The sequence below is a fragment of the Brevibacillus sp. NSP2.1 genome (assembly GCF_000470975.2).
Taxonomy (GTDB): Bacteria; Bacillota; Bacilli; order Brevibacillales; family Brevibacillaceae; genus Brevibacillus; species Brevibacillus agri.
In genome coordinates, this window is sequence record NZ_CP048274.1 from 2,200,025 (window position 1) to 2,312,898 (window position 112,874).

Below are 112,874 nucleotides of genomic sequence, written 5' to 3' on the forward strand. Positions count from 1 at the left end.
CGATTGCCTTGATCGCTGTTCGCCGCGGCTTGCTGGCGGGCGTCGTTACGGGGATGGTAGTAGGACTGCTTCAGCTCTTGTTCGGCAGTACCTTGGTCAATCCGGTACAAGTGTTGCTCGATTATCCGCTGGCGTTTGCCGCATTGGGACTGACCGGGCTTGTCCGCCTGTCCGGCCGGGAAGGAAAGAAGCAGCGGATCTTCGCGCTGTGGAGCGGCTTGCTGATCGGGGGGCTGGGTCGCTTGGTTTGCCATTTTACGTCGGGGGTCATCTGGTTTGGCGAGTACGCGCCAGAAGGCACGCCTGTCGCGCTGTATTCCTTTGTCTACAATATCACCTACCTGCTTCCCGAAATGATTATCGCGGGCGTCGTCCTGTCGGTGGTGCTGGGCAGCGCCTCGCAGCTTTTGTTTCCGGCGCGCGACCGATTGGCGTAGTGGGACCTGCATAAAAGACAGATTGTTTTCATAATGTATTCAGGCAGCAATTGCGTTGCCTGAATTTTTCTTTTCGCCGTCATCTGTTCTACCTGTGTTTGCAGCGGACATCGACATTTTCGCGTGGCAGGATACATGTTTATCCGACAGCAGAATATGATGTAATATGCACGTTTGGGAGAACACCTAAAGGAGGTGCAGCAAGAAATGGGATTGCGCTCCTATCGCCTGCGACAGGGGGGCGCCTTGCGACGTGTTCTCGGGGTTGCGTTGGCTGTCGGGGGAATCACCATTTTCCTGTACATGGCACCTCCGTGGGTTTGGTATAGCCTGTTGGCGGCGGCACTCATGGGGGCGGGCTGGTATTTGTATCGTGGGAAGTAATTTCGGTGAGGAGGGGTAGCATGCGATTTTACACCATCAAGTTGCCGAAGTTCCTGGGTGGCATGATTCGCGGCATCATCGAGGCATTCAACAAGAAAAAATGAAGACGCGGCCTCCTTCATGAAAAGACGGAAAAGGAACGTCGGAGAAATGCAAAAAAGCACCTCGAGGGTGCTTTTTTTCGCGTAGCTTGTCAAAACTACACGCGAGTGACGAGACCGGATTTCAGTGCTCGAGTGCTTACATAAACGCGCTTCGGTTTTCCGTTAACGAGAATGCGCACTTTTTGTACGTTGACACCCCAGGTGCGGCGAGTTGCGCGCATGGAGTGGGAGCGAGCGTTTCCAGCTTTTGCAGATTTACCTGTTACAAAGCAGCGACGTGCCATTACGATCCACCTCCCTTGTTGCATCTAAACGGGATTTCCTTGATGGGAAATACAAATACTCGACTATATTAGCACACCATTGCTGTCAATTGCAATACTTGACATGATGATTTGCCCCGTCTTTCTGCTAGGGTTGGTAGGTTCGACAAAACGCTTCATTTCTCCCATATGTTAGTGTAGAATTGAGGGAAGCATGGGTACGCTTACCTATGGAGGTCAAGCTGTTTAACAGAGGAGGAGTCCTTGCATGACAGTGGAAATGAGTACATCGCTAGGAAAGATCGATGTTACAGAAGACGTGATCGCACGAATTGCCGGAGGCGCAGCCATGGAAGTATTCGGGCTGGTGGGTATGGCTTCCCGCAAGGCGTTGAAGGATGGAATTGCTGAGCTTCTTGGCCGCGACAACCTGAGCAAAGGCGTCGTTGTGCACAATACGAACGGCGAAGTGGTTTTGGACATGCATATTATCGTCAGCTATGGCGTGAAAATTTCCGAGGTCGCCGGCAACGTGCAACGCCGCGTGAGATATACCTTGGAACAAACGGTAGGCATTGATGTCACGGCCGTCAACATCTTCGTACAGGGAGTTCGTACAGACAGAGATTCGTAAGGAGGAACAACAGTTGGTACATACGCATCTAGATGGCGTGCTGTTTAGCCGGATGGTTTACCTGGGGGCGAACCTATTATCCGCCAACGTCAGAGTAGTAGATGGCTTGAACGTCTTTCCTGTGCCGGATGGCGATACGGGGACAAACATGAATTTGACTTTCTCTTCCGGTGTGGACGAGCTAAGGCGCAAGGAATCTCCCCGAGTCGCGGACAGTGCTGCTGCTCTGGCCAAAGGGCTTTTGATGGGAGCGCGGGGAAACTCCGGTGTGATTTTATCCCAGTTGTTCCGCGGCTTTAGCAAAGCAGTCAATGGAAAAGACGAGGTGAATGCCCGTCAGTTCGCCGACGCCTTGAAGTCCGGTGTGGACGCTGCCTATCAGGCAGTGATGAAGCCGGTGGAAGGCACGATTTTGACTGTAGCCCGCGAAGCGGCGGAGATGGCTGTGCGTGCAGCGCGCACGTCGGATGACATTGTCTCTGTAATGGAAAAAACGTACGAGCAGGCGCAAGCTACACTCTTGCGCACGCCAGAAATGCTGCCTGTACTGAAAGAAGTAGGCGTCGTCGATTCAGGCGGACAGGGGCTTCTGTTTATTTACGAAGGCTTCCTGCGCGCCTTGCGCGGCGAGGAACAGATCGAAAGCGAAGAACACGCCAAGCCGTCCGTGAGCCCGGAAGAGCTGGACAAGCTGATTTCCGAGCAGCACAATGCGCAAGTCCACATGAAGACCGAGGACATCAAGCACGGCTACTGTACGGAATTTATGGTTCATGTGGCGCACAGCACGGAGCCGCACAAAAAGCCGTTTTCCGAGGTGCTGTTCCGCGGCCATCTCGATACGATGGGCGACTCGCTTTTGGTCGTTTCTGACGATGAGGTCGTCAAAGTACATATACATGCAGAGCATCCGGGCAGCGTCTTGCAATACGCCCAGCAGTTCGGCAGCCTGCACCGGATCAAAATCGAAAACATGCGCGAGCAGCATGCGAACATTCTCAAAGCGGAAGAGGGCAAAAGGGAAGCGCAGGCAGCGGCAGTGGCCCTGCCGGCGGACGAGCAGCTTCCGTACGGACTGATCGCAGTTGCCGCTGGCGAAGGCATCGCGAAAATTTTGCGCAGCATGGGCGTGCACGTCGTGATCGAGGGCGGCCAGACGATGAACCCGAGCACGGAAGATTTCATGAAGGCCATCGCCGGGCTGCATGCGCAACATATCATCATCCTGCCAAACAACAGCAATATTATCATGGCGGCGCAGCAGGCAGCCGAGCTGGCGGAAGTTCCCGTCTCGGTCGTGCCGACGAAAAGCATCCCGCAGGGGCTGGCCGCTTTGCTCGCATTCCATGCGGATGCCGAGCCTGCCGTGAACGCTTCGGCGATGGCAAAAGCGATCACCCAGGTGAAGACGGGAATGGTGACGCATGCCGTTCGCGATACGCAGATGGGCGACGTCGCGATCAAGGAAGGCGATTTCATCGGCATGGCCGAAAAAGAAATCGTCACGGCTGGACCGGAATTGCTGGAGTGCGCGAAGACGCTGCTGCTCGGCATGGCGGACGAGGACACCGAGATCATCACGATGTTCCTCGGCGAAGGTGCGACAGAGGAGCAGGCGGACGCGTTGCAGGAAGCTGTAGCGGACGCATACCCGGATGCGGAAGTGGAGATTCAGTTCGGCGGACAGCCGCTGTATCCGTTTATTTTTTCCGTGGAGTAATGAGGAGAGGAGCACGCAAGAATGCCAGTTGTGATTCTTACCGACAGCGCGTCCGATATTGATGCGTCTGTCAGGCAGTCGCTCGGGATTGTGGCTGTTCCGCTGAAGGTCATGTTTGGGGCGGAGACGTATCTGGACGGAGTGACGATCTCTTCCTCCGCGTTTTTTGACAAGCTGAAGCAGTCGCATGCCTTGCCGACGACTTCCCAGCCGTCTCCGCTGGAGTTTGCCGAAGCGTACAAGGCGATCTACGAGCAGTACGGAAGCGACGTGCAAATCATCGCCATCCTGTTGTCCGGTTCTCTGTCCGGCACGTATCAGTCGGCGATGATCGCCAAATCCATGCTCGATGAGAACATGGACATTACCGTGATCGACTCGCGCAAAGCTTCTTTTGTCCACGGAATGATTTGCGTGGAAGCGGCGAAGGACGCGAAGGCCGGGAAGGGCAAAGAGCAGATTCTCGATGCGATCGACCGCTATCTGGACGAGGTGCAGGTTTACTTCATCGTCGACACGCTGGAATTTTTGCAAAAAGGCGGGCGGATTGGCCGCGCCTCGGCTGTCATCGGCTCGCTGCTCAACATCAAGCCGATCCTGACGCTGGACCCGGCGGGATACGTCGCGGCTTTTGACAAAGTCAGAGGCACGAAAAAAGCGCTCAACCGCGTCCTGGAAGCGTTGCAGGAGTACGCGCAGGGCCAGCCTGTAAAAGTCGCCATCCTCCACAGCAGCGCCCACGAGCAGGCGGCTGAGCTGTTGGAGCGGGTGAAAAACGAGTTTCAAGTGACCGAATCGCACCTGGAGCAGATCGGTCCGGTGATCGGCACGCATACAGGGCCAGGGCTGTTGGGTGTCGTGATGGTCAAGCAGTAGGCACGAAAGTCCATGCGAATCATATGCGAGAAAGCCTCCCGAACGACGGGAGGCTTTTTGCGCGACAAAAGCAGCAACGCGTACGGACGAAACAGCGGAGAGCGGGATTCGCCGCCTGGCTACACGCCGTGATGCAAAACGAGCAAGCGCCCGCGCCTTGTTTATTCATAATAAACAAACCCGACGAGAATCAGCACGGCGAAAAGCGCCCCGGCCACTATGCGCAGCATGTCGAAGTAAAATTCGGACGGCTCGTCCTGACTGGTGCCGTGCTTGCTCACATACTCCCAGATCGCGCGCGGATAGAGGGCCAGAAAGCCGACAAACAATAGAAACAGGACATAAAAAAAGAATTTCGATCACAGCCACACCAATTCCCCCTATAGGAATAGGTATGGTATGGGGAGGAAATGGTTTCAAAAAGAGGGACGACCGCAACAGAGGCGGCCAAACATACGCTACACTTTCCCATGTGGCGCTTTGACAGCCTGTAGGATACAATGAGAGTGAATCTTGTTGAACCCCTTTGTCATTCAGGAGGAGAACCGGTTGAAGTACAAAAGCGTATTTGATATCATCGGCCCGATCATGGTTGGACCATCCAGCTCCCATACGGCTGGCGCTGCCCGGATTGGCCGGGTGGCTCGCAAGCTGTTCGGGCGGCAGCCAAAGCGGGCAGACATTACTTTTTACGGCTCATTTGCGAAAACGTATCAGGGTCATGGCTCCGACGTGGCAACGGTGGCCGGGATTCTCGACTTCGATACGTCCGATTTGCGCCTGAAGCACTCGCTCTCGCTTGCGGAACAAGCAGGAATCGAAGTGGTGCTGACGACATCGGACGTGTTGACCGAGCATCCGAACACGGCACGGATCAGGCTGTCCGACGATCAAAAACAGGTGGAACTGGTCGGCGTGTCGATCGGCGGCGGAAAGATCGAGGTGCTGGAGTTAAACGGATTTTCGTTCCAGCTCGGCTTCGATACGCCGACGCTCCTCGTTTTGCATGAAGACCGTTTCGGGATGATTGCTGCCGTGGCCAAAGTGCTGACGGAGCATCGGATCAATGTCGGGTTCATGGAAGTGTCCAGGCACGAGCGCGGCTCGCGGGCCTTGATGGCGATTGAGACGGACTCGACGGTATCCCCGGAAGTGCTGGAGAAAATTCGTCAGATCCCCCATATTTTTGATGTTTCCCTGCTTTCGTTCTAGCTTGTCTTTCAGCCAGATGCGCGAAAAAAGCAGGAGCAGAGGAGTGAATCAACCAGATGTTTCGTAACGTAGCTGAACTGGTAGAATTGGCCGAATCCCAGGGCAAAAAAATCTCCCAGGTGATGATTGAAGCGGAAATGGAAGTGTCCCAGCGGACGAAAGACGCGATTATGCAAGACATGTACGCCAATCTTGACGTGATGGAAAAAGCCGTGCATCGCGGGCTTACCGAAGACATTCGCTCCCATAGCGGACTGACGGGCGGCGATGCGAAAAAGCTGCAAGACTATATGAAGAACAAGCCTTTCCTGTCCGGCCCGACGCTGCTCAACGCCGTTTCGATGTCGGTTGCGGTCAACGAAGTAAACGCGGCGATGGGAACGATCGTGGCGACGCCGACAGCAGGTGCCTGTGGGATTGTGCCGGGAACGCTGTTTGCTGTCTCGGACAAGCTGAAGCCGACGCGCGAGCAGATGGTCAACTACTTGTTCACCGCAGGCGCGATTGGCTATTGCATCGCCAATAACGCGTTCATCTCCGGCGCTGCGGGCGGCTGCCAGGCAGAGGTCGGCTCGGCGACAGCGATGGCGGCGGCCGCGATTGTCGAGATGGCGGGGGGTACCCCGGAGGAATCGGCGCAGGCAGTCGCGATTGCGCTGAAAAATATGCTCGGTCTGGTCTGTGACCCCGTAGCCGGACTGGTGGAAGTGCCGTGTGTCAAACGAAATGCGATGGGAGCCGCGATTGCGACAGTCGCAGCCGACATGGCGCTGGCGGGCATCAAGAGCGTGATCCCGACAGACGAAGTGATTGACGCGATGTATCGGATTGGCTGCTCCATGCCGACTGCGCTCAAGGAAACGGCGCAGGGCGGACTGGCGGCTACCCAGACGGGCCGTATGATCGAAGCGAAAGTATTCGGCGTACGGCTGGAGAAGTAAATGGCCGGGGTGTATCAGTCGCCTGTCTCCCTTTTGCACGGGGTAGGGGAGGAACGGGCGAAGGCATTTGCGGGACTCGGAATTCACAGCATCGGCGACTTGCTGGAGTACTTTCCTTCCCGCTATGAAGACTACCGCGTGCGCGATTTGACAGAAGTAAAAGACGGAGAGAGGGTCACGCTGGCGGGCACGGTGTACGGCGAACCCTCTGTTCGTTTTTATGGAAAACGAAAATCGCGCCTCTCCGTCAAAATGGTCATGGATCGCGTAGTGGTGACGGCGGTCTGGTTCAACCAGACGTTTGTGAAAAGCAGGCTATCGCCCGGCAAGGAAATTCTCGTGACCGGAAAATGGGACAAGCACAAGCTCCAGATTACGGTCAGCGAGATGACCGAGGTCGATTCGGAGCGGGCGACCAAACGCGGCGAGCTGGCTCCGGTCTATCCGCTTGGCGGCGATATGACGCACACGCTGCTGCGCAAGTCGATCCAGCAGGCGCTGCGGCAATACGGCAAGGACATTCCGGAAATTTTGCCGCCGGATATCGTGGAACGCTACCGGCTGATGCCGCGCGTGGCGGCGTTTCATTCGATTCACTTTCCGGAAAACGCCGAGGACGGGCGGCAGGCGCGGCGCCGGATCATGTTCGAGGAACTGTTTTTATTTCAGTTGAAAATCCAGACGCTGCGCCGCATCAATCGGCAGCAGTCGGAAGGCGTGGCCCTCGCCATTCCGATGGACGAGGTGCGGCAGTTTGTCAAAGGGCTGCCGTTTCCGCTGACCGATGCGCAAAAGCGGGTCGTCAAGGAAATACTGGACGACATGCGCGCCCCGCATGCGATGAATCGGCTGTTGCAGGGAGACGTCGGCTCAGGGAAAACCGTGGTGGCTGCGATTGCGCTTTTGGCTGCCGTGAAGGCTGGCTATCAGGGAGCATTGATGGTGCCGACCGAGATTCTCGCCGAGCAGCATGTGCAGTCGCTGACGAAGCTGTTGGCGGACTACGGCATCGAGGTCGCCTTGCTGTCCGGTTCCTTGACGGCCAAGCGCAGACGGGAGGTCATCGGCTCGCTGCAAATGGGGCTGATCGACGTCGTCGTGGGGACGCACGCGCTCATTCAGGAGGACGTGTTCTTTTCGCGGCTGGGACTGGTGATTACAGATGAGCAGCACCGCTTCGGCGTCGAGCAGCGGCGCATTTTGCGCAACAAGGGACTCACTCCCGACGTCCTGTTCATGACCGCCACGCCGATTCCCCGCACGTTGGCGATTACGGCGTTTGGCGATATGGACGTCTCGACGATCGACCAGATGCCGGCAGGCCGCAAGCCGATTGAGACGACGTGGAAAAAGCACGACCAGTTCCCGGCTGTCCTCGAGCAAATGCGCAACGAGCTGCGCAAAGGGCGGCAGGCGTATGTCATTTGCCCGCTCATCGAAGAATCGGAAAAGCTCGACGTGCAAAACGCGATTGATGTTCACGCGCAGCTTTCCCACGTCTTCCCGGAGTTCGGCGTCGGGCTCATGCACGGCCGCCTGCCTGCGAAGGAAAAAGATGCGGTGATGCAAGCTTTTCTCGCCGGGAAGCACGCCGTTCTCGTCTCGACGACGGTGGTCGAGGTCGGCGTCAACGTGCCGAACGCTACCTACATGGTCATTTACGACGCGGAGCGGTTCGGGCTTGCCCAGTTGCACCAGTTGCGCGGGCGGGTCGGGCGCGGCTCGGAGCAGTCGTACTGCGTCCTGATTGCCGATCCGAAGTCCGAGATCGGCAAAGAGCGGATGCGCGTCATGTGCGAGACGACGGACGGCTTCGAGCTGTCGCAGCGCGATTTGGAATTGCGCGGACCGGGTGACTTTTTCGGCACGAAGCAGAGCGGCTTGCCCGAGTTCAAAGTCGCTGACCTGTTGTCCGACTACAAGGCGCTGGAGGTTGCCAGACAGGAGACGGCGCGGCTGGTGGCCGACGACTCGTTTTGGCGAGACCCGGCGTACCAGTGGTTGCGCGACTATTTGCAGCGCGAAGGCGTACTTGATGGCATCGTGTTCGATTAAGGCAGCATCGAGAGGGACCTCTTGCCGCACCTGTGTGTGCGAAGGAGGTCTTTTCGCTTTTTTGTGCAAAACGACCCTCGAAAAAACGTGACGAAACGACAGCGAAAAACGTCTTTCTTCTATGAGGATGGAAAAAATTACTGGGGAGAGAGGCGAGTTTTGTGTTTTTGCGAAATCTTCGAGGAATGAGCATCGCGTTGGGCTTCTCTTTGCTTGTCATGTCAGGCTGCAGCACCGCCGCAGCCGCTTCGGGAGAAAAACAAACAGGCGCAGGGCAGGCCGTGCGCGCTGCGTCCGGTCAGATTGCACCAGCGAGCGCGTCGACGAAGGCAGCGAGTGACTGGAAGCAGCCGGAGCGGCCTTTTGACTATGCGGCCATGAAAGAAGACGTGGTCATTCAACTGAACGAGGAGCCGCGCCTGCAGTCGCCACTGCGTACAGTCGTCGGCGCTGCTCCGCAAGCGTACACGCTGTTTTTCCGCGAGGAGATGGACCGGGGAAGCGTAGAGGCGGCGATTCGCAAGCATGCGAAGGAAGAAGCGGCGAGAGAGGGCCTCGGCTTCATCGAGCCAGCGTTCGCTTTTCATTGGGCGAGCAACCGCCAACTGCAAGTTCTGGTGACGCTTCCGGAACAGGAGACAAAGGAGCGGGACTGGACGGAATACGTGCTTAGCGCGGCCGGAGCCAAGTCGGCAAAAGGCGCGGTCGTCGGCGATTCCAACGCCTTTCACGCCGTCGTGCTGCCGCCTGCGCAAATTTGGCGCGTTTCCGTAGACGGCAAAGTGCGCGAAAAGCTGACTGACTTTTCCGTCATGACCAATATGGAGCTGCTCGACCGCGAGCAACGGTACGTGCTGCAGAGCCGCTTTACGAAGTATTGCGAGTGCGACGCCCGCTATCCGATGCTCTACTCGATTTACGATACGAAAACAAAGCAGCGGACTCCGTATCCGGTCGAGTTGACAGACAACTACCGCGGAGAGGGCGTATTTTTTGCCGATCGGCGCGGGTTCTTTTACGCCCAGCCGGAGCAAGGAACAACCGTTCCGAACAGCGACAGCGTCACCCGTGTCCAGGTACAAGGGTATGTGCACGGAGCCAGCTTTAGCCACGATCAGAAGCAGTTGCTGATGGCGGTGGGGCGAGCGGACCAGAAAAAAGACCTGGATCTGGTCGTGTACGACTTGGGAAAAGGAACAGAGAAGCGGATTGCTGGGGCGATCAAAGGCTGGATTCCGACGAGCGAGTTCAACGGGGAAGTGCTGCCTGTCTCCTTCCATGACGACGGCCGCTACGCCACGTTTGCCATGAGAAGCGAGGAAGCGGGCTTTGTGGAGATTCGCCAGCGCTACGACTGGAAGAGCGGCAAGGTCATCGACTGGCATCCCCCGGTTCCGGCTGATTTCTGGTCCGGGTATGTCCAGTCGACAGACGGGGAGTACCAAATGTACTGGAATGCAGGGCTGTTCAAGGGCAACGTGCAGTTGATGGACATGCGCGGCCAGGGCCTGTGGCTGCCTGGCACGCACCGCTATTTGTTTACCGAATGGGAAAAAGCCGCGCAGGAAACCGACTTGAAGCAGTCGCTGTACTTGTTTGACGCCGATACGAAGCAGCAGTCTGTGCTCGTGTCGGGCCTTCCTGCGGGGCTTTCCCTCCTGGGAGCGAGCGCGGACGGCAAATGGATGTACGTGATGACGGATCGGACGTTGGCTTTCTAGCTTGTGACGGCTGGCCAGACCTGACGCTAGGCTTCGTACTCGTCGGCCAGCATGGATAAAACAACCAGCGATTCGTAAGTGTCCCCTGTTTTCAGGCAGTCGCGCAAGATTCCTTCTTCGCGGAAGCCTTCGGACAGGTAGAGCGCGCGGGCTACGCCGTTTGTTTCCTTGACGTCCAGCCACAGCCGATGGGCTTTTTGTTCGCGAAAAGCCCACTCTTTAATCTGGCGCAGGACACGACGGCCGTAGCCGTGCCTTTTTACTGCCATCGTAATGCGCAAGAGCTCAATCGAATGGTGCGGACTGGCCAGCCCGGCGATGATGACGTAGCCGACGGGGTGGCCTGTTTCTGTTTTCTCGGCGATCATGTGCAAGATGTCGGGATCATCCAAAGCCTCGCGGTGGCGCTCTTCCGGCCACGGAAGGATGAACGGGGCATTTTCTGGCGCTTGCTCCACGTCGCAGACGAACGGGAGGTCTGTCGGTACAGTCAGTCGCAGGCGGACGGTCATGCGGGTCACCTCTTCTTTTTTGCTAACATTTGGCTGCCATCAACGCATTTCCGTCGGGATCTTTGAAGGTGAACCAGTGCCCGTGCTGGATGGGGCTGGTCAGCTCCACGCCAAGCTCCTCCAGGAAGCGATAAGCGGCGTCGATGTCGCGGACAGCGACGAAAATGCCTCCGATTTCGGCGTGCAAGGGAGAAGCGGTCATGGGCAACAATCCCTTTCGGTGCGGTATGGTATGCTTGTTAGGAATGCCAGCCGAAGCGAGCCTGCATAATCGGGCACGAAATGTCGGATGGCTTCGTTTGGCGTCTGCTATTCTGTGGTGGTGAGGGAGGTCGTTTTCATGGATTTGCTGCAAAAGCTGAATGAAGCTTTGGACTACATCGAGGAACATCTCGCTGGCGAGATCGACTTCAAGGAAGTCGCCCGGGTGGCGTGCTGCTCGGAATACCACTTCAAAAGAATGTTCTCGTCCTTGGCGGGCATTCCGCTCTCGGAGTACATCCGGCGCAGGCGCATTACACTCGCGGCTTTCGACCTGAAAGACAGCAAGCTGAAGGTGATCGACATCGCCGTCAAGTACGGGTACAACTCGCCTGACTCGTTCGCTCGCGCCTTTGCCCAGATGCACGGGGTGACGCCCAGCGAAGCGAGAGCCAGCGGGCAGTCCTTGAAAGCCTATCCGCGAATGACCTTTCATCTATCCATCAAAGGAGGCAGTGCCATGAATTACCGCATGGAAGAAAAAGAGGCATTTCGCATCGTCGGCTTGAAGAAAAGGGTTCCGCTGATCTACAACGGGGTGAATCCCGAGATTGCCGCCATGTGGGCGTCACTCGACGCCGAGAAGATCCGCCTGCTCAAGTCGCTTTCCAATGTAGAGCCGCTCGGGATGTTGAGCGCATCCACGAACTTTTCCGACGGCCGCCTGGACAACGGCGAGCTGGACCATTACATCGGAGTGGCGACTACGCTGGACTGCCCGGAGAGCCTGGCGAAGCTGGAAGTCCCGGCCTCTACGTGGGCCGTCTTCGAAGCCGTAGGGCCTTTTCCGGATACGCTGCAGGACGTCTGGGGGCGCATCTACTCCGAATGGTTTTTGTCTTCCGGCTACGAGCTGGCCGAAGGTCCGGAGATGCTGTGGAATGCTGACAAAGACACGACATCGCCGACGTTTCGCAGTGAAATCTGGATTCCGGTTGTCAAAAAATAACATATCATATGGGATTCGCACACGCTCGGCCAAACACCTGCCAGCGTGTGCTTGTCTTTGCAGAAATAATTACCATGTTTTTTTCGGAGGGACAGGTATAAAAACGAACATACGTTTGCTATAATAAGAACAAAGTTCATATAGGAACACAAGTTCTTGTTCAGGGGATGATGGTGATGCCTAATGCGAGCAAACGGATTGTTTTTTTGATCGATATGCAAAGCTTTTATGCCAGCATTGAAAAAGCGGCGAATCCGGCGCTGCGCAATCAGCCGATCGTGGTCGCCGGCGATCCGCAGCGGCGCAGTGGAGTGGTGCTGGCCGCGTGTCCGATTGCGAAATCATACGGAGTGATAACGGCAGAAGCGCTGTGGCAAGCGCAACAAAAATGTCGACAGCTCGTGGTAGTGCGCCCGCGCATGGAGCACTACCTTCAGGTGTCGATGCAGATCACGCGCATCTTCCAGTCGTTTACCGATCAGGTGGAGCCGTACTCGGTCGACGAGCAGTTTCTCGATGTGACAGGCAGCGTCCACTTGTTTGGCGATCCGCTGGAGCTGGCTGCCCAGATTCGGCAGCGCGTCTGGCTGGAGACGGGAGTCAACTGCCGGGTCGGAATTGGAGAGAACAAGGTCCTCGCGAAAATGGCCTGTGACAACTTCGCCAAAAAGCAGGAAAGCGGGATATTTTGGCTCAAGCGGGCAGAGCTGGCCGACACGCTGTGGCGGCTGCCCATCGAAAAACTGTTCGGGGTAGGCTCGCGCATGAAGCGCCATTTTCACCGGATGGGCGTCTATCAGATCGGCCAGCTCGCTGCGCTCAGCCCCGCCGTGCTCATCCGCCACTGGGGCGTGAATGGCGAGGTGCTGTGGCGCACAGCGCACGGCCTGGACGACTCGCCGGTTTCGTTGAACGAATACGGGACACAAAAAGGGATCGGCCACCATATGACGTTGCCGCGCGATTACCATACGGCAAAAGAAATCAAGGTCGTGCTGTTGGAATTGTGCGAGGAAGTGTGCCGACGGGCGCGGCAAAAAGAACGGATGGGCTCGGTGCTCTCCATCGGCTGTCGCGGCGCGAATCTGGCGGCTGGCGAAGGTTTTGGCCGCCAGATGAAGCTTGCGGAAGCGACGAATGACGCCATGGCGCTGTACGAAGCGGCTTGTCGCCTGTTTGAGCGGCACTGGACAGGGGGGCCTGTGCGCAGCATTGGCGTCACGCTAGGGCAGCTCGTGCCTGATAATATCGTGCAACTGAATTTGTTTACAGACACGCACAAGCGCCGCTCGCTTGCCCAGGCGATGGACGACATTCGGGCGCGCTTTGGCCAGGATGCGATTTTGCGAGCGGCCTCAGCCTTGGAGGCGGGGCAGGCCAAGGAGCGTGCCCGCAAGATCGGAGGGCATTACAAGTGACAGAGCCGATGCCGTCAGGAGAAGCGAGGGAGCAAGAGCTGGTGCGTCAATATATTTTGTTTGGCATCCTGTTTCACGCGGTGATGGCGGATGCGGGGCAGATGGGAGTTGTACCGCTGAAGCTGTCTTATCAGGACGTGTTCCAGGAGCTCTCCCGCTGGGCAGAGCGTAAGCATCAGCAATTGCGCCGTCATTTGCGGCAACTCGGATGCACGATTGTCAGCGCTCGCCGCGAGGATTATGCGTACGTGGTTCATTACCGGCAGCGCGGGTACTTGCGGGAAGCGAGCTATATCATTGAGGTGTTGCGCGCCGAGTGCCAGGAGCTTGTCGGCGCATGGGTACGAGATCATCACCAAGGAGAGAAGCGAGCATGAGAGAGACACGCGTATCCAAAAAGGAAAATTTGTTCGTCTCGAGCCGGTTTGTGTTGCCGGAGCATCGGGAAATGTACGTGCGCATGAAGGAAGAGGAGCGCCGCTACGTGCCGCCCGAGCTGGACCAGGAGCAACTGGGAGCGCTAAGCGAGCTGGTGTGGCAGGCGTTCCAGACAAAGAGCGTTTTGACGTTGACGTACTATGACGGGCAGGCGCCGCGCCGCTTGTCGGCACAGGTCGTGCACATAGATCAGGCAGCGCGGCGATTGAAGCTGCGGGCCGGCTCCGAGATGCACTGGCTTTCGTTTGCCCGCTTGCTGCATGCGGAGCTGGCAGCGCCTTTCTAAAACTAACCATTCATGCGCGACTGTCTGGCCGGGCCACCCTGTGGGTAAAAGACAAAGGAGTGGCGTGAACGTTGAGTTGGGCAAGGAACATTACATGGGCAGCCGCGTTTGCCATGCTGGCGGGCTGCACACTTCCGCAGGAACAGGCGGACCCGGCACGTGACCCTGTCGCGCCCGCGCGTGTGCAGCAGGAGAAGCTGTTCGACCTGTCGCCGCAGCAAGCACCGCGACCAGCCAAAATGATGCTGGATGTCCCGATTATTAGCCAGAAGCCGGAGCTGCACAACGGCTGTGAAGTAACGAGCCTGGCGATGCTGCTGAGGCATGCCGGACAAAACGTCGACAAACGGGTGCTGGCCGAGCAAGTGCCCAAAGATCCTGAGCCGTTGGTGAAGGAACAAGGGGACATCAAGGAATGGGGAGATCCGAACATCGGGTTTGTCGGCGACATGACAGGGGTGCGCAAAGGCTTCGCCGTTTACAACAAGCCGCTGGAAAAGCTGCTGCGCCGCTACATGGGCGAGCGGACGGTCAATTTGACCGGGGCATCCTACCAGGCGCTTTTGGACCAGGTGGCAGCGGGGCGTCCGGTCGTGATCTGGGCGACCGGAGATTTTCAACTGCCTACCGAGTGGGAGAGCTGGTACAAGGACGGGAAAAAAGTGGTAGCTCCTTTTGACGAGCACGCTGTCTTGCTGGTGGGCTATGACGAGACTTACGCGTACGTCAACGATCCGCTTACGGGAGCAAAGCAGCAGAAGGTCGCGCACAAGGCTTTGGAATCGAGCTGGACAGCGCTGGGCAAACAGGCGATCAGCTATCAATGAAGCAAAAAAGGGCTCTTGGCAAAAAGGGCTCTTGGCAAAAAGGCAAGCCGCAAAAAACAGCGTGCCGCGCTGAAACGGTGTGTGTGAAGAAGATGCGGGATTCCTGAAACGAAAAGCGGTCAAAAACAACCGTTTTTCGTCTTTTTTTGGCCGAAACGCTTTTTGCCAGAACGGACTGTTTCCCTGTATTGTTAGGATATCTTTTTTGAAGCAGATATCTGATGGATAGGACAAAGGAGATTTTACATGCTAGCACAAGAAATGGGTGTCATGTTCACCAAGCATGCCGATCAAATTACTTCCAAACGTTGGGGGGATTTTATTCAGCAGTTGGAGGAAAAAGGCTTGTACGTGCTTATCGAGACGGACACGATCGGACGGGTAATGAGCCCTTTGGGCGGATTGATGCCCATGCCCTGTAAGAGCGAAACGCTCCACATTGTGACAGCGGATGAGCTGGAACAGCGCGGTTTGCCGCTCGGTCACCACATCGTGACCAAGCCAAAAGAAAAAACAACGACTGCGTAATTGTAAAGCGAACGGACGAAACCTTTTCTGCCCGGTGAATTTCTGGGCGGCAAAGGTTTTTTTGTGCATGCCGATTAGTGGCAAAGAAGCGAATTTCATTGATAATGAGAATCAAAATCAATATAATGGAAGAAAATGTGCAAGCCAGCGACGGTTGTTCGCTTACCATACATGCCGGACTAAAAAGAGGATGGGACAGATGCGTATTCAAGCCGAATTTTCACAGTTTACGGAGTCGGCTGGAAAAGGCCAAGCTGCTCCTGGAAAGAGAGCGGATCAGCGTCAGCGAGGCGGCGTTGCTCGTGGGCTACAGCAATTTCAGCCATTTTGCCTCGATTTTTCGCAAAACGTACGGCATCAACCCGAGCTGTACGGCAAACGGGTCGAGAAACGATAAACCAGCGAGAAAGGCGCTCTGTTGCATGTTGCAGGGCGTCTTTTTTGTACAGACAAGAAGGGAGAAGATTCTGAGCAGTATAAGGGCGACATCGCGAGGCTGCGAACAAAGGGAGAAAGCGAGACTTGTGTCCTTTGCCATTTGGGGACGAAAAGCTCGCAGCCCAGTGTTCTAGTGAATGGGGCGCGGCGTTTTGCCCCGAAAAACAGGGCCGACTGCTTGCGTTGCGCGCAACTCACCGTCAGCGCATGACCGTGAGAAATGGGCAATTTCTCCGTCCAGGGGCAGCGTCTCTCCGTGAAATGGCGGTAAAGGCCAGGGCCTTCCCCTTATGATGAAGAGGGAAAACAGAAAGCAGCAAGCGCTAGAGAGGGGAACCCAATGAAAACAGGCTTGGAGAAGGCGGGACGCGTCCAGCGATATTGGAGGAGAAAGGACCTGCTGATGGCAGGACTGCTCAGTGCCGTCTTTGCCATCGTCATCATTGGCGTGAATTACGTTTACATGCTGGCTACTTCCCTGCTTGGCCCGATTTATTCCCGCATCCTGATCGGCTTTTACATGCTGCCCGGCCTGATCGCTCTCTATCTGATTCGCAAACCGGGAGCGGGCTTGCTGGCAGAAACGGTGGCGGGGCTGGTGATGATCCCGTTCACATCGTACGGCTGGATGATGCTGGTGGGGCAGGCGGTCAACGGGCTGTTTTGCGAGCTGCCGTACGCGTTCGCCCGCTACCGGACGTACAGTGCGCGGTTCATGCTGGCGGCCGCAGCCGTAACAGGCGCGCTCGCGGTCTTGAGTGAATACCCGCTGACAGGCTACGCGATTTGTCCGCAGGGGCGCAGTTCGGCTTGTTTGCCGTGACGGCAGCGAGCTGCGCACTGGCGGCATGGCTCTCCCGGGCGTTGTGCCACGCGCTTTTGCAGGCAGGCTTGCTCGCGGACTATCGCGTGAACCTGGCGAACCGGACAGGACGGTAGCCGATGGTAAGTGGCGTACTGGAAGCGCGGAATGTCTGCTTTGGCTACGACGACGCGGAGCAGCTTGTCATCCGCAACGTGACTTTTCGCGTGCAAACAGGCGAGCTGCTGCTCGTCATGGGAGCATCGGGCGCGGGCAAAAGCACGCTGGTTCTCGCGCTGAACGGCTTGATTCCCCACGCGCTCCAAGGCAGCTATGACGGCGAGGTCCGGGTCGCCGGGCGAAACACGCGGGAGGCGACAGTAGGCGAGCTGGCGATGCACGTCGGGATGGTGTTTCAGGACCCGGAAGCCCAACTGGTTGCGTTTACGGTGGAGGACGAGGTGGCGTTCGGTCTGGAAAACCTGTGCCTGGAGCGGGCAGAGATGGAGCAGCGCATCACGCGGGCCTTGCGCGAAGTCGGGCTTGCCGACCAGCGGCAAAAAGCAGAAAAGTGAATTTCACCGGGCAGACTGGCAGTTTATCCTGCTGCACTGGCTGTTGTCCGGGCTGCTGGTTGTCGGGCTTGCCGCATCCGGTTTGCTCGGGGACATCTCGTTTCTCAAAATGTTTGCATAGGCCTGCTTGCTTGCCAAAAAAGCAGGCCGCATAACTTCGCTGGAAAGGAGTGGAGTAGGATGAGCGAGAAAAAAGGAGTGCTTCGTCTGTTGGAAATCGCAGACGAAAAACGCAGCCTGCTGGTTGTCTCGGGGATTTTGTCGTCCTTGAGCGCGATCTGCATGCTGATTCCTTACGCATCCGTCTATTTTATTTTGCAGGAGCTATTGCTCCATGCCTCGGCTCCGGCGAATGCCGACGGGGCGTACATGGTCCGCTGGGGAGTGATCGCGCTGGCCGGACTGGTCGGCAGTCTCATTCTGATGTACGCAGGCGGGATGGTTTCGCATATCGCTGCTTTTCGCATTTTGTACGGCTTGCGCGTCAAGCTGGCTTCGCATATTGGCCGACTGCTGCTGGGCTGGCTGAACGGAACGTCGACGGGGGCCGTGAAAAAGACGCTGGAGCAAAACGTGGAAAAAGTAGAGACGTTTGTCGCGCACCAATTGCCCGATCTGGTGCAGGTGATCGTGACGACGGTTGTGATGATCGGCGTCATGTTGTACCTGAATGTGTGGCTGGCGCTCGCCTGCGTAGTGCCAATCGTCCTCGCGCTGCTGGTGCAGGTCCTGTCGTTTGCCAGTACGAGAACAAAAGAAAATGTCAGGAAGTACTACGACTCGCTGGAGCGGATGAACGGATCGGCCGTCCAGTACGTGCGTGGCATGCCGGCGATTAAAGTGTTCGGGCAAACCGTTCACTCTTTTCGGCGTTTTTACGCGGACATGATTGCGTATCGAGACTACTGTGTCAAGCATACGAACGATTTTCAAAACGGCTATTTGACGTTCAAGGTGATTTTGGGCTCGTTCGCCGCCTTCATTTTGCCTGTGGGCGTGTTTTTGTTGAGCCGCGACCCGCAAAACGTCGCTTTTGCGTCTGTCCTGCTCTTTTTCCTCGTCATGGCGCCTGGCATTTCCGCGCCGATGTTCAAGATCATGTTTTTGACCTCGACTTTGCGCGACATTGGCGAAGGGGTGGAGCGGATGGATCGGATTTTCGCCGAGCCGCCTGTCGCCGAGCCGCTTGCTTCCAGGCAGCCCGAGCATTTTGATGTGCAGTTTGACGACGTCTCGTTTGCTTACTCCACGGAGGGCGAGGCAGGCAAAGAAGCTCTTTCCCGCGTGTCCTTTCTCGCTCGCCACGGGCAGGTGACGGCGCTCGTCGGTCCGTCCGGGGCAGGCAAGTCTACGGTGGCGAACCTCATTCCGCGCTTTTGGGATGTGCAGGAAGGGGCAATCCGCATCGGCGGCGTAGACATTCGGGAAATGTCCAGCTCTGATTTGATGAATACCGTCGCGTTTGTGTTCCAGGAGACGTTTTTGTTTTACGACACGGTGTACAACAACATCGCGGTCGGGATGCCGGACGCGGCGCCCGAGGCGGTCTATGCCGCAGCCAAGGCCGCGCAGTGCCACGCGTTTATTCAAAAGCTCCCGCAAGGCTACGACACGCTGATCGGGGAAGACGGCGTCTATTTGTCGGGAGGAGAGGAGCAGCGCGTGGCGGTAGCCCGGGCGATTTTGAAAAACGCTCCGATTCTCGTGCTCGATGAAGCGACCGCTTTTGCCGACCCGGAAAACGAGTACGAAATGCAGTTGGCGCTGGCCGAGCTGGTAAAAGGCAAAACCGTCATCGTCATTGCGCACCGTCTGTCGACGATCCGCGAGGCCGACCAGATTTTGGTCATGCAAAAAGGCAAGGTCGTCGAGCAAGGACGGCACGAAGCGCTGCTTCAGGCAAACGGCTTGTACGCGCGGATGTGGGCGGCGTACACAGATGCCCAGAACTGGCAGATCGGGAAACAGAGAGGGAGGGTGGATACCGATGAGCATGCTCAGCAATATTACAGCCGGTAAACCGCGGGCGCTGCTAAAGCCGGTTATCTATACGACGCTGGCCAACCTCGCAAGCATTGTGCCGTTTGCCTTGCTGGTCGAGGCGGCGCGCCTGGTTTTCGAGCTGTTTGTCCATCCGGACGCGCCGCTTGACACGACGAGGCAATGGTGGGTATGCGTTTGGCTCGTCGTCTCGCTATTGCTTTTGTTTGCGGCGGAGATGCCCGCTTACCGCACGCAGTTTCGCGGTGCCTACAGCGTGGCGGCAGAAGGGCGGGCCAGGCTCGCCGAGCATTTGCGCAAGCTGTCGCTCGGCTATTTGAACAAACGCGACCCGGGCGATTTGGCGAACATGATGATGGGCGATTTCACGATGGTCGAGCACGGGATTTCCCACCTCGTGCCGCAAATGATCGGGGCGCTGCTCATGCCTGTCATCGCCATTACCGGGCTGTCCTTTATCGACTGGCGCATGGCGCTGGCCTTGTTTGCTGCCTTTCCAGTCGCGATCCTGCTCGTGCTCGCGACGTCCGGGCTGCAGCGAAAGCTGGGCGCCCAGCATATGCGGGCCAAAATCGACGCAGCCAACCGCTTGCAGGAATATTTGAACGGCATCCGCGTCATCAAGGCGTACAACTTGACGGGTGAGCGCTTCGTGCGGCTGGAGCGGTCGTTTCGCGAGTTCATGCGGCAAAGCATTCGCATCGAAGGCTTGCTCGGCCCGATTGTGCTCTGTGCTATCGCCTTCATCCGGGCCGGACTCACGCTCATGGTCATGACAGGAGTGTACTTGCTGGTGGGAGGCAGCCTCGACCTGATTACATTCGTCCTATTCCTTCTGGTCGGCACGCGCATTTTCGACCCGTTGACTACCGCGCTTGTCAACTATGCCGAATTTCGTTACCACGAGCAGGCCGGGGAGCGGATTGTGCAACTGCTGGGGGAGCCGATCATGCCAGGCGAGCTGCAGCCGCCGGAGGAAGACGACGTGACGCTCGAACGTGTCTCGTTCGGGTACAACGAAAACATGGCGCTGAACAACGTCAGCATGCGCATGCCAACCGGCTCGTTTACAGCTTTGGTCGGGCCGTCCGGCAGCGGAAAAAGCACGGTGCTGCGCCTGATCGCCCGCTTTTACGACCCGACTGAGGGCCAGGTGCTGCTGGGGCAAAAGCCGCTGGCGAGCATGGACCCGGAGGCGCTCCTGTCCCGCATATCCATGGTGTTTCAGGACGTCTATTTGTTCCAGGACACGATTGCCAACAACATTCGCTTCGGAAAAAGGGACGCGACGCAGGAGGAGATCGAAGCGGCGGCCAGGCAAGCGTGCTGCCACGACTTCATCGTGCAGCTTCCGAACGGCTACGAGACGATGGTAGGCGAGGGCGGCAGCACGCTGTCCGGCGGGGAAAAGCAACGAATTTCCATCGCGCGGGCGATTCTGAAAAATGCGCCAATCGTCCTGCTGGATGAGGCGACTGCCTCGCTCGATCCGGAAAACGAAGCGCAGATTCAAAAAGCGATTGATACGCTGATTGAGGGCCGAACCGTGATTGCGATTGCGCATCGGCTGAAAACGATTCGTCACGCCGACAACATCTACGTGCTGGACAAAGGCCGCGTCGTCGAAGCAGGGACGCACGACGAGCTGGTTGAGCGGCAAGGTCTGTATGCCAGGTTGTGGCGGCTGCAGCAGGAGTCGAGCGGCTGGCGCATTTCTTCCTGAACGGGAAAAGACAAAACCCGCCTGGCACACGTCGTCCAGGCGGGTTTTTCTCGGGCGCCAAAAAGCGAGGCGCAGCCGCGTTTTCTAATGCGCGGGCTGATCGTCAATGACAATCTGCACGCGGGTGCCGTCCGGGTAATCCTCAAGCTGGTTGGCAATCCACGAGCCTGCTCCGCGGTTGTCGGAAGGGGAGACGTAAGCGATATCGGCGCCCTTGCCGCCTTCCTTGCACATCGCCATCGGCCACTCGTCCCGATCGTAGCCGCGCTTCGTCGGAATGCCGGAAAGCGATTCCTCGCGATGCTTGTCCGCCGCTTTGCGGTCGATGGTACAGACGGCAGGCTGGCCTTTTTCGATGGCGGAGCGAATGTGCTGCGCCGTCTCGGGATACCGTTCGCGGGGAAAATGCAAAATGACATCCGCCTGCGTCGCAGCGCTGTCGGTCGGGACGCCCTGCTGCTCGGCAAACAGGCCGAAGTAGCCGAGGCCGAGCAAAAACGCGAGGATGAATAAAATGCGTTTGACTTTCACGGTTTCTCTCCTTCATCCATTTATGTACGCGCCAAAAAGGGCAGTTGATCTCACGGGCGATAACCGTGGAGATCGACTGCCCTTTGGTTCATTATACCAATGGCTGGTCAGCGTGCTAAGTAAAAACTTTGCGAATCAACAGCCCCGTGCTTTTTGCCAGGAGCCGGGGCTACGCGCGGCTCTGCTTTGCGTTTGCCGCAGAAAACAGTCTGGTCATGCACAGCCAGGCGATCAGCGGTCCTGTGCCGATGGCGAATACGAGCCAGTTCAGCGTGAGCGCAGAGACGCTGAACGAGGTAACCAACAAAAACAGCGAGATTCCCAGCAGCCTGCCGACATCGAGCGCGAACTCGCGCAGGACGACGTATTCGACCCGGTTGCGCGCACTTTGTTCATTGGTGCCGATCAAGTCAAAGACAGTCGAGATCATCGGCATCGAAAACAGCGGGTAGGCGATCGAGACGGCGATTCCGAAAGCGAGCAGCGTCACATAGCTCACCTGCCAGAAAAATAGGAGCAAGATGCCGGACATCACGATCGCTCCGATGAGCATGCCCCATTTGCGGTAGCGCGGAGCGTACCATTTGGCCGCAGCATAGTAGCTGCACAGCCCGACCGCCGATGTAATCAGCCAGAAGTTGCCGAGCGTCATCTCGCTTTTGGTGGCAATGTACACGAACAGCCCGATGATGAAGCCGAACACGCCCTCGCGCATCCCTTGCGCGGCCAGTGCGGCGGCAGCCCAGCGCCACTCCGGCTGTTCGCGCAGACAGCGAAAGGAGAAGCCCCAGGCGTACAACCCTTCCGATTGGCGCTTTTTCAGAAAAAAGCTGATGATGCCGCCGACGACAAACAAAGCGAGCGAGAGGGCGAAGATCAGGCGGTAGCCACTGCTGCCAGGCAGCCGGGAAATGAGCCAGCCCGACAGCCACGGAGCAAGCATGCCGCCGACAGAAGCGAGCAAGCCTGCCCAGCCGTTGAAACGGTCGCGGTTGTCCGGTCCGGTAATCTCGAAGTAGACGACATTGAAGGCAAGCCAAAAAAAGCCGACCGCCATCCCTTGCACCAGCCCGAGCGGGACAGCGTACGAGACGGCTAAAGGACCTGCCAGCAGCACGAGCATGTAAAAAAGCGCCGAGCCTGCCATCCCTGCCCGCAAGATGTTCATTTTGTTGAACCGTTTGACGTAGGCGCCCGCGATCCAAAAGGTCAGGGCGCCAGCCAGATGGGTAGCAAATGTGAACCAGGCGATAGGGGCAAACTGGCTTTTTACCTTCCATAAATAGACGTTCACGAACGTGCCGGAGAGCGAGCCTGCGGCGATGAACAGTCCGTTCACCAGCAGCAGGAGCCGGGCCTGGCTGTCCAGCTCCCCCGGCTTGTGCTGCTCGGGAGAAGCGGTGCCCGCCGATTTCGCAAAGCTGTTGTTCTGCGGCTGGAAAAGAGCAGAAAGGCGGTTCTTCGTTTTTTGCTGCATACGATCACCCCGCTTCGTTAGTGGGCCATGAACATAACGTGCCCCACCTGGCAAGCTTTCAACAGGATGCAAAGCAAGTACCAGGTTTTTCTTGATTTAGAAAACGCTTTCAGCTATTGGCGGCCCAGGAAGCAGAAAGCCGAAGTTTTTTTCAGAATAGGAAGGAAAAAGGTGATTGGCAAACAAATAAGGAGAGGGGATAGCGAAGGATCGCAATTCACAAGGGGGAACCAACATGGCGACGACCATTTTCAAAAACGGCCGCATCTACACGGGAGATTCGAGACATTTGTTTGTGGAGGCTGTTGTCGTGCGGGACGGGCTGGTCCACGATCTGGGCAGCGACGCGGACATGCTGCTGCAATACGGGCGAAGCGATGCGCAGGTGATTGACTTGCATGGCTGCACGGCAACGCCGGGTCTGATTGACAGTCACCTGCATCTCGGCTGGCTCGGACTGACCTTTTTGCAGCTAGATTTGCGGACAGCGCGCTCCAAGGACGAGATGTTGTCCCTCATCAGACAAAAGGCGGAGCAAACTGCCGCGAACGAATGGGTACAAGGCTTTGGCTGGGATGAGAACCTGTTTGTCGACGGCGGCGGCATCCCGACGATCGAGGAGCTGGACGCAGTAGCGCCGCATTGCCCGATTTTCTTGCCGCGCATTTGTGGACATGCGAACCTGGTCAATTCCCGGGCATTGGAGCTGTGCGGCTACCACCCGGACATCGAGGTTCCGGCCGGGGGCGTGATCGTGCGCGATTCGGCCACAGGAAAACCGACAGGCATGCTCTTGGAGACGGCGTCCAACCTGATTACGAAGCACATCCCCAAGCCTGGCTACGAGACGCTGAAAAACAGCTTGCGCAGCTCGATTCGCTACGCGATGGAGCACGGCCTGACAGGGGCGCATACCGAAGACTTGCGCGAGCTGAACGGGCTGGCGCAAACGTACCGGCTGTACGACGAGCTGGTCAACGGGGAGGGGCTTGGACTGCGCAGCCATTTGCTGGTCTACTACCCGCACATGCACGAACTGCGTGATTTGAACATGACGGCAGGCTCCGGCAATAGCCACGTGCAGATTGGCGCGGTGAAAATTTTTGCGGACGGGGCATTGGGCCGCAGAACCGCTTACTTGTCCGCGCCGTATGCGGACGATCCGACGACGAGCGGCTATCCCGTGCACGAGCAGGAGGAGCTGACCGAGCTGGTGCGGCAAGCCCGCGAGCTGGGGATGCCGATTGCCGTACATACGATTGGCGACAAGGCGCTGGAAATGGTACTCGACAGCCTCGACCAGTTCCCGGCTGTAGCCTATCGCGACCGGCTGATTCACACGCAGATTTTGCGCCCGGACTTGCTGGCGCGGCTGAACCATCCAAACCGGATCGCCGACATCCAGCCGCGTTTTCTCGCCGGAGACTTCCCGTGGGTCATCGACCGGGTGGGAGAGGAACGCATCCAGCATTCGTACATCTGGAAAACGATGATGAAACAAGGGATTATATGCGCGGCAGGCTCCGACACGCCAGTCGAGCCGATCAACCCGCTGCTCGGCATCCATGCCGCCGTGACGCGCAAGGCTCCGGGCGAGATGCACGACGGCTATCTCCCGCAGGAAAAGCTGACGATGGAGGAAGCGCTCCATCTGTTTACGCTGGGCGGAGCGCAAGTCACCAACGAAGACCACGTAAAAGGAACGCTGTCGCGCGGCAAATACGCGGACATGACGGTTTACTCCCGCGATTTGTTTGCCATCGACCCGGATGAGCTGCTCGACACAAAGGTCGTGATGACCGTCATCGGCGGCAAGGTCGTCTACAACAAATAGGAAAAACAGGTCGCGCCATCCAAACGACAAGAAAACCGGCTTTCGCATACGGAGCCGGTTTTTTGGACTGTTTTCCCATGCGCCCAATGTTGCGCCAGACGACGCGTCAGGCCGACAGCCTCGTCTGCCGCTTGCTCCGCAGCCATTTGACTACGTCGATTTCGGCAATCAGCACGCTGACTAAGACGAGCGCTGCGCCGATATACCCGCGCACGGTAAGGATTTCGCCCGCGAACAAAAACGCAAACAGGGCGGCGAAGACAGGCTCCAGCGAAAAAATCAGCCCGGTATGCGTCGGCGTCGTATATTTTTGCGCGACAGTCTGGACGACGAAGCCGATCGCGCTGCACAGGACGCTGAGAGCGAGCACGGCGACCCAGCCTTCTGCGGAATGCGGCAGGGCAGGCGATTCGAACAAACAGGAAAACAGCAGGCCGAGCAAGGCAGTAAAACCGAGCTGGTAAATGCCGAGTTGAATCGTGTCCGAAAACGAAGCCCATCTGCCCGTCACGGTGATGTGCGTCGCGTAGCAGAGCGCTCCGGCGATGCACAGCAAATCCCCCTGGCTGATGTGCAACTCGGAACTGAGCGTCAACAGGCCGATCCCGACCATCGCCAGTCCGGCGCCGACAAATACGCGCTTTTCCGGCCGATTGCGCAGCAGGATGGACAGCAGCGGGACGAAGATCACCGTCAGGCTGACCAAAAATCCGGCTTGCGAAGCGGTCGTCGATTTGACGCCGTTTGTGACCGTGGCAAACACGCCGAACAAAATCGTGCCGAGAATAAAGGCGTGGCCGAGCGTCTTGCGACTGGTGCCGCGCAGCCGCCTGTGAAAAATGGCAGCCGCGAGAACGAAGGCAATGCCGAAGCGGATGGCGATCAGGTTGAAGGTTTCCAAATCCTTCAGCCCCATTTGCATGAACAAATAAGAAGATCCCCAAAAAAGGGTAACCAGAAGCATTGCCAGATCGGCTTTTACTTGCGGTTTCATTTCCAGCCTCCTTGCCCGCATGAAACAGGCTAACCATGAAGAAATCGCGTTGCGTCATCCTCAGTATAAGAGTATTGTTTGAATAAGAAAAATGAATGTTTATCATGCTTTTCATGAAAAGATTTAATGAAAAAGAAAGGAGGCAAAGCGACGTGAGTCTCGGCAAGTACGAAGTGTTTGTCACCGTCATCGAATCGGGGAGTCTGACAAAAGCAGGAGAAATGCTCGGCTTGACGCAGTCCGCCATCAGCCACGCCCTCGCCAGCCTGGAGCGGGAGTTCGGTTTCTCGATCCTGACGCGCGGGCGCTCCGGTATCAGCCTGACGAGCAACGGCGAGCGGCTGCTGCCGTACATGCGGGAAATGTTGCGGGCGCAGGAGCGGATGCAGCAGGAAGTGTACGCGATCAATGGCATGGAGGTGGGGACGGTGCGGATCGGGACGTTCACCAGCGTATCCACGCAATGGCTGCCAGGCATCCTCAAACGGTTTCAGGACTTGTATCCCGCCATCGAGGTCAAGCTGTTCGAAGGCTACTACGACGGAATCGAGAGCTGGATTCAGACGGGCGAAGTGGACATGGGCTTCGTCTCGCTGCCGACGACAGAAGACCTGGAGTCGATTCCGTTGAAAAAAGACCAGCTATACTTGCTCGTCACAGACGAACACCCGCTCTATCAGGAAGAGCGGGTGCATGTGAGCCGCCTGGCCGAAGAAACGTTCATCATGCCGAAAGAAGGCTGCGACAACGACATTCAGCGCTTGCTTGCGCAGTATCAGCTACAGCCGCGCGTCAAGTACGAGGTAGGGGACGACCACGCGATTATCGCCATGGTGCAAAACGGGCTGGGCATCAGCATCCTCCCGGAAATGATCCTGTTTTGCCTGCCGCCCAACATCCGCATGATTCCGCTCGCGGGCGAGCATTACCGTTCGCTCGGCGTGGCGGCGACGTCGTTTAGCAAGCAGTCGCCCGCAGCCAAACGCTTTTTGCAAGTCGTGACCGAGTGGGTGCGCGAGCAAGGGTAGAAAGACGCGGGTCACGACGACAAATCCCGCTCGGCAGGGACGGAGGCGGGCGTTTTCCGCCAAAACGGCACGTACAAAAGCGAAAAGAGCGCGACAGCAACCCCTTCCAGCGAGAGGATGTACCAAGGATACGGCCCCAAAAAGTCGATGAGGCTCGGATTGTCCGGCTTGCGCGAGACGAAGAGATAGTTGCCGCCTGTCCAGGCGTTCGCGACGAGCGCCACAACCAGAAGCGCGTTGAGAAACCCCATCGTTTTCAGCACGGAGCGAAAAGTCGGGCGACAGCCTTCCACCCACGTCATGTACAGGCAGGCGAGAATAATCCCGGCATGGGCGACAAAAAAATGCACAAAGCGAAAGTGCGGGAACGGATAAAACAACTCGGGCGTAAGCAGTGCCTGGGCTGCGCCGCCGATCCCGGCAAAAAAAGCGATCTCGTACACGCGATAGCTTCTGGCAAGCAGCATGATGACAGACAGCAGGAGCGTGACGCTGCACAGTTGCAAAGGCAGCGTATAGGCAGCCGACCAGCTATCCGTCAGCACATGCCAGAGTTGAAAAGCCACCTCGGACAAGAGCAGCACGCCAGCCAAAGCAAACCGAAAGGCGCGCTTGGCCGCAGGTGCTTGCAACTGGCGGCGAAACAGGTACAAAAGCAGCAGCAGGCCAAGGGTAACCGCGAGAGCCAGCAGGTGCGGGAGCGAGAAAAGCTGAAAAGGCTCCTCGGAAATGGTCAACGAAAAATAAGGCGAGTTCATCTGATCCTCCCTGGGGGATGTTGGTTCGGCGCAAGCTGTAGGGGCCTGGCGGAAAGGCTTTCGCAAGCTTCTATGTATAATTGAGAGAATTCACGAAATTTTAACACAAGCTTGCTTGGCGGATATCAATCATCGGTTATAATGTAACTAGACTAACGTACATCATTGAGAGGAGATATAGTCTTGAACTTGGTGCTCACGGAAAAACAGTGCAAATCTTGCCAGGCTCGCTTGACAGATTACGAGATCGAGAACAATGGTGCCCTTTGCATGGATTGCTACAAGGAAGAACAAAGCGAGCAAAAGTAGCAGCACGACGCAAGTCAGCATGTTGCCACACACTATAGATAGAAGTCTGACGCATCATGACCCTCTCCAAGCGAGAGGGTTATGATTTTTCGAAAAAACCATTGGAGTCATCGCCCCAATGGTTTTTTTCGTGGCCAAAAAAGCTACGCTTCCCAAACCGATGCGGAATCTTTGCCCCTAATGGTATGCTGCGGGGTGCCAAAGCCGTGCAAAGTCGTATTGTGATGGGCGATGATGTCGGCTGCCTTGAGGGCGGGGGAGTCTACGGTGGAGTGGCAATCGCTGACGAGTGTCACATCGTAGTTCAAAGAAATGGCGCTTCTGCACGTCGTATCCACACAGTAGTCGGTTTGAAAGCCAACGACGATCAGCTTTTCAATGGACATCGATTGGAGCTTGTCGTGCAGGCCTGTTTCGTAGAAAGAGTCTGGCGCTGTTTTGTGAACCACCGGATCGGTTTCTTCCGGCTTGATGGAAGCGGGAATTTCCCAGCCTGGCGATCCGAAAACCAGTTCCTCCGCTTCATGATGCTGCACGTAAATAACGGGAAGTTCGCGTTCTCTCGCCTCCGCGATTAGGCGTTTGATCCGCTCGACGATTTGTTGTCCATGGTAGCAGTGTTCTACGAGCAAGTTTTGTACATCAACGACGAGCAAGGCAGTTTTCTTCATCCGACAGTCATCCTCCCCACGTATCATGAATCTCTCTCATTATAACGGACAGGCATGAACATGGAAGAGAGGGAATGAAAAAACTGGAAAAAAATCTCGCGTCGGCGAAGCGTCTATTTCTCTGGCAACGGAATGATTAGCTCCATCCGGCGGCTGCCGTCCTTCGCGCTCACTTCAAACAGGATCAGCATGAGCGTGCTGTTCGGTTCGGCTTTTTTCACCTTCACGGTTTGCGTGAAGTCGCCCCATTCCGGAGCTCCGGCAGAGGTTTGGAAAAAGCCTTGCGTCAGCTCGTTGTGCCCGTCTTCCACGACGTAGTTGACGACGGCTTCGAACACTTGCGCCTGCCCTTTTACTTCAAATGTATCTTCCCCTGTTTTTTTCACGGTGACATTGCGAAAAATATCATTGGCATAGACGGTTTCTTTCGTTTCCGGCTGCTCGGCAGGCGGCTGTTCTGCCGGAGTCTGCGGCTGGGCAGGGGCTGGCGTTTCCGGCTGCGTGACAGGCGGATTTTCCTGCGCAGGCGGAGCGCTCGTGCAGCCTTGCAACAGACCGACTGTCAACAAGACGAAAAGAAGCTTTTTCATAGTATCCCTCGATTCTGTCGAGATTGTGGGTGGAGCTGTTCACTTGGTAAGACGTAAAAAAGCCGTACGGTGTTACAAACTACTGGTCATACCACTTCGAATCTGTGCTAAAATGGGGAGGTAGCAGTAACCACTATTCCTAGAAAGCTGGTCTGATAAGAATGGTACAACAAACATTTCGCACGGAAAAAGACTTTCTCGGTGAAAAGGAAATTCCCGTAGATGCCTACTATGGCGTGCAAACGATGCGGGCGACAGAAAACTTCCCGATTACCGGGTATCGTCTTCATTCTTCCCTGATTATCGCAATGGCAATGGTCAAAAAAGCGGCGGCCCTTGCGAACATGGAGGTTTCCCGTCTGAATCCGCGACTCGGCAATGCGATTGTGGCAGCCGCGCAGGAGATCATTGACGGAAAATGGCACGATCAATTCATCGTGGACCCCATTCAGGGCGGTGCGGGAACATCCATTAACATGAATGCGAACGAAGTGATCGCCAACCGCGGTCTGGAGCTTATCGGAGAGAAAAAAGGAGATTACTTCCATCTCAGTCCAAATACACACGTCAACATGTCGCAGTCGACCAACGACGCTTTCCCGACGGCGATCCACATCGCGACGCTCGATTTGCTGGAAAAGCTGCTCGTGACCATGGAGACAATGCATGACGCTTTTGGCCAAAAAGCAAAAGAGTTCGATGACGTCATCAAGATGGGGCGCACGCATTTGCAGGATGCCGTTCCGATCCGTCTCGGCCAGGAGTTCGAAGCGTATCGTCGCGTGCTGGAGCGCGATATCAAGCGGATCAAGCAATCCCGCCAGCACCTGTACGAAGTGAACATGGGGGCGACTGCTGTCGGGACAGGCCTGAACGCCGACCCGCGCTACATTACCACCGTGGTCAAGCATCTGGCGGAAATCAGCGGCTTCCCGCTCGTCGGGGCGGAGCATCTCGTAGACGCTACGCAAAACACGGACGCGTACACAGAAGTATCCGCAGCGCTGAAAGTATGCATGATGAACATGTCCAAAATCGCCAACGACCTGCGTCTGATGGCATCCGGACCGCGTGCGGGACTGGGCGAGATTTCGCTGCCAGCGCGCCAGCCAGGCTCTTCGATCATGCCGGGCAAAGTCAATCCGGTCATGGCAGAGGTCATTAACCAGGTGGCATTCCAGGTAATCGGAAACGACCACACCATTTGCCTCGCTTCCGAAGCAGGTCAACTGGAGCTGAACGTAATGGAGCCGGTGCTGGTCTTCAACCTGCTGCAGTCGATCAGCATCATGGACAACGCATTCCGCGCCTTTACGCGCTATTGCCTGGAAGGAATCGAGGCAAACCGCGAGCGGATGAAAGAATACGTAGAAAAAAGCGTAGGCGTCATCACAGCCGTCAACCCGCATCTCGGCTATGAAACGGCTGCCCGCATTGCGCGCGAAGCGATTTTGACCGGAAAATCGGTGCGCGAGCTGTGCTTGCAGTACAACGTCCTGACGGAAGAAGAGCTGGACCTGATTCTCGATCCGTTCGAGATGACTCATCCGGGTATTGCTGGCGCTTCCCTGTTGGATCGCGAATAATCGTAAAACGGAATGTGTGCAAAAACTCCCGCCCTTGTCTGAAACTGACGAGGCAGCGGGAGTTTTTTTGTACAGATAAGAATGGATAAGATTGTTGTCCAGTATAAAGGCAACTAAAGCTGCGCCAATCGCTTGGCACAGCCAAGTTTTCTAGTCGACACACAATTGTTTCGCGGGAGAGCTTGCGACCCGCCCTTTGTCAAAGCTTACGGAGTGCCAGCCTGCTTTTGCGGCAACTGGTCCAGGCTTTTAAATTCGTAGCCGCGCTTGCGGGCCTCGTCGATGATGGACCCGAGCGCATCTGCGTTGTCCTTGGAAACAGAGTGCAAGAGAATCACGGCTCCCGGATGCAACTGGCTCATGACGCTGTCAAATGCGTACTTCGCCCCGCGCTGCACTTTTGTATCCCAGTCCTTGTAGGCGATCGACCAAAATACGTTCGTATAGCCCAGCTCCTTGCTGACGGCGAGTGTGCGGTCGCTGAAAATGCCTCTGGGCGGACGCAGGTAACGCATGTTCGCCTGTCCGGTCACTTTGGCGACTGCCTCGCTGACCCGTGTCAGCTCCTCCTTGATTTTTTCGTTGGACACGGTCGTCATATCCGGATGGCTCCAGGAGTGGTTGCCGATGAGATGGCCTTCTTGCGTCATCCGCTTCAACAGTTCAGGCTGTTCCTTGACGTAATGGCCCGTCACAAAAAAAATCGCGGGCACTTTTTTCGCTTGCAGCGTGTCCAGGATCGCCGGGGTAAAGCCGTTTTCATACCCGTTGTCAAATGTCAAATACAGCTCTTTTTTCGACGTGTCTCCCAAAAAAACAGCGCCGTGCCGATCTACAATGCTTTTGAAGCCTTCTTCGTTGATCGAAGGAAGCTGTCCATTCTTGCTTTTTTTGAAGCCGAAATGGTATGGATGGTCCTGATGGGCGACAGCCGCATGCAGCGGCAGGGTGAACGCCAAAAGCAGAATGGCGCCAACGTGAAGCAGCTTTTTGTAGCGTGGTTTCATCATTCTGGCACTCCTTTCCTATCCCAAGTCATGACGGTAGCACGGACGTTTCCATCCAAAGTTTGTCCAGTCCCCTTGCAAATATGTAACGAGCAGGGCGGGAAACGGGGACGGCAAGTTGGGTAAAACTTGCGCGGCGGAAAGGGACAGTGAACCATGCCAGGCAAAAGACGTTTGTCATATAGTATCAATGTCGACGGAAAAGCCGCTGACGACAGGCATGTCATCATCCGTTACCAGGAGGTGTAGTCATGGATTGGTTGAGGTATTTGCGTGACGCTGTTGGTGAGGAAGAATATATTGAAGAGATCGAAGTCAAGGTAGAGTACGAGGACGGCACCAAGAAAAAGTGGATCTTCTCCAAAAATCAGGACCCGGTCCTGGAAGACGACGACGATGAAGAGGACGAAGACTGATTTCTTGCTAAATACGAAAAAAAGATACGCTCGCCAAGGAGGCCACTGAAGAACTTAGGTTTTGCCGGTGATCTGAGATTTTTGTAAAAAAATAAGCGACACCTGTTCCGTTTTTCCTGGCAGGTGTCGCTTTTTTGTTACTGCATTTCCCTTTTTTTAGTCCGCCAATTTCAGTATACGCTTGAGATTAACCGCGAATATCGCCATAGCGCCTTGCAGCTCCATACCTAACAAGCCCGAGGATGTAGCTACATCATACCCGTGCCTATGCTTGAGTTCGCTATTCTTGGCTTCAATTCACGTTCATGCCCGCTGCCTTGCTTTTCTCAATGAGTGCCTGGAGTTGCTTGCCGTCGCTTTTTTCTCCTGTCGTAACCACGGCCGCCGTTATGATCCGTTCCTCGGTCAAGGCGAGATGTGTCTTGTATCCAAAGAACGAGGAATCCGCACTTTTGTGGCCAACTCGCGCGTCCTGATCTTCTGAAATTCGCAATTGCTCCACGTCATCTTCGACGGTTTCTTGGAGCAGATTCAACGGCTCCGTAATTTTAGGCAACTGGGCGATGTCAAGCCGTGTCTGTGTGACAGTGGCCTCTCGCCAAGGCGTATCTTTTTGCTTTCCAAATCTGCTATCATGAAACATATTTTACGAAGATGAGGCAGGTAGGGGCAATGAGCTTTTCAATCAGCCAGCAAATGATAAAAGAATGGTGTGGCCGACTCTCCTTTGAACGGGGAAAAGCGTTTTACCGCTCGCAAAAAGTGAGCATCGACCACTTCCAGCCCGAGCCTGCCCGCGTCCGGGCCACCGTGCGGGCGGGCAGCCACGACTATCGGGTGATGCTCGAACTGGATGAGGCAGGGCTCGTGGCGGCGTGTAGCTGTCCGACGCTGCATTCGTATGAACAATACTGCCAGCATATCGCGGCGGCTCTTTTGGCAATGCGCGATCTGTCAGCGGACGATTTGGCGCCACAGGCGAGCCGGGGGACGCGTTTACCGGGTGCGGACGGCTCCGCCGCAAGCGAAGCGCAACTGACGCAGGGCATTTTCGATCTGTTCGGCAAGCCGCGTCCGCACAGCATAGGCACGCGAAAAGCGCTGTTCGACCAGCGAGCGTTGCTGGAGCTGGAAATCATTTGCAAAGTGATACCGTATGGCTTTCGCAAATCGGTAATCGGGCTTGAACTGAAGCTGGGGCCGAAGCGGCTGTACGTCGTAAAAAACATTCGCGAGTTTTTGAAGCGGCTGGAGAGCAGGCAGCCGACCGTCTTTTCCGCGCATTTTACTTACGACCCGGAAAGCCACCGCTTTTTGCCCGAGCAGGAGGCGATTCTCCAGGAGCTGATCCGCGTGTTCCAGCATGAAAAGCTGTATCGGGAGACGGCTGGCTACGGCTATCAGGAGCCAAAGCCGGTGGGGACGGAGCGCACGTTGATTTTGCCGCCGTTTGCCTGGGACAAGCTGTTCGATTTGCTCGGGCAGGCTCCCGGTGTGCGCGTCCAGCAGGGCGAGCGCACGTATGAGCAGTTTCAGGCGCAGACGGGAAAGGTGCCGCTGCAGTTCGCCTTCGATGCGGGGGAGCGCGAAAACGAGTATCGGCTGACAGTGGACGGGCTTGCCGAGCTGACCGTGCTGGAGGCGTACGGGTTTGTCCTACACGGCGGCGTCTGGATGCGGCAGTCCGCTGACGCGTGCAAAAGTCTCGCGCAGCTCAAGCAGATGCTGGAGGCGCATCAGCGCGAGGACATCGCGGTTCCGCAGGAGAAAATGGAGTCGTTCATGACCAGGGTCGTCCCTGGGCTGATGAAGCTGGGCAGCGTGCAGATCGCGCAGGCGGTCGCCGATCGGATCGTCCAGACGCAACTGCAGGCGCGGCTCTATTTGGACCGGGTACGGGAGCGGCTGTTGGCCGGGCTGGAGTTTCAGTATGGCGACATCGTCATCAATCCGCTGGCAAAAGAGACGAATGGGCAACAGCGCCGCAACGATCAGATTTTGCTGCGCGACGGCGAGCGGGAGCAGCGCATTTTGGAGCTGATGGACAACAGCGCGTTCACCCGGACCGAAGAGGGGTATTACCTTGAAGACGAGGAAGCCGAGTTCGAGTTTTTGCACCAGACCGTCTCCGAGCTGGAAAAATGGTGCAAGGTGTATGCGACGACGGCGGTCAAGCTGCGGCTGCACTCCTTGCACGCGCCGCCCAAAGTGAAAGCCGATGTGAACGAGCGGACGAACTGGCTGGAGGTTCGCTTCGATATCGAAGGCTTTCCGCCCTCCGAAATCAAACAACTGCTGCAGGCGCTGGAGGAAAAGCGCAAATATTACCGCTTGCCGACAGGAGCGCTGCTGCCGCTTGATACAAAAGAATTTGAACAGATCAACCGGTTCCTGGATGAGCTGGGGATTCGCCAGGCGGAATGGATCGGGAACGGCTTTGCGCTCCCGGCCTTTCGCGGCTTGCGCTTGCTCGATTCGTCCCAGCCGGGCAAGACGGTGCAGTTGGGCAAGGCGTTGCGGAGCTTTTTGGAAAATATGCGCAACCCGGACAATCTCGACTTCCACGTTCCGGACACGATGCAGCCTGTGCTCCGCGATTACCAGAAGTTCGGCTTCCAGTGGCTGATGACGCTCGCCCACTACGGCTTCGGCGGCATTTTGGCGGACGATATGGGCCTTGGCAAAACGGTGCAAAGCATCGCGTACATCCTCGCCAAGCTGCCGGACATTCGCCGTGAAAAGCAGCCGGTGCTGATCGTCTCGCCTGCGTCGCTTTTGTACAACTGGCGCAACGAGCTGCACAAGTTTGCTCCTGAGCTGAGCGTGCGCGTCGTGGACGGCAGCAAGGAAGAACGGAACCAGGCGCGAAAGGAAGCGGAAGATGCCGATGTGTGGATTACGTCTTATCCGCTGCTGCGCAGAGATTACACGGAGTACGCCCAGCGCACGTTCCATACGCTGATTCTGGACGAGGCGCAGGCGTTCAAAAACTATGCGACACAGACGGCGCAGGTCGTGAAGCGCATTTTTGCCAAGCACCGCTTTGCCTTGACGGGGACGCCGATCGAAAACAGGCTGGAGGAACTGTGGTCGATCTTCGACGTTGTGTTTCCACAACTGTTTCCCGGGCGCAAGGAATTTCAGGATTTGCCCCGAGACGCCATCGCCAGGCGTGCGCGGCCGTTCCTTTTGCGCAGGCTGAAAACCGAGGTGCTGCGTGAGCTGCCGGAAAAAATCGAATCGCTGCAAGCCACCGAGCTTTTGCCGGAGCAAAAAAAGCTGTACATCGCGTACTTGGCGCAGTTGCAGCAGGAGGCCGCCAAACATTTGCACGAGCGCACCTTTGACAAAAACCGGATCAAAATATTGGCCGGCTTGACCCGGCTTCGCCAGCTTTGCTGCCATCCTGGCCTGTTCGTGGAAGGCTACGAAGGCAGCTCGGCCAAATTCGAGCAACTGCTGGAAGTGCTGGAGGAATGCCGGAGCGCGGGGCGGAGGGTGCTTTTGTTCTCGCAATTTACGGAAATGCTTTCGATCATCGGACGAGAGCTTGGGGCTTACGGCGTCCCGTTTTTTTACCTGGACGGCAACACGCCAGCCGCCCGGCGCATCGAGTTGTGCAACCGATTTAACGACGGAGAGGGCGACTTGTTTCTCCTGTCTTTAAAAGCCGGGGGAACAGGCTTGAACCTGACCGGAGCCGACACCGTCATTTTGTACGATCTGTGGTGGAATCCGGCTGTAGAGGAGCAGGCGGCGGACAGGGCGCACCGCATCGGGCAAAAAAACGTCGTCCAGGTCATTCGGCTGGTCGCGCAGGGGACGGTAGAGGAAAAAATGTACGAGCTTCAGCAAAAGAAAAAGCATTTGATTGAGGAAGTCATAGCGCCAGGCGAGGAAGCGATCTCCTCCATGAGCGAAGAGGACATCCGGGAAATATTGATGATCGGCTAAAGCGGCCCGACTTGCGTCCTTTGTGCGCAGGTCCGGCCGCTTTTTCGCGCGTGGAATTGGCAAGTTCCCAAGGGTATTTGTCCGTTTCGTCAACCTGCGCGCATGAATATTTTAGGAAGAAGGTGAGCGCTTTAACAAGGAACGTGGGGGGGAAGGAAATGGAACAATACGTCATCAAGCCATGGGACACCCGGGACGACGGCCAACCTGCGCCTGTCGACTGGGATATGCAAGTACCTCCGGAAGTCGATGCGATCGCGGAGCTCGTCATGAAAGAATACGAGATGTCCGTCAGCAGCAAGACGCTGATTACCTCGAAGCCGGACAAAGGCGGCGCGATCTGGCGGATCGAGACAGACAAAGGGCCGCGCAGTCTGAAAGTGCTGCACCGCACACCGGAGCGGAGTCTTTACAGTGTTGGCTTGCAGGAATACGTCGTCAGACAGGGGGCCAGAGTTCCCGCGCTCATTCCGGCCAGAGACGGAAAGCTCTTCGTGGAAAAGGGCGGAAAGCTGTGGATTGTCACGGACTGGATTGCCCTTACGCAAGCGACCAAAGTAGACTTGGCAGGAGCGCAGGAGCTGTGCTTCGGCCTGGGAGAATTTCATCGACATTCGAAAGGATACGTGCCGCCACAAGGGGCGAAAAATTCTTCCCGCCTGTACCGTTGGCCCAACTACTATCAAAAGATTGCCAAAAAAATCGGCTGGATGCGTGAGATGGCAAAAGCCTATCGGGAGACGACCGCAAGCAACTCGATTTTATCTGTCGTAGACAAGTATGAGCGACAAGCATTGGATGCGCTGGAGCGTCTGAAGGCATCTGCCTATCCAAGAATGGTGCAGATGGGTGAACCGCACTGGGGAGTAGTTCATCAGGACTATGGCTGGTCCAATGGACAGAATGGACCAGGCGGGCTTTGGGTCATCGACCTGGACGGTGTGGCTTACGATTTGCCGTTCCGCGACCTGCGCAAGCTGATTACAAGCACAATGGACGACATGGGTGTCTGGGATTTGACGTGGATGAGAGGAATGATCGAGGCGTATCACCGGGCTAACCCGCTCGATCGGGAGTCATTTGAGGTGCTTTTGATCGACCTGGCGGCGCCAAATGAATTTTACAAGCATCTGAAGGAAATGTTTTACGATCCTGTCACGTTCTTGAACACGGAAGCAGAGGCCATCCTGCAGCGAATCCTCTCCACCGACCAGACAAAAGACCAGGCATTGGCGGAGCTGGCGAAAGACATCAGCCAGTACCAGCCCGGCGATTACACCCAGGCTGCCGTCCCGGCCACGACCGTGCGTCAAGCGCCTGCGAGTGCATCAGATCAGGCAAACTGGCAGCTCGCTTCGCCAAATCCGGCGGCAAAAGGTGAGAGCAAGCCAGTCGATGTGGAACCCGGAAAGCTTATTCGTCTCCCCGAAAAAGAAAGTAAGCCTGTTCGAACTGCTGTGGCCGCGAAAAAGCCGCCAGTCAAAGAAGAACGGCGGGTTGAAGCAGCAAGAGAAAGCGGGAAACGGGAAAAGGAAAAGGAAAAGCTGCCAGATGTCGTGCTCTTCCCTAATCCCGAGCTGCCTTTCGCAGAGACAACGACGCCAGCGAGCAGGCAGAGCGAGCGCCTGAAGCCGATAGTAGCTACTGTGAAAAAAGCCGGGAGCAAGCCAGTGAAGAAAAAGGCAGCGTCAACCGGCTCGGCAAAAACAGCAAGCAAAACGGGCAAGAAAACCGTTCTGAACAAAAGTTCGGTCGCCAAAAAAGCAAGCGCCAAGCTGCCCGCAGGAAAAGCGCTCAAAAAGACTGGCAAGTCGAACGAAAAAGCAAAAACAGGAACCCAACTTGCAAAACGGTCCAGTTCTCCCCGAGGCACTCAGCATGCAGCCGTCAAGCATCCTTACAAAAAGGCAGCAGCTCCAAGCCGCAAATTGACCAGTAATCAGGCAAAGAAGCCGCGCGCGGTGAAAGCAAAAAAAACAGGCAGAAGCATGCGATGAGTAGTGTCAGGAAAGGAGAATTCGGATGAAGGTAGTCATGATCTGTACGGAAAAGCTGCCCGTTCCCCCGGTACGGGGCGGTGCCATCCAGACGTATATAGCCGGGATCGCGGATACGCTCGGGAAGCATCACGACCTTACCATTTTAGGGACGTCGGACCCAACGCTCGCCATGGACGAACGTGTGCGAAATGTTCGCTATGCGCGTGTGAATGGACACGGTGTCTTCGAAATCTACGCCCAGGAAGTTCTCGCGTTTTTGCGAGCGAATGCATACGATGTGATTCACGTGTTCAACCGACCGCGGCTGGTTCCCTTGATTCGCGAAGTATGCCCGAACGCACGGATCGTACTGAGCATGCACAACGACATGTTCGATGCGGCGAAAATTCCCCCGGCGGAAGCGGCGAGCGCCATCGCCAACACGTCGACGATCATCACGATCAGCGATTATGTAGGACGCGTCCTTGCGTCGCTCTACCCGGAAACGCAAGGGAAACTGCGCACGATCTATTCCGGTGTCGATCTACAGACGTTCGTCCCGTGGGAGAGCTCGCAGGCTGCACGAAAAATTCGCCAGGAGCTGCGGGCTGCCCACAACATCGGGAACAGGCAGGTCATTTTGTTCGTCGGCAGACTGACCCCGAAAAAAGGGGCGGACATCCTCGTGCGGGCGATGAACGAGCTTTCGGCCTACAAATCCGACATCGCGCTTGTGCTGGTCGGAGGCTCCTGGTACGGCGTCGATAAAATCAGCGACTATGTCGCCTATGTGCGCGCGCTGGCGGATCGTTCGCCGATTCCTGTCATCACGACAGGCTATGTGGCAGCAGAGAACATCCACCACTGGTTTTGGGCAGGCGATATCTTTGTCTGTCCTTCGCAATGGGAGGAGCCGCTCGCCCGCGTCCACTACGAAGCGATGGCTGCAGGGCTGCCGTTTGTGACGACAAAACGCGGGGGCAATGCGGAAGTGATTATCGGCGGAAACGGCCTGCTCGTCGAAGAGCCGGAAAACCCGCAGTCTTTTGCCACTCAACTGAAGCAGCTTCTGTCCAGCCGCGACCTGCAGCGCAGAATGGGGAACAGCGGCCGACAGTTGGCGGAACAGCGGTTTACGTGGGAGCGCGTGGCCCGGGAAGTGCTGGACGTATGGAGGAACTTGTAGCGTGAACTGACAGGACGCAAATACCCACTTTTTTCGAGAGAGAGGGGAGAAGTGGGTGCTTGGTCCGTTTTTCTTGCAGGGGAGAAAGGGACAAGCCTGCGGCAGGCAGGCGCACAAGCTCGCCACAAGCTTGTCCAAAAGCTGTGCAAGCAAAGACGGAAAAAAGTGGTCATAGCCCCGTCAAGTAGACACTAAAAAAAGACGCTATCTTAAGCGGCGATCGATTCCCGGTATTGGACTGGGGAGAGGTCGCCGAGTTTTTTCTGGAACCGTTCTGTATTGTAGAATTCGATGTATTCAGCGATCAGTTTGCGAGCGTGAGCTATATCTCTTGGTTTCTCCAGATACAACTTTTCCGTCTTCAGGTGTGAAAAAAACGATTCAACACAAGCGTTGTCGAAGCAGTTCCCCCGTCTGGAATGGCTTCCGGTTAGCCCTTGTTCTTGCAACAGATTTGCGTATGTCTTGGTAGTGTACTGGAATCCTTGGTCGGAGTGCAGGATCGCATCTCCATTACCCAGTTGCTTCACCGTAGACAGCACAAGATCAAGATCGTTTCTCTCCGACACTTCCCAAGCAACCGTTTCGTTATTATACAGATCCAGGACCACGGACAGATAAATGAAGTCATCGACGACTCGAATATAGGTAATATCGGTTACATATTTCTTTCTAGCCTCGTCCGCAGCGAACTGGCGATTAAGGACATTGTTGAACACGATGGAGGGCTTGCGGCCGGCAAATGGACGCTTTTTGCGGATCACTGAGCGGATGCCCAATTCTCGCATCAGTCGGCGAACTTTCTTCGTATTTACTTGTAGTCCCTCTTTGCGTAGAGCCGTGCGCATTCGTTTATACCCAAAGTATGGGCGAATGCGGTGAATTGCCAGTATATGTTCCTTTAGGTCGGCATCCTGCTCCACACGTACCTTACGAACCTTCTCCGTCGCCTTCCACTTGTAGTAGCCCGCCCGGGAGACCTCCGCTATTTCGCATAGCATGACCACAGCGTACTTGCGACTCATTTCTTCGATCGTCCTAAACCGGGTTTGCTTATCCAACTTCCCTCCCCGTGTAGATTTGGATTGAGCTTTTTTAGGTATTCGACCTGCGCTTTCAAGTAGTTGTTCTCTTCCTCTAGACTGCTGAAATACTTCTTGATCCATCGCCCTCTATAGTCTTCAAACGTTTCACCGTTTTGCCGTTTCTGTACCCACTCCCGAATCTGCGTCTTACTTTTAATGCCTAATTTCTCCATTATCATTGGGTAGCTCCAATGCTCCTCAACCCGCAAACGTACTGCTTCGCTCTTCGTTGCTTCGTCATATTGCTGCTGTTTTTGCCCTTTACGTGGCGGCATAAGAAAATCCCCTCCGGTCAACAGTGTTGATCTCATCATACCATGAGGTCTTTTTTCACTGTCTACCATGAGGGGATAATACCAAAGCGGCTCCCCCACTCCCGGCTTTTTAAGCGGAAGCGCCAATGTCTTTTGGCGCATGGTGAAACCCAAGCAGGAGTGGGAGGACGAAGCGAGGCGAAGAAATCAAAGTACTTTGGCTGAACCTTCGATTACATTCAGGGTGACGGGCGCTGTCTCTTCCGCTTCGTCTGTGGCGGCGGCTGCTTCCGGCGGAGGGGCGTCGGGAATGATGGCGGCAATGCGGTTGAGCGGGATGAGAATACAACTGCCGTAGCTTCCGTCAAGCTTCAGCTCGATGATGCCGTCGTCGACTCTTGTGAGCTGCCCCACCCGGTAAGGGCGGCTGTCTGGTCCCCAATCGGACGTGAGAATGACTTCGACTGTCCTGTTTTGCCTCATGCATTTGTACAGCTCTTTTCGCAGCCCTTCCACGCTTTCCTGCTCGGGCGTGTCTTCTGCTTCTACGTCCACGTTGACAATCGGGGCGGGGATGACGAGCGGTTTCGGTGCTTCAAACTGGACGATCGGCGCCTCGACCTGGACGGTGGGCGTGGCGCTCGTGACAGACACGTGGGGAGCGGGCGTGGTGACTTTTACATTCGGGGCGCGCACATGGAGGCGGACGACCCGGTTCAGCCTGTCGAGCAAGCGCCTGGTCGCCTGGCCAGACGAGCGGCGTCTGCTGCGGGAGACTGACTTCGCCCGTGTCTTCTTTTTCGCAGATCCCAAGAGAATGCACCTCCTACTGTCATGCTTTATCATATTCAGCGCGGAACGGAGAGAAATGGACAAATACCCTTGCCAAGAAAAATCAGGCAGGAAATGATTAGGGAATTTAGCGGAAATTTTTAAAAACAAATGGAAAATCGTGTATACTATTCAGGTAATCTCAAAAAGAGAGATGGAGGTTTCACCATGAATCAAATGCCAATGACCCCAATGGGAGTGGGGAAGCTATTGGACAAAAGCTTTAACGTATATCGCCAGCATTTTGGGGCGTACTTTTTTCTGGCTCTTATTTGGTTTGGCCCGTTTTTGCTTTTACAACAGCTACTCCTGGTCGACCTTAGCAGTGTGCCGCTACTCATGCAAGATACCGAAGGACTGGAATTTTGGGAATCGATGGGGGAAAAGTTTGGAGGGCAGGAAGAGATGGTCACCCAAAACGTCGGCCTGCTCTTGCTGTATGTGTTTTTGGTCGCGCCTCTGACGATGGTCGTGGCCTATCCGCAGTTGATTGCGGGCGCCACCTTGCTGACGAAATCTGTATGGGAGCAGCAAACGGTTGATTTGAAGGCCGCGCTGAAAGGCGCATTGGGACGCTTTTGGCCGCTTGTCGGAAGCACCCTCGTCTACGGACTGCTCATACTCGCGGTGACGTTCGGGTTTGCCCTCGTGTTTTTGTTCATCGGCTTTTTGTTCGTGATGGCTACCGGCAATTCGATTGACACGTTTTTTGACTCGGGAAGCGAGTTCAATCCGTTCCTCTTCATCATTGTCTTTTTGTTTGGCTACATTTTGTTTTTGATCGGCATGCTTCTAGTGCCGGGCTACTTCCTGCTCAGATGGAGCTTTTACTTGCCGCTTGTCCTGTTTGAAAAGGGCGGCGTCGGCATCGGGAAAAGCTGGCATTTGACAAAAGGAAATTTTTGGAGGCTATTTGCGATTTTCATTGTTTTGAGCCTTCTGTATTCGATCTTTTCCGGCGGCATCCAGGTGGCCATCATGGGAATTTTGGGGACGTCGATCATTTCGCAGATCATCATGGTCGTGTTGAGTTGCCTGCTGATGCCGTGGATCGCGATTGTTTATGCGCTCGCTTACTTCGACTTGCGCGTCCGAAAAGATGGAACAGACCTGCAGGAACTGATGAACAGGCAGTTGGAGCAGGCAGCAGACCGTCCTTCTACACAGGAGCCGGGAGCAGCGCATGAATAGCACAAATCCTTGGGCAGCCGACAAGGAGCATTTGCAGGAAATTTTGCAGCGCGACGAATTTCAAGCCCTGCACACGGAAGGGGAGAGCTGGCTTGCGCGAGTGAGCGATTTTTTGCTCGAATGGCTTGCCAGGCTGTTTTCGTGGTCGGACATTCCTTCGGGTGCGGCGACGACGGCATCGACGGTCGTGCTGGTCGTCGCGGCGCTTTTGCTGGTGATGGTCATTTTCTGGCTGTTCCGCCGAATGGTATGGGAGCAAAAGCGGAAGGCGTCCCTGTTTGTCCACGGTGAAAAAATCCGCTCTCATGCCGATTACTTGCGGGAGGCACAGGAGTGTGCCGACCGCGGAGAATGGCGTGAGGGCGAACGTTCCTTGTTTTTGGCGTTGCTCGTCTACATGCAAAAACAGTCGTGGATTCGCATTGAACAGTGGAAGACGAACTGGGAGTACGCAGACGAAATCGAGGCCAACCACCCGGAGGCGAAGGCGCTGTTTCGCCGCTATGCCCGGGCGTTCGAGCAAGCTTGGTACGGGCAGGTAGCTGTGGACAAAGCAGACTATCTGGAGCGCATCCGCGAGCTTGCGCAGATTTTGGACGGGGAGGGACAGCATGAATAGCCTGAGAACGTATCGCGTGGGCATCAGCGTGGCGATCGTGCTGCTCGTCGTCGTCGGATGGTTTATCGTCAAGCCTGTAGCCACGAAACTGCCTCCTTATCTGGCATCGTCGGCACAGCCGGACGGAATCAAGGCGGTGCTGCTTCTGCTGGAGGAAAAAGGCAGCCAGGTTAAGGAGTGGCGGCAGCCGATGCATTTGCTGCCGAAGCCAGCGGGCCAGGCGCTGCTTGTCGTCGAGCCGGACAACCTGAGCGCGAACGAGCAGGATGACTTGCTCGCATGGGCCAGCGGCGGAAACGACCTGTTTGTTTTCTCCGAGCGGCCGATCTTGTGGGCCGGCTTGCCGCTTGAAGCGAAGTATATGGAAGAGAAGGGCAACCAGGAACGAAATGTGCATGGGCAGTTGCTCGCTGAAGGGCTGCTGGGCCAGGCAAAAACACAGGCCAGATGGAAAGAGGCGGAGGGGCTGGAGCCGCTTTTTTACGACGACCAAGGAATCCTTGCGGGAAAAGTCCAGGTAGGAGCCGGAAGCATCTCGTACTTTTTGGTCCCGGATTGGTTGACGAATCGAAAAATTGGCGAGCTGTCTCACTTCGAGGCGGTGTGGCCGCATTTGCAAAAAAACTGGTCCGCGATCTGGGTGGACGAATACCATCACGGGCTGCAGGAGAAGCCAGGGCTTTTGGCGATCTATCCCGGCTGGCTGGTGGCAGCGCTCGTCCAGTTGGCCGTCGTGCTGCTTTTGTTCGTCTGGTGGAAAGGGAAGCGGTTTGGCCCTGTCTACACATTGCGCGAGTGGACGGTTCGCCGGGGGGACGAGACGCTTTTAGCCGTGTCGAGCTGGTATGAGCGCCGGGGACTTGCGCGTGACGCGCTGGCGCATAGGGAAGCGTATATGCGCCAACTGATGCACGATCGCTGGGGCGTTCACCAAAAAGCGGACCGCGCCGAGATTTTGCGCTGTGCCCGGCTACGCTGGAGCGAGCAGGCAGTCACCAGGCTTGCCGAGCTGCTGGATCGGCTGGAGCAAGCACGCAGCGGAACCGGATATTCGGCGAAGCGGCTTTTGGCAGACAGTCTTTTGCTGGATGAGATCATTACGCAACTGATGAAGGAGTGACATAACAATCGTGGAGCAATTGTTGCAACAGATGGAAAAAGAACTGGTCGGACAGCGGCAAAACATTCGGCTGCTCGTGGCCGCCTTGCTCGCTGGCGGTCACGTACTGCTGGAGGGAGTGCCAGGGATCGGAAAGACCAAAATGGTCCGCACCTTGTCGGGGCTGATCGGGGGAGAGAGCAGGCGCATCCAGTTTACGCCTGACATGATGCCTTCGGATATTATCGGCCATGTCGTTTTCAACATGCAGGACAACCGCTTTGAGACGATCAAAGGCCCTGTATTCGCGAATTTGCTGCTGGCGGACGAGATCAACCGCACGCCGCCGAAAACGCAGGCGGCTCTCCTGGAAGCGATGGAGGAAGGCCAGGTGACGATTCACGGAGTCACGTACCCGTTGCCCGAGCCATTTTTCGTCGTCGCCACGCAAAACCCGGTCGAGTACGAAGGAACTTACGTGCTGCCGGAGGCGCAACTCGACCGCTTTTTGTTCAAGCTGACGATGCAGTATCCGTCGCATGAGAGCGAAAAGCAGATTCTGGTCCAGCACGTCCGGCACACAGGCGGGCAGGAGGCGAAGCAAGCGCCGATCTGCAGCCTGGACGACATTTTGGAGCAGCGGCGCAAATTGCAGGACGTCGTCGTGGACGATTCGATTTTTGAGTACATTACGACCTTGATTCGCAAGACGCGGGAAACGAAACGACTTCTGCTCGGGGCAAGTTCCCGTGCCGGGATTGCGGTTCTCTTGGCCAGCAAGGCTTGGGCGCTTTTGGACGGCCGCGAGTACGTGACGCCGGATGATGTGAAAATGGTGGCCCGGCCTGCGCTGCGGCACCGTCTCATCCTGTCACCCCAGGTAGAATTGGAGGGGGGCACCAGTGACCACATCATCGAAGAGACGTTGGCCGCTATTCCGGTTCCTCGCTGATTTTTTGGCAGATCGCTTCGTTTTGCCGACGAAGCGGCTGCTCGTACTGCTGCTGCTCGGCACCCCGATTGCCGTCATCGGCTTTTTCATGGGCACCGGGTACGGGGCTTTCTGGCTGTACAACGGCCTCGTCTGTGTGGCGAGCGTGCTCGACTGGCTGACGCTGCCCAAGCGCAAAGACCTGGAGCTGCGCCGCGTGCTTCCCGAGCAGAGCGACATCGGCCAGTCGTTTTTGGTCGAGGTAGAAATGACGAACAGAAGCGGCCAGACGGTTTCCTACGTGCTCATGGACGATTTGCCGCACTCTTTTGCGGAAGCAGGGCCGATCTCGGGCAGGATGGAAAGCGGCGAGTCGCGCATCGCCTATCAGACGCGCGGATGCGAGCGGGGGAACTATTCATTTGCCTGGCTGTATTTGCGCTGGAGCGGAAAAATCGGCTTGTGGTACCGCCAGAGCCGCTTTTCCTTTCCGCAGACGATCAAAATTTACCCCGATTTGTCGCAAGTTCGCGGCTATTTGAACTCGTTGCAGGAGAGCCTGATTGTCGACGGCAAAAAAATATTGCGCCGGGCCAAGGCTGGCTCTGAGTTCCACGCGATCCGCGAGTACGTCCCGGACGACGATCCGCGCACGATCAACTGGTCGGCGTCGGCACGCTCCCGGCGGCTGATGACGAACCAGTATCGGCCCGAGCACGGCAAAGTCATTACGATTCTCGTCGATTGCGGCAGGCTGATGGGCGTCGAGCTGAACAACCAGAGCAGGCTCGATCAGTCGCTGGAGTCGGCGCTCACTCTGGCTGCGGTCGCTTTGCGCCAGGGAGATCAGGTGGCGTTTCTGGCCTATTCCCACGAGATCAAGACGTACATACCGCCAGGGCGCGGGATGGGACATTTGCACACGATTTTGGAAGCCACCTACGATTTGTCCCATGACTTCGTCGAGGCCGATCCGGCCAAGGCACTGGAATTTATGCATCGCCAGCAAAAGCGGCGCAGCCTGATGGTGCTGTTCTCGGACATGGAAAATTACTTGGTGGAAGACTTGCTCGCCAGCTATTTGTGGAAAATGCGCCGCTCGCACCTGTTTTTGCTGCTCTCGCAGGCGGACCCGCTGCTGCACGAATGGACGCGGGTTCCGGTCGAAAACAGCCGCCTGGCCTACATCAAATCGGTGGCGCAGCGCTTCCAGCTCGACCGCAGGGCGTTTCAACAAAAAATGACCGGCGCGGGCATCCAGGTGCTCGATGTGCCGGCCGATCAGTTGACGCTGACAGTGATAAATGCTTATTTGGAAATAAAGGCGAGAGAGGCATTGTGAGCCTGGCGCCTTCGCCCGATAACATACCAAAGGCACAAAAGCAGCAACGTGGCCGCCGCCACGAGGTACTTCGTTTCCAGGGAGAGCGTCGAAGGCGTGATGTAGCCTTCGATGGCTCCCGCCACGAACAACAGCGGCAGGGTCGCAAGCAGCAACTGGGCCGATTCTTTCGCCGCCTCCAAAAACTGATACTTGCGGGCGTAGCGCCCGGGCACGAGCAGACGGTAGCCCATGTGCAAGCCGGCCCCTCCGGCAATGAAGATCGCCGTCAGCTCGATGACGCCGTGCGGGAGGATGTACGCCCAAAAAGCGTAGCTGCTGTCTGCCTGATAGTAGACAGCGGCCAATGCCCCGACCAGCAGCCCGTTGAACAGCAGGATGTAGATCGGCACGAGGCCGAATGTAATCCCGCTGACAAAAGCGAGAATGGCTACTTTCATGTTATTGGTCATAATCATCGTAGAGATGACAGGGCTGTTGATGGCATCGTGCCCTTCCCCCAGTCGCGAAGGATCAATCTGTTCGGCCATGCCTTGGGGCAGCACGTAGTACAGGTTGAGCGGGTCGGCGAGCACGGCCGCAAAGCCGGATATGCCGCCAATGATGAAGAGCAGGGCGGCCATGCCGATAAATCCGATCCGCTTTTGCATCAGCCCGATCAGATGGACGCCGAAAAAGTGCCGCAGTTGCTGCCAGCTTCCCGACTGCTGCTTGTACGTCAGGTTGTGGGCGCGGGATACGAGCTGGTTGAGGTAGAGCGTGATTTCATCCATCGGGTGATACGAGCGGACGAGCGCCAGATGGGCGGAAGCTTTTTTATACAAATGGGTCAGACGGTCAATGTCTGCGGCTGTAATCTGCCGCTCTTGCCGGGTGAACCGTTCGACCAGTTGTTCCAGTTCGGCCCAAGAGGCTTTATGCTTGTGCCAAAATGAAGTGATATCCATGGATAAGGCCTCCTTATCTACTAGAATTGCGAGAGGGAGAAGCGAACCGACATGAATGAAAATCCATCCGTGAATCAGGCAGGTCGCGAAGCGTCCGTTGTCACCCCTGAGCATGTGATGCTGCGGTTCCAGACAGCGGGATTGGGCAGTCGGGCCGCTGCCCAGTTGATCGACAGCGTCATTTTGCTCCTGGTTAATCTTACTGTATTTATTGTAATCGGTATAGTTTTATTTGGGAAAGAAGATATTTTTTTCCTGGATAGTGACGGCTATGCCATCGCCGTTGTCATCCTCCTGCTCTTCGTGCTCAACTTCGGCTACTTTTTGCTGCTGGAAGCGCTCTGGTCGGGGCAGACCGTCGGGAAAAAGTGGATGGGGATTCGCGTCATCCGCGACAACGGCCAGCCGGCGACGTTTTTGTCCTCCACGATCCGCAATCTGTTCCGCATCGTGGACACTCTCCCGTCCGGCTACTTTTTGGGAGCGCTCGTCTCTTTTTTTCATCCTCGCGACAAGCGCATCGGCGACCTCGTCGCAGGAACGATCGTCGTAGTCGAAGGCGGGGGCCGCACCGCTCTGTTCCAGAACAGAAAGGCGAAAAAACAGGGAGCGGCACTGGCAGAGCCGCTTGCTTTGAGCGAGCAGCAAAAGCAGGCGTTCACCCGCGAGGACTGGCAGTTGCTTTCGACTTTTATCGCGCGGCAGTCCTCGCTGGCGGAAGCCAAAAAGCTTGAGTTGGCGGGAGAAATCGCCCGCCTGTTGCAAAAAAAGCTGGAATACAGCGAGGAACAGGCGCGGCAGGAAGAGCCGATTCTGTTTTTGCAGCGGCTGCACCGCACGCTGCAAAGCGAGTGGAGCCTGGGGAAATAGCCTTGGAAGATACCGTCAAGGGCACGAAGCGGCGGTATCTTCTTTTTTTCGAGCAAAATTTCCACTATTTTCGCAAAAGCCTTGCCGAAAAATAAACTATGATATAATAAAACCTCACTCTATGTCACAGAAAGGAGGAGGGAGCCGATGAACGACAAATACATGGGAGCGTCATCGACTTCGTCTACTACTCTGCCACTCCCGGCAAACGGGAAGCAGGCGAACAGACGCAAACGAGGCAGCCTGTTTCAGGCATTGTTTCCCTCCCAAACAGAAGGCAAGCGGCCTCTATTGCCAATCGTACTGGCTGTACTGGTTTGGGCGGGACTTGCTTATGCCGGGTACGCCTATGCTGCCCATACGCTGGACAAGCAGCAGCAACTTGTGAACCTGCGCATCGATCAGATACAGGAAGACAATCAGAAGCAGATGAAAGCGTTGGGCGAACAACTGGCTTTGGTGCAGGAAGAGATGAAAGACGTGCAGGCGGGTCTTGGCAATCTGGAAGAAGACCTGCAATTGACGGGTGAGACGATTGGCGGGACGAACAAGACAAAAGAAGCTCTCCAGGATCGGATCGACCAGTTGAACAAGCAACTGGTCGATTTGAAGGCATCGCTGAAAAAACTGGAGGATGCAGCCCGTGCTTGGTAAAGTCAATCGCTTTTTCCTGTTCCTGCTGGCGCCAGCGCTCGGCTTTTTGCTTGCCCTCACCCTGACCAATCCCGGGGACAAGCTGCAGGCGGAAGGCTTGAAGCTCGCTTCCGAACAGTCGAAACAACTGGCGGACGAGCTGGGACAGCAGTTGGACGACACGAAGAAAACGCTGCGCGATGTAGAAGCGGTCGTAGCGGACATCCGCGACCGCGCCAAGAAGGAGCAAAAAGAGTACGAAGAGCAAAACAAGCACATCAACAACCTGCTGGTGACGAGCCGATCGCAGACGCAAAAGTCGGCAGATGTGCTGGATGCGATCTTGTCCAACATGCTCGGCGACCCGATCGGGCAGTCCTTCGGCAACAAATCAATAGTGAAAGTGTACTCGCTGCAGGAAGCGGGCTATCGCGGGTACATGGCGAAGGTCCGGCTGAAAGACCCAAGCGCACTGAAGATGGTGCTTGCCAACAACTCGGTCAAAAGCAAAGGCGAGACGACGAGCCATGCCGGGAAGCGCACCGGAGCTGTCCTGGCGATCAACGCAGGCGGCTTCATGAGCGACAGCAAGGGCAATCTGACGCCGCTTGGCATTACTGTTGTCGACGGCAAGATTCGCACGTTTTCCAACAATTCGAATCTGAGCTTCGTCGGATTCAACAACAAAGGCCACCTGGTGGGAACCCAAATTACTACCCAGGCGCAAATTACCCAGCAAGGCATTTTGCAAGGGGCCAGCTTTTTGCCAAGACTGCTGCAGGACGGGAAACGGCTGCCGATTCCTCGCGACTGGGCCAACACTCGCCAGCCGCGCACGCTCATCGGGCACTTTGACAACGGCGACTTGCTGCTCATCGTCATCGACGGCAGAAGAGAAGGCTGGAGCAAAGGCGTTACTTTGGAAGAAGCGCAACGCAAGCTGCAGGAATTCCACGTCGTCGACGCGTACAATCTCGATGGCGGCGGCTCCAGCGCGTTTTACTACAACGGCAAGCTTTTGAACAAGCCTTCGGACGGCAAAGAAAGACCAGTCGTGAGCAATCTGGTCATCTTGCCGTAAGCGGTAAGCGAATGCTTTTGAATAGAGACACTCTTCCAGCGGGGAACCTGGCTTCGCTGCGGAAGAGTGTTTTTTCGTCTGTCAGAGAGCAGATGGGTTGACCTGGAAAAATGCTGAAAATTATAATAATAAGGATAGGAAGAAAAAAACAGGGGGGATCTTATGAACAAAAAGATGATGGTAGCCCTCTCGTTCGTTTCCGTTTTTTCGCTGACCCAATTGGCATGGGCAAAGGTGCCCGGTGTTCCGGCTGGCGTAGATGGCGCCACGAAAGGCATTGTGGCGGTCTCCCACCCTGCGGCCGCGCAGGTTGGACGGGACATTTTGGCCAAGGGGGGAAATGCTGTGGACGCCGCCACCGGAATCCAGTTGGCTCTCAATGTGGCAGAGCCGTACATGTCGGGAATCGGCGGCGGAGGCTTTATGATGATCTATTTGAAGGACCAGAACAAAATCACGGTGATCGACAGTCGGGAAGTAGCCCCGGCAAATGTGACAGCCGACATGTTTTTACAGGCCGACGGGCAGCCGATTCCTTTTGAACAGCGGCACACCAGCGGTCAGGCAGTAGGCGTGCCGGGGACGTTGCTCGGCGTGGCAGAGGCGCTTGAGGAGTACGGCACGTGGGAGCTGGCAGACGTGCTTGCGCCAGCGATCGAGCTGGCCGAAAAAGGCGTTCGTGTCAACTGGGTGACGGCGGACTACATCGCCAAGTCGCGCGACAAGCTGGAAAAGCACAAGACAGCCGCGCAAGTGTTCTTGCCGGAAGGCCGTCCGCTGGAGGAAGGGCAAATGCTCGTCCAGCCCGATTTGGCCAAGACGCTGAAGCTGATCCGCGACGAAGGGCCGGATGGTTTGTACAAAGGCGAGATTGGCCACGCGCTCGTCGAAGAGGTGCAGCGCACAGGCGGCAAAATGACGATGGACGACCTCAAGGCTTACCAGGTCAAGGAACGAGAGCCGGTGCGCGGGATGTTTCGCGGCTACGAGGTGATTTCCATGGCGCCCCCCAGCTCGGGCGGCTTGACCATGATCCAGATTTTGAAGCTGATGGAAGGCTACGACAACCAGAAGGACGGATTCGGCTCCGTAGCGTATTTGCACCATCTGATTGAAGCCAACCACCTCGCCTATGCCGACCGGGCGGCGTACATGGCGGACGAGGACGTCTATCCGGTGCCCAAGCAAGGCCTGCTCCACGACGATTACATAAAAGAACGGCGCAAGCTGATCGACGACAACCGGGCCAACGCGAACATCACGGCTGGCGACCCGTGGAAGTACGACACGGGACAAAAGCCGGCGGCCGCGATCAAAATGCTCGACAGCTCGCCCGTGAAACAGACGACCCATTTTGCCGTCATGGACAAATGGGGCAATCTCGTCTCTTATACGACCACGATTGAGGACATTTTTGGAAGCGGCGTGATGGTGCCGGGCTACGGCTTCATGCTCAACAACGAGCTGACGGATTTTGACGCGGTTCCGGGCGGCGTCAATCAGGTGGAGCCAGGCAAGCGCCCCCGCTCGAGCATGACGCCGACGATCGTGCTCAAAGACGGGCAGCCGTTTTTGGCCGTTGGCTCGCCGGGCGGCTCGACGATTATCGCCTCTGTGTCGCAAACGATTCTCAACGTGATCGACCACGGCATGAACATCGAGGACGCTATTCGCGCTCCCCGCATTTTTTCCAGCGGCTATCCGAACGTCTCCTGGGAGGCGGGGATTGACCAGGACGTCATCTTGCAGTTGATGGCAAAAGGCCACGTCTTTGCCGAGCAGCCTGCGGATATCGGCAATGTTCAGGCGATCGTCTACGATTTTGAAACAGGCAAGATGTACGGAGGGGCAGACGATACGCGAGAAGGCACGGTGCTTGGCGTCGACGCGATCGCCTACACGGCTGCCGAGCCGGAGGAAGTGCCGTATGAGCCGGGTGAGCCTTTTGCCATTGCCGTAAACGGGCAGACGTACCCGTTTTTGGCGGAACAGAAGCTGGTCGTGGATGGCATTGCCTATGTGCAGGCGGAGAAGCTGCTGCTCGGTTTGGGCAAAAGCAGCGCCGACTTCCGGGCAGATGCGATTACCGTACGCGGAGTGGCGTACCTCCCTGTGAAAAAAGTCGCGGAAAAGCTCGGGTTCACCGTCACCTGGGATGAAAGCGAACGGGTCATCGAGTTGAAGAAGTAAACAAAACCAATTTGGAAGGTGGAAGCTTCAATGAAAAAGGTACTGGTACTCGGAGGAACCCGTTTTTTTGGCAAACGTCTCGTGCAACTGCTCGCTGATTCTGGCGCAGAGGTAACGGTAGCGACAAGGGGCTTGGCGGAGGCGGATTTGCCGCCGCAGGTGAAGCGGCTTACGCTCGACCGCGACGACAAAAGCGCGCTTGCTACAGCCGGGGAGCAACAGTGGGACATCGTCTACGACAACATTTGCTACTCTTATCAAAATGCCGTGGACGCCTGCGAAGTTTTCTGCGGCAAAGTAGGCAAATACGTGCTGACCTCGACGCTGTCGGTGTACGATTTTTCCGATCAGGCGTTAAAAGAGGAAGCGTTTGACCCGTACACGTACCCGCTCCGTCCGGGAACGCGGGAAGGCGTCAGCTACCAGGAAGGAAAGCGGCAAGCCGAAGCCGTATTTTTCCAGACCGCTGCTTTTCCGGTGGCAGCCGTCCGCTTTCCGATCGTGCTCGCGGAGGACGATTATACGCGCCGCCTGCATTTTCACGTAGAGCACGTACAACAGGAGCAGCCGATCGGGCTTGTGAACCCGGAAGCTGTCATGTGCTTTATTCACGCCGGGGAGGCGGCCAAATTTTTGGCCTGGGTCGGCACGGACGCCTTTACTGGCCCCGTCAACGCCAACTCGCAAGGCACGATTACGCTGCAAGCTTTGCTGGACATGATTTCGCAAGCCGTGGGCAAACCAGCGCGCATTGAGGCAGAGACCGACCCGGCTCACCAGTCGCCATTCGGATTCCCGCATTCTTTTTTCATGGACACGAGCAAGGCAGCGGCGGCAGGCTATGCGTTCGCGGCCCTCGATTCGTGGCTGCCGGAGCTGATTCAATCGATCGCAAAAGAAACTGTACAAGCAAAAGCGTGACTATCCGTCCTTTTTTTTCGTCTAACTCCATGGTAAGGTAAAGCAGAACATATGTGTCTGTATGGAACCAGGAGGATCAATGATGAAAAAGAATCGCACCAATGGTCTTGCGATCGTCGCCGCACTATCAGTAGCCCTGCTCAGTGGATGTGAAGCCCCTTCGTTGGATGGGTTGCTCGCTTCCCACCAACCGTCTCAGCCGACGGGAAATACGGCAACAGCGAAAGACGGTACGCAAACAAATACAACAGAGCCGGCGCAGGGAGAATCCCCTCGCGCGAAGCAGGCATCCCTGGCCGAAACGATCCAAGACGTCAACGGGGTCCCGACGGTGACAAACCCGACCGATCTCGCCGTTGTTGTGAACAAGAAGCGGGCGCTGCCTGCTGACTATATTCCGCCTGATCTGGTGGAGCCTGACGTGCCGTTTCCGTTCGATGAAAAAGTGGAAAAACGGTTGATGCGCCAAGAAGCCGCACAAGCGTTGGAAGAGTTGTTCGCAGCCGCCAAGCAGGACGGCATCGAGCTGTACGCCGTGTCCGGCTACCGCTCGTACAAGACGCAAAAATCGCTGTACGAGACATATGTGCGAACACAAGGCGCAGAGCATGCTGCTGCGTACAGCGCTGTTCCAGGAAAAAGCGAGCATCAGACCGGATTGGCTATGGACGTGTCGGGGGCAGATGCGAAAACAAGGCTGGAAGAGTCGTTTGGCGAAATGCCGGAAGGAAAATGGCTGGCGGAGCATTGCGCGGAATACGGCTTCATCATCCGCTATCTGAAAGGCAAGGAAGACACGACCGGATACGCCTATGAGCCGTGGCATCTGCGCTACGTCGGAAAAGAAATGGCGCGAGAGATCACGGCGGCAGGGCTTACCCTGGAGGATTACTTGTCCGCAACCGCCACGGCGCAAAAATAAAAGGGGAAAAGAAAAAGCCGCTCACGTGCAAGAGCGGCTTTTTCGTATGCGACTGCCCAGCTAGGTAGCAGGCGGTTATTTTGGCAGACGGATGTCCGACAACGGCCAGTAGACCGCTTCCGCGCGACCGACTACATGATCGAGCTTGACAGGGCCAATGACCCGGCTGTCCATACTGTTGTTGCGATTGTCTCCCATTACAAAAACGCTGCCTTCCGGAATGGTGATCGGCCCGAAGTCTTCGGTCAGGGTCACGCCAGCCGCTGAAGCTTGCAGCTTGTTGTTGGCCAAATACTCTTCGCTGAGCGGTTGGCCGTTGACGTACACCTGGTCGTTTTTCGCTTCTACCGTATCGCCTGCGACAGCGATGACGCGCTTGATCCAGTTGTCGCCGCTCGCATCCGGGTGAATAATGACGATGTCGCCCGGTTTCGGCTCCTTGAGATAGTAAATCGCTTTGTTGACGATGACCCGTTCGCGGTCGTGCAGCGTGCTCTCCATCGACCGTCCTTGCACGACGTAGGGCGCCATGACGAACACGTAGATGAAGGCAGTCAAACCGCCAATCAAAACAAACGATTTCAACCAGTCGAGCAATTCGGTTTTCCATTTCGCTGTGCTTTTGGTTTGTTCCATCAACTTGATCTCCTATGTACATGGTTTCGCTGGCAACAGATTGCCGTGGGCAAAAGAACGCCCTGCGCTTGGGACTGCCTTTCTATTATACATGCAATACGATTGGATACGGAATAAGATTCAAGGAAATTAATGGAGGGCGCGCCCAAAAGCTGCTGTCACGATTTTGCCATCTTCGCCTATTGTCAGTTTTTCCTGTTTGCGGTAAGATGATGTTGCATATAAGTTTTACAGTAAAAATATTAAGTAGTAAACACTTTGTTCCGGCTCATACATATCTTTCGAGGAAAGAAATAATTTTGGAAGGTCTATTGATCTTCATGTACTTAGGCTATATAGTTTTATAGTAAAAGTACTTATATTATTTACTTTCTGAAAATAGGTGATGTTGTGAGCGACATGTCCCGCGCCAGTAAAATTGAGGAACTGGATCGAGCATTTGTCGAGATGGCTCGCTTCTTCATCAGCCACTGGCTGGAAGAGGAAGAGCTGATTAGTCCCAAGCAATTTATTTTGCTGCGAGTGCTTCATCAAAAAGGAAGAAGCACAGTTTCCGAACTGGCGACCATTCTGAAGCAATCCAACAGTGCGACTACGATTGCTCTCAATCGGCTGGTGAAAGCCGGTTACATCGACCGGGTCCGCGACGAGCTGGACCGGAGAGTCGTATGGGTCACGCTGTCGCAAAAGGCAGTCCCTATGCTGGAGGGGCTTTTGTGCCAGAGAAGAGCACTGGTGGGCAAACTGCTGGAAAACCTGAGCGACGAAGAATTGGAGCAGTTTACGTACTTCTTGCGGAAAATGAAGCAATGCATGTAGCGTTGCCATCAGGGTAGCAGGTGGGGGACATTTCAGCGGACAATGTGTGTACTACGCGAATGGGAGTGTACACATATGAAAAAAAGCAGCACATTGATGATGGGTTCTTTGATTCTCGGAGCGGCGCTGTTTGCACAGTCGGCCTGTGCAGAAGAAGCTTCCGCTAATGCAACTGAAGCTTCCGCGACAACTCCTGCGCCAGCAGTTGAAACGACGACAACAACAACTCCAACGGCTGCACCCGTAGCTGAACAGCCACAACCTGGAAACGGCGTTCAAGGAGCTTGGGTCAAGCTTCCTGGGGAAGACGAATACGTTTTCGTGAGCGGCCAATTTGTTCCTGACGCATCCTCGACGTCCGGTTGGTCCCTCTTGCCAGCAGAAGACCAGTTTGTCTCCACCAATCGTTTCCAAGTCGTGCAAACGGCAAATGGCGGCTGGATGGGAATGCCGGCTGAAGATCAATTCATTTCGACAAACCGCTACCAAGTGGTGCAAACGTCCAACGGTGGCTGGATGGCAATGCCAGTAGAAGACGAGTTCGTTTCCACGAACAATTACCAGGTCGTGCAAGCGCCAAACAGCGGTTGGACCGCATTGCCAAAAGAAGATGAGAGCATCGTCATCGGACGCAACTCTACGCAAGATGTGACCAATAGAACCGGCTGGTCCTTGATGGTTCCAGATGTTTCGGCTGACAAAGACAAGTAAGAATAAAGGTGGAAGACGCTTTGCCGCAACGGGCAAGGCGTTTTTTTTCGTCTGTTCGCGAAAGCGGCTTCTTCTTTTCTGCGATGGCTAAATGGCTAAATCGGGAGCGACTGACGCACACTATACCGAAAATCAGCTAGAAGGAGGAAGAAAGCGATGGCAGAACGTGAAAACCGCCCCACGCAGCAACTGAGTGAGACGGGGCAGATGGAAAGTGCCGTGTATCAGGTAGAGGAAGAAGCAGGAGGACTCGCGGCTACACAGGAACAGGTGAGCGACATGTACAAGATGGGGACGATCGAGGACAGCGAGCAGAGCGAATAGCACCGCGCTGGACCACGGGAGCAAGCCAGCTTTTGTCTAGGGGAAAAAGCTGGCTTGTTATTTTGTGCTTTTGATAAAATAAATTTTATTGACTTACAGAGATTTATCGGCAAGAATACAATTGGAATCAGAAAATTAAAAAAGGGTGTGTCACGCATGAGAGACTCTCGTTTGGAGCAATTGGCCTATAACCTGGTGAACTATTCCGTCCGCGTACAGCCAGGGGAAAACATCCTGATTAACGCCAAAGGGAAGACGCCTGAACTGGTATCTGCCCTCGTCCGTGAGATTTACAAGGCGGGAGGCAGCCCGTTCGTCCAGCAGATTGATCCGGCGATCAGCCGTGAAATCGCGATGAACTGCAACGAGGAGCAACTGATGGTCATGGCGGCAAGCGAAGTGGCCCTCATGGAAAAAATGCAGGGCTATATCGGCATCCGCGCAGCCGACAACATCAATGAGATGGCAGATGTTCCCGGAGACAAGCTCGGTCTGTACTCCCGTTTGTACGAGCTGCCAGTCATGAACGTCCGCGTGCCCAAAACAAAATGGGTGGTGCTTCGCTACCCGAACCCGTCCATGGCTCAATTGGCGAACATGTCGACGGCGGCGTTTGAAGACTTTTACTTCCAGGTGTGCAATCTGGATTACGGAAAAATGGACAAGGCGATGGACAGCCTGGTCGACCTGATGAACCGCACCGACGAAGTCCGTCTGGTCGGGCCGGATACAGACCTGACTTTCTCGATCAAGGACATCCCGGCGGTCAAATGTGCGGGTCTGCGCAACATCCCGGACGGCGAAGTGTACACCGCTCCGGTGAAAAACTCTGTCAACGGCACAATTACACACAATGCGCCTACGCCGTACCACGGCTTTACGTTTGAAAACGTTCGCCTGACTTTCAAGGACGGCAAAATCGTCGAGGCGACCGCAAACGATAGCAAGCGGCTGAACGAAATTCTCGACACGGACGAGGGCGCGCGCTACATCGGCGAGTTTGCGATCGGGGTCAATCCGTTCATCCGCAACCCGATGAAAGACATTTTGTTCGACGAAAAAATCGACGGCAGCTTCCACTTCACGCCTGGTCAATGTTACGATGAGGCGTACAACGGAAACAAGTCGTCGGTTCACTGGGACATGGTTTCCATCCAGCGTCCGGAGTGGGGCGGGGGAGAAATCTGGTTTGATGGCGTCCTGATCCGCAAAGACGGCCGCTTTGTCATTCCCGAGCTGGAGTGCCTCAATCCGGAAAACTTGAAGTAGAACCCCGGCAGCCCGATTATTTATCGTACTGAGACAGTCTCTCCTGTGCCAGCTCAACATCCATTTCGATCTGGAAAAGCATGTGCAAATTGCTGGAGGACATGATGGAGCGACGAGCGGAATGATAGAGGATCGGCTTGTCCGTTTTGATGAGCGTCAGGATTTCGACCACCGGCGGGATGACCTGCTTGATTCTGAGCAAGCTTTGCAGGTAGCGGAGAAATGTCTGAACGCTGGCGGCATCGTCCTGATTGGGCAAGGTCTTCATCAGGCTGAGGAAGTCACGCACGATGATGCGCTTTGCTTCCAGAGGCTCTACGATATTTGTACGGTTCACGCTGGCTCCACCTCACGGGACTTATAGTAACGTATTCCTTGTTCTTTTCCTCCATTCGTCCCATCGTAAACCTGTAAACAGGAAAAAAGTCTGTGGCTTGTGCCATAGACTTTTTTTATGACGATTCTTCGCCTTCGTACACGCCTTTTTCTTCCAGCGGAATGCGCACGCGCAGCAGTAGCCAGGCATTCAGGAGCGTAAAGGCGACAGCGGTATTCACGGCGGAAAACGTCAGCGGGAGAGTGAACAGCTCGATCGCCACGACGACGTAGTTCGGATGGCGAAGCCAGCGGTACGGACCGCGCCGGAGCGGCGCTTCCCCTGGAATGACCAGAATCCGCGTATTCCAACGCCTGCCCAGGCTCTGGATGCACCAGTAGCGGAGCAGTTGGGCCGCCAAAAACAGGCCGAAGCTGTACCCCCACCACGGAGGCAGCGCCGAAGCACTGCCTGTCGCGAGCACTTCTACCATCAAGCTGACAAAAAAGCAAACATGCATCAGCACGATGTATTTGTAATGGCCCGCGCCGATCTCGACGCCTCCCAGGGCGCACACGTAGCGGGCGTTTCGCGCGGCCAGCACCAATTCGCAGAAGCGTTGCAGGCAGACGGCAGCCATGACTGTGACGAAAAAGAGCATCGCGCCTACCTCGCTTCCAAGAGGAGCAGCTCAGAGCTGAACCCCGGCCCAAGCGCCGCAACCAGTCCGCGGTCGCCCGGCTGCCACGCTTGCTCCATGCTTTTTTCCAGCACAAACAGCACCGTCGGCGAAGACATGTTGCCAAAATGGCGCAGCACCTCTTCGGAGTGGCGCGTCGCCTCGGCATCAATGCCGAGCGAAGACTGGTACGCGTTCAAGACTTTTGCGCCGCCCGGATGAAAAATAAAGTGGCGCAGACGGTCCACGGTCGTCTGGTGCGACGTCAAAAAGCTTTCCACGTTTTCGCGCATGTATGTCTGAATCAACGTAGGAATGTCGCGGGAAAAAATCACCTTCAACCCCGGCTCTGTCAGCTCCCAGCCCATCACGTCGAGCGTATCCGGCCACGTCGTGGTGCGGGCATCGCGAAACTGGATCCGGGGCGCGCCTTCCTCTGCCGAGGCTTGGACATGGTCGCCGCTGACCACGACGGCTGCTGCTCCATCCCCGAACAGACAAGTCGCCACGAGATTGCTTTTGGACAAATCCTGGCGAATAAAGGTCAGCCCGCACAGCTCTACGCTGATGAGCAGCACCCTGCGCCCGGGGTAGGCTCCGGCGTACTCGCACGAGCGGGACAAGCCCATCGCTCCCCCGGCACAGCCCAGTCCCCACAGCGGAATCCGCGTAATATCGGAGCGAAGCCCGAGACTGTTGACCAGGCGGGAATCCATGCTCGGCGTGGCAATCCCTGTGCTGGAGACGAATACGAGACAATCGATATCGGTTGGCACAAGCCCGGCTTTTTGCAGGCATTTTCGCGCAGCCGCAAGCGACAACGCTTCTGCGTGCTGAATGTACAGCCTGTTTTTTTCGGCAAACGGCTGGTCGCTGGAAAACCAGTCCAACGGCATGCAAAAGTGCCGTTTTTCGATATGGCTGTGGGCAAAAACGTTCAGGAGCCGATCAATATCGGGAAAAGCATCCTGAAAAAAATGACGGGCGAGCTGCATGGAAGCTTCCGTGGAAACTTCATGCGGCGGTACTGCTGTCGCAACGGATTCGATACGGGGCATACACTTTTTCACTCCCGTTGTTTCATAATGTACAACTATGTTTCCCCTTCCAATTGATTCCAATTCATCGCATCCGCCCATCTGCTGGTGTTTACGTTTGCACTGCCGCAATTTAGCGATACACAGGAGCGGATTGCCGTCGTGCTCGCCTCTGTGGAGGGCGGCTGCGAAATGACGTTTTCCCAGGCGATCGTCGTACCGCATGAAAACGGCTGGACAACAGAAGCCGTTGAAAAGGCCGAGCGGGAGTACTACGAAGGCTTGGAGCATGGCGGGAGCCGCATGCTTGCCGGATTGCAGCAATCGGCGAATATCCTTAGCAGCGTAGCCGTTTATCTCGAAAAAAAGAAAAAGCCTGCATGCGAGTCGTTGGCAACCCCACCGTTTGGCAGACAGGCTGGAATGGACACAGTGCTCTAGCTCGAAAGCGACTGGACACTTTCGGCAGGCTCCGTCTGCGTCGCTTTTTTGACAAAGCGGTATTGGAACAGGCCGCCGACGAGCAGCAGCAGGCTGAGGATGGAGAACCAGAGAGCGCCCCCGATCCCTTTGAACGCGACGGCGCCGACGCTCGGGCCGATCGTGCCCGTGATGCCCCAGTTCGCGCCGAAGATCGCAAAATAACGTCCGCGATATTCTTCCGGGGCCATGACGGAGATCGCTTTTTGAATTTGCGGCCCGTAGAGCATCTCGCCGATCGTAAACAGGACTTCGGCGAGCACGAGAATGAGAAAGCCAGGCGCCCAGCCGTAGCCGAAACCGACACAGGCGAGAAACAGGTAGGCGGTGAGAATGACCCAATGAGCAGGAAAGCGCTCGGCGTACTTGGCAATCGCAATCTGGCAACAGACGACCAAGACGCCGTTGATCGTCATCAAAGTAGCGAAGACGCTGAGAAAGTCGGTGTACTGGGTGCGCAAATGCTGCGGCAAAATGATCTCTACTTGCGAGTACAAAAGCGACACAGGCACCGCGGCAAGCGTCATCCAGATCAGCGTAGGATGCTCGGCCAGCTTCAGCCGGGGAGCCTGGTCCGTCTTGGCAGAACGGCTCGCCTGTGCCCGGATGTGGTCGGGCAGCGTCTCCGGGACCTTCCAGAAGAGGAGCAGCGCGTAGACGAACAGCATACAGGAGCAGATGCCAAACGCAATCGCCGGGTTGACTTTATAGATGGCGACACCGATCAGCGGGCCAGCGGCGGCCCCGAGATTCAGCGCGGTGTGCAGAAGCGCGAATACTTCGCTGCGTTTTTCCTCCGGCACGACATCGGTAATTTGGGCGCTTGCGGCTGGCCAGAACAACGAGGCTCCGATCCCGTTCAAGACGGTAAGCGTGGCAAAGGCAAAAATAGATTCCGCCCAAATATAACCGGCCATGGAGATCGCTTCAATGGCCAGTGCGGCGATCATCAGCGGCTTTCGGCCATAGCGGTCGGAGAGGCTCCCGGCAAAATAGCCGGAGATGATGCTGGTCAGCGGTTGCAGGCTGGTGACCATCGCCGCCACGAGCAGATTTCCGTCCATCCTGTCGTACAGATAGAAGGCGAGGAACGGCCGAAGCATGAAGCCTGCAAAAGTAGTAAGGACCGTCCCGATGACGCGAATCCAGATCGTCGTGTCGTAGCGGGCGATCATTTGTTGAAGCCAGACCATTCGGTTAATTCCTCCCTATCGATCAATCATATTTTGAAAGTATAGCTTACCCATTATACGAAAAAAAAGAGGGTTGGGATAAGTGGGAAAATTCGATGAAAGTAGAGAAAGCAAGTTATTCTGTTCGCCCATCAGGGCATTCAACAGAATAGTGCTTGAACCGTGGCGGAAAGGAAGGTAAAATATTCCTGCAAGCACGAAGTAAGGCCTAGTTTTAAAGGAAATGTTTAGGTCTTATGTAACAGAAAAGTACTTATGGTGCTGCTACAATGGATGGGCCGGAGGTGGAGAGTACCTTGGACTCACGCTGGATTGGCATGGGTGTGTCCTGTTTTATTATATGGATTTGGCTTATCGTATGCGGGCTGCCTGATGAGCAGTCGGCGATGCGGTTTGTCGTGCTGGTGGCCATCATCCAGATGGCAGCCGGATACAGCCTGGGGATATACGTGAATCGTCTGCGACAAATGGCCTATCACGACTCATTGACGGGGGTATTGGTCAATCGCCGGTTTCTGGACAGGCTGATTCGCGAGATCAGGCAGGCGAAAAATCAGCACTATCCGATCACGCTTTTATTTATCGACCTGGATAATTTCAAACAATTCAATGATTGCCATGGACATATGGAAGGGGATCGGCTGCTCTGCCAATTCGCTTCCATTTTGCAAGCCAATGTGCGCGACCAGGATACGATCGGCCGATGGGGCGGCGAAGAATTTGTCGTGCTGCTGAAGCATGCGGATACGAATGAGGCGCTCGCAATCGGGAAGCGGATCCAGGAGCAGGTTCGCGAGACGCTGTCCGGCGTGACGGTCAGCATCGGCGTCGCCTCCTATCCGATGCATGCGGCTACGGCAGAGGAGCTGACGCACAAGGCGGATATGCTCATGTACGAAGCGAAGAAAAAGAAAGATTGCATGGTAGTCGCTACGCAATAAAGAAGAGAATAGATGGCAAGACTAACACCTGTCGCCCGCTCAAGGAGACGGGTGTTTTATTTTTATTTGCGGATTGTAAAGGAGATTTACAAAAACTTAATATTTTTTTAAAGAAAAATCTACACACTTGCCCTTGAATTTAAATTTACGTCAACAATATCTTTCGATATAATCGTCTAGGTGTGATTTATCCAAAGGAGTGAAGAAGGACCGTATGTTGAAATCTAACAAGTATATCTTCTTTGATCTGTTTGAACAGCAGATTGCCACGGTGCACAAAGGGACTCATCTTTTTTATGAAATGATAGGAAACTATCAAGATGTGGAAGCCAAAGTCAAGGCAATCAAGGCTGTTGAAAAAGAAGGGGATGAGATCGTTCGCCGCATCATGAACGAATTGAATTCTACCTTTATCACTCCGCTTGAGCGTGAAGACATTCACCAGCTCGCACATACAATGGACTCGATGATCGATTACATTGACGGTGTTGCGGATCGCATGTATCTCTATCAAGTTCGTCAGCCGGAGCCGCGCGTTTTGGCACAAGCAAACATTTTGGTCAAATGTTCGGCAAAGCTGATTGAGCTGATTCGCACGCTGCGCAAGCTCGATCATCAGGTAGTATCGAAAATCGCGCGGGAAATCAAAGATCTGGAGCATGAATCCGACTCCAATTACCGCAAAATGGTATCCGATCTGCTGAATTCGCCGGATGCGAATCCGATCGAAGCGATCAAACTCAAGGAAATTTACGACAAGCTAGAAGACTGTGCTGACTTTGCCGAGGACGTTTCGAACCTGGTCGAAGGGATCGTGTTAAAGAATGCCTGATTTTTCGCCAGAGGTTGTTATTCTCGTACTTGTCGTCGTCATGGCGCTGAGTTTTGACTTTATCAATGGTTTTCACGACACGGCCAACGCCATTGCGACCTCAGTATCGACCCGGGCCTTGAGTCCGCGGACAGCCATTGTTATCGCCTCGCTCTTCAACCTGATTGGCGCGCTGACGTACACGGGTGTAGCGAAGACGATCGGGGGCAAAATCACGGACCCGTTCAAGCTGGAAAATGGACTGGTTGTCGTCTTGGCAGCTTTGACCGCCGCGATTTTGTGGAACTTGATTACGTGGTGGTTCGGTATCCCGAGCTCTTCCTCGCATGCGATCATCGGAGGCGTTGCAGGTGCCGCTGTAGGAGCTGCCGGCTTCGGTTCGATCAACATGGAAGGCTTCATTGAGATCGTCAAGGCGCTCATCATTTCGCCGATCGTCGCGTTTGTCATCGGTTTTATCGTCATCAAAATCGTTTCCGCGATTGTCGCCAACATGAATTACCATAAAACGAATCGCAACTTCCGCATGCTGCAAGTGTTGTCTGCATCCTGGCAATCCTTCAGCCACGGAGCCAACGACGCCCAGAAAACGATGGGGGTTATCACGCTGGCCTTGCTCTCTGGCGGATTTTTGGTGCAGGAGCCTGGCGAGTTTGCGATCCCGCTGTGGGTCAAGCTGTCCGCCGCGATTGCCATGGCGCTGGGGACTTCCTTCGGCGGCTGGCGCATTATCAAAACCATGGGTGGCAAGATTATGAAAATCAAGCCAATCAGCGGTTTTTCGGCCGACCTGTCATCTGCCTTGATTATCACAATCTTTACTACCTTGAAACTGCCGGTCAGTACGACCCATGTCATCACCTCTTCGATTTTGGGTGTAGGCGCGTCGCAAAAGCTGAACGCAGTCAAATGGGGAGTGGCTGGACGCATCGTCGTTACCTGGATCATTACGCTCCCGGTAACGGGTCTGTTGGCCGCAGCCTGTTACGTTGTCTTCGACGTTTTCCTGTAAAATACAAAAGACACCTTCTACGTACCGTTTCGTAGCGAGGTGTCTTTTTGCTTACCCAAAACCCGTCAAACGGTCCCACAAGCTGGCTTTTGGCTTGATTTGCACGAGCCGTACAGCGGAAAAAGGAATGTAGTCGAGCGAGCCGTCCTTTTCCTCGATCAGAATGCCGTTGGGGCTGTAGTCGAACAGCTTGCCTTCCGCGTAGGCGGGCAAGCCTGGCCCGATCATGTCCGGGGCAAAATGTATGCGCACCAGACGGTCCAGATATTCCTCCAAAATGCCGTCATCCATCTGCGATCCCTCCTGTCTTCTAGTTATTTCCCGCATTGCGACAATTCAGACGAGCGAACTGCAAAAAACCACTCTGCCAAAGCGGCGAGAGTGGTTGTACAGGATTGTCCCGATTGCTATTCCATTGAATTGTGGGAATGGCCTGACTGCTTGCTTTTGCGAGCGAAGACCAGCATCAGAATGGCCCCGAGGGCGATCAGGCTCAGGCTGACAAGCTGTGCGACCCGCAGCGTGTCTGCGATCAGCAGGCTGTCTGTACGCATGCCTTCGATGAAAAAGCGGCCGATGGAATAAAGAATCATGTAGCTGAACAAAACTTGCCCATCGAATTTTTTAAACCGATACAGCATGAACAGCAGGATGCCGAAGACGAGCAAGTTCCACAGCGATTCGTACAAAAACGTCGGATGATAATACTGTCCGCCGATAAACATCTGGTCGCGGATGAAAGCGGGAAACTTCGCCATAAATTCCGCAGAGGCTACATCGCCGTGTGCTTCCTGGTTGATGAAATTTCCCCAACGGCCGATGGCTTGACCGAGGATGACACTGGGCATGAACACATCAGCCAGGCGAAGGAAGGGAAGCTTGTGCTTGCGAATGTAGTACGTTCCCGCGAGAACTCCCCCGATCAGCCCGCCGTGGATCGCCAGGCCGCCTTTCCAGACCGCGAAGATGTCCAGTGGATTGTCTTTGTACTGCGCCCATTCGAATGCGACATAATACAAGCGGGCACACACAATCGCTGCCGGGATAATCAACACAACCATGTTCAGGACGTGATCGGGATCAATGCCGGAACGTTTGGAATTGTACCTCGCGAGGTAAGTCCCCAGAAAAAAAGCCAACCCCATGATGATGCCGTACCAGTGAATTTTAAGGGGTCCGAGCGAAATCGCGATCGGATCAATCATGAAAATGCCTCCTTGCCTCAAACGTCTGTGCACAGTATAGCATACCTGGACAGGGGGATTCCAATAGGTCGCCTACTGAAAGCGCAAAAAGTCGAGGATCGGGTCGAGGGAGGCTCTTGTGGTCGGGCGGGAGACGGCGGCGAACAAGTCTCCCTTCTCTTTCAGGCGTGGCGGAACGGTGTGTACGGTGTAGTCGCTGGGATGAGACTTGGGCACTTCCTCCCATAATAACGGGGCGGAGACGGTCGCCCCTTTTTTGGCCCGCGTCGAATAAGGAGCGGGAAGGGTTTTGCCGCGCCAGTGCTGCAAGTAGTCGATGTACAGCTTGTCCCCGCGATTTTTCACCATGCGCTCGATGGTCAAAAAGGAAGGGTGCTTGTTGACCAGATACGAAGCGATAAACTGCCCGACCTGTCTCGTCTGCTCGAACGTATAGCGTAGCTCGATCGGGACGTACACCTGCAGGCCGCTTGCTCCTGACGTCTTGACAAAGGCGGGCAGCCTCAGCTCGTCCAACAGCTCCTTGACGAGCAGCGCAGCCTCGATCACGACAGCAAAGTCTTCCGTGGACGGATCGAGGTCGAACACCAGCTCGGTCGGCGTCTCGTCGGCCGCGAGATGAAAGGAAACGTGCCATTCCAGCGCCGCCTGATTGGCCATCCACATGAGGGTGGCTTCATCGTTGCACAGCACATAGCGGACGTTTTCCCACGTGTGCGTCTGAATCCAGGACGGGGCGTACTCGGGAATGTTTTTTTGATAAAAATGTTTGTCGTGGATGCCGTGCGGATAGCGGATCACGGTTAACAGCCGGTCTTTGGCATAGCGCAAGAGATGCGGCGCCACCGTCAGGAGGTAACGCAAATAATCTAGCTTGGTCACATTCGCTTCCGGCCAGAGCGGCTTGTACGGGTTCGTAATGCTGATGGCATGACCGCCGATAGTCAGCTCGTATTCTTTGGGTGCATTCGCCACGATGGCACCTTCCTTTGGGCGGTAGATGTGCTCCTACTTTCTCCCGTTCGCGAAACGGATATGCAGCCCACAGGCGGACTGCATATCTTTCCAGCAAATCACCCATAATACGGTTAGCTTTCCAGTGGCTGGTGATGAGATGGAGTTCAGGAAAAAAAGCAGAATCGAAAAATTGCTGGAGACGATTGATACGTGCAGCTTGCTTGAGATGGAAGGCATTGCGCTTTTTCCGGATTTGGATGACAACGTAGAAGTGTTGAAAAAGCTGTTCTCGGATTGCTCGGATTTTGTCATCCGCGAGTTTAGGCTAAAACACAGTGCGCGTGCGGCCGCGATTTTTGTAGACGGCTTGATTGATACCGCCGAAGTGAACCAGGCGCTGAAATCGCTCATGGTGATGGAAAAGGGCGATGACGACATCGAAGTAATCGAAGAAGCGCTGCTGCCCGTCTCGCAAATCGCGCGGGTGAACGATTACAAGCAGCTTTTGCAGGCTGTGCTGTCCGGCGATACCGGCATTATGGTCGACGGAAATGTCGAGGCACTCACGCTGGGCATCCGCGGTGCGGAAAAGCGCTCGGTCAACGAGCCGGAGGGAGAAGCCGTCGTGCGCGGGCCGCGGGAAGGCTTCATTGAAAACATCCGCACGAACACGTCGATGCTGCGGCGCAAATTGCGCACGCCCCGGTTGAAAATGAAGTCGCTGGTCGTGGGGAGAGAGACGAATACAAACATCGTGGTCGCGTTTTTGGAAGGCATCGCGGACCCGCAAGTCGTGGAAGAGGTTTCCCAACGCATCAGCAACATCGACATCGACGCCATTTTGGAGAGCGGCTACATCGAAGAGCTGATTCAGGACAACGTCTATTCGCCCTTTCCCCAGCTCATGTATTCCGAGCGGCCGGACACGGTGGCGGCTTCGATCTTGGAAGGGCGCGTCGCTATTTTTGTCGATGGCACGCCGATGGTGCTGATCGCTCCCGCCACGTTTTGGATGATGATGCAGGCGAGCGAGGACTACTTCGAGCGCTTCCAGATGACGACGCTGCTCCGCTGGCTGCGCTATTTGTTTCTGATTATTGCGCTGGTTACGCCTGCGCTGTACGTGGCGATTACGACGTACCACCAGCAAATGCTGCCGACGACCTTGCTCTTGAGCGTCGCCGCAGCTCGCGAGTCGATTCCTTTTCCCGCGATCGTGGAGGCGCTCATTATGGAAATTGCCTTTGAAGCGCTGCGTGAAGCGGGGATTCGCCTCCCGAAAACGGTCGGGCAGGCCGTCAGTATTTTGGGGGCGCTCGTCGTCGGACAGGCGGCCGTGCAAGCCGGGATTGTTTCCGCGCCGATGGTCATTGTCGTGTCGCTCACCGGGATCGCCTCTTTTACGATTCCGCACTTCAATGCGGCCATTTCGCTGCGAATGCTGCGCTTCCCGCTGATGATTGCGGCCTCTATTCTCGGCATTTACGGCATTTTGGTAGGCGTGCTGCTCATTTTGGGGCATATGGCTAACTTGCGCTCCTTTGGCGTCCCGTACCTGTCTCCGCTTGCCCCGATGTCCGTTGGAGACTTGAAGGATGTTCTGGTGCGGGTGCCGTGGTCGTTTATGGAAAAGCGGCCCAGCTTTCTCGGGATTCGAGATGCGAGGCGGATGAACGCAAACTTTGCCAACCAGGTGCAGCAAAGAGGAGGGCACGCAGGAACGACGAGCCGCGGGAATTCAGACGAGGAGGGCAAAGCGTGAAACGTCTCACTCCGATTGTCGTGTTGCTGATGGGAATGCTGGTGGTGTCAGGCTGCTGGGATCGGCGGGAAGTAAACGATATGGCGATCGTGATTGCAATGGCGATGGACAAGGAGCCAAACGGCCATTATCGCTTGTCCGTGCAGGTTCCGCTGGTCAGCAGTCTCGGCTCCACGTCTGGCGGGGGAGGCGGGACGAGCGGAGACAAGACGTACTATGTGGACTCAGCCGTCGGCAAGACGATCAGGGAAGCGAACAGCATGATCCAGTCGCGCATGTCTCGCGAGCTGTACTATTCCCACCACCGGATGATTGTCATCGGCGAGCAACTGGCCAAGGAGGGGATGAGCGACGTATTGGACATCGTGGCCCGTTTTCCCGAAAATCGGCTGACCGCTTATCTCGTCATGACCAAAGGCAAAGGGATCGAGCTGTTGAATGCCCAGCCGCAGTTCGAACGCTTTTCCGGGGAGGCGATGCGCGAGTTGGTGAAAATGGAGGCGATTTCCGTATCGCTCAAAGACGTTGCACAGATGCTCACTACACCCGGGATTGATGCGTTTCTCCCGGTGCTGGCTCCCGTTGACTCGCATCCCAAAGGCAAGTCGAAGGAAGTCGAGTTTACGGGGATCGGCCTGTTTCGCGGTGACAAGCTCGTGTATGTGTCCAAGGCCGAATCGATCAAAGGTCTTCGCTGGTTTCAGCGCAACTTCATGCCGTTCTCTGTCGTGCTCTCGCTTGGCGACAAAGGCCGGCTGACCTTCTACTTTTCAAAAGGAAAGGCCGATCTCAAGCCTGTTTTGAAAAAAGGGCGGGTCCATTACGACATCATGGTGCACGCGACAAGTGTGATAGTGGAGAACATGACGAATCTGGATCTGGAGCATAAAAAGAACATTGCGATGATCGAGGACATGCTCAAAAAAGAGGTCGAGGTCAGCGTGAAGAACACGTTGCAGTTAATGCAAAAGTATCGGACGGACACAATTGGAATGGGCCTTATTATGGCCAGACAATTCCCCCGGGAGTGGCGGGAAACGTACCGGGACCGTTGGAGTGAAGAACTGCCGGAAATTACGTTCACGATCCGTTCCAAGGTGGCCGTCGAAGATATCGGGCAAACGACGAAAAACATCACAAAGGAAGACCGCGAGAATGAATAGATTGTTTTTATGTTTGTTAATCCTGATGCTGGTGTTTTCCTTTTTCGATTTTTTCTTCAAGCGCAAGCAGATGCAGCGAAGGCAGCAAATCGTCATTTATACGATTTACGCCCTTTCCGTGCTCGGATTGTACGCGATCCAATTTCAGCATACCAGGATGATACCAACCGACTTTTTTTTGAACATCCTCACGCCACGGGTGAAAATGTGGATCGACCAGATCCTGTAGAGGAGGGAGCGCATGATACACAAGCAAGTCGTCAATCATCGGCAAATCGCCTGGCTGGTCGGAAGTCTGCTGATGACAGGGATGATGATAAGCTTTTTGCGGTCGGTTGTGCAGGTCGCCAAGATGGATTCGTGGTTCTCGCAAATTCTTCCGGCTTGCTATGCCTTGCTCGTCGCCTATGTATTGTCGGAGCTTGTGCGCGCCTACCCGGGGAAAAACTTGTTCGAGATCATGTTCATCATCTGCGGCAAATGGTTCGGCGGCTTTATCAACTGCTTGATCCTGTTTTATATTTGGGTGATCCTCGCCCTCGATATAAAAGGGGCTGCCGACTTTTTGCATATCTCCCTCTTGCCGGAGACGCCCTTGGAAATCATCCTGCTTGTGTTCGTTCTTCTGTTGATGTACTACGGCAAAACGAGCCTGGAGGTGGCGGCGAGGGTCAACGAAATTTTTTTTCCCGCCTACTTCATCATGTGCCTGCTGCTCTACTTTCTTTTGATGAACGAGTACAGCATCGAGCGGCTGGAGCCGATTTTGAGCACGAGCCTGGATCGGATTACGATAAGCAACCTGCTGCCGATCGGCGTTTACGGAGACATTTTGCTGTTTGGCGCTTTTTTGCACGCCAGCAGCGAGCCGCGTCTCCTGTTTACCGCCATGAAGCACGGAATCATGATCGCCTGCTTCACGACCACGCTTACGGTGCTGATTCTCCTTGGGGTGATGGGCTACGTCATTGCGGGCCGACTCAATTTTCCGATCTACATTCTCGTGCAGCAAATTCACCTGACGGACTTTCTCGACCGGGTGGAAATGATTTTGTTCAGCTTGTGGTTTCCTGCGTTCAGCATTAAAGTCATCGTCGCCTATCTGGCCTTCCTCGTGGGCGTAGGATCGTTTGGCGGACAGTTGCACTACAACACGTACAACGCGCCCACCGGCTGCTTCATGGTGGTGACCTCGCTGCTCGCCTTTCCCAAGGTGTCGGATATCAACCAGTTCATCAGCTACAGCTTTCCGCTGCTTGTCGTGCTTTTTCAGGTGCCGCTGCTCCTGTTTCTGTTTATCGTCGCCCGCCGGAAAAAACGGGAAGAAGGCCAGGCTCTGATTCCGCGAGGCACGAAGCTGCACCGCTTTTACCGGATGATGGTGTGGGGGGGAGTATTCAGCATTGCAGGCTGTTTCCTGACGATCTTGGTCGGGGATCTGCTGCGGGACAAATCTCCGGCGGCAGGGATCGCGACGGCCATCGCCTACATCGTGTTCCTGGTGATCGGGGTGTTGACCAGCTACGGAGAAATGCAGGCCCTCAACCACGGCAAGCAAAGGCTGGGGCGGCCCAAGCAGCAAGGCAGTTTTCGGCAGTAAGGCCCGTCGTTTTGCCCGCCTGTATGCTGGTGCTGCGGTTTACGCTTCGAATGTGCACTGGCGGGCAGGGGAGTCGACGAAGCCCTGGATGCTCGGCTGGCGCAAGGAGTGCCCGTCTGCCCACTCTGCGTACTGAATTTTGGCTGTGAGCTGCGGCTTTAGCCAGATGGTGCCGTTGATGCGCTCCGGCTTGTTATGAAAAGGCATGTCAGCCTGGATCAACGGCTGAATCGTTTCGGTCAAGCTGCGCCAATCGCTGTGGGTCAGCTTTCCGGTTCCGGCATGGCCGATATACCAGAGAGCGCCCTTGGCGTCGTAAAGCCCGAGCAGCAAGGAATTGACCGTCTGATCCCGCATCGTCACTCCGCCTACCACCGCGATCAAATCCCGGTAGTTTTTTTTCTTTTGCCAGCGCGCATCTTTTCCGGCGATGGCATACGTGCTGGTCAAATCTTTGATGATGACGCCTTCCATCCCTTGCTGCTCGATCGTCTGAAACAACTCCCGGCCACTCGTAAAATTGTCGACGAGCTGCACCGTGGGCGTCGGGGAGATGAGCTTTTGCAACAGGCGCTGGCGCTCTGCCAGCGGACAGGCCGTGACCCATTCGCCGTCTGCGTACAGGACGTCAAAAATCATGTAGAAGATGGGGACCTGACGCTTTACGGCTGCGATTTTTTCCATCCGTCGCAGACCGTCCCTGCGCATGACCTCGTAAAAAGAAGGCTTGCCATCTGCACCAAGCGCAACGACCTCGCCGTCGAGAATGACGGACTGCGCCCGGCAGTAGTCGGAGATTGCGGCGATTTCCGGGTAGTGCAAAGTCCGCTCGTTAGCCTTGCGATTGTACAGCTTGACCGAGTTGCCGTCGTAGTACGTCAACAGCCTGATCCCATCCCATTTGACTTGCGCAATCCAGTCGGGGCCATCCGCGATGTCATCCGTCGTCGTCGGCTCGAAAGGAATAATCGGCGTTAGCTTCATGGTAGCCTCCCGTATGTGCTTGGTGTCTGCCATTTGTACGGTGTCACCATTCGCGATCGTCTATGCACGGGTCAGGACAGAGAGTTTTGATTGAATTTTAAGAAACTTCTTTATTGATTAAGTATTGTATTTGCGTTATACTAGGAAGCAGTTCACGAAACATCATGCATGATTTGAAACGCGTTGGAAACAGTATGGATGGGCTATATCTGACAGACTTTTGACCTCCTATCGTGGTACGTCCACCACAAGTGCGCAAGGAGAAAGTCATTTCTGGATATAGTCCTTTTTTTGTACAGAGAAGAATGGATAAGATTCTTAGTAAGTATAGGGGCAACCAAGTTGCTCGCCTTCACTTTTCTTCATTCTTTTTTCGTTGATCCAGAAATAGACTGTAGTTTATAATTACTGAGGTAATGATTTTGGGAACAGCTTCGGCGTGCGTTGCTGTTGCTGGCCGCCTGTTCCGGAAAGAAGGAATTGACTTGCCGTTTCTTCGCTTTAAAGGCTTTGAAAAAGAAAAGCTGCAATCGGTATCGCCCCTTATTATAGAAGAGTTTGCCCGCATCGCGGAAGTGAGCCAGGAAAAAGTCAAGCTGGAGCTGCTTCTGGTCGAGCAGTTGACGAACAGTCCGTTGTCGCTTGAAATCATGATGTTTCCCCGGGAGCAAAAGCAGCACGACCAGATCGCCAGCACGATGAACCGGATTTTGCAAAAGCAAGGTTTCCAGAACGTCCATATTTTCTTTATCCTGCTGTCGCCCGAGCTGTATTATAAGGAAGGGCTTCCTTTGCAAGTCAAAGTCTCAGGCTGAAGCGAGCAGGTGAAAAGACCGCCATCCCTGGTCATAGCCCCGTCAAGTAGACACTAAAAAAAGACGCTATCTTAAGCGGCGATCGATTCCCGGTATTGGACTGGGGAGAGGTCGCCGAGTTTTTTCTGGAACCGTTCTGTATTGTAGAATTCGATGTATTCAGCGATCAGTTTGCGAGCGTGAGCTATATCTCTTGGTTTCTCCAGATACAACTTTTCCGTCTTCAGGTGTGAAAAAAACGATTCAACACAAGCGTTGTCGAAGCAGTTCCCCCGTCTGGAATGGCTTCCGGTTAGCCCTTGTTCTTGCAACAGATTTGCGTATGTCTTGGTAGTGTACTGGAATCCTTGGTCGGAGTGCAGGATCGCATCTCCATTACCCAGTTGCTTCACCGTAGACAGCACAAGATCAAGATCGTTTCTCTCCGACACTTCCCAAGCAACCGTTTCGTTATTATACAGATCCAGGACCACGGACAGATAAATGAAGTCATCGACGACTCGAATATAGGTAATATCGGTTACATATTTCTTTCTAGCCTCGTCCGCAGCGAACTGGCGATTAAGGACATTGTTGAACACGATGGAGGGCTTGCGGCCGGCAAATGGACGCTTTTTGCGGATCACTGAGCGGATGCCCAATTCTCGCATCAGTCGGCGAACTTTCTTCGTATTTACTTGTAGTCCCTCTTTGCGTAGAGCCGTGCGCATTCGTTTATACCCAAAGTATGGGCGAATGCGGTGAATTGCCAGTATATGTTCCTTTAGGTCGGCATCCTGCTCCACACGTACCTTACGAACCTTCTCCGTCGCCTTCCACTTGTAGTAGCCCGCCCGGGAGACCTCCGCTATTTCGCATAGCATGACCACAGCGTACTTGCGACTCATTTCTTCGATCGTCCTAAACCGGGTTTGCTTATCCAACTTCCCTCCCCGTGTAGATTTGGATTGAGCTTTTTTAGGTATTCGACCTGCGCTTTCAAGTAGTTGTTCTCTTCCTCTAGACTGCTGAAATACTTCTTGATCCATCGCCCTCTATAGTCTTCAAACGTTTCACCGTTTTGCCGTTTCTGTACCCACTCCCGAATCTGCGTCTTACTTTTAATGCCTAATTTCTCCATTATCATTGGGTAGCTCCAATGCTCCTCAACCCGCAAACGTACTGCTTCGCTCTTCGTTGCTTCGTCATATTGCTGCTGTTTTTGCCCTTTACGTGGCGGCATAAGAAAATCCCCTCCGGTCAACAGTGTTGATCTCATCATACCATGAGGTCTTTTTTCACTGTCTACCATGAGGGGATAATACCACCCACTGTCGAGGATGGCGGTCTTTTTTGTGCATAAGCTGCTTATCCAGTACAAGGGGCAATTAAGGCTGGGGCCGAGCCATTGGCGCAGCCAACTTTCCTAGGTGTGGCAGGGAAGCTGTCTAATAATAGAGGCTTTCCGTTTGCAAGCATTTGGCACAGGTGCGGGCGAGGGGGGTCTCGACGAACTCATGCGCGCACGCTTTTTGCAAATGGGCCAGTTGGCGCTTCAGACGTTCAAGGTCAACCTCCAGGCGCGCGATCTCTTTTCGCAATTGCAACACATCTTCAATCGTCTGCCACCTCCGGGCGCTTATTTGTACAGTTGACTTCCTTGCTCGCGAAATTCGCGGGCTTTTTCTTGCAGGCCCGCTGCGATGGCGGCAGGCTCGATCCGCTCCTGCTCCTGGGCCTGGTGGCGGATGTCGTGCGAAATTTTCATGCTGCAAAATTTCGGGCCGCACATCGAGCAAAAATGCGCGGACTTCGCTGCTTCGGCAGGCAGCGTCTCATCGTGGTATTCGCGGGCGCGCTCGGGGTCGAGAGACAGGTTGAACTGGTCGTTCCAGCGAAACTCGAAGCGGGCTTTGGACAAAGCGTCGTCGCGCTGTTTTGCTCGCGGGTGGCCTTTGGCCAAATCCGCTGCATGAGCGGCGATTTTATAGGCGATGAGACCGTTGCGCACGTCTTCCTTGTTCGGCAGGCCGAGATGCTCCTTGGGCGTGACGTAGCAGAGCATCGCGGTGCCAAACCAGCCGATCATCGCGGCGCCGATCGCCGAGGTGATGTGGTCGTAGCCGGGCGCGATGTCTGTCGTCAACGGCCCGAGCGTATAAAAAGGCGCCTCGTGGCAAATCGCTAGTTGTTTGTCCATGTTTTCGCGAATGAGGTGCATCGGGACGTGGCCGGGTCCTTCAATCATCACCTGCACGTCGTGCTTCCAGGCGATTTTCGTCAGCTCGCCGAGTGTCTCTAGTTCGGCAAACTGGGCCTCGTCATTCGCATCTGCAATCGAGCCGGGGCGCAAGCCGTCTCCAAGTGACACGCTGATGTCATACGCCTTGAGAATCTCGCAAATCTCTTCGAAATGCGTGTACAAAAAGTTTTCCTCGTGATGGGCGAGACACCACGCAGCCAGAATGGAGCCGCCGCGCGAGACGATTCCGGTCACGCGCTTCGCGGTCAGCGGAATGTAGCGGAGCAGGACGCCGGCGTGAATGGTGAAATAATCGACGCCTTGCTCTGCCTGTTCAATCAGCGTGTCCCGGTAGACTTCCCAGGTCAAATCCTCCGCTTTGCCGTTCACTTTTTCAAGCGCCTGGTAAATCGGTACGGTTCCGACAGGCACCGGGCTGTTGCGGATGATCCACTCGCGCGTCGTGTGGATGTGCTTTCCGGTCGACAAGTCCATGATCGTGTCCGCGCCCCAGCGCACCGACCAGATCATTTTTTCGACTTCTTCTTCCATTGAGGAGCTGACGGCAGAAGTGCCGATGTTGGCGTTGACCTTGACGTGAAAATTCCGGCCGATAATCATCGGCTCCGCTTCCGGATGATTGATATTGGCGGGAATGATCGCGCGGCCTGCCGCCACCTCAGCCCGGACGAACTCCGGCGTGACGCCTTCGCGGATGGCGATGTACTCCATCTCCGGCGTGATGATGTGACGGCGGGCGTAGTGAAGCTGGGTGACCGTCTTGCCTGGCTTCGCCCGTCTCGGCTGATAGCCTTCGCGCGGGAAAGCGGGCATCTTCCCTGCGCTGTCGGCGTTGCGGATTCCGTCGTCCACAGGCTTTGGCTCGCGGCCGGCATAGCTCTCCGTATCGTCGCGCTCCTCGATCCAGCGCTGGCGCACGAGCGGCAGCCCTTTGTTGATGTCGGCGACATAACCTTCGGCCGTGTATTCGCCGCTTGTGTCGTACACGCGCAACGGCGGGTTTGGTGTGGTGCCGTACAGCCCCTCGGTAGGCGATAGCGCAATTTCGCGCATCGGCACGCGAATGTCGGGGCGGCTGCCTACCTCGTATACTTTGCGGCTTCCGGGAAAAGATGAAATGGATGACATAAAAAACCTCCTTGGCTTGGTTGCACGAAAGCGCGAACCTTGTAGGGAGGCGAAAGAGGCCCGTCGCGAAAAAACGCCACATGGGAACATGCGACGCCAGACGCGAGAGTAGAGAAGAGACGGGTATCCGAAAAAAAGATACGCGTCGCTAATCTGTCATATGGACATTCCTCCGCTGGCATTACCCAGTTCAGGTTCAACGGTCGATGGCACAGTACCATCCTCTCAGCCTGGTGATTTCCAAGCTCCCGTGCTTGTTTTTGGTTGTCGTTGCAAGATTAGGATACCGGAGAACAGCCGTGCTTGGCAAGAAAAAGTTTCCAACAAAAATTGCCACAGGGCAACACATTTTCCCCCCCTCTATACTCATGAATCGGACTAAAACTGTTTCTGTAGACCCACACGAATTGCGTCTGGTACGATGAAATTCGAAAAAACGAGAAACTGCTTTTATACGTTCTGTTCTAAGGCTTTGGGCGAATAGGGCGATTGAGATTTTTTGAGGTGATGGAGTGTGAATGTATATTCGGATCTGAAGCAAGGAGAGCGGGGTGCGTGGGTCAGCATTATCGCCTATATTTTCTGCTCGGCGTTAAAAATAGGGGTTGCGGTGCTGACAGGCTCGGCAGCGTTAATGGCGGACGGGCTGAACAACTCGACGGACGTGGTGGCGTCGATTGCCGTGCTGATCGGGCTGCGCATTGCCCGCAAGCCGCCGGATCGCGACCATCCGTACGGCCATTTTCGCGCGGAGACGATCTCTGCCCTGGTCGCGTCGTTCATCATGCTGTTTGTCGGGCTGGAGGTCATTACCGGAGCGATTCCGACGCTGTTTGATACAAACCAGACTGCTCCCGACTTGTTGGCAGGCTGGACGGCGCTGGCGACTGCGGTCATTATGCTCGGGGTCTATCGGTACAATCACCAACTCGCCGTGAAAACGAACAGCCAGGCGTTGCTCGCGGCCGCTGCCGACAACCGCTCGGATGCCTTCGTCAGCATCGGGACGTTTGTCGGAGTGGCGGGCGCGCAGTTCCAACTGCATTGGCTCGACCCGCTGGCAGCGCTCGTGGTCGGGGTGATTATCCTGAAGACGGCGTGGGATATTTTCCGGGAGGCGACGCATCGCTTAACAGATGGCTTCGATGAGGGGCAACTGGAGGAGCTGAAGGAGACGATCTTCTCCATTTCCGGGGTGAAAGCGATCAGCGACATCAAGGCGCGTTATCACGGCAGCAGCGTGCTCGTTGACGTCGTGATCCACGTCGATCCGCAGTTGAACGTAGTAGAAAGCCACACCATCACCGAAAATATCGAAGAACGGATGAAACGTGTGCACAAAATCAATACGGTTCACATTCATATCGAACCGGAACAACAGCTCGCAAAAAGATAAGCAAAAAACCTGTCCGCAAATGGGGCAGGTTTTTTTGCGCAGACGTTATCCGGTAAGGCTAAGGCGTCGCCAATGGCTGCGCGCAAGCCAAGTGTTCTGCTTATGGCTTCGCACCGCACCACCAACTGTTCCAACGCCGCTTTACACAGGAGTGGCTTTTTTGCGGCGAAGCGTTTTCGTTGTCGAGGTCGGACCGGGACTCGGTTTCCCCACCGCTTCTTTGGCAGGGGAGGTTGTCTTGTCCGCTTTCTCCGCAGAAGCGGCCCGTTTGCGCCCTGCTTTCGGCTTCGCGGCTGCCGGGGAAGGCTCCGGCGCAAGCTTCACGGGACTGCCCGTAGTGCCTGCTGTCGAGGCCAGGCTTTCCTTCAAAGCTTGCATCAGGTCGATCACATTCGTGCGCGCAACCGTCGGAGCGGTGGCGATCTCCTGGCCCTCCAGCTTTTTCTCGATCATTTTTTGCAACTCGACGCGGTATTCGTCGGTGTACTTGGCGGGATCGAACGGAACGGTCATGTTGCCGATCAGCTCTGTCGCCATTTTCAGTTCGTTTTCCGCGAGCGGGACAGTAGCCTCCGGCAAGGCGGGCACTTGACTGACCGGGCGCACCTCGTCCGGGTAAAAAATCGTTTCCAGCATGATGCAATGCTCGTACAGCCGAATGACGGCGAGACTTTGCCGATTGCGCATCGTCACCTGGGCGACGGCGATCTTTCCGGTCTGCTCCATGGCGGCGCGCAGCAGCGCATACGCCTTTTCTCCCGTATCTTGCGGAGACAGGAAGTAGCTTTTGTCAAAGTAAACCGGGTCGATCTCCGACAAGTCCACGAAGTCGAGAATTTCAATGGCGCGGCGCGTCTCGGGCGTGATCGCCTCCAGGTCTTCGTCGTTAATCATGACAAAATGGCCTTTTTCGTACTCGTACCCGCGGACGATTTCGCTCGGTTCCACTTCCCGCTGGCAATGCGGGCACATTTTGGCGTATTTGATCGGGGTGTTGCATTCCTTGTGCAGTTGGCGAAAGCGAATGTCCCGTTCCTCTGTTGCCGTAAACATGCGGACGGGTATATTGACCAGGCCGAAGCTGATTGAGCCTTTCCAGACGGTGTGCATATGATTCCTCCAGTACGGACTGTTTTTGCGTGGCTGCGACTGTTTTTGTTTATTGTTTGTAGCCGACAAGCGGATGCCGCGAGGGAAATGCAGGCGGGGAAACATTGTCATCGTCGCCAGCCGGCATGGAAATAGCGAAGAACTGTAAACGTAGACAAAAAAACTGCACCTCCAACTGTTAGGTGTATCTAACAATCGGGTGCAGTTCAGATGTAGCGACTGGCTTTTTTAGCTTGTGTTCGCGTTATTGGCCGTGCTTGATAATGTCGGACTGGTCCGCGCGCGACTGCATTTCCCGCGCTTGCTCGACGCCTGTTCCGGTACGGTCGGCAATGGACTGGGCCTTGGACGCTTTCAGCTTTTGCGCGGACGGTTGTTTTTCTGCCATGTCGATTCCCCCTTTTGGAATAGGTGCAAGTAGTATGCTCCCCCTGCGGGCAAAAAAATACCCCCTCGCCAAAAGACGATGGGGCAGCGGTTCAACTCCTCCCGCGCGGGGAGCGTCGGCACGGAATGCTCCTATCAGACACGCCGTGCGCCAAAGTGAACTGCCTTTCAATTATGGGAGAGGAGAAACCGGAGGAAGAGCTTATGGGGAAACGTAAGTCTTCTCCGCGGTTGTCAGCGACACCGTTGCGTCGCTATCCATCATGTTTTCCAATCTTTGTGCATTCTATACGCGCAATCCGCCATAAATTTTCCAGTTGCCAATTTTACGGGGGTAGGCAGTTGTGATAGTATGATATCAGCTTTTATCCCTTATAACTTCTTTGAACAGGTGAAATCATTATGCGCGTCATCGCGGGAGAACACAGAGGTAGAAAACTGGCCGCCGTCCCAGGTAGCGGGACGCGGCCGACGACCGACAAGGTTAAGGAATCGATTTTTAACATGATCGGCCCGTATTTTGACGGGGGCTGGGCATTGGATTTGTACGCCGGAACAGGCAGCCTGGGCATCGAGGCGCTGAGCCGGGGAGCGGACAAGGCTGTCTTTGTCGAGCGGGATGCAAAAGCGTTCGCCGTCGTCAAGCAAAATGTCAGCGCCTGCCGACTGGACGAGTACGCCGAGCTTTACCGCATGGATGCGGAGCGGGCGATCCGGCAGTTGGCCAAGCGCGCCCAGCCGTTCGAGCTCGTTTTTCTCGACCCTCCGTACGCGAAGCAACGAATCGTGGAAGAGATCGAGCAACTGCAAGCGCTCGGCCTGCTCGCAGAAGGCGCCTGGATCGTGGCGGAGCACGACAGCAAAGACGCTTTTCCCGATGCGATCGGCGATTGCGTCAAGGATCGGCAAGCGACCTACGGCGATACGGCTGTCACCTTGTATTATTACGATCCGCAAAAGGAAGCGTAAGCACCAGCACACGAAAAGGAGGAAACAAAATGGCGATCGCCGTTTGCTCGGGAAGCTTTGACCCTGTGACCTACGGACATCTCGATATTATCAGTCGGGGGGCCAAGGTGTTTGACAAAGTAATCGTAGCCGTTTTGATTAATTCCAAAAAAAATTCCCTGTTCAGCGTGGACGAGCGCGTCGAGATGCTTCGCCAGGTGACAGCGGACATGGACAATGTGGAGATCGACTCGTTTGACGGTCTGTTGATAGACTACATGAACAGGCGCGGAGCCAAAGTCATCATTCGCGGTCTGCGCGCCGTCTCCGACTTTGAATACGAGATGCAGGTTGCCTCGATCAACAAGAAGCTCGACGACCAGATCGAGACGTTTTTTATGATGACCAGCAACCAGTACTCGTATTTAAGCTCCAGCATCGTGAAGGAAGTGGCGAGATACAAGGCGAGTGTTGCCGATCTCGTGCCGCCAGCCGTCGAAGAGGCGCTCAAGCGAAAAATGGCCCAGTTGTAAACGGGAAAGAAGCCGTTTATCTCGTCTTGCCGCTTTGAACATAGCGGGCCAGCAAGCTGATCGCAAACAGCAGGACAGCTACGCCGACTGCGAGCGTGCCGGAAAAAGCGATCGTCTCCCACCAACTCGTAACGGGGATTCCCGCTGTGGTCGGCATGAAGACGGGAACGCTTTTTTCCAGAAACCACGTACTGACCTTGACCAGCGGCTGCCAGAAGACAAACGTCAAAATCGCCGCCAACACGGCGTGCAGGGCACGGGCGATGAAATAAGGCGCTACGCGAATATCGGTTTCGCTGAGAATGCTCGCCACTTGCGCATGGACGCTCAGGCCGCCCCAGGAAAGCACGGCGCTGGCGATGGCCGCCTTCCAGACCATGGAGACGCCGTCAGGTACGACGCTGGCTGCTTGCGCGCCCAGCGTGACCTCGAACAGCCCGGCGATGATCGCCTGGGAAAAGGCAGGCGGAAAGCCGAAGGGGCCGAGAAAGATGGCGAGCAGCGTGCTAATCATCTGCGTCAGGTGAATGGCGGCAAACAGTTGGATCAAGACGGAAAAGACGATGATAAAGCCGCCGATCATGAACAGCGTGTTCAGCGCGGACTGCACGGCATCGCCCATCAGCTTGCCGAACGGCCGCCCGTCGCGGATTCGCGCGCGGTGCATCGCTTGCAGCGCCCGAAGCGGCAGCGGCAGGCTCGTTTTTTCCAATGGCTTCGAGACGGCGGCAAACGGAGCGTGGAAGCGGGAAACAAGCCCCATGATGATTGCCGACAAATAGTGGGTCAAGGCCAGGACGATCCCCATTTGTTCGCTGTGAAAAAAGCCGATGGCGACCGCTCCCATGACAAACAGCGGATCGCCCGTCGTCGTAAACGATACGAGCCGCTCTCCTTCGGCTTTCGACACGCTGCCCTGCTGGCGCAAGCGGGTCGTCAGCTTGGCGGCCACCGGATACCCCGAGGAAAAGCCCATGGCGAGCACGAAGCCGCCTGTGCCGGGGACGTTGAACAAAGGGCGCATCAACGGTTCGAGCAGCACGCCGACAAAGTGGACCACCCCCAGTCCCATCAATACTTCGGAGAGGACGATAAACGGGAGGGTAGAGGGAAAGACGACTTCCCACCAGATTTTGAGTCCGCGGACGGCAGCTTCAAACGAAATTTGCGAATAAATCACCAAAGTCAGGACGAGCGCGACAGTCGAGAGGGCAAGCAACAGGGTGAAAATCGGTGAGTGGCGTGACATGGAATCCTCCTGTGTCGACGAAAAGATCATAGTACATGTCTACGTGGCAGCGGGATGATCTATGCGTGAGCTTGTATCTTTCCAGTGTGAAAGGAACGGGGAGTGGCCACATAGGCTGTTACAGGAGGTGTTTGCATGACGGCGAAGCGAAAGCCAATCGTGGGAGTGGCGCTAGGCTCAGGCGGAGCCCGCGGTTTTGCGCACATTGGCGTCTTGAAAGCATTGGAGGCGCACGGTGTCGAGATCGACATGCTCGCGGGAAGCAGCATGGGAAGTTTGATCGCGGCGGTGTATGCGAACGGGATCGAGCCGCACATGATGGGAAAACTGGCGCAAAACCTCAAGCGCAAGCACTGGCTTGACTTGACTGTACCGAGCATGGGTTTTGTGGCGGGAGAAAAAATCAAGCAACTGATTAAACTGCTCACCCACGGCAAGCGGATGGAGGAGCTGCAAAAGCCACTGGCGATCGTGGCGACAGATATCGAATCGGGCGAGCGGGTCGTTTTTCGCGAAGGGCCGATCGATCAGGCGGTCAGGGCGAGCATTTCCATTCCGGGCATTTTTGTTCCGGAAAAGGTAGGCGGGCGGCTTCTCGTCGACGGAGGAGTCATCGACCGCGTGCCGGTGACGGTGTTAAAAGACATGGGAGCAGACATCGTCATTGCCGTCGACGTCGCGCAGGTCGATACGCCGATGAAAGTGAGCAGCATTTTTGATGTCATCGCGCAGACGATCGATGTCATGGAACGAGAAATTTTGCGCCATCGGATCATCGCGGCAGACATCGTAATCCGCCCGGATGTTGGACACTATAGCAGTATCGCCTACTCTGGCGTGGAGGAAATTATCGAGCTGGGCGAACGCGAGGGTGCAGCACAGGCAGAGCGCATCCAGCAACTGATTGCGAACTGGGAGGAAAGCGGATGAGCGAGGAACAGCTTTATGGACAAAGACGCAGATCAAGAGCGGGCAGAGGCTTTAGCTGGGTTCTTGCCTTGATCGTTGCACTGGTAGGACTTTCTTTTTTTATCCCGACAAATTACTACGTGACCCGGCCAGGTTCGGCGATTGAGCTGGGGCCGATGATTGATGTGGAGGGCGGCAAAAAGGACGAGACAGGCGCGTTCATGCTCACCACCGTGCGGATGGGCGAGGCCAATCTGGCCTGGTACGTCTACGCCAACCTGTCTCCCGATGCGGAATTGATGCCAAAGGAGCTGGTCGTAAGCAAAGGCGAGGACAACGAAGACTTCGTCCGCCGCGAGCAGGCGGTGATGGACAATTCGCAAAAGATCGCCGAGGCCGTAGCTTTCCGCCTGGCAGGCTACGAGGTGAAGGTCGAGAAGGAAGGCGTCTGGGTGATGGGGACGCTGGACGGCCTGCCTGCCAAAAAAGTGCTGAAGATCGGCGACATCATCACGGCTGTCGACGGCGTTCGCACCGCCGAAGCCAAAGACCTGCTGCAAGCTCTCGCAAGCAAAAAGGCCGGCGATCAGGTGGAAATTACATACACGAGAGATGGACAAGAAGCCAAAACGGTGGTAACCTTGGTACCACTGCCGGAGTCAAAGTCCGTCGGGATCGGAGTGCGTCCTGACAACAAGCAGCAGATCGTCATACCGAAAAAAGTGACCATCGCGTCGCAGGGCATTGGCGGCCCGTCTGCCGGACTGATGATGGCGCTGGAAATTTTGGATCAGCTCGATACGGCGAAAGATTTGACAAAAGGCTATAAAATTGCCGGTACAGGCACCATTTCATTGGATGGGACAGTAGGCCGAATCGGCGGGATCAATCACAAGGTCATCGCAGCCGACAAGGCGGGGGCGGAGATTTTCTTCGCGCCTCAGGATACGCCTGATGCAACCTCCAATTATCAGGAAGCCCTGGCTACCGCCAAACGGATCGGAACCTCCATGCAGATCGTTCCTGTCAAAAATGTTGCGGATGCCATTGCGTATCTGGATGGACGAAAACCGAAATCTTCCTGAGCAAACAAGCTGTCAAGGAAAAATGGTTGACAAAGCTTTTTGCACGGGCTATAATCATCCTTGTTGTGCATGAGGTGAAGTGCTATGAACATTAAGTTAGCAGAGTTGGAACACCGAAAAGGAGAGCCATTGCCGTTTCAGTTGACGCTCGACGCAGCGGAGCTGAAAAATCGCCATCAGGAAATTCGCGGGATTACGCCTGTGAACGCAGAGGGCGAGGCTGTACAGCTCGGCAATCTCTACTATGTAAAAGGCAGCATGAAGGCGGATGTCGATTTTGTGTGCGCCCGGTGCCTGAATCCTTTTACCCATCACGCAGCAGTCGACTTCTCCGAAACCTTTGCACTAGCGGATGATCCGGTGCTGGGCGAGGACGAAGACAGCGATATCCTGCCGCTGGAGGGCGACGAAATCGAGCTGACCGCTCTGTTGCAAGAGGACTTTTTGCTTGCGATGCCGACCTTCCCGTTGTGCGAGGAAGACTGCAAAGGATTGTGCCCGACTTGCGGAGTGAACCGCAACGAAGTGGCATGTAGCTGCAAGAATGAGCGGATCGACCCGCGCTTGGCCGGGTTGGCGGACTTTTTCAAGGACAGCAAGTAGTATTCTACCGTTTTCAAGGTGAGGCGCCGGTCTTCGGATGCAGCGTCTCATTTTTGAAGGATGGCATAAGCATTTTGCCTATACTATCCACCCAATAGAGCATCTTAGCATTTGTCAGTTGAAGGAGGTGTAAGGAAGATGGCAGTACCTCAACGGAGAACTTCCAAAACCCGTAAAAGAATGCGTCGTACGCACTTCAAATTAGAGATTCCAGGCATGATCAAATGCGATAATTGCAGCGAATACAAGCTTGCGCATCGTGTTTGCCCAAGCTGCGGTCACTACAAAGGTGTGAAAGTGGCAAAGTAAGCTTTGCTGCGTAAAAAGTGAGGTGAGCAATCACCTTGCTTTTTTTGTGCGCTCATTTCGCTTATCATTACTTATTAATACTTACATATATTGCTTAAAATGTGCAAATGACTTACAATGAAGGAGAAAGGCTGAGGATGGAGTGAAATCGTGATGTACCAAGAGGAACGTTTGGCCGCGATCTTGCAGTATTTGCAAGAGCATCAGCGCATCAGCGTGCAGGAGGTCGTGGAAAAGTTCTCCGTCTCCCGCGACACAGCGAGGCGTGACATCGTCAAGCTGGAGGAGCAGGGCGAGATTTTGCGCACGCGCGGCGGAGCGATTTTGCCCAGCTTGAGCAAAAAAAGCTATTCGCATCAGGAGCGGATGCAGCTCGACCTGTCGGGCAAGCGCCGGATTGCGCAGGCAGCAGCCCGCCTGATAAAAGACGGCGATTATTTGCTGCTCGACGCGTCGACGACCGTGCAACTGACGGTAGAATCGCTGCAGACGAAAGACCATGTCATCATCACGAACTCGCTCGCGACAGCCGCCAGTGTGGCGCGCAAGGATGGCGTGCTTGTGAAGCTGCTCGGCGGGGACGTCAACCCGGAGGATCAGTGCGTGCACGGCACCCGTACCATTGAAAACTTGGCGGATTACCATGTAGACAAGGTGCTGGTTGGCGCATGTGGACTCACGACGAGCGGCCTCGTCTCGACGAATGAAGATCACGGCTATCTCATTCGGGAAATGATTCAGCGGGCCGATCAGGTCATCATTCTCGCCGACCATACCAAGTTCGGGAAGAGCATGCTGTACCGCGTAGCCAGCCTGGAGCGAATCGACATGATCGTGACAGACCGCCAGCCTGGGCGGGAGATGGCAGAGGCGCTGGAAAAAAACGAAGTGGAAGTCATAGTCGCAAACGAGTAGGCGACGATTTTTCAAAGAGCGGATAGATTTCACCTGGCTGGCGTGAAGGGAAGCCCCGCGTGACAGCAGGTGGATTTATCAGGGAAGGTTCTTCTTGCGGGAAGAATCTTCTCTTTTTTGCTTGCAAGGACAAAGACGGCCTGCTATCCTAAAAATCCTGACTTTTCCACGAGGAGCCATTCCTGTAATGAAGAAATTTGAGCTTTGAAAGAAAAAAGCGCCTCCTGTATGCTGGGTCTTGGAATGGTCACATTCACACTGCCCTAATGAAAAGGAGGACGCTCTACATGAAGTATAAGCTGAAACAGAAACAGAATCAACGGATTACACGAATTACCGAAAAAACACTGGTTGTTGGCGCGGACATCGCCAAAAAGATTCATGTAGCTCGAGCCGTGGATTTCCGAGGCATTGAGCTTGGGAAAGAATGTGTGTTCCACAACGATCAGGAGGGGCTAACGAAACTGGCTGCGTGGATGAAGGAGCTTGGCCGGATACATGAGAAAACCGACATCGTATTTGGCATCGAGCCTACCGGACACTACTGGTTCCCGTTAGCGGCATTTTTGAAGGAGCAAGACATCAGGGTCGTCGTCGTGAATCCGCACCATGTGAACAAGAGCAAAGAACTTGAGGACAACTCGCAGACCAAGAGCGACTACAAGGATGCGAAGGTCATTGCCGACCTGATTCGGAGCGGGAAATATTCAGAGCCCAATTTGCCGACCAAGGAATATGCAGAGCTACGCATTCTGATGAATTTTCGGGAGAAGGTCATGGTGAGCTTGAATCAAGTGAAAGCTCGGATTACAAACTGGTTTGACCGCTACTTTCCGGAGTATCCACAAGTGTTTAAGGACTGGGAAGGCAAGGCATCACTGATGACCATGCGCCAGTTTCCCACTCCAGAGGAGATTGTCTCGATAGGCGCCAGAGGCGTTCTCACACATTGGAAGACGGAAATCAAGCGTGGGGTGGGCATCAAGAGAGCGGAGCAGCTCTATGCTGCCGCTACGGTCTCTATCGGGCTTACCGAGGGGCTGACAGCTGCCCGAATCGAGCTTGCCGCCTTGCTGCAGCAGTACGATCTGTACTGCAAGCAAGAAGAAAGCATTATGACGGAAGTCCTGCAGATTCTGGAGAAGATCCCCGGAACGAAGCAAATGCTGAGCATCCCAGGGATTGGCATTCTGACCGTCGCCGGCTTCTTGGCGGAGGTTGGCGATCTGAACAACTACGACCATGGACAGCAGATCATCCGTCTGGCTGGGCTGAATCTGACGGAGAACAGCTCTGGAAAACGTAAGGGAAAGACCGGAATCAGCAAGCGGGGGCGCTCTCGCCTAAGAGGCATCTTGTTCCGCTGCATGCTGCCGATGGTAGCCAAAAACAAAGAGTTTAAAGCGCTCCACGAGTATTATACAACGCGTAGTCAAAATCCGCTCAAGAAGAAGCAATCGATTATCGCCTTATGTGGAAAACTGGTTCGCGTCCTCTATGCACTGGGGACAAAGCAGAAAGAGTATAACGCAAACGAAGTATTGGGGCCGATTCGACAAGCCCAGCTACAACAAAGTGCTGCATAAAGCTTATCAACAAACCTGTCATCTCGCTTATTCACATGTGTACAACCATGACAACGGAAGCACCGGAGAAGCCGAAGAATTATAATCCATAAGGGCAACGACCCAGTCGAGGAGCTAGAATCGGCCTCCACCCCTTGAGAGGTAGAACGAAGGAATGTAAGGGCATAGACCCAGCGTGACATGGGAGGGTAAACCCCGAGGGCGGATGTGGAGATCCACTGTGCGATCATACCTTTTTATCCACAGTCTGGAAACTGGTGATTGCAGGCTCTATTCCCGCCACAGCCCTTACAGAAATATTTGTATCTCCTTCAATCTTCCGACAAGAGCTTTAAGATGTCAAAGTTAAAAAACAGAGAATGAGCGAGAAAACAGGAGAAAACATTACTTTATAGTGGGAGGAATTTATGGTCTACTGGCGGCTGATTCGCAAAAGCTATCGTCGCAATCTTCAGTATCGTCTCTCTCATCTGGTCAACAATGTGGCGAGCGCGGTTTTCGGGCTTGTTTTTATTGCCATCTGGATGGGGGTTTTGCGTGGCAAGCAAGTACACGGTCCGTACGATGCCACGACCATGGCCCATTACATCGCAATTTGCCAAAGTGTGCTCTGGGTCACGGCGTTTTTGTCTCCAGGCCTCCATGTCCAACTGGGCGTTCGCAGCGGGGCGGTAAGCCTGGACATGATTAAGCCCGTCCACTATTTGTGGTACACCTTGAGCCAGGAGTTTGGCAGGCTGCTCTACAACGCCTGTTATCGCAGTCTACCAATCGGCATTTTGCTCGGGCTTGCAGTCGGCTTCTACGTTCCTTCCCACCCGCTTACTTATCTCCTGTTTCCGCTCTCGCTGTTGCTCGCGGTGTACATCGCCATGCTCCTGTTTTATCTGGTCGGGATTTCTTCCTTTTGGACGACAGAGGTGCGCTGGTTGCACCTTATTTTGATGTCGCTGCTGTTCGGCTTTGGCGGACAGATGATTCCTGTCGATCTGTTGCCTGGCATCCTTGGGGAAGTCGCTCCGTTCTTGCCTTTTGCCGCGATGATTTACTATCCGGTCATGACCTGGCTGGAACTGGCTCCGGCGCACGGGATAGCCGTTCAAGTTTTTTGGGCGGTAGCGCTGACGGCGATCGCGCTGTTGGCGACCGGGCGAGCGAGAAGAAAACTGGAGATTCAAGGAGGGTAGAGAGGTGCTTGGACTTTATCGAAAACTAATCGCAGCCAGCATTCGCGCGCAAATGCAGTACAAAATGAATTTCATCACCAGCGCGGCTACGACCGGGATGATTATGGTGCTTGATTTCGTCGTTCTTTCCGCCATTTTGCACCGCTTTGACAACGTGGCGGGCTGGAACATTTATGAGGTCGGCATGCTGTACGGCATCTCGTCGACATCCGTATCGTTGTATCGGCTGTTTGCGCCAGAATTGCACGAATTTGAAAAGTACGTGGTGCACGGCGAGTTCGACCAGATGCTGATTCGTCCCGTCTCCCCGCTGATGCTTCTGCTCACGCGCAATCTGGACCTTTCGCGCATTGGCGGGGTGGTGCAGGGAGTGGCGGTGCTGGCTGTCTCGCTCGCCGGGCTTGCGGCAGAGGGCAGACCGATTGGGTGGCTCGCCCTGTTTTCGCCTGTGGCGATCATGTCGGGCGGCGTCATTTATTTTTCCATGGCCTTGGCTTCGGCGGCGCTGTCTTTTTGGACGCACCAAATGAAAGACATGCTGACTTTCACCATTTACGCTCCGGCCAACGCCTCCAACTATCCAATCTCGCTCTATCCGGGCTGGCTGAAGTGGCTGTTTTTCTCGGCGCTCCCGATCGCCTACATGAACTACTTGCCGATGCTGACCTTGCTTGGAAAAGGGGGCGGCTGGTACTACCCGCTTGCAGCACCCGTCGCGGCGACAGTGGCGCTGCTATTGGCGAGAGCCTTCTGGAATACGGGGATTCGGCACTATCACAGTACGGGAAGCTAAGGAGGTTGTAACATGATTGAAACAGCGCATATCAGCAAATCGTTTTTTCTGACTCCGCCCAAAGAAGGTCCGTTCGCTTCGCTGCGTTCTCTGTTTTCCCGCGAGCAGCGCGAAGTCAAGGCGGTGGACGACATTTCCTTTTCGATCGAGGCGGGAGAGTTCGTCGGCTACATCGGTCCGAACGGCGCGGGGAAATCGACCACGATCAAGATGCTCTCCGGCATTTTGCATCCGAGTCAGGGGGAAATTCGCATTGACGGCTACAGTCCGCAAAAAGACAGAATCCAGGTCGCTTCGCGCATCGGCGTCGTGTTCGGACAGCGTACACAGTTGTGGTGGGACTTGCCTGTCAAAGACTCGTTTGAAATTTTACAGGCGATGTACAAGATCGACGACCGGGCCTATCGGCGCGCGATGGCGATGTACCAGGAGCTTTTGGACTTGCACGAGTTTTTGGACACGCCTGTGCGCAAGTTGTCTTTGGGACAGCGAATGAGAGCGGACCTCGCTGCGGCCCTTTTGCACGATCCGCCCGTTTTGTTCCTGGATGAGCCGACAATCGGCCTGGACGTGGTTGCGAAGACGCGGATTCGCGCGTTTTTGAAAGAAGTCAACGAGACGCAAAAAAAGACGATTTTGCTCACGACGCACGACATGGACGATATTGAGCAGTTGTGCAAGCGGATTATCGTCATCCATCACGGGAAAAAGATGATGGATACGAGCCTGGACGACATGCGCCGCCAAATTGGCCTGCCCAGCTTGATTCAGGTCGAATATCGCCAGCCCCCGCACCTGGAGGCGGAACTGCCGGGGATTGAGCGGATGGAGCTTGCAGGCAATGTGTTGTCCATTCATTTTGACAAAGGCAAAATTTCTTCGCCGCGCATTCTCGCCGCAGTCGCGAACTGGGGCGAGCCGCTGGACATCCAAATGAAGGAACCCGGGATCGAGGAAATCATTCGGCTGATGTACCGCGAGTGAGAGCCACATTTTCAAGAACTTTACTTGTAATTGCCGACGTTCTCCCTTATACTGTTTTGGTACCTGGTATTAAAAACAGCTCGCAATCATACATATCCGAATGAGAATCTTGCTAGGGGGGTGTTTCGCATCGCCCGCTTGCCAAAAAAAGATCGCCAGACGCGCTTGGTGCAGTCGCTGGCGGATAATCCATTTGCGACGGACGAAGATCTGGCTGAGCTATTTCATGTCAGCATTCAAACGATACGTTTAGACCGATTGGAGCTTGGGATTCCCGAGCTGCGCGAGCGGATCAAATCGGTTGCCGAAAAGAGTCTCGATCCCGTAAAATCGCTGGGGATCGATGAGGTGATCGGCGAGATTATCGACTTGCAGCTCGATTCCCAAGCCATTTCCGTACTGGAAATAAAAGAAGAGCATGTTTTTTCGAAGACGCAGATTGCCAGGGGGCACTATATTTTTGCCCAGGCCAACTCGTTGGCAGTAGCAGTCATTAATGCAGATGTGGCGTTGACCGCAACCGCCCGAATCCGCTTCGTGCGGCCTGTGCGCATCGGCGAAAAGCTGGTGGCAAAAGCGCTGGTGCGCAGCCGGAACGGCGACGAATGCAAAGTGCGCGTTGAGACCAAGGTTCAGGGAGAATTGGTCTTTACCGCGACGTTTCGGGTTGTAGAAATGTCAGGGACACAAAATCGGCATGGATGAGAGGTAAGGAGGAGACACGGTTGCGAATTGCAGTTGATGCGATGGGCGGCGATAACGCACCGCGAAGTACAGTTTTAGGGGCGCTTGCTGCCATCAAGGAAAACCCGGCCATTACCGTTGTACTGGTGGGAGATGAACAGGCCATTCGGAACCACTTGCCGCACGACTTGCCGGCAAACATCGAGATCGTTCCTACTACGGAAGTGATTTTGCCAGATGATGAACCGGTTCGAGCTGTACGTCGCAAGAAAAATTCTTCGCTTGTCGTAGCAGTCGAGATGGCACGCGAAAAAATCGTGGATGCAGCGATCTCTGCAGGTAATACAGGTGCGCTCATGACGGCGGGGTTGCTCTATGCAGGCCGCATGGAGGGGATTGAACGTCCCGCTCTGGCCGCCTTTATCCCGAATGTACTGGGCCGCGTCACGCTTACGCTCGACGTCGGCGCCAACATGGATGCGAAGCCGCATCACCTGCTGCAATATGCGGTGATGGGCAGTCTGTACGCAGAAAAAGTGCTGGGCTTTGAAAATCCGAAAGTGGGACTCCTCAACGTAGGGACAGAGGAAGGAAAAGGAAACGAGCTGACCAAAGCCGTCTTCCCGCTTCTGTCCCAGGCAGACCTGAATTTTGTCGGCAACGTGGAAGCGCGTGACGTCATGCAAGGGGCATGCGATGTGCTCGTTTGCGACGGCTTTGTCGGCAACGTGCTGCTGAAAGCGGTAGAGGGCGCGGCCTCCACAATCTTTTCGCTGTTGAAGCAGGAGTTTACTTCCAGTCTGATTAATAAAGTAGGAGCGGCCATTTTAAAGCCGGGACTCGTGCGCTTCAAGAACAAAATGGACTATGCGGAATACGGGGGAGCGCCGTTGTTGGGCCTGAAAAGTCCTGTCATCAAGGCACACGGCTCCTCTGACGAGCGAGCGATGAAAAACGCGATTGCCAGCGCAGCCCGCTTCGTGCGGCAAGATGTAAACGAAGTCATTGCGCAGGCGCTACAGAAAAATATAACGGGAGAAAGCGAGTGAGGCAGATGGACAAAAAGCGTTCAGTAGGCATTTTGGCTACAGGTTCCTATACACCTGACAGAGTGCTTAGCAACTTCGATCTGGAAAAAATGGTGGAAACGACAGATGAGTGGATTGTTTCCCGCACCGGAATCCGGGAACGTCGCATTTGCTCGGCTGAGCAAGCTTCCTCCGATCTTGCTTATGAAGCTGCGAAAAAAGCGCTGGAGCGAGCCAACATCAGCGCAGAGCAGCTCGACATGATTATCGTGGCAACAGTGACGCCTGATATGATGTTCCCGTCGACTGCCTGCATCCTGCAGGAAAAGCTGGGAGCAAAACGTGCAGCGGCGCTTGACGTATCGGCTGCCTGCACAGGCTTTTTGTACGGCATCACGACAGCGGCGCAGTTCATTGCCAACGGACTTTACAAATACGTGCTGGTCGTCGGGGTAGAGACGCTGTCCAAAATTACGAACTACAAAGACCGCAACACATGTGTGCTGTTCGGGGATGGCGCAGGTGCCGCTGTGATCGGCGAAGTGCGGGAAGGCTTTGGCTTCCAGTCGTTTGAGCTTGGCGCAGACGGCGCAGGCGGAGAGTTGCTGTGCCTGCCTGCGGGCGGCTCGCGCATCCCGGCTTCGAGCGAGTCGGTCGAAAACAACCTGCACTATCTCTCGATGGCAGGCGGCGAAGTCTTCAAATTCGCGGTGCGCGTGATGAACTCCGCGACAGAAGCGGTATTGTCCAAAGCGGGAGTCGAGCGGGAAAACATCGACCTTTTGGTGCCGCACCAGGCGAACAAGCGGATTATCGACTCTGCCGTGCAACGCTTCGGCTTGTCTGAGGACAAAGTGGCGATCAACCTCGACCGTTACGGAAACATGTCTTCTGCGTCGATTCCGGTTGCGCTGGACGAAGCGATCGCGGCGGGACGGGTAAAAGAAGGCGACAACGTCATTCTCGTAGGTTTCGGCGGGGGCTTGACCTGGGGAGCAACGCTTCTGAAATGGTCGACCACGCCAGCGGAAGGGAGCGGACAGTAGTGGGGAAAGTAGCATTTGTTTTTCCGGGCCAAGGCTCGCAATTCGTAGGGATGGGGCAGACGCTTTCCGAGCAGTCGGAAGCAGCCCGCCGCATTTTTGAAACGGCAGATGCCGCGCTCGGCTTTTCGCTCTCCGGTCTGTGCTTTGCAGGCCCGGAAGAAGAGTTGAAGCTGACGGCGAACACGCAGCCGGCGATTTTGACGGCGAGCGTCGCTGTGCTTGCAGCCTTGAAAGAAAAGTTGCCGGATTACACGCCTGATTTCGTGGCGGGCCACAGTCTGGGTGAATATTCGGCGCTGGTGGCAGCAGGTGCGCTGTCTTTTGCCGATGCGGTCAAAGTCGTTCGGGCACGCGGCCAATTCATGGAAGAAGCCGTTCCGGCAGGCCAGGGCGCGATGGCAGCGGTCTTGAACATGGAGCGCGCAGCCCTGCAAGCCGTGTGCGAGGAAGTAACCGCTTCCGGGCATCCGGTTCAGCCAGCGAACATGAACTGCCCGGGGCAGATCGTCATCTCCGGCTCGGCCGAAGGCGTCAAGCTGGCGGGCGAAAAGGCCAAGGCAGCAGGAGCGAAGCGTGTGCTCCCGCTGAACGTGAGCGGACCGTTCCACTCCAGCCTGATGCAGCCAGCCGCAGACAAATTGCAGGCGGTGCTTGCAGGCGTCACAGTCCAGGAAGCGAGCGTCCCGGTCGTGGCAAACGTGACGGCACGCCCTGTTACCGAAGCGGCAACGATCGTCGAGCAGCTTGTGCAGCAAGTATCGGCTCCGGTTTTGTGGGAGGATTCGGTACAGTGGATGGTCGAAGCGGGCGTGACTACGTTCGTGGAGATCGGACCAGGCAAAGTGCTTGCGGGACTGATTAAAAAAATCGCGCCAGCCGATACGACGATCATTTCGGTCCAGGACATGGAATCCTTGACTGAGCTTTTGAACGGAGGGGTACTATGCTAACAGGAAAAACAGCGCTTGTGACAGGAGCCTCCCGCGGGATTGGCCGTGCGATTGCACTCAAGCTGGCCGAAGCAGGAGCGAATGTCGTGGTGAACTACGCAGGAAGCGAAGCCGCAGCAGCCGAGACCGTTGCCAAAGTCAAGGAGCTGGGCCGCGATGCGATCATGGTTCGCGCCAACGTTTCTTCGGCCGAGGAAGTGGGCGATATGTTCAAGGCCGCGCTCGACCATTTCGGTTCGATCGACATTCTCGTCAACAACGCCGGGATTACCCGCGACAATTTGCTGATGCGCATGAAGGAAGAAGAGTGGGATGACGTCATTGCCACCAACTTGAAAGGCGTGTTCAACTGTCTGAAAGCCGCGACTCGTCCGATGATGAAGCAACGCTCGGGCAAGATCATCAACATTACGTCCGTGGTCGGCGTGCTCGGCAATGCGGGGCAAGCTAACTACGTGGCGGCAAAAGCGGGCGTCATCGGCCTGACCAAGACAGCCGCGCGCGAGCTGGCGAGCCGCGGCATCACCGTGAACGCGGTAGCGCCTGGATTTATTGATACAGAAATGACAGCCGTGCTGCCGGAGGATGTAAAAGCTGGCCTTATCAGCCAGATTCCGCTGGCTCGTCTCGGCCAGACAGAGGACATTGCGTCCGTCGTTCTGTTCCTTGCTTCTGACGCAGCCAATTACATGACAGGCCAAACTTTGCATGTGGATGGCGGCATGTATATGTAAACTGGTTTTTTGAAAGCTCATCTACTATAATACGGGAGAGGGGGTGAAGCAAGATGGCAGATACATTGGAGCGCGTGAAGAAAATCATCGTCGATCGTCTGGGTGTAGATGAGTCCAAGATTACTTTGGAAGCTTCTTTCAAAGAAGACCTGGGCGCTGACTCCCTGGATGTAGTGGAACTCGTAATGGAACTCGAAGACGAGTTTGATTTAGAGATTTCTGACGAAGATGCTGAAAAGATCACTTCTGTTGGTGAGGTTGTAAAATACATAGAATCTCACAAGTAGATCCATCAGTTGGAAGTCCCGTACCATACGGGACTTCTCCTTCAATTGCCGCCGAATACATACCAGGAAGTTACGTTAGGCATGAAGTGTACGCAAGAAACTGACTGCTGACTTTCATATAGAGGTGATCGCAATGAAACGAAGAGTGGTGATTACTGGCGTTGGTGTCGTCTCCCCGGTGGGAAATGACGCGCAGACCTTCTGGAACAGTTTGCTGGAAGGAAAATCAGGCATTGACCGCCTGACTGCTTTCGACGCTACGGATTATCCGACGCAGATCGCGGGCGAAGTGAAAGACTTCAACCCTGAGCTGTACATGGACAAAAAAGAAATACGACGTACAGACCGATTCGTTCAGTTTGGATTGGCTGCTGCCAAAATGGCGGTAGAGGATGCGAAACTGGAAATCACGCCAGAAAATGCGGAACGAGTGGGTGTATACATCGGGTCCGGAATTGGCGGGCTGTCTACATGGGAAGAGCAGCATTCCGTGCTGTTGGAAAAAGGGCCACGCCGCGTGAGTCCGTTCTTCATTCCGATGCTGATTGCCAACATGGCCTCCGGTGCAGTATCCATTCAATACGGAGCAAAAGGACCGACTTCCAGCGCGATTACCGCATGTGCGACAGGGACAAACGCAATCGGGGATGCTCTGCGTTTGATCCAGTTCGATCATGCGGATGTGATGATCGCAGGCGGTGCAGAAGCGACAATTCGTCCGATGGCGTTTGCGGGCTTTTGTTCGGCTAAAGCGATGTCCACGCGCAACGACGAGCCGCAAAAGGCGAGCCGTCCGTTTGACAAAGATCGCGATGGCTTCGTCATGGGCGAAGGGGCGGGCGTCCTGATCCTCGAAGAGCTGGAGCACGCGAAAAAACGCGGCGCGAACATCATCGCGGAAGTGATCGGCTACGGCATGAGCGCGGATGCCCATCACATCACTTCTCCGTCGCCAGGTGGCGAAGGGGCTGCGCGCTGCATGAAAAATGCGCTGCGTGACGCAGGCATTGATCCGACAGAGGTGGGCTACATCAACGCACACGGAACCTCTACGGATCAGGGCGACATCGCCGAGACGCAGGCGATTAAAGAAGTGTTTGGCGAACACGCTTACAAGCTGGCTGTCAGCTCGACCAAGTCGATGACAGGCCACTTGCTCGGAGCGACAGGCGGCATCGAGGCAATCGCGACTGCTTTTGCCCTGCGCGATCAGGTGCTTCCTCCTACGATCAACCTGGAAAACCCTGATCCGGAATGTGATCTCGACTATGTTCCTAACCATGCGCGCAAGGCGACCGTCCATGTGGCTGTTTCCAACACGTTTGGATTCGGCGGTCATAATGCAACGGTGATCCTGAAGCGATACGAAGCATAAATGAGCCCTACTGAGAGAAAAAGTAGGCAGTCTCCTGGAATGGTGGTGAGGGTGATGAATTTTGCACAGCTGCAAGAGAAGATAGGCTTTCGCTTTCACGATGAGAGCGTTCTGCGGCAGGCATTCACCCATTCTTCCTACGTGAACGAGCAACGCGGCAAACGAATATCAGACAACGAACGGCTGGAGTTTTTGGGAGATGCTGTGCTTGAGTTGACTGTTTCCCAGTTTTTATACAAAACTTTTCCGAAGATGAGCGAAGGCGAAATGACGAAGCTGCGGGCAGCGATTGTCTGTGAGCCTTCTCTGGTTAAATTTGCTGAACTGCTGAATTTTGGCGATCTCGTTTTGCTGGGAAAAGGGGAAGAGTTGACTGGCGGACGTCAGCGACCTGCCTTGCTAGCGGACGTATTTGAAGCTTTTGTTGGTGCCCTCTATCTGGATCAGGGCCTGGATGCCGTATTTTCCTTCATGGAAAAATACGTCTACCCCAGAATCGACAAGGGAGAGTTTGCCCAGGTAACAGACTTCAAGAGCCAGTTGCAGGAATTTGTTCAACAGGACAATCTGGGAGACATCCAGTATCGCATTGTAGAAGAAAAAGGACCAGCTCACAATCGAGAGTTCGTATCGGAAGTGCTTTTGAACAATCGTTCGCTTGGCATTGGCTCGGGCCGTTCCAAAAAGGAAGCGGAACAGCAGGCAGCCGCGCGGGCGCTGGTAAAGCTGGGGGAGAAATAAAGGCTCGGAAAAAGGGAGCTGCATCATCTGCGGGCGCAGGTGGTGTAGCTTTCTTTGTTCCCGCTTGGAAAAGCCGGGAAAATACTGCGTGATGACAGCTTTCTGTGATACACTTATTTCGATATGACCACGAAGGCTCGCAGTGGAGTAGCTCCTGTCTGATACAGGGGCTCTTTTCGGGTACCATCCGATTCATGCCGTGCGCCTCTTTGTCCGCTTGCGGACGGCCGTGCGTCACGGGCAGATTAGGTTGGTTTGGTAAGGAGGACCGTAAGTATGTATTTGAAACGCCTGGAGCTGGCAGGATTCAAATCGTTTGCCGACAGGACGGAATTGGAGTTCGTACCAGGAGTGACAGCGGTAGTCGGTCCGAACGGAAGCGGCAAGAGCAACGTTTCCGACTCGATCCGCTGGGTGCTCGGAGAACAGAGTGCCAAGTCGCTGCGCGGAGCGAAGATGGAGGACATTATTTTCGCGGGCAGCGACAAGCGCAAGCCAGTGAACTTTGCCGAAGTGACGCTCACCTTGGACAATACGGATCGTTCCCTCGACGTGGAATATTCGGAGGTTTCCATCACGCGCAGAGTCTACCGCTCCGGTGACAGTGAGTATTACATAAACAACAGATCATGCCGCTTGAAGGACATTATGGAGCTGTTCATGGATACGGGGCTGGGAAAAGAAGCGTACTCCATTATCGGCCAGGGAAAAATCGAAGAAATTCTCAGCACGAAGTCGGAAGATCGCCGCGGCATTTTTGAAGAAGCGGCGGGCATCGTCAAGTACAAGACCCGCAAGCGCGAGGCGGAGAAAAAGCTCGATGACACCGAGCAAAACCTCATCCGCATCCACGATATCGTCAGCGAAATTACCGAACAGATCGGACCGCTGCAGGAGCAGGCAGAGACGGCGAAGACGTACAAAGAGCTGCACCGCAAGCTGGTCGAGCACGAAGTCGCGCTGTACGTGCAGCAGATCGAGGCGGCCCACAGCAAATGGGAGGCCGCGACGCAGCGCGTGCAGGAGCTTCGCGAGCTTTTGATGAGGCAGACGACGGAAGCGGCCAAGCACGAAGCCGATCTGGAGCAGGCCCGTTTTTCGGTCACGCAAATCGACCAGTCGATCGAGGAACTGCAACACGTTCTCTTGACGGTGAGCGAGGAGACGGAAAAGGTAGAAGGCCAGCGCGAAGTATTGCGCGAGCGGATGCGCAATTTGAGCGCCAATCGCCAGCAGACGATGGAGCAGATGCACAGGCTGACAGAGAAGCAGCACGCGCTGGAAGCGGAGCTTGCCGAAGAGCAGGAGCGCGCCAAGGAAGCCGATCGGCGGATGGCGGAAGCCCATGCATCGTTGCAGGAGGCTGAAGGGCAGTTTTTCTCCATGGTGCAGTCGTTGACAGACGATGTGGAACGGTTGAAAGGCGATTATTTTGAAAAGCTGAACGAAATGGCCAACCTGCGCAACGAAATCCGCCATCAGCAGCAGCTTGTGCAGACATCGCAGGCGCGCGTCGACCGCCAACTGGCCGGCAAGGAACAGTTGGAGCTGGAAGAGGTGCAGCGCCAGGTGAGAATGGCCGAGCTGCAGGAGCAACTGACCCAGATCGATCAGACCATTCAGGATACGGTTACCCGCTACAAGCAGTTGATGGACGGCCTGCGCGATGGACAAGCGCGCATGGAACAGGTGCGTCGGGAGCTGCGCCAGTCCGAGCAAAAAAGAGAAGCGGCGAAGTCCCGCCTGGACCTCATCAAAGAGATGCAGTCCGAATTTGCCGGATTCCAGCAAGGGGTAAAAGAAATTCTCAAGGCACGCGAGCGGGGCTTCAAAGGCATCCACGGCGCGGTCGCCGAGCTGGTCGTCGTGCCGCAGCAGTACGAAACGGCGATGGAGGTCGCCTTGGGCGGGGCGCTGCAAAACGTCGTCGTCGATAACGAGGCGGCAGGGCGAGCCGCGATTGCTTATTTGAAGCAGCACAATGCAGGCCGCGCCACCTTTTTGCCGCTGGATGTCATCCGGCCGCGCACCTTGCAGGCAAACGACCGTCAGCAGTTGGCAAAAGAAAGCGGCGTTGTCGGGATCGCCAGCGAGCTGGTTTCGTTTGAGGAAGCGTACCGCCCGATTTTGGAGAGCATGCTCGGCAACGTCATCGTGACGGAAAAGCTGGAGCAGGCAAACCGCGTCGCCCGCACGCTCGGCTATCGCTACCGCGTCGTGACGCTCGAAGGCGATATCGTCAACGCGGGCGGTTCGATGACAGGGGGCGCCCTGAAGAAAAACAGCGCCAACCTGCTCGGCCGCAACCGTCAGGCAGAAGAGCTCGAAGCGCAAATGCGCGAAATCGAAGAGGCAATTTCTGGACATACTACCGTAATGGAGCAACTGGCCGAACAGCTTCGCCGTATGGAAGAAGAACAGGAAGCGCTCCGCTCGGAAGGCGAAGCGCTGCGGTTGAAGGAGCAGGAAGTCAAGGGCCTCTTGCAGCAAACCGAAGCAGAGGGACGTTCGCTGGGCGAGCGGGCCAAGCTGGTAGAGCAAGATATTGCCGCCTACCAGAAAGAGATGGAAGAAGCGTTGCGCAAAGAGGAGCAGCTTCAAGCGGACTTGGCCGTCCTGGAGCAAGAAGAGCAAAAGCTGAGCGAGCTGATCGCCGAAGCCGAGGCCAAGCGCCAGGAGCAGTTGGAATCCAAGGAAGAAATGAACCAGAAAATTACCAGCCTGAAAGTGCTGAATGCCCAGGTGAAACAGGAACACCAGTCCCGCCTGGAGCAGACGGAGCGCCTGCTCGAACAAAAAAGCTTGCTCCAGCGCGAATGGGAAGAGCAAAACGCGAACCTCGCCGCACTCGACGAGTTGGAGCGCACGAACGAATCGTCCGGGCTTGAGCTCGATCAGCGCATCGCCGAGCTGCGTCAGGACAAGGAACGGGTAGCCGGACTGATTGCCGAACGCCGCAACGAGCGGGCGACGCTTTTCCACAAGCAGGAGCAGGTGGAAGTGCAGGTAAAAGAAATTCGCCGCGAGGTCAAAGCGCTGGAAGAGAAGCTCCATCAGGAGGAAGTCAAGGTCAACCGCGGCGAGGTGGAGCTTGACCACCTGTTGAATAAACTCTCCGAAGAATACGAAATGAGCTACGATCTGGCGAAGCAAAAATACCCGCCGCGCGGTGAGTTGCAAGCGGAGACGCAAATCGTCGCCCAGCTCAAAAAGCAAATTGCCGCACTCGGCACGGTCAACCTCGGGGCGATTGAGGAATACGAGCGCTTGTCTGAGCGCCAGCAGTTTTTAAGCGCGCAGGAAGCCGATTTGAATGAAGCAAAAGACATGCTCTACCAGGTGATTCAGGAGATGGACGCAGAGATGTCGCGCCGCTTCAAGGAGACGTTTGAGGCGATCTCCGAGCAGTTCCGCGACGTGTTTGTGCAGTTGTTCGGCGGGGGACGGGCCGATTTGCTCTTGTCCAATCCGGACAATCTGCTCGAAACCGGGATCGACATCGTGGCGCAGCCGCCGGGCAAAAAGCTGCAAAATCTGGCTCTGCTCTCCGGGGGCGAGCGCGCGCTGACCGCGATGGCTCTGCTCTTTGCCATCCTGCGCGTCAAGCCTGTGCCATTTTGCGTGCTTGACGAAGTGGAGGCGGCATTGGATGAGGCAAACGTCAACCGCTTCGCCGAGTACATGCAGCAGTTCAGCAGCCAGACGCAGTTCATTTGCGTGACGCACCGCAAAGGCACGATGGAGAGCGCAGACGTTTTGTACGGGATCACGATGCAGGAGGGCGGCGTGTCCAAGCTGGTCTCGGTCAAGCTGGAGGACAGCGACAAATTCGTCGAGTCTGCCTCGTAATTCGCCGCAGCATCGTCAGTGCCCGCAAGCAATAGAAACGAGCATACAGCCGAAGCTCGACTTCATGCGAGCTTTTGACAAGATTATCCGCAAAGGAAGATGAACATGAGCTTTTTCAAGCGCCTTCGTGACGCGATCGTCCAAAAATCCGAAGAAGTAACCCAGAAGTTTACGGATGGACTGGCGAAAACGAGAGATTTGCTGGTAGAAAAAGTGGAGGATCTGGTCCGCCGCTACAAAAAAATCGACGACGATTTCTTCGATGAGCTGGAAGAAATTTTGATTACGTCCGATGTCGGCGTCAACACCGTCATGGAGCTGATTGACGATTTGCGGACAGAAGTGCGCAAGCAAAAAATCGAAAACGCCATGGACTTGCAGCCGATTTTGTCGGAGAAGCTCGTGGCCCTGCTGAAAAACGACGAGGCGGCAGACACCGCGCTCAACGTCGAGGACGGACGGCTGAATGTCATTTTGTTCGTCGGCGTAAACGGAGTCGGCAAAACGACGACGATCGGAAAAATGGCGCACATGTTCAAGCAGCAGGGTAAAAACGTGCTGCTGGCCGCAGGCGACACGTTCCGGGCAGCCGCGATCGAGCAGTTGGAGGTATGGGGCGAGCGCGTCGGCGTTGACGTCATCAAACAGCAGCAAGGCTCCGATCCGGCAGCGGTCATTTACGACGCCATCCAGGCCGCCAAATCGCGCAAGGTCGACGTGCTTTTGTGCGATACGGCCGGACGTTTGCAAAACAAGGTCAATCTGATGGAGGAGCTGGCGAAGGTGCACCGCGTGTTGCAGCGCGAACTGCCTGGCGCGCCGCATGAAGTGTTGCTCGTCCTCGACGCCACGACTGGGCAAAACGCGCTGTCCCAGGCGAAGACTTTCGGCCAGTCCGCCGGAGTGACCGGCCTCGTCCTGACCAAGCTCGACGGTACGGCGAAGGGCGGCATCGTCATCGCGATCCGCAACGAGCTGAACATCCCGGTCAAATACGTCGGCCTCGGCGAGAAGATGGACGATCTGCAGCAGTTCGATCCCGAGCAGTTTGTGCATGCGCTGTTTGCCGGATTGATCCAAAAAGAGGAAGCCGAAGAGCAGGAAAACGCGTAATATCATAATGTCTGGAACGCAAAAAAAGATGTCAATAAAAAACCTTGACACTAGGTGTAGAATTAGGTACTATAATCTACGTGCTGTAAAGAAAAAGCCTTTACAGTTTCGAAACGAGTACCTCACAGCAAAGGATTGGTTTCATGTTAGAAAAGACCAATCAAGTCAATCTCTTGTTTGACTTTTATGCGCCGCTACTCAAGGGCAAGCAGCGAGAATATCTGGAGCTGTACTATCTGGATGACTTGTCGCTCGGAGAAATCGCGGAAATGCACGAGGTCAGCCGACAAGCTGTTTACGACCACATCAAGCGGGCAGAAAAGCAGTTGTTCGAATACGATCAGAAGCTTAATCTGGCACAGCGCCACGAGAAGCGGATGGAAGTGCTGGCACGAATGAATGAGCTTGTAAATGGGCTTGCAGAGAGCGAGACAAGAGACGAGCTGAATACTTTGCTCCACCAACTGTCAGAGATGGATTAGGAGGGCTCGCATGGCGTTTGAAAGCTTGGCCAATCGGCTGCAAAACGCATTTGACAAACTGCGCGGCAGAGGAAAGATCGACGAAACCGTCGTCAACGAGGCGATGCGGGAAGTCCGCCTTGCCCTGCTGGAAGCAGATGTTAACTTCAAAGTAGTAAAAGACTTCGTCGCTCGCGTCAAAGAGCGCGCAGTCGGCCAGGAAGTCATGAAAAGCCTGACGCCAGGTCAAATGGTTATCAAAATCGTGAACGAAGAGCTGGTCGCCCTGATGGGTGGCAGCGTAGCTCAGTTGACGATGGCGCACCGTCCGCCGACCGTCATCATGATGGCGGGTTTGCAAGGGGCGGGGAAAACGACCACGACTGGTAAGCTGGCCAAGTATTTGCAAAAGCAAAACAAGAAGCCGCTTCTGGTGGCAGCCGACATTTACCGTCCGGCTGCGATCAAGCAGCTACAAGTTTTGGGGGAGCAACTGAATGTTCCCGTTTTCACTCTCGGAGATCAAGTCAGTCCTGTTGACATCGCTCGGCAAGCGATTGAACACGCGAAAGCCAATCACCTCGACGTTGTGATTCTCGATACGGCAGGTCGCCTGCATATTGATGAAGCGTTGATGGACGAGTTGAAGCAAATTCGCGAAGTTGCCAAGCCCGATGAGATTTTGCTCGTCGTGGACGCGATGACAGGTCAGGACGCCGTCAATGTGGCGGAGAGCTTCAACAGCCAGCTCGAACTGACTGGCGTGGTTCTCACCAAGCTCGACGGGGATACCCGAGGCGGTGCGGCACTATCCGTCAAAGCTGTCACTGGCAAGCCGATCAAGTTTGCGGCGATGGGTGAAAAGCTGGATGCGCTCGAACCGTTCCATCCGGATCGCATGGCTTCCCGCATTTTGGGAATGGGTGATGTACTCAGCCTGATCGAAAAGGCGCAGGCGTCCGTGGATGAAGAAAAAGCGCGCGACATGGAGCGCCAGATGCGTCAAGGCGAATTTACCTTCGACATGTTCCTGGATTCCATGCAGCAGTTGCGCAATTTGGGGCCTTTTGAGGACATTCTCGGCATGCTGCCCGGAATGAACAAGATGAAAGGCAAAATGAACGTGGACGAGAAGCAGATTGCCCGCGTGGAAGCAATCGCCAAATCCATGACCAAGGCAGAGCGTGCCAACCCTGACCTCTTGAACGCCAGCCGCCGCAAGCGCATTGCGAGCGGAAGCGGCACGAGCATTCAGGAAGTGAATCGGTTCATCAAGCAGTTCGAGGAAATGAAAAAAATGATGAAGCAATTCTCTGGCGTCGCCGACAAGATGGTCAAGAAGTCGAAGAAAAAAGGCGGCTTCGGACTGCCGTTCATGGGCAAAGGCGGAGGAACCAACCAAGGCGGCATGAACTTCCCCTTCAATTTCAAACCACCGTTCAAGTAAAGAGGCATGATCTCTTCGCGCCGCTGACTTGTCAGACAGCGCGATGGTTCAGATATAGTAGCACCAACGCAGATGTTTATCTCGCGTTGATCCATACAGGAGGTGACACAACATGGCAGTTAAAATCCGTCTGAAACGCATGGGTTCCAAGAAAGCTCCTTTCTACCGTGTAGTAGTAGCTGACTCCCGTTCCCCACGCGATGGCCGTTTCATTGAAGAAATCGGTTACTACAATCCGGTTGCTCAACCGGCAGTGGTGAAAATTGATACCGAAAAAGCGGTACAATGGATCCTGAATGGTGCAGCTCCGACTGATACCGTTCGTAACCTTCTCTCCAAAGAAGGCGTTCTCGCAAAAGTGCACGAAACCAAATACGGCAAATAAGTCGGTCATCTGGGGGTCTGATGATGAAAGCGCTGGTCGAAACGATCGCTAAAGCTCTCGTCGATCATCCGAATGAGGTTCGTGTGAATGCAGTGGACAAAGAGCGCACTCTCGTCTTTGAATTGTCGGTGCACCCTGATGATATGGGGAAGATCATCGGCAAGCAAGGACGGATCGCCAAAGCCCTGCGCACTGTCGTGATGGCGGCATCCGTGGAAACGGACAAGCGCGTCACGGTTGAGATTGTTTGACAAAAAGGCTGGGAGCTTTCCCAGTCTTTTTTGGTTGATATGAACTGATACGTCGAAAGGAGTGACAGGACATGCTCACGATTTTTCGGTCGGTACAGGTCAAACTCATCATGACAGAAGCATCCCGCGCTGTGCTGATTGACCAGTACAGCAGACAGCTTCGCCAGCAGCGCGAAGAATGGGAGCAATGGCAGTTCCAATCGAAAAAAATATTGGCCGAAGCGAAGAAAAAGTCTGCGGATACATATGCGCTCGCGCAAGAAAAGATTGCCCAGGAAGAGCGGCGGCGCAAGGAAAAAATCGCCCAGCTCTCTTTTGCCTTGCAGCAGGCGGAGAGTCTTCCCGAAGGCAGTGAGATGGATTATCAGACTGTGCAAAGTCCCGTCACAATCCAAGTAGGCGATGTTTGGGATGAAATCATGGCAGGAACGGAAATCATGATAAAAGATGGACGAGTGCATGAGATTCGACAAACGGCAGGACATGCAGCCGATGAATAGAAGGAGTGAATACGCTTGGGCAAACAAAAGTTTTACACGGTGGGCAAGCTGGTCAATACGCACGGGCTCAAGGGAGAAGTGCGCGTAACCTCGACGACGGATTTTCCCGATCAACGGTTTCGCAAAGGCAGCGAGCTGTTTTTGTTTCACCCGTCTCTTTCCGAGCCAGTGAAGCTGAAAATCGCGACTCGTCGCGCCCATAAAGACTTTGAGATTTTGAGCTTCGAGGGTTATGGACACATTAACGACATCGAAAAATACAAGGGCGGCGAGCTGAAAATTCCGGAAGACGCGCTGATGGAGCTGGAAGAGGACGAGTTTTACATCCATCAGTTGATCGGCTGCGAAGTCGTTACGGACGAAGGGGAAGAGCTCGGAAAAATCGTCGATGTGATGCAGCCGGGAGCAAACGATGTGTGGGTCGTAAAAGGGCGGCGCGGAGAGATTTTGCTGCCGTTTATCGACGATTGCATCAAGGAAGTGGACATCGCCAACAAACGCGTGGTTTGCCATCTGATGGAAGGCTTGCTGTAGGAGGTACTTCTGATGCGGATTGACATTTTTACGCTGTTTCCCGAAATGTTTGCGGGCGTCTTGTCCAGCAGCATTTTGGGAAAAGCCCGCGAGAAGGAGCTGGTCGACTTTCACGTCACCAACTTTCGCGATTTTTCCGAGAGCAAGCATGGCACGGTTGACGATACGCCATACGGCGGCGGCGGGGGCATGGTGCTCAAGCCCGAGCCGTTGTTTCGGGCGGTAGAGGCGCTCGCAGGGGAAAAGAAGCCGCGTGTGATCCTCATGTGCCCGCAAGGCGTGCCGTACAACCAAAAGCTGGCCGAGGAGCTGGCCCAGGAGGAGCATCTCGTGTTCATCTGCGGCCATTACGAAGGCTATGACGAGCGCATCCGCGAGCATTTGGTCACGGATGAAATCTCGATTGGCGATTACGTGCTGACAGGCGGCGAGCTGGCCGCGATGGTCGTGATCGACAGTGTCGTGCGCTTGCAGCCGGGTGCTCTGGGAAACCAGACGTCAGCCGTCGAGGATTCGTTTTCGACCGGGTTGCTCGAATACCCGCACTATACGCGGCCGGCGGAGTTTCGCGGCTGGAGGGTCCCGGATATTTTGCTCTCCGGCCACCATGCCAACATCGAGCGCTGGCGCCTGAAAGAATCGTTGCGCCGAACGAAGGCGCGCCGTCCCGATCTCTTGGCGAAGCTTGAGCTGACAGACGAAATGAAAAAGCTGCTGGCAGAGCTTGAGCAGGAGCAAAACATGGAAGGAAAATTGTAGAACAGGCCTTGTAGTTTCCTGCCTACTATGTTAATATACTTCTTGTGGCAATTTTGCCCGCTGACTAAGGCGGTCCGCTACTCGTAATTCGGTCCCTGATGGGTGACCGGGCCAAACTGGCGAGACGAGTAAGAACGTCTATCGGAAGGAGGGAATTGAAATGAACCAAGTTATCCGTGAATTGGAAAAAGAGCAATTGAAACAGGATATTCCTGCGTTCCGACCTGGTGACACTGTTCGTGTACACGTTAAGGTTATCGAGGGTCAGCGTGAGCGTATTCAGCTGTTCGAAGGCGTAGTGATTCGCCGTCGCGGTACAGGTGTCAGCGAAACATTTACTGTTCGTAAGATTTCTTACGGCGTAGGTGTTGAGCGTACGTTCCCAGTACACACGCCTAAGATCGAGAAGATCGAAATCGTGCGTCATGGTAAAGTACGTCGTGCGAAACTGTACTATCTGCGCGATCGCGTAGGTAAAGCAGCTCGTATTAAAGAAATTCGTCGATAAGCGAAGCGCTTGAAAAGGGGACTGGTCTGCTTGCCAGGCCTCTTTTTTCCATTTACAGGGTTGGACGAGCCAGCTTGGGAGGGCGTAAGTGATGAACGAAGAAGTATCCTCCGGTCGCACGAAAAAAAATGAGCTATGGGAATGGACGAAGGCGCTCGGCATTGCCTTGATTCTCGCTTTTCTCATTCGAACCTTTTTGTTTGCCCCGTTTATTGTCGAGGGCGAGTCCATGGAAACGACGTTACATAACAGCGAAAAACTGGTCGTCAACAAGGCCATTTACTATTTGCAGGAGCCGAAGCCGGGTGACATCATCGTGTTTCACGCAGAGAAAACGCGCGACTACATCAAGCGCGTCATCGCTGTGGCGGGAGATACCGTCGAGGTGAAAGGCGATCAGCTCTACATCAACGGCAACATGGTTGAAGAGCCATATCTTGCACAACATAAGGAACAGGCGAAACAACAGGGAGAGCCGTATTTTACGAACGACTTCCCACCCGTCACGGTACCGGCAGGCCACATTTTTGTAATGGGCGACAACCGTCCGAACAGCCATGACAGCCGGGCCATCGGTCCTGTCGCTGTCAGCACGGTGGTTGGCAGAGCGGAGTTTACGTTCTGGCCGATTGCAAGCATTCGCATGACGAGATAATCGCAATAGCTTCAAGGTAGGTGAGACAACATGACGATCCAATGGTTTCCCGGACATATGGCCAAGGCGCGCCGGCAAGTTACGGAAAAGCTGAAATTGATTGATGTGGTGATCGAGCTTCTCGATGCGCGGCTTCCCCTTTCCAGCCGGAATCCGATGATTGACGAGATTGTCAGTGACAAGCCACGATTAATTTTGCTGAACAAAGCCGATCTCGCAGACGAGAAGGCGACAGAAGAATGGATTGCCTATTTCCGCAAAGAGGGCATTCGCACGCTGCCGATTGATGCCTTGAGCGGAAAAGGCGTAAACAAACTGCCTGAGCTGTGCAAGGAGCTGGCGGCAGACATGCTGGCGAAGCGCAGCGAACGCGGAATGCAAGGACGCGCGATCCGCATCATGATTTTAGGAATCCCCAACGTCGGAAAATCGTCGCTGATTAACCGTCTGTCCAAGCGCTCGGTAGCGGCAACGGGCGACCGCCCGGCCGTCACGAAGGCGCAGCAGTGGGTGAAGATGGGCGACACGCTTGAACTGCTCGATACGCCGGGGATTCTCTGGCCCAAGTTTGAAGACCAGATGGTTGGATTGCGCTTGGCGGCGAGCGGTGCGATCAAGGACGAGCTGATTGACTTTACAGAGGTAGCGCTGTTTGTCATCAGCTATATGATGCACTACTATCCGGAACGCTTGATCGAGCGTTTCAAGCTGAAGGAGCTGCCGGACGATCGCATCGCCATGCTGGAGGAAATCGGGAAAAAGCGCGGCTGCCTCATTTCGGGCGGCAACATCGATTACGACAAAGCGGCGGAAATCTTTTTGCGCGAGCTGCGCTCAGGGAAGCTCGGGCCGATCTCCGTGGAACGCCCGATTGACTGGGAAATGGACGAACCGATCGGCAAGCCGCTCTCGCTTATGGAATAGCGTAACGTTTTGCCGCACACGCACACGAAAAGCCTGTCTATCGATTGCTGATAGACGGTTTTTTTCGTAAGAAGGAGAAATGAGTCAATGAATCTGGCGGATATGTCGATAAAAGAAATACGGATGGCGATCGAAAAATTGGACGAGGTACCTAGTGATTTTTTACAATGTTTGCAAGCGGACAAACGGGCAGGCGTGCAGGCGCTGGCGAAGCAGGTAGAAGCCGCGAAGGCTCGCCAGGCCAAGCTTCAGCAACTGTGGACCGAGATGAGTACATATGAACGCGCACTCTATGCCGACGGGCACCAGCACGTTTTTGGGGTGGACGAGGTAGGGCGCGGGCCTTTGGCCGGGCCTGTCGTGGCGAGTGCCGTTTGCTTGCCGAAAGATTTTTATTTGCCAGGCTTGAACGATTCCAAAAAGGTTCCGGTAGCTACGCGCGAGGCGTTTTACGAGGTAATTATGCGGGATGCCGTTGCGGTCGGAATCGGCATGGTCGATGCTCGGCGGATCGATGCGATCAATATTTTGAACGCTACCAAGGAAGCGATGAAGGCAGCCATCGAAGACGCCGGAGTGCCCGCTGATGTGCTTTTGATTGACGCTGTGCAACTGACAGGGGTGTCCTGCAAGCAAATCCCGATCATTGGCGGCGATGCGAAATGCGTATCGATCGCAGCAGCGTCCATCGTGGCAAAAGTGACGAGAGACAGGATGATGGCTGAGTACGCCAAACAGTACCCGCAGTACGGCTTCGATAAAAACGCGGGCTACGGTACAGCCGAGCATCTCGCAGCGATTGCCGCATACGGGCCGACGCCGCTTCACCGTATGACCTTTACCGGGGTGAAAGAACAAGCCTGACCAACTGCTTAGCACTTTCGAAGGAGGGGAGTCCATGTTATCCACGTCGCAAATCATGTCGTCTTTCGTGCAAAAGACACCTTCGGCAAACGTCAAGCCGGTAGAGCTGACGCCCGGACAAGTATTCAAAGGCACGGTGGTCAAGCATTATCCGGACCAAATGGCGCTGGTCCAGATCGGCGGAATGCAGGTTCAGGCCAAGCTGGAGGCGAATCTCGAAGCGGGTCAAAAGGCGTGGCTGCAGGTTCAGCCTTCGAACGGAGTCGTAACCTTGAAAGTGCTGGACACGTCTGCGGAAGCGACAGGAAAGGAAGCATCGCTGGAAAGCTTGATGCGTTCTCTCGGCATTGCGGAGACAAAAGAAAGCAAGGCAATCGTACAGGCGCTCGTGAACGCCAATTTGCCTGTCACCAAGGAAATCGCCCAGGCTTTTTCGCAGGTGGCGCAGCGCATCGGGATGGATGACAGCACAGTCGATGCGTTTCTTTTGGCGATGAAGCGGAATTTGCCGCTGACGCCAGATTCGGTTTCGGGACTGAAGGCGTTTGTGTCCGGCAAACCGCTGGGCCAGGCGATTCAGCAGTTTTTGCAGGAAGCGACGTTGTTTTTGAACCAGGAGGAAAATGCCGCCAAGCAGCCTGGACAGCCTTCCGCTTCCGGCACAGGGGCACCGTCTGGCGCGATGAGCGCGGATGTTCGGCAAGTGGTCGGCCAACTGAAAGAAAAGCTGGCTGCGCTGCCGTTGTTGCTGCCGACAGCGGAAAGCGCGGAAGGTGCGGCTGTCTCCACCAAACCAGTCGCGCAAGGAAATGCAACCAGTCAAGGCACAGCGCAAGCGGCGGCAGGCAATGCCAGCCAGTCCACTCTCCAAGCGCTTTCTTTAAACGCGCAAGGGACGGCGTCCAACGCTTCTGTAGCTCCCGGATCAATCGGACTACAGGCGGCGGGAGCGCAAGTGCCAGCCAGTCAGCCGTCTGACGGTACGGGAAAAGCGACCAGCCTGCCAGGTGCTGTGCCACTCGCAGGGGCGGGTGAAGCGCCTTCCAGCGCAGCTTCGGCAAATGCCATGCGCCAAGCGAGAGCTGTGCCTGAGCAGACAAGCTCCGCTTTTCCAGCGGGAGCAGCTTTGGAAGGGACGAAAAACAGCCAGCAGCCGTCTGGACTTTTTCCCCAGCAAAATCAGGGGCCAAATATCGAGCTTCCCGCTACAGCCAGGCCAATCGCCACCCCCGGCGGACAACAGGCGAATGGCGCAGTGCAGCCGCCTGTGACGGGGACTGTAACAGGCTCGCCCTCCGCCAACCCGCTCGTCGAACTGTTTCGACACTTGGGCATCAACCATGAACGCGAATTGATGGGCCAGGCGCTTGGACAGCAACAAGCCGATCCGGGAGCGCGCAAGCAGCTCGAAACAGTGAAATCGTTGCTTTTGCAGATCAGTCAGGCGCCTGCGCAATCAGTGCCGACTGCGCTGCGCGAGGCAGCCGATCAGTTGCTGCAGCAAGTCACCGGACAGCAGTTGATGATGGTCCAGCCAGGCAGTCACACCTTGTCGCAAATCGTGCTGCAAATTCCGATTCGCCAGGCAGATGGCGAGGAGACGGCTTTTGTGCAGATCGAATCGAAAAAGCAGGGAAGCGGCAAGCTGGACCCGGAAAACTGCCGCTTGTTTTTCCATCTGGAGCTGAAAGGCATGGGGACGACGATGATCGACGTCGGAATTGTGAACCGGATCGTCAACCTGCAAATCTTCAATGATTCTCCTTGGCTGGAAGCACTGGCCCAGGGGACGAAGGAGCAGTTTGCGAAGCAATTGCACGACGTGGGCTATCATTTGTCCGCCATGCGCATTCAGCCAGTTCCCGACAGGCAGAGCAGCAAGCCGGGAGCGAGCCAGGCCAAAGGAGCGATTTTTGCCGATTACAAAGGGATGGATGTGCGCGTATGAACCAATCCGGCACCCCTGACAACAAGCGCAAGCAGGCTGTAGCCCTCAAATACCAGGCTGGCGCCATGGAAGCGCCAAAAGTGGTCGCAAAGGGGAAAGGCTTCGTTGCCGAGAACATGCTGAAAACGGCCAAGGAGCACGACATCCCTATTCAGGAAGACCCTTCTCTCGTAGAAGTGCTGGGGAAGCTGGATTTAGACCAGCAGATTCCCTCTGAGCTGTATCAGGTAGTGGCGGAAGTGCTCGCTTTCGTGTACCGCCTGGACAAAGGGGGAGCCAAAAGATGAGCAACCGCCGCAGACTTCTCGGACAAAAAGGCGAGCAGCTCGCGAAGCGTTATTTGCTGCAAAAAGGGTACGAGATCGTCGCGCAAAATATACGCACGAGACAGGGCGAGATTGACCTGATTGCCCAGGATGGCGAAACGCTTGTCTTTGTAGAGGTGCGCACCAGGAGCAGTCTTGCCTGCGGCACGGCTGCCGAATCCGTGACGTGGAGGAAAAGACAGAAGCTGCGTGAGCTGGCTGTCGCTTATTTGCAGGCGCAGTCGCGGCATGTGCCGTCCATTCGCTTTGACGTCGTCGCCATTTTCCAGCCCGCCTCGGCCGATGGCGAGCAAGCAGCGACGACGATCGAGCATTTTGTGGGGGCTTTTTAAAAAAACGGGCTCCAGGCTACCTGGATAATGGGGATATGTCTACAGCAAGGGTCACCGCACCTGCGTACAATGTACTGTACTCGACGCGATGAAACTCCTCCAAGCATCATCATTCGCCTTCCAGGCATAGGCTGGAAGGCATTTTTTCTTTTTTCCGGCATAAGCCACAAGTCCGATCAGCCTGTGTTGCCAAACGAAAGAAACGATTGCCTTTCGCGCTAAATTAAAGTTTTTTAGAAAAACAAATGTTTTTCAAAAAAACTTGTGATTCAATGTGACATTTTTCCATTTCATTCGTCTTACTTGGTGAAGGAAACAATGTGGAGGGTAAAACATGAAGCTGACAAAAAGCAAGGTAATGAAAAACGTCTCACTCGCTGTCGCAGCTATTTGCGCCGTTCAGTTTTCCGTAACGGGCATTGCGTCTGCACAAGTATCCACAGCCCAAGCTGCGAGCAGCTATGTAGCGAAAGCCGATGCAAGCGGCCTTGAGGCAAGCTCGTATTATGCGGAAGTAACCATCGGGCAGCCGCTGACCTTGAAAGTTACATACAATGGCCGCCCGCTGGATGGCGCGCTTGTAAGCTGGACAACTTCCAACAGCTCGATCGCAACGGTTCGCAATGGAGTCGTAACCGGATATAAGACAGGCATGGTCATCATTAACGGGAAATACAACGGCGATTCGATCCGCATCCGCGCTTCCGTCATCAAAGAGCCGACATTGGAAGCA

121 protein-coding genes, 1 pseudogene and 1 riboswitch (2 of these 123 running past the window's edge) are annotated in these 112,874 nt (G+C 55.2%); of the genes and pseudogenes, 93 read left to right on the top strand and 29 right to left on the bottom strand.

Annotation, left to right across the window (positions count from 1 at the left end):
- The 3 genes from thiT to spoVM form a co-directional block, all read left to right on the top strand.
- Nucleotides 1-437, top strand: the 3' portion of a protein-coding gene (gene thiT / locus M655_RS11040) for an energy-coupled thiamine transporter ThiT (RefSeq protein ID WP_007779172.1). Its footprint begins 124 nt before the window's first position; the window shows 437 of its 561 coding nt (coding positions 125-561); its start codon lies off the left edge, out of view; it ends in the stop codon at nt 435-437.
- 246 nt (nt 438-683) lie between these two features.
- Nucleotides 684-821, top strand: coding sequence for a hypothetical protein (locus tag M655_RS11045; RefSeq protein WP_162129876.1), 138 nt, complete (start codon nt 684-686; stop codon nt 819-821).
- 20 nt (nt 822-841) lie between these two features.
- The gene (spoVM, locus tag M655_RS11050) at nt 842-925 is read left to right on the top strand and encodes a stage V sporulation protein SpoVM (RefSeq protein WP_005831022.1); all 84 of its coding nucleotides are present in this window, start codon (nt 842-844) and stop codon (nt 923-925) included.
- A gap of 95 nt (nt 926-1,020) precedes the next feature.
- On the opposite strand, the gene rpmB is transcribed toward spoVM, so the two are convergent.
- Nucleotides 1,021-1,209: a 50S ribosomal protein L28 gene (rpmB, locus tag M655_RS11055; protein ID WP_005831020.1), complete on the bottom strand. Its 189-nt coding sequence runs from the start codon at nt 1,207-1,209 to the stop codon at nt 1,021-1,023.
- A 247-nt stretch (nt 1,210-1,456) separates the two neighbouring features.
- Between rpmB and M655_RS11060 the strand changes: the two genes are divergently transcribed.
- The 3 genes from M655_RS11060 to M655_RS11070 are packed head-to-tail and all read left to right on the top strand — an operon-like array spanning nt 1,457 to nt 4,418.
- Nucleotides 1,457-1,822, top strand: coding sequence for an Asp23/Gls24 family envelope stress response protein (locus M655_RS11060; protein WP_005831018.1), 366 nt, complete (start codon nt 1,457-1,459; stop codon nt 1,820-1,822).
- 13 nt (nt 1,823-1,835) lie between these two features.
- Nucleotides 1,836-3,542, top strand: a complete 1,707-nt coding sequence (locus tag M655_RS11065) for a DAK2 domain-containing protein (protein ID WP_005831017.1) — start codon at nt 1,836-1,838, stop codon at nt 3,540-3,542.
- A 21-nt stretch (nt 3,543-3,563) separates the two neighbouring features.
- Entirely contained in the window at nt 3,564-4,418 is an 855-nt protein-coding gene (locus M655_RS11070) for a DegV family protein (protein WP_005831016.1), read from the top strand.
- Between the two features lie 161 nt (nt 4,419-4,579).
- Here the strand turns inward: M655_RS11070 and M655_RS11075 are convergent, their stop codons facing one another.
- Entirely contained in the window at nt 4,580-4,747 is a 168-nt protein-coding gene (locus M655_RS11075; protein WP_157797557.1) for a DUF6199 family natural product biosynthesis protein, read from the bottom strand.
- 220 nt (nt 4,748-4,967) lie between these two features.
- Here M655_RS11075 and sdaAB point away from each other — a divergent pair, with 220 nt between their 5' ends.
- The 4 genes from sdaAB to M655_RS11095 all read left to right on the top strand — a co-directional run bounded on the left by sdaAB (nt 4,968) and on the right by M655_RS11095 (nt 10,347).
- Nucleotides 4,968-5,630 (top strand): L-serine ammonia-lyase, iron-sulfur-dependent subunit beta, encoded by a 663-nt coding sequence (gene sdaAB / locus M655_RS11080; RefSeq protein WP_026557357.1) that lies wholly within the window; start codon nt 4,968-4,970, stop codon nt 5,628-5,630.
- Between the two features lie 56 nt (nt 5,631-5,686).
- Entirely contained in the window at nt 5,687-6,571 is an 885-nt protein-coding gene (sdaAA, locus tag M655_RS11085; RefSeq protein WP_005835912.1) for an L-serine ammonia-lyase, iron-sulfur-dependent, subunit alpha, read from the top strand.
- Complete coding sequence (gene recG / locus M655_RS11090) at nt 6,572-8,626, top strand: ATP-dependent DNA helicase RecG (protein ID WP_007779154.1); 2,055 nt, start codon at nt 6,572-6,574, stop codon at nt 8,624-8,626.
- A 185-nt stretch (nt 8,627-8,811) separates the two neighbouring features.
- Nucleotides 8,812-10,347 (top strand): hypothetical protein, encoded by a 1,536-nt coding sequence (locus M655_RS11095; protein WP_035422830.1) that lies wholly within the window; start codon nt 8,812-8,814, stop codon nt 10,345-10,347.
- A 26-nt stretch (nt 10,348-10,373) separates the two neighbouring features.
- On the opposite strand, the gene M655_RS11100 is transcribed toward M655_RS11095, so the two are convergent.
- Entirely contained in the window at nt 10,374-10,859 is a 486-nt protein-coding gene (locus M655_RS11100) for a GNAT family N-acetyltransferase (protein WP_007779148.1), read from the bottom strand.
- 22 nt (nt 10,860-10,881) lie between these two features.
- Nucleotides 10,882-11,061, bottom strand: a complete 180-nt coding sequence (locus M655_RS11105; protein ID WP_005835920.1) for a VOC family protein — start codon at nt 11,059-11,061, stop codon at nt 10,882-10,884.
- Nucleotides 11,062-11,199: 138 nt separating this feature from the next.
- On the opposite strand from M655_RS11105, the gene M655_RS11110 reads away from it, so the two are divergent.
- From M655_RS11110 to M655_RS11170, 13 genes are all read left to right on the top strand, one after another.
- On the top strand, nt 11,200-12,069 hold the full coding sequence (locus M655_RS11110; RefSeq protein ID WP_025846253.1) for an AraC family transcriptional regulator: 870 nt from the start codon (nt 11,200-11,202) through the stop codon (nt 12,067-12,069).
- A 176-nt stretch (nt 12,070-12,245) separates the two neighbouring features.
- Entirely contained in the window at nt 12,246-13,487 is a 1,242-nt protein-coding gene (locus M655_RS11115; RefSeq protein WP_025846251.1) for a DNA polymerase IV, read from the top strand.
- Complete coding sequence (locus tag M655_RS11120) at nt 13,484-13,864, top strand: YhjD family protein (protein WP_005835926.1); 381 nt, start codon at nt 13,484-13,486, stop codon at nt 13,862-13,864. The genes M655_RS11115 and M655_RS11120 overlap by 4 nt, the downstream gene beginning before the upstream one ends.
- Nucleotides 13,861-14,211, top strand: a complete 351-nt coding sequence (locus tag M655_RS11125) for a YolD-like family protein (RefSeq protein WP_005835928.1) — start codon at nt 13,861-13,863, stop codon at nt 14,209-14,211. The genes M655_RS11120 and M655_RS11125 overlap by 4 nt, the downstream gene beginning before the upstream one ends.
- Before the next feature lie 71 nt (nt 14,212-14,282).
- Nucleotides 14,283-15,038: a C39 family peptidase gene (locus M655_RS11130; protein ID WP_007779137.1), complete on the top strand. Its 756-nt coding sequence runs from the start codon at nt 14,283-14,285 to the stop codon at nt 15,036-15,038.
- Nucleotides 15,039-15,284: 246 nt separating this feature from the next.
- Complete coding sequence (locus tag M655_RS11135; protein WP_005835932.1) at nt 15,285-15,566, top strand: hypothetical protein; 282 nt, start codon at nt 15,285-15,287, stop codon at nt 15,564-15,566.
- A gap of 125 nt (nt 15,567-15,691) precedes the next feature.
- Entirely contained in the window at nt 15,692-16,138 is a 447-nt protein-coding gene (locus M655_RS28320; RefSeq protein WP_005835933.1) for a helix-turn-helix domain-containing protein, read from the top strand.
- Nucleotides 16,139-16,344: 206 nt separating this feature from the next.
- A complete protein-coding gene (locus M655_RS11145) occupies nt 16,345-16,827 on the top strand; it encodes an ECF transporter S component (protein ID WP_035422728.1) in 483 nt (160 codons plus the stop codon).
- Nucleotides 16,815-16,943, top strand: coding sequence for a hypothetical protein (locus tag M655_RS11150; RefSeq protein ID WP_275051279.1), 129 nt, complete (start codon nt 16,815-16,817; stop codon nt 16,941-16,943). Before M655_RS11145 ends, M655_RS11150 begins: the two co-directional genes overlap by 13 nt.
- 3 nt (nt 16,944-16,946) lie before the next feature.
- Nucleotides 16,947-17,381, top strand: a complete 435-nt coding sequence (locus tag M655_RS11155; RefSeq protein WP_025846246.1) for an energy-coupling factor ABC transporter ATP-binding protein — start codon at nt 16,947-16,949, stop codon at nt 17,379-17,381.
- Nucleotides 17,350-17,502: a hypothetical protein gene (locus M655_RS11160; RefSeq protein ID WP_155808594.1), complete on the top strand. Its 153-nt coding sequence runs from the start codon at nt 17,350-17,352 to the stop codon at nt 17,500-17,502. The genes M655_RS11155 and M655_RS11160 overlap by 32 nt, the downstream gene beginning before the upstream one ends.
- 59 nt (nt 17,503-17,561) lie before the next feature.
- Entirely contained in the window at nt 17,562-19,400 is a 1,839-nt protein-coding gene (locus M655_RS11165) for an ABC transporter ATP-binding protein (protein WP_026557354.1), read from the top strand.
- On the top strand, nt 19,369-21,105 hold the full coding sequence (locus tag M655_RS11170) for an ABC transporter ATP-binding protein (RefSeq protein ID WP_026557353.1): 1,737 nt from the start codon (nt 19,369-19,371) through the stop codon (nt 21,103-21,105). Before M655_RS11165 ends, M655_RS11170 begins: the two co-directional genes overlap by 32 nt.
- 84 nt (nt 21,106-21,189) lie before the next feature.
- Here M655_RS11170 and M655_RS11175 read toward each other — a convergent pair whose 3' ends face one another.
- Together M655_RS11175 and M655_RS11180 are read right to left on the bottom strand one after the other, a co-directional pair.
- Entirely contained in the window at nt 21,190-21,636 is a 447-nt protein-coding gene (locus M655_RS11175; RefSeq protein ID WP_007779117.1) for a NucA/NucB deoxyribonuclease domain-containing protein, read from the bottom strand.
- 169 nt (nt 21,637-21,805) lie between these two features.
- Nucleotides 21,806-23,113, bottom strand: a complete 1,308-nt coding sequence (locus M655_RS11180) for an MFS transporter (RefSeq protein WP_005831067.1) — start codon at nt 23,111-23,113, stop codon at nt 21,806-21,808.
- Nucleotides 23,114-23,348: 235 nt separating this feature from the next.
- On the opposite strand from M655_RS11180, the gene M655_RS11185 reads away from it, so the two are divergent.
- Nucleotides 23,349-24,947 carry an amidohydrolase gene (locus M655_RS11185; RefSeq protein WP_007779109.1) on the top strand — a complete coding sequence of 533 codons (1,599 nt, stop codon included), beginning with the start codon at nt 23,349-23,351 and terminating at the stop codon, nt 24,945-24,947.
- A 106-nt stretch (nt 24,948-25,053) separates the two neighbouring features.
- On the opposite strand, the gene M655_RS11190 is transcribed toward M655_RS11185, so the two are convergent.
- Nucleotides 25,054-25,941, bottom strand: a complete 888-nt coding sequence (locus tag M655_RS11190; protein ID WP_005831071.1) for a DMT family transporter — start codon at nt 25,939-25,941, stop codon at nt 25,054-25,056.
- Nucleotides 25,942-26,093: 152 nt separating this feature from the next.
- Here M655_RS11190 and M655_RS11195 point away from each other — a divergent pair, with 152 nt between their 5' ends.
- On the top strand, nt 26,094-26,969 hold the full coding sequence (locus M655_RS11195; protein ID WP_005831073.1) for a LysR family transcriptional regulator: 876 nt from the start codon (nt 26,094-26,096) through the stop codon (nt 26,967-26,969).
- Between the two features lie 11 nt (nt 26,970-26,980).
- Here the strand turns inward: M655_RS11195 and M655_RS11200 are convergent, their stop codons facing one another.
- Entirely contained in the window at nt 26,981-27,727 is a 747-nt protein-coding gene (locus M655_RS11200; RefSeq protein WP_026557352.1) for a YwaF family protein, read from the bottom strand.
- Nucleotides 27,728-27,910: 183 nt separating this feature from the next.
- Between M655_RS11200 and M655_RS11205 the strand changes: the two genes are divergently transcribed.
- A complete protein-coding gene (locus tag M655_RS11205) occupies nt 27,911-28,036 on the top strand; it encodes a hypothetical protein (RefSeq protein ID WP_255344280.1) in 126 nt (41 codons plus the stop codon).
- A gap of 143 nt (nt 28,037-28,179) precedes the next feature.
- Here M655_RS11205 and M655_RS11210 read toward each other — a convergent pair whose 3' ends face one another.
- Both M655_RS11210 and M655_RS11215 read right to left on the bottom strand, forming a co-directional pair.
- A complete protein-coding gene (locus tag M655_RS11210; RefSeq protein WP_026557351.1) occupies nt 28,180-28,707 on the bottom strand; it encodes a cysteine hydrolase family protein in 528 nt (175 codons plus the stop codon).
- 113 nt (nt 28,708-28,820) lie between these two features.
- The gene (locus M655_RS11215; protein WP_025846228.1) at nt 28,821-29,297 is read right to left on the bottom strand and encodes a Gmad2 immunoglobulin-like domain-containing protein; all 477 of its coding nucleotides are present in this window, start codon (nt 29,295-29,297) and stop codon (nt 28,821-28,823) included.
- Nucleotides 29,298-29,458: 161 nt separating this feature from the next.
- On the opposite strand from M655_RS11215, the gene aspA reads away from it, so the two are divergent.
- The gene (aspA, locus tag M655_RS11220) at nt 29,459-30,883 is read left to right on the top strand and encodes an aspartate ammonia-lyase (RefSeq protein ID WP_007779092.1); all 1,425 of its coding nucleotides are present in this window, start codon (nt 29,459-29,461) and stop codon (nt 30,881-30,883) included.
- Between the two features lie 206 nt (nt 30,884-31,089).
- On the opposite strand, the gene pdaA is transcribed toward aspA, so the two are convergent.
- Entirely contained in the window at nt 31,090-31,890 is an 801-nt protein-coding gene (pdaA, locus tag M655_RS11225; RefSeq protein WP_005831081.1) for a delta-lactam-biosynthetic de-N-acetylase, read from the bottom strand.
- Between the two features lie 251 nt (nt 31,891-32,141).
- Here pdaA and M655_RS11230 point away from each other — a divergent pair, with 251 nt between their 5' ends.
- Nucleotides 32,142-32,306, top strand: a complete 165-nt coding sequence (locus tag M655_RS11230; protein ID WP_035422829.1) for a hypothetical protein — start codon at nt 32,142-32,144, stop codon at nt 32,304-32,306.
- 156 nt (nt 32,307-32,462) lie between these two features.
- Here M655_RS11230 and M655_RS11235 read toward each other — a convergent pair.
- Nucleotides 32,463-32,871: pseudogene (locus M655_RS11235) on the bottom strand (transposase); the annotation flags it as partial.
- A 107-nt stretch (nt 32,872-32,978) separates the two neighbouring features.
- Here M655_RS11235 and M655_RS11240 point away from each other — a divergent pair.
- The 3 genes from M655_RS11240 (at nt 32,979) to M655_RS11250 (ending at nt 39,425) form a co-directional block, all read left to right on the top strand.
- Entirely contained in the window at nt 32,979-36,260 is a 3,282-nt protein-coding gene (locus M655_RS11240; RefSeq protein ID WP_026557350.1) for a DEAD/DEAH box helicase, read from the top strand.
- A 158-nt stretch (nt 36,261-36,418) separates the two neighbouring features.
- Nucleotides 36,419-38,257 (top strand): CotS family spore coat protein, encoded by a 1,839-nt coding sequence (locus M655_RS11245; protein WP_026557349.1) that lies wholly within the window; start codon nt 36,419-36,421, stop codon nt 38,255-38,257.
- A 25-nt stretch (nt 38,258-38,282) separates the two neighbouring features.
- Complete coding sequence (locus M655_RS11250) at nt 38,283-39,425, top strand: glycosyltransferase family 4 protein (protein ID WP_005831085.1); 1,143 nt, start codon at nt 38,283-38,285, stop codon at nt 39,423-39,425.
- A gap of 209 nt (nt 39,426-39,634) precedes the next feature.
- On the opposite strand, the gene M655_RS11255 is transcribed toward M655_RS11250, so the two are convergent.
- Nucleotides 39,635-40,785 (bottom strand): IS3 family transposase gene (locus M655_RS11255; protein WP_369750415.1). Its coding sequence is split into 2 segments (ribosomal slippage): nt 39,635-40,527 and nt 40,527-40,785, totalling 1,152 coding nucleotides; the frame shifts between segments, so codons are not numbered across the junction.
- 186 nt (nt 40,786-40,971) lie between these two features.
- Nucleotides 40,972-41,577: a hypothetical protein gene (locus M655_RS11260; protein ID WP_026557348.1), complete on the bottom strand. Its 606-nt coding sequence runs from the start codon at nt 41,575-41,577 to the stop codon at nt 40,972-40,974.
- Between the two features lie 186 nt (nt 41,578-41,763).
- On the opposite strand from M655_RS11260, the gene M655_RS11265 reads away from it, so the two are divergent.
- The 5 genes from M655_RS11265 to M655_RS11285 are packed head-to-tail and all read left to right on the top strand — an operon-like array spanning nt 41,764 to nt 46,777.
- Complete coding sequence (locus M655_RS11265; protein ID WP_026557347.1) at nt 41,764-42,786, top strand: hypothetical protein; 1,023 nt, start codon at nt 41,764-41,766, stop codon at nt 42,784-42,786.
- Nucleotides 42,779-43,405, top strand: a complete 627-nt coding sequence (locus tag M655_RS11270; protein ID WP_005831089.1) for a DUF4129 domain-containing protein — start codon at nt 42,779-42,781, stop codon at nt 43,403-43,405. Before M655_RS11265 ends, M655_RS11270 begins: the two co-directional genes overlap by 8 nt.
- Nucleotides 43,398-44,525: a DUF4350 domain-containing protein gene (locus M655_RS11275; protein ID WP_026557346.1), complete on the top strand. Its 1,128-nt coding sequence runs from the start codon at nt 43,398-43,400 to the stop codon at nt 44,523-44,525. The genes M655_RS11270 and M655_RS11275 overlap by 8 nt, the downstream gene beginning before the upstream one ends.
- A 10-nt stretch (nt 44,526-44,535) precedes the next feature.
- Nucleotides 44,536-45,456 (top strand): AAA family ATPase, encoded by a 921-nt coding sequence (locus M655_RS11280; RefSeq protein WP_007777648.1) that lies wholly within the window; start codon nt 44,536-44,538, stop codon nt 45,454-45,456.
- Nucleotides 45,407-46,777: a DUF58 domain-containing protein gene (locus tag M655_RS11285; RefSeq protein ID WP_026557345.1), complete on the top strand. Its 1,371-nt coding sequence runs from the start codon at nt 45,407-45,409 to the stop codon at nt 46,775-46,777. The genes M655_RS11280 and M655_RS11285 overlap by 50 nt, the downstream gene beginning before the upstream one ends.
- Here M655_RS11285 and M655_RS11290 read toward each other — a convergent pair.
- Nucleotides 46,744-47,724, bottom strand: coding sequence for a stage II sporulation protein M (locus M655_RS11290; protein ID WP_005831092.1), 981 nt, complete (start codon nt 47,722-47,724; stop codon nt 46,744-46,746). The two genes, M655_RS11285 and M655_RS11290, sit on opposite strands and share 34 nt — an antisense overlap.
- 51 nt (nt 47,725-47,775) lie before the next feature.
- Here M655_RS11290 and M655_RS11295 point away from each other — a divergent pair, with 51 nt between their 5' ends.
- The 6 genes from M655_RS11295 (at nt 47,776) to M655_RS11320 (ending at nt 54,341) form a co-directional block, all read left to right on the top strand.
- Nucleotides 47,776-48,594 carry an RDD family protein gene (locus M655_RS11295; protein ID WP_005831093.1) on the top strand — a complete coding sequence of 273 codons (819 nt, stop codon included), beginning with the start codon at nt 47,776-47,778 and terminating at the stop codon, nt 48,592-48,594.
- A 147-nt stretch (nt 48,595-48,741) separates the two neighbouring features.
- Entirely contained in the window at nt 48,742-49,248 is a 507-nt protein-coding gene (locus tag M655_RS11300; RefSeq protein WP_005831094.1) for a hypothetical protein, read from the top strand.
- Complete coding sequence (locus M655_RS11305; RefSeq protein WP_286086008.1) at nt 49,229-50,308, top strand: phosphodiester glycosidase family protein; 1,080 nt, start codon at nt 49,229-49,231, stop codon at nt 50,306-50,308. Before M655_RS11300 ends, M655_RS11305 begins: the two co-directional genes overlap by 20 nt.
- 162 nt (nt 50,309-50,470) lie before the next feature.
- Nucleotides 50,471-52,498, top strand: coding sequence for a gamma-glutamyltransferase (gene ggt, locus M655_RS11310; RefSeq protein WP_026557343.1), 2,028 nt, complete (start codon nt 50,471-50,473; stop codon nt 52,496-52,498).
- A gap of 30 nt (nt 52,499-52,528) precedes the next feature.
- Entirely contained in the window at nt 52,529-53,419 is an 891-nt protein-coding gene (locus M655_RS11315) for an NAD-dependent epimerase/dehydratase family protein (RefSeq protein WP_026557342.1), read from the top strand.
- 82 nt (nt 53,420-53,501) lie between these two features.
- Nucleotides 53,502-54,341: a M15 family metallopeptidase gene (locus M655_RS11320; RefSeq protein WP_005831097.1), complete on the top strand. Its 840-nt coding sequence runs from the start codon at nt 53,502-53,504 to the stop codon at nt 54,339-54,341.
- A gap of 75 nt (nt 54,342-54,416) precedes the next feature.
- On the opposite strand, the gene lepB (M655_RS11325) is transcribed toward M655_RS11320, so the two are convergent.
- Complete coding sequence (gene lepB / locus M655_RS11325) at nt 54,417-54,977, bottom strand: signal peptidase I (protein ID WP_005831859.1); 561 nt, start codon at nt 54,975-54,977, stop codon at nt 54,417-54,419.
- 390 nt (nt 54,978-55,367) lie between these two features.
- Between lepB (M655_RS11325) and M655_RS11330 the strand changes: the two genes are divergently transcribed.
- The 4 genes from M655_RS11330 (at nt 55,368) to M655_RS11345 (ending at nt 58,100) form a co-directional block, all read left to right on the top strand.
- Complete coding sequence (locus M655_RS11330) at nt 55,368-55,796, top strand: MarR family winged helix-turn-helix transcriptional regulator (protein WP_007777678.1); 429 nt, start codon at nt 55,368-55,370, stop codon at nt 55,794-55,796.
- 75 nt (nt 55,797-55,871) lie between these two features.
- Nucleotides 55,872-56,507 (top strand): hypothetical protein, encoded by a 636-nt coding sequence (locus tag M655_RS11335; protein WP_005831856.1) that lies wholly within the window; start codon nt 55,872-55,874, stop codon nt 56,505-56,507.
- Between the two features lie 156 nt (nt 56,508-56,663).
- Entirely contained in the window at nt 56,664-56,831 is a 168-nt protein-coding gene (locus M655_RS11340; protein ID WP_005831854.1) for a DUF4025 domain-containing protein, read from the top strand.
- A 156-nt stretch (nt 56,832-56,987) separates the two neighbouring features.
- Complete coding sequence (locus M655_RS11345; protein ID WP_286086009.1) at nt 56,988-58,100, top strand: aminopeptidase; 1,113 nt, start codon at nt 56,988-56,990, stop codon at nt 58,098-58,100.
- 16 nt (nt 58,101-58,116) lie between these two features.
- On the opposite strand, the gene M655_RS11350 is transcribed toward M655_RS11345, so the two are convergent.
- The 3 genes from M655_RS11350 to M655_RS11360 all read right to left on the bottom strand — a co-directional run bounded on the left by M655_RS11350 (nt 58,117) and on the right by M655_RS11360 (nt 60,153).
- A complete protein-coding gene (locus M655_RS11350) occupies nt 58,117-58,437 on the bottom strand; it encodes a hypothetical protein (RefSeq protein WP_005831850.1) in 321 nt (106 codons plus the stop codon).
- 115 nt (nt 58,438-58,552) lie between these two features.
- Entirely contained in the window at nt 58,553-59,077 is a 525-nt protein-coding gene (locus tag M655_RS11355) for an isoprenylcysteine carboxyl methyltransferase family protein (RefSeq protein WP_005831849.1), read from the bottom strand.
- A 5-nt stretch (nt 59,078-59,082) separates the two neighbouring features.
- Nucleotides 59,083-60,153, bottom strand: a complete 1,071-nt coding sequence (locus tag M655_RS11360) for a type III polyketide synthase (RefSeq protein ID WP_026557340.1) — start codon at nt 60,151-60,153, stop codon at nt 59,083-59,085.
- 87 nt (nt 60,154-60,240) lie between these two features.
- On the opposite strand from M655_RS11360, the gene M655_RS11365 reads away from it, so the two are divergent.
- On the top strand, nt 60,241-60,573 hold the full coding sequence (locus tag M655_RS11365) for an activator of HSP90 ATPase (RefSeq protein WP_286086010.1): 333 nt from the start codon (nt 60,241-60,243) through the stop codon (nt 60,571-60,573).
- Here the strand turns inward: M655_RS11365 and M655_RS11370 are convergent.
- The gene (locus tag M655_RS11370; RefSeq protein ID WP_005831844.1) at nt 60,570-61,805 is read right to left on the bottom strand and encodes an MDR family MFS transporter; all 1,236 of its coding nucleotides are present in this window, start codon (nt 61,803-61,805) and stop codon (nt 60,570-60,572) included. The genes M655_RS11365 and M655_RS11370 overlap by 4 nt on opposite strands.
- Nucleotides 61,806-62,101: 296 nt before the next feature.
- Between M655_RS11370 and M655_RS11375 the strand changes: the two genes are divergently transcribed.
- The 3 genes from M655_RS11375 (at nt 62,102) to M655_RS11385 (ending at nt 64,590) form a co-directional block, all read left to right on the top strand.
- Nucleotides 62,102-62,746, top strand: a complete 645-nt coding sequence (locus M655_RS11375) for a GGDEF domain-containing protein (RefSeq protein ID WP_026557338.1) — start codon at nt 62,102-62,104, stop codon at nt 62,744-62,746.
- Nucleotides 62,747-62,960: 214 nt separating this feature from the next.
- Nucleotides 62,961-63,578, top strand: a complete 618-nt coding sequence (locus M655_RS11380) for a DUF47 domain-containing protein (protein ID WP_005836349.1) — start codon at nt 62,961-62,963, stop codon at nt 63,576-63,578.
- Nucleotides 63,571-64,590 carry an inorganic phosphate transporter gene (locus tag M655_RS11385; protein WP_005836347.1) on the top strand — a complete coding sequence of 340 codons (1,020 nt, stop codon included), beginning with the start codon at nt 63,571-63,573 and terminating at the stop codon, nt 64,588-64,590. Before M655_RS11380 ends, M655_RS11385 begins: the two co-directional genes overlap by 8 nt.
- A 51-nt stretch (nt 64,591-64,641) precedes the next feature.
- Here M655_RS11385 and M655_RS11390 read toward each other — a convergent pair whose 3' ends face one another.
- The 3 genes from M655_RS11390 to ligD form a co-directional block, all read right to left on the bottom strand.
- Nucleotides 64,642-64,881, bottom strand: a complete 240-nt coding sequence (locus M655_RS11390) for a hypothetical protein (protein ID WP_005836345.1) — start codon at nt 64,879-64,881, stop codon at nt 64,642-64,644.
- A 116-nt stretch (nt 64,882-64,997) separates the two neighbouring features.
- A complete protein-coding gene (lgt, locus tag M655_RS11395; protein WP_005836343.1) occupies nt 64,998-65,795 on the bottom strand; it encodes a prolipoprotein diacylglyceryl transferase in 798 nt (265 codons plus the stop codon).
- Between the two features lie 72 nt (nt 65,796-65,867).
- Complete coding sequence (ligD, locus tag M655_RS11400; protein ID WP_026557337.1) at nt 65,868-66,770, bottom strand: non-homologous end-joining DNA ligase; 903 nt, start codon at nt 66,768-66,770, stop codon at nt 65,868-65,870.
- A gap of 139 nt (nt 66,771-66,909) precedes the next feature.
- Between ligD and M655_RS11405 the strand changes: the two genes are divergently transcribed.
- From M655_RS11405 to M655_RS11420, 4 genes are read left to right on the top strand one after another with little or no spacing between them, the layout of a single operon-like run.
- A complete protein-coding gene (locus M655_RS11405; RefSeq protein WP_025846195.1) occupies nt 66,910-68,514 on the top strand; it encodes a spore germination protein in 1,605 nt (534 codons plus the stop codon).
- The gene (locus M655_RS11410) at nt 68,511-69,677 is read left to right on the top strand and encodes a Ger(x)C family spore germination protein (protein ID WP_025846193.1); all 1,167 of its coding nucleotides are present in this window, start codon (nt 68,511-68,513) and stop codon (nt 69,675-69,677) included. The genes M655_RS11405 and M655_RS11410 overlap by 4 nt, the downstream gene beginning before the upstream one ends.
- Nucleotides 69,670-69,906, top strand: a complete 237-nt coding sequence (locus M655_RS11415; protein WP_007777696.1) for a hypothetical protein — start codon at nt 69,670-69,672, stop codon at nt 69,904-69,906. The genes M655_RS11410 and M655_RS11415 overlap by 8 nt, the downstream gene beginning before the upstream one ends.
- Before the next feature lie 12 nt (nt 69,907-69,918).
- Nucleotides 69,919-71,277, top strand: a complete 1,359-nt coding sequence (locus M655_RS11420; protein WP_007777698.1) for a GerAB/ArcD/ProY family transporter — start codon at nt 69,919-69,921, stop codon at nt 71,275-71,277.
- A gap of 39 nt (nt 71,278-71,316) precedes the next feature.
- On the opposite strand, the gene M655_RS11425 is transcribed toward M655_RS11420, so the two are convergent.
- The gene (locus tag M655_RS11425) at nt 71,317-72,261 is read right to left on the bottom strand and encodes an ATP-dependent DNA ligase (RefSeq protein WP_005834384.1); all 945 of its coding nucleotides are present in this window, start codon (nt 72,259-72,261) and stop codon (nt 71,317-71,319) included.
- 485 nt (nt 72,262-72,746) lie between these two features.
- On the opposite strand from M655_RS11425, the gene M655_RS11430 reads away from it, so the two are divergent.
- Nucleotides 72,747-73,076 (top strand): DUF1904 family protein, encoded by a 330-nt coding sequence (locus M655_RS11430; protein ID WP_025846190.1) that lies wholly within the window; start codon nt 72,747-72,749, stop codon nt 73,074-73,076.
- Between the two features lie 71 nt (nt 73,077-73,147).
- Here the strand turns inward: M655_RS11430 and M655_RS11435 are convergent.
- Nucleotides 73,148-74,298 (bottom strand): IS3 family transposase gene (locus M655_RS11435; RefSeq protein WP_369750415.1). Its coding sequence is split into 2 segments (ribosomal slippage): nt 73,148-74,040 and nt 74,040-74,298, totalling 1,152 coding nucleotides; the frame shifts between segments, so codons are not numbered across the junction.
- A 226-nt stretch (nt 74,299-74,524) separates the two neighbouring features.
- On the opposite strand from M655_RS11435, the gene M655_RS11440 reads away from it, so the two are divergent.
- A complete protein-coding gene (locus tag M655_RS11440; RefSeq protein ID WP_026557336.1) occupies nt 74,525-74,710 on the top strand; it encodes a hypothetical protein in 186 nt (61 codons plus the stop codon).
- Here M655_RS11440 and thiC read toward each other — a convergent pair.
- Nucleotides 74,695-76,446 (bottom strand): phosphomethylpyrimidine synthase ThiC, encoded by a 1,752-nt coding sequence (thiC, locus tag M655_RS11445; protein WP_005834379.1) that lies wholly within the window; start codon nt 76,444-76,446, stop codon nt 74,695-74,697. The two genes, M655_RS11440 and thiC, sit on opposite strands and share 16 nt — an antisense overlap.
- 150 nt (nt 76,447-76,596) lie before the next feature.
- Nucleotides 76,597-76,707: riboswitch (TPP riboswitch) on the bottom strand.
- A 253-nt stretch (nt 76,708-76,960) separates the two neighbouring features.
- Between thiC and M655_RS11450 the strand changes: the two genes are divergently transcribed.
- Complete coding sequence (locus M655_RS11450) at nt 76,961-77,842, top strand: cation diffusion facilitator family transporter (protein WP_026557335.1); 882 nt, start codon at nt 76,961-76,963, stop codon at nt 77,840-77,842.
- A gap of 141 nt (nt 77,843-77,983) precedes the next feature.
- On the opposite strand, the gene ku is transcribed toward M655_RS11450, so the two are convergent.
- A complete protein-coding gene (gene ku / locus M655_RS11455) occupies nt 77,984-78,952 on the bottom strand; it encodes a non-homologous end joining protein Ku (protein WP_005834374.1) in 969 nt (322 codons plus the stop codon).
- A gap of 244 nt (nt 78,953-79,196) precedes the next feature.
- Nucleotides 79,197-79,340 (bottom strand): hypothetical protein, encoded by a 144-nt coding sequence (locus M655_RS11460; protein WP_005834373.1) that lies wholly within the window; start codon nt 79,338-79,340, stop codon nt 79,197-79,199.
- A 401-nt stretch (nt 79,341-79,741) separates the two neighbouring features.
- Between M655_RS11460 and rsmD the strand changes: the two genes are divergently transcribed.
- On the top strand, nt 79,742-80,308 hold the full coding sequence (gene rsmD / locus M655_RS11465) for a 16S rRNA (guanine(966)-N(2))-methyltransferase RsmD (protein ID WP_005834371.1): 567 nt from the start codon (nt 79,742-79,744) through the stop codon (nt 80,306-80,308).
- A 29-nt stretch (nt 80,309-80,337) separates the two neighbouring features.
- On the top strand, nt 80,338-80,820 hold the full coding sequence (coaD, locus tag M655_RS11470; RefSeq protein ID WP_005834369.1) for a pantetheine-phosphate adenylyltransferase: 483 nt from the start codon (nt 80,338-80,340) through the stop codon (nt 80,818-80,820).
- A gap of 16 nt (nt 80,821-80,836) precedes the next feature.
- Here coaD and spoVV read toward each other — a convergent pair whose 3' ends face one another.
- A complete protein-coding gene (spoVV, locus tag M655_RS11475) occupies nt 80,837-82,069 on the bottom strand; it encodes a dipicolinic acid transporter SpoVV (RefSeq protein WP_026557334.1) in 1,233 nt (410 codons plus the stop codon).
- A gap of 135 nt (nt 82,070-82,204) precedes the next feature.
- On the opposite strand from spoVV, the gene M655_RS11480 reads away from it, so the two are divergent.
- The 34 genes from M655_RS11480 to M655_RS11645 all read left to right on the top strand — a co-directional run.
- On the top strand, nt 82,205-82,999 hold the full coding sequence (locus M655_RS11480) for a patatin-like phospholipase family protein (RefSeq protein ID WP_005834363.1): 795 nt from the start codon (nt 82,205-82,207) through the stop codon (nt 82,997-82,999).
- Nucleotides 82,996-84,063: a SepM family pheromone-processing serine protease gene (locus M655_RS11485; RefSeq protein WP_026557333.1), complete on the top strand. Its 1,068-nt coding sequence runs from the start codon at nt 82,996-82,998 to the stop codon at nt 84,061-84,063. The genes M655_RS11480 and M655_RS11485 overlap by 4 nt, the downstream gene beginning before the upstream one ends.
- Before the next feature lie 84 nt (nt 84,064-84,147).
- Entirely contained in the window at nt 84,148-84,666 is a 519-nt protein-coding gene (locus tag M655_RS11490) for a YceD family protein (RefSeq protein ID WP_005834359.1), read from the top strand.
- Between the two features lie 138 nt (nt 84,667-84,804).
- Nucleotides 84,805-84,975 carry a 50S ribosomal protein L32 gene (gene rpmF, locus M655_RS11495; RefSeq protein WP_005834357.1) on the top strand — a complete coding sequence of 57 codons (171 nt, stop codon included), beginning with the start codon at nt 84,805-84,807 and terminating at the stop codon, nt 84,973-84,975.
- 153 nt (nt 84,976-85,128) lie between these two features.
- Nucleotides 85,129-85,890, top strand: coding sequence for a DeoR/GlpR family DNA-binding transcription regulator (locus M655_RS11500; protein WP_005834353.1), 762 nt, complete (start codon nt 85,129-85,131; stop codon nt 85,888-85,890).
- Between the two features lie 299 nt (nt 85,891-86,189).
- Nucleotides 86,190-87,476, top strand: a complete 1,287-nt coding sequence (locus M655_RS11505) for an IS110 family RNA-guided transposase (RefSeq protein WP_221843694.1) — start codon at nt 86,190-86,192, stop codon at nt 87,474-87,476.
- 407 nt (nt 87,477-87,883) lie between these two features.
- A complete protein-coding gene (locus tag M655_RS11510) occupies nt 87,884-88,663 on the top strand; it encodes an ABC transporter permease (RefSeq protein WP_005834352.1) in 780 nt (259 codons plus the stop codon).
- 4 nt (nt 88,664-88,667) lie between these two features.
- Nucleotides 88,668-89,456, top strand: coding sequence for an ABC transporter permease (locus tag M655_RS11515; RefSeq protein WP_007777713.1), 789 nt, complete (start codon nt 88,668-88,670; stop codon nt 89,454-89,456).
- 12 nt (nt 89,457-89,468) lie between these two features.
- The gene (locus tag M655_RS11520) at nt 89,469-90,440 is read left to right on the top strand and encodes an ABC transporter ATP-binding protein (RefSeq protein ID WP_026557332.1); all 972 of its coding nucleotides are present in this window, start codon (nt 89,469-89,471) and stop codon (nt 90,438-90,440) included.
- A 120-nt stretch (nt 90,441-90,560) separates the two neighbouring features.
- Entirely contained in the window at nt 90,561-91,145 is a 585-nt protein-coding gene (fapR, locus tag M655_RS11525; RefSeq protein WP_005834346.1) for a transcription factor FapR, read from the top strand.
- A 20-nt stretch (nt 91,146-91,165) separates the two neighbouring features.
- Nucleotides 91,166-92,173 carry a phosphate acyltransferase PlsX gene (plsX, locus tag M655_RS11530; RefSeq protein WP_026557331.1) on the top strand — a complete coding sequence of 336 codons (1,008 nt, stop codon included), beginning with the start codon at nt 91,166-91,168 and terminating at the stop codon, nt 92,171-92,173.
- Between the two features lie 5 nt (nt 92,174-92,178).
- Nucleotides 92,179-93,198, top strand: a complete 1,020-nt coding sequence (locus M655_RS11535) for a beta-ketoacyl-ACP synthase III (protein ID WP_005834342.1) — start codon at nt 92,179-92,181, stop codon at nt 93,196-93,198.
- Nucleotides 93,198-94,148 carry an ACP S-malonyltransferase gene (fabD, locus tag M655_RS11540; protein ID WP_005834340.1) on the top strand — a complete coding sequence of 317 codons (951 nt, stop codon included), beginning with the start codon at nt 93,198-93,200 and terminating at the stop codon, nt 94,146-94,148. Before M655_RS11535 ends, fabD begins: the two co-directional genes overlap by 1 nt.
- The gene (gene fabG, locus M655_RS11545) at nt 94,142-94,882 is read left to right on the top strand and encodes a 3-oxoacyl-[acyl-carrier-protein] reductase (protein ID WP_005834339.1); all 741 of its coding nucleotides are present in this window, start codon (nt 94,142-94,144) and stop codon (nt 94,880-94,882) included. The genes fabD and fabG overlap by 7 nt, the downstream gene beginning before the upstream one ends.
- A gap of 53 nt (nt 94,883-94,935) precedes the next feature.
- Nucleotides 94,936-95,169, top strand: a complete 234-nt coding sequence (gene acpP, locus M655_RS11550; RefSeq protein ID WP_005834336.1) for an acyl carrier protein — start codon at nt 94,936-94,938, stop codon at nt 95,167-95,169.
- A 133-nt stretch (nt 95,170-95,302) separates the two neighbouring features.
- A complete protein-coding gene (fabF, locus tag M655_RS11555) occupies nt 95,303-96,544 on the top strand; it encodes a beta-ketoacyl-ACP synthase II (protein ID WP_005834333.1) in 1,242 nt (413 codons plus the stop codon).
- A 54-nt stretch (nt 96,545-96,598) separates the two neighbouring features.
- Nucleotides 96,599-97,285 carry a ribonuclease III gene (rnc, locus tag M655_RS11560; RefSeq protein WP_005834331.1) on the top strand — a complete coding sequence of 229 codons (687 nt, stop codon included), beginning with the start codon at nt 96,599-96,601 and terminating at the stop codon, nt 97,283-97,285.
- A 276-nt stretch (nt 97,286-97,561) separates the two neighbouring features.
- Entirely contained in the window at nt 97,562-101,134 is a 3,573-nt protein-coding gene (gene smc, locus M655_RS11565; protein ID WP_026557330.1) for a chromosome segregation protein SMC, read from the top strand.
- Between the two features lie 105 nt (nt 101,135-101,239).
- Nucleotides 101,240-102,247, top strand: a complete 1,008-nt coding sequence (gene ftsY / locus M655_RS11570) for a signal recognition particle-docking protein FtsY (RefSeq protein ID WP_005834327.1) — start codon at nt 101,240-101,242, stop codon at nt 102,245-102,247.
- Between the two features lie 143 nt (nt 102,248-102,390).
- Nucleotides 102,391-102,729: a putative DNA-binding protein gene (locus tag M655_RS11575; protein ID WP_005834326.1), complete on the top strand. Its 339-nt coding sequence runs from the start codon at nt 102,391-102,393 to the stop codon at nt 102,727-102,729.
- A 10-nt stretch (nt 102,730-102,739) separates the two neighbouring features.
- Nucleotides 102,740-104,155, top strand: a complete 1,416-nt coding sequence (gene ffh / locus M655_RS11580; protein ID WP_005834324.1) for a signal recognition particle protein — start codon at nt 102,740-102,742, stop codon at nt 104,153-104,155.
- A 112-nt stretch (nt 104,156-104,267) separates the two neighbouring features.
- A complete protein-coding gene (gene rpsP / locus M655_RS11585; protein ID WP_005834322.1) occupies nt 104,268-104,540 on the top strand; it encodes a 30S ribosomal protein S16 in 273 nt (90 codons plus the stop codon).
- 23 nt (nt 104,541-104,563) lie between these two features.
- Nucleotides 104,564-104,791, top strand: coding sequence for a KH domain-containing protein (locus M655_RS11590; RefSeq protein ID WP_005834320.1), 228 nt, complete (start codon nt 104,564-104,566; stop codon nt 104,789-104,791).
- Between the two features lie 71 nt (nt 104,792-104,862).
- Nucleotides 104,863-105,291: a YlqD family protein gene (locus M655_RS11595; RefSeq protein ID WP_005834319.1), complete on the top strand. Its 429-nt coding sequence runs from the start codon at nt 104,863-104,865 to the stop codon at nt 105,289-105,291.
- Nucleotides 105,292-105,306: 15 nt separating this feature from the next.
- On the top strand, nt 105,307-105,825 hold the full coding sequence (gene rimM / locus M655_RS11600; protein WP_026557329.1) for a ribosome maturation factor RimM: 519 nt from the start codon (nt 105,307-105,309) through the stop codon (nt 105,823-105,825).
- Nucleotides 105,826-105,837: 12 nt separating this feature from the next.
- Nucleotides 105,838-106,584 (top strand): tRNA (guanosine(37)-N1)-methyltransferase TrmD, encoded by a 747-nt coding sequence (trmD, locus tag M655_RS11605; protein ID WP_005834315.1) that lies wholly within the window; start codon nt 105,838-105,840, stop codon nt 106,582-106,584.
- 160 nt (nt 106,585-106,744) lie between these two features.
- Nucleotides 106,745-107,092 carry a 50S ribosomal protein L19 gene (rplS, locus tag M655_RS11610; protein ID WP_005834313.1) on the top strand — a complete coding sequence of 116 codons (348 nt, stop codon included), beginning with the start codon at nt 106,745-106,747 and terminating at the stop codon, nt 107,090-107,092.
- A gap of 91 nt (nt 107,093-107,183) precedes the next feature.
- On the top strand, nt 107,184-107,747 hold the full coding sequence (gene lepB / locus M655_RS11615; RefSeq protein ID WP_005834311.1) for a signal peptidase I: 564 nt from the start codon (nt 107,184-107,186) through the stop codon (nt 107,745-107,747).
- Between the two features lie 30 nt (nt 107,748-107,777).
- Nucleotides 107,778-108,671, top strand: coding sequence for a ribosome biogenesis GTPase YlqF (gene ylqF, locus M655_RS11620; RefSeq protein ID WP_005834309.1), 894 nt, complete (start codon nt 107,778-107,780; stop codon nt 108,669-108,671).
- 87 nt (nt 108,672-108,758) lie between these two features.
- Nucleotides 108,759-109,535: a ribonuclease HII gene (rnhB, locus tag M655_RS11625; RefSeq protein WP_005834307.1), complete on the top strand. Its 777-nt coding sequence runs from the start codon at nt 108,759-108,761 to the stop codon at nt 109,533-109,535.
- Between the two features lie 34 nt (nt 109,536-109,569).
- Nucleotides 109,570-111,483, top strand: coding sequence for a TP0910 N-terminal domain-containing protein (locus M655_RS11630; protein WP_026557328.1), 1,914 nt, complete (start codon nt 109,570-109,572; stop codon nt 111,481-111,483).
- Entirely contained in the window at nt 111,480-111,770 is a 291-nt protein-coding gene (locus M655_RS11635; protein ID WP_026557327.1) for an EscU/YscU/HrcU family type III secretion system export apparatus switch protein, read from the top strand. The genes M655_RS11630 and M655_RS11635 overlap by 4 nt, the downstream gene beginning before the upstream one ends.
- Entirely contained in the window at nt 111,767-112,141 is a 375-nt protein-coding gene (locus M655_RS11640) for a YraN family protein (RefSeq protein ID WP_005834303.1), read from the top strand. Before M655_RS11635 ends, M655_RS11640 begins: the two co-directional genes overlap by 4 nt.
- Before the next feature lie 334 nt (nt 112,142-112,475).
- A protein-coding gene (locus M655_RS11645; RefSeq protein WP_005834302.1) for an Ig-like domain-containing protein crosses the window boundary here: on the top strand, nt 112,476-112,874 show its 5' portion. 954 nt of this gene lie beyond the right edge of the window; 399 of the gene's 1,353 nt are visible here — the first part of the coding sequence; its start codon is at nt 112,476-112,478; its stop codon lies beyond the right edge, outside the window.

What these genes read in the sequence shown, in the direction of transcription:
- thiC (WP_005834379.1), bottom strand. Translation starts at nt 76,446, where the DNA reads ATGTCATCCATTTCATCTTTTCCCGGAAGCCGCAAAGTATACGAGGTA.
- M655_RS11100 (WP_007779148.1), bottom strand. Translation starts at nt 10,859, where the DNA reads ATGACCGTCCGCCTGCGACTGACTGTACCGACAGACCTCCCGTTCGTC.
- M655_RS11380 (WP_005836349.1), top strand. Translation starts at nt 62,961, where the DNA reads ATGTTGAAATCTAACAAGTATATCTTCTTTGATCTGTTTGAACAGCAG.
- M655_RS11295 (WP_005831093.1), top strand. Translation starts at nt 47,776, where the DNA reads ATGAATGAAAATCCATCCGTGAATCAGGCAGGTCGCGAAGCGTCCGTT.
- M655_RS11590 (WP_005834320.1), top strand. Translation starts at nt 104,564, where the DNA reads ATGAAAGCGCTGGTCGAAACGATCGCTAAAGCTCTCGTCGATCATCCG.
- M655_RS11165 (WP_026557354.1), top strand. Translation starts at nt 17,562, where the DNA reads ATGAGCGAGAAAAAAGGAGTGCTTCGTCTGTTGGAAATCGCAGACGAA.
- M655_RS11265 (WP_026557347.1), top strand. Translation starts at nt 41,764, where the DNA reads ATGAATCAAATGCCAATGACCCCAATGGGAGTGGGGAAGCTATTGGAC.
- M655_RS11110 (WP_025846253.1), top strand. Translation starts at nt 11,200, where the DNA reads ATGGATTTGCTGCAAAAGCTGAATGAAGCTTTGGACTACATCGAGGAA.
- M655_RS11460 (WP_005834373.1), bottom strand. Translation starts at nt 79,340, where the DNA reads ATGGCAGAAAAACAACCGTCCGCGCAAAAGCTGAAAGCGTCCAAGGCC.
- rnc (WP_005834331.1), top strand. Translation starts at nt 96,599, where the DNA reads ATGAATTTTGCACAGCTGCAAGAGAAGATAGGCTTTCGCTTTCACGAT.
- M655_RS11415 (WP_007777696.1), top strand. Translation starts at nt 69,670, where the DNA reads ATGAATAGATTGTTTTTATGTTTGTTAATCCTGATGCTGGTGTTTTCC.
- M655_RS11230 (WP_035422829.1), top strand. Translation starts at nt 32,142, where the DNA reads ATGGATTGGTTGAGGTATTTGCGTGACGCTGTTGGTGAGGAAGAATAT.
- M655_RS11125 (WP_005835928.1), top strand. Translation starts at nt 13,861, where the DNA reads ATGAGAGAGACACGCGTATCCAAAAAGGAAAATTTGTTCGTCTCGAGC.
- M655_RS11535 (WP_005834342.1), top strand. Translation starts at nt 92,179, where the DNA reads ATGGACAAAAAGCGTTCAGTAGGCATTTTGGCTACAGGTTCCTATACA.
- M655_RS11390 (WP_005836345.1), bottom strand. Translation starts at nt 64,881, where the DNA reads ATGGATGACGGCATTTTGGAGGAATATCTGGACCGTCTGGTGCGCATA.
- M655_RS11245 (WP_026557349.1), top strand. Translation starts at nt 36,419, where the DNA reads ATGGAACAATACGTCATCAAGCCATGGGACACCCGGGACGACGGCCAA.
- M655_RS11385 (WP_005836347.1), top strand. Translation starts at nt 63,571, where the DNA reads ATGCCTGATTTTTCGCCAGAGGTTGTTATTCTCGTACTTGTCGTCGTC.
- M655_RS11135 (WP_005835932.1), top strand. Translation starts at nt 15,285, where the DNA reads ATGCTAGCACAAGAAATGGGTGTCATGTTCACCAAGCATGCCGATCAA.
- M655_RS11485 (WP_026557333.1), top strand. Translation starts at nt 82,996, where the DNA reads ATGAGCGAGGAACAGCTTTATGGACAAAGACGCAGATCAAGAGCGGGC.
- M655_RS28320 (WP_005835933.1), top strand. Translation starts at nt 15,692, where the DNA reads ATGGAAGAAAATGTGCAAGCCAGCGACGGTTGTTCGCTTACCATACAT.
- recG (WP_007779154.1), top strand. Translation starts at nt 6,572, where the DNA reads ATGGCCGGGGTGTATCAGTCGCCTGTCTCCCTTTTGCACGGGGTAGGG.
- M655_RS11200 (WP_026557352.1), bottom strand. Translation starts at nt 27,727, where the DNA reads ATGAACTCGCCTTATTTTTCGTTGACCATTTCCGAGGAGCCTTTTCAG.
- ftsY (WP_005834327.1), top strand. Translation starts at nt 101,240, where the DNA reads ATGAGCTTTTTCAAGCGCCTTCGTGACGCGATCGTCCAAAAATCCGAA.
- lepB (WP_005834311.1), top strand. Translation starts at nt 107,184, where the DNA reads ATGAACGAAGAAGTATCCTCCGGTCGCACGAAAAAAAATGAGCTATGG.
- M655_RS11190 (WP_005831071.1), bottom strand. Translation starts at nt 25,941, where the DNA reads ATGAAACCGCAAGTAAAAGCCGATCTGGCAATGCTTCTGGTTACCCTT.
- aspA (WP_007779092.1), top strand. Translation starts at nt 29,459, where the DNA reads ATGGTACAACAAACATTTCGCACGGAAAAAGACTTTCTCGGTGAAAAG.
- M655_RS11180 (WP_005831067.1), bottom strand. Translation starts at nt 23,113, where the DNA reads ATGCAGCAAAAAACGAAGAACCGCCTTTCTGCTCTTTTCCAGCCGCAG.
- acpP (WP_005834336.1), top strand. Translation starts at nt 94,936, where the DNA reads ATGGCAGATACATTGGAGCGCGTGAAGAAAATCATCGTCGATCGTCTG.
- rnhB (WP_005834307.1), top strand. Translation starts at nt 108,759, where the DNA reads ATGAATCTGGCGGATATGTCGATAAAAGAAATACGGATGGCGATCGAA.
- M655_RS11155 (WP_025846246.1), top strand. Translation starts at nt 16,947, where the DNA reads ATGGTAAGTGGCGTACTGGAAGCGCGGAATGTCTGCTTTGGCTACGAC.
- M655_RS11355 (WP_005831849.1), bottom strand. Translation starts at nt 59,077, where the DNA reads ATGCTCTTTTTCGTCACAGTCATGGCTGCCGTCTGCCTGCAACGCTTC.
- M655_RS11250 (WP_005831085.1), top strand. Translation starts at nt 38,283, where the DNA reads ATGAAGGTAGTCATGATCTGTACGGAAAAGCTGCCCGTTCCCCCGGTA.
- ggt (WP_026557343.1), top strand. Translation starts at nt 50,471, where the DNA reads ATGAACAAAAAGATGATGGTAGCCCTCTCGTTCGTTTCCGTTTTTTCG.
- M655_RS11480 (WP_005834363.1), top strand. Translation starts at nt 82,205, where the DNA reads ATGACGGCGAAGCGAAAGCCAATCGTGGGAGTGGCGCTAGGCTCAGGC.
- pdaA (WP_005831081.1), bottom strand. Translation starts at nt 31,890, where the DNA reads ATGAAACCACGCTACAAAAAGCTGCTTCACGTTGGCGCCATTCTGCTT.
- fabF (WP_005834333.1), top strand. Translation starts at nt 95,303, where the DNA reads ATGAAACGAAGAGTGGTGATTACTGGCGTTGGTGTCGTCTCCCCGGTG.
- trmD (WP_005834315.1), top strand. Translation starts at nt 105,838, where the DNA reads ATGCGGATTGACATTTTTACGCTGTTTCCCGAAATGTTTGCGGGCGTC.
- rplS (WP_005834313.1), top strand. Translation starts at nt 106,745, where the DNA reads ATGAACCAAGTTATCCGTGAATTGGAAAAAGAGCAATTGAAACAGGAT.
- M655_RS11105 (WP_005835920.1), bottom strand. Translation starts at nt 11,061, where the DNA reads ATGACCGCTTCTCCCTTGCACGCCGAAATCGGAGGCATTTTCGTCGCT.
- M655_RS11360 (WP_026557340.1), bottom strand. Translation starts at nt 60,153, where the DNA reads ATGCCCCGTATCGAATCCGTTGCGACAGCAGTACCGCCGCATGAAGTT.
- M655_RS11510 (WP_005834352.1), top strand. Translation starts at nt 87,884, where the DNA reads ATGGTCTACTGGCGGCTGATTCGCAAAAGCTATCGTCGCAATCTTCAG.
- M655_RS11315 (WP_026557342.1), top strand. Translation starts at nt 52,529, where the DNA reads ATGAAAAAGGTACTGGTACTCGGAGGAACCCGTTTTTTTGGCAAACGT.
- coaD (WP_005834369.1), top strand. Translation starts at nt 80,338, where the DNA reads ATGGCGATCGCCGTTTGCTCGGGAAGCTTTGACCCTGTGACCTACGGA.
- spoVM (WP_005831022.1), top strand. Translation starts at nt 842, where the DNA reads ATGCGATTTTACACCATCAAGTTGCCGAAGTTCCTGGGTGGCATGATT.
- M655_RS11115 (WP_025846251.1), top strand. Translation starts at nt 12,246, where the DNA reads ATGCCTAATGCGAGCAAACGGATTGTTTTTTTGATCGATATGCAAAGC.
- M655_RS11320 (WP_005831097.1), top strand. Translation starts at nt 53,502, where the DNA reads ATGAAAAAGAATCGCACCAATGGTCTTGCGATCGTCGCCGCACTATCA.
- M655_RS11145 (WP_035422728.1), top strand. Translation starts at nt 16,345, where the DNA reads ATGAAAACAGGCTTGGAGAAGGCGGGACGCGTCCAGCGATATTGGAGG.
- M655_RS11215 (WP_025846228.1), bottom strand. Translation starts at nt 29,297, where the DNA reads ATGAAAAAGCTTCTTTTCGTCTTGTTGACAGTCGGTCTGTTGCAAGGC.
- rsmD (WP_005834371.1), top strand. Translation starts at nt 79,742, where the DNA reads ATGCGCGTCATCGCGGGAGAACACAGAGGTAGAAAACTGGCCGCCGTC.
- M655_RS11275 (WP_026557346.1), top strand. Translation starts at nt 43,398, where the DNA reads ATGAATAGCCTGAGAACGTATCGCGTGGGCATCAGCGTGGCGATCGTG.
- M655_RS11240 (WP_026557350.1), top strand. Translation starts at nt 32,979, where the DNA reads ATGAGCTTTTCAATCAGCCAGCAAATGATAAAAGAATGGTGTGGCCGA.
- M655_RS11335 (WP_005831856.1), top strand. Translation starts at nt 55,872, where the DNA reads ATGAAAAAAAGCAGCACATTGATGATGGGTTCTTTGATTCTCGGAGCG.
- M655_RS11490 (WP_005834359.1), top strand. Translation starts at nt 84,148, where the DNA reads ATGAACATTAAGTTAGCAGAGTTGGAACACCGAAAAGGAGAGCCATTG.
- lgt (WP_005836343.1), bottom strand. Translation starts at nt 65,795, where the DNA reads ATGATTGATCCGATCGCGATTTCGCTCGGACCCCTTAAAATTCACTGG.
- M655_RS11635 (WP_026557327.1), top strand. Translation starts at nt 111,480, where the DNA reads ATGAACCAATCCGGCACCCCTGACAACAAGCGCAAGCAGGCTGTAGCC.
- smc (WP_026557330.1), top strand. Translation starts at nt 97,562, where the DNA reads ATGTATTTGAAACGCCTGGAGCTGGCAGGATTCAAATCGTTTGCCGAC.
- M655_RS11290 (WP_005831092.1), bottom strand. Translation starts at nt 47,724, where the DNA reads ATGGATATCACTTCATTTTGGCACAAGCATAAAGCCTCTTGGGCCGAA.
- M655_RS11575 (WP_005834326.1), top strand. Translation starts at nt 102,391, where the DNA reads ATGTTAGAAAAGACCAATCAAGTCAATCTCTTGTTTGACTTTTATGCG.
- M655_RS11185 (WP_007779109.1), top strand. Translation starts at nt 23,349, where the DNA reads ATGGCGACGACCATTTTCAAAAACGGCCGCATCTACACGGGAGATTCG.
- sdaAA (WP_005835912.1), top strand. Translation starts at nt 5,687, where the DNA reads ATGTTTCGTAACGTAGCTGAACTGGTAGAATTGGCCGAATCCCAGGGC.
- M655_RS11595 (WP_005834319.1), top strand. Translation starts at nt 104,863, where the DNA reads ATGCTCACGATTTTTCGGTCGGTACAGGTCAAACTCATCATGACAGAA.
- M655_RS11405 (WP_025846195.1), top strand. Translation starts at nt 66,910, where the DNA reads ATGGAGTTCAGGAAAAAAAGCAGAATCGAAAAATTGCTGGAGACGATT.
- M655_RS11060 (WP_005831018.1), top strand. Translation starts at nt 1,457, where the DNA reads ATGACAGTGGAAATGAGTACATCGCTAGGAAAGATCGATGTTACAGAA.
- M655_RS11425 (WP_005834384.1), bottom strand. Translation starts at nt 72,261, where the DNA reads ATGAAGCTAACGCCGATTATTCCTTTCGAGCCGACGACGACGGATGAC.
- rpmF (WP_005834357.1), top strand. Translation starts at nt 84,805, where the DNA reads ATGGCAGTACCTCAACGGAGAACTTCCAAAACCCGTAAAAGAATGCGT.
- M655_RS11345 (WP_286086009.1), top strand. Translation starts at nt 56,988, where the DNA reads ATGAGAGACTCTCGTTTGGAGCAATTGGCCTATAACCTGGTGAACTAT.
- rpmB (WP_005831020.1), bottom strand. Translation starts at nt 1,209, where the DNA reads ATGGCACGTCGCTGCTTTGTAACAGGTAAATCTGCAAAAGCTGGAAAC.
- M655_RS11370 (WP_005831844.1), bottom strand. Translation starts at nt 61,805, where the DNA reads ATGGTCTGGCTTCAACAAATGATCGCCCGCTACGACACGACGATCTGG.
- M655_RS11340 (WP_005831854.1), top strand. Translation starts at nt 56,664, where the DNA reads ATGGCAGAACGTGAAAACCGCCCCACGCAGCAACTGAGTGAGACGGGG.
- M655_RS11305 (WP_286086008.1), top strand. Translation starts at nt 49,229, where the DNA reads ATGCAGCCCGTGCTTGGTAAAGTCAATCGCTTTTTCCTGTTCCTGCTG.
- M655_RS11210 (WP_026557351.1), bottom strand. Translation starts at nt 28,707, where the DNA reads ATGAAGAAAACTGCCTTGCTCGTCGTTGATGTACAAAACTTGCTCGTA.
- M655_RS11640 (WP_005834303.1), top strand. Translation starts at nt 111,767, where the DNA reads ATGAGCAACCGCCGCAGACTTCTCGGACAAAAAGGCGAGCAGCTCGCG.
- M655_RS11420 (WP_007777698.1), top strand. Translation starts at nt 69,919, where the DNA reads ATGATACACAAGCAAGTCGTCAATCATCGGCAAATCGCCTGGCTGGTC.
- M655_RS11500 (WP_005834353.1), top strand. Translation starts at nt 85,129, where the DNA reads ATGTACCAAGAGGAACGTTTGGCCGCGATCTTGCAGTATTTGCAAGAG.
- ku (WP_005834374.1), bottom strand. Translation starts at nt 78,952, where the DNA reads ATGCACACCGTCTGGAAAGGCTCAATCAGCTTCGGCCTGGTCAATATA.
- lepB (WP_005831859.1), bottom strand. Translation starts at nt 54,977, where the DNA reads ATGGAACAAACCAAAAGCACAGCGAAATGGAAAACCGAATTGCTCGAC.
- M655_RS11630 (WP_026557328.1), top strand. Translation starts at nt 109,570, where the DNA reads ATGTTATCCACGTCGCAAATCATGTCGTCTTTCGTGCAAAAGACACCT.
- M655_RS11270 (WP_005831089.1), top strand. Translation starts at nt 42,779, where the DNA reads ATGAATAGCACAAATCCTTGGGCAGCCGACAAGGAGCATTTGCAGGAA.
- M655_RS11300 (WP_005831094.1), top strand. Translation starts at nt 48,742, where the DNA reads ATGAACGACAAATACATGGGAGCGTCATCGACTTCGTCTACTACTCTG.
- M655_RS11070 (WP_005831016.1), top strand. Translation starts at nt 3,564, where the DNA reads ATGCCAGTTGTGATTCTTACCGACAGCGCGTCCGATATTGATGCGTCT.
- spoVV (WP_026557334.1), bottom strand. Translation starts at nt 82,069, where the DNA reads ATGTCACGCCACTCACCGATTTTCACCCTGTTGCTTGCCCTCTCGACT.
- fabG (WP_005834339.1), top strand. Translation starts at nt 94,142, where the DNA reads ATGCTAACAGGAAAAACAGCGCTTGTGACAGGAGCCTCCCGCGGGATT.
- M655_RS11170 (WP_026557353.1), top strand. Translation starts at nt 19,369, where the DNA reads ATGAGCATGCTCAGCAATATTACAGCCGGTAAACCGCGGGCGCTGCTA.
- M655_RS11520 (WP_026557332.1), top strand. Translation starts at nt 89,469, where the DNA reads ATGATTGAAACAGCGCATATCAGCAAATCGTTTTTTCTGACTCCGCCC.
- rpsP (WP_005834322.1), top strand. Translation starts at nt 104,268, where the DNA reads ATGGCAGTTAAAATCCGTCTGAAACGCATGGGTTCCAAGAAAGCTCCT.
- ffh (WP_005834324.1), top strand. Translation starts at nt 102,740, where the DNA reads ATGGCGTTTGAAAGCTTGGCCAATCGGCTGCAAAACGCATTTGACAAA.
- ylqF (WP_005834309.1), top strand. Translation starts at nt 107,778, where the DNA reads ATGACGATCCAATGGTTTCCCGGACATATGGCCAAGGCGCGCCGGCAA.
- M655_RS11095 (WP_035422830.1), top strand. Translation starts at nt 8,812, where the DNA reads ATGAGCATCGCGTTGGGCTTCTCTTTGCTTGTCATGTCAGGCTGCAGC.